The organism is Phyllobacterium myrsinacearum (assembly GCF_002980555.1).
Classification (GTDB): Bacteria; Pseudomonadota; Alphaproteobacteria; order Rhizobiales; family Rhizobiaceae; genus Phyllobacterium; species Phyllobacterium myrsinacearum.
In genome coordinates this window covers 1,080,942-1,192,095 of sequence record NZ_PVBT01000001.1, presented here as the reverse complement: position 1 = coordinate 1,192,095, position 111,154 = coordinate 1,080,942, and the positions used below count along the sequence as shown (strand labels likewise).

117 protein-coding genes, 1 tRNA gene and 2 pseudogenes (2 of these 120 only partly in view) are annotated in these 111,154 nt (G+C 58.8%); 63 read left to right on the top strand and 57 right to left on the bottom strand.

Translation table 11 applies throughout. The annotated features are described in order from the left end of the window. From copD to C5750_RS05785, 7 genes are all read left to right on the top strand, one after another. Positions 1-196, top strand: partial view of a copper homeostasis membrane protein CopD gene (gene copD / locus C5750_RS05815; protein ID WP_105732839.1) — the 3' end only. Its footprint begins 689 nt before the window's first position; only the last 196 of its 885 coding nucleotides appear in the window; its start codon lies beyond the left edge, outside the window; the stop codon is at positions 194-196. A gap of 91 nt (positions 197-287) precedes the next feature. Further along, positions 288-1,028, top strand: coding sequence for an NAD-dependent epimerase/dehydratase family protein (locus C5750_RS05810; RefSeq protein ID WP_105732838.1), 741 nt, complete (start codon positions 288-290; stop codon positions 1,026-1,028). A 197-nt stretch (positions 1,029-1,225) separates the two neighbouring features. Beyond that, positions 1,226-1,633, top strand: coding sequence for a hypothetical protein (locus C5750_RS05805; RefSeq protein ID WP_130269319.1), 408 nt, complete (start codon positions 1,226-1,228; stop codon positions 1,631-1,633). A 112-nt stretch (positions 1,634-1,745) separates the two neighbouring features. Further along, positions 1,746-2,999, top strand: coding sequence for a hypothetical protein (locus C5750_RS05800; RefSeq protein ID WP_245420992.1), 1,254 nt, complete (start codon positions 1,746-1,748; stop codon positions 2,997-2,999). 202 nt (positions 3,000-3,201) lie between these two features. Further along, entirely contained in the window at positions 3,202-4,077 is an 876-nt protein-coding gene (locus C5750_RS05795) for an aldo/keto reductase (RefSeq protein ID WP_105733137.1), read from the top strand. A gap of 109 nt (positions 4,078-4,186) precedes the next feature. Continuing rightward, on the top strand, positions 4,187-4,393 hold the full coding sequence (locus C5750_RS05790; RefSeq protein ID WP_105732836.1) for a TOBE domain-containing protein: 207 nt from the start codon (positions 4,187-4,189) through the stop codon (positions 4,391-4,393). Positions 4,394-4,517: 124 nt separating this feature from the next. Then, positions 4,518-5,456: a bifunctional helix-turn-helix transcriptional regulator/GNAT family N-acetyltransferase gene (locus C5750_RS05785; RefSeq protein WP_105732835.1), complete on the top strand. Its 939-nt coding sequence runs from the start codon at positions 4,518-4,520 to the stop codon at positions 5,454-5,456. A 9-nt stretch (positions 5,457-5,465) separates the two neighbouring features. On the opposite strand, the gene C5750_RS05780 is transcribed toward C5750_RS05785, so the two are convergent. Next, complete coding sequence (locus C5750_RS05780; protein WP_105732834.1) at positions 5,466-5,792, bottom strand: hypothetical protein; 327 nt, start codon at positions 5,790-5,792, stop codon at positions 5,466-5,468. Positions 5,793-6,098: 306 nt separating this feature from the next. Here C5750_RS05780 and C5750_RS05775 point away from each other — a divergent pair, with 306 nt between their 5' ends. Continuing rightward, entirely contained in the window at positions 6,099-6,461 is a 363-nt protein-coding gene (locus C5750_RS05775; RefSeq protein ID WP_105732833.1) for a DUF6481 family protein, read from the top strand. 11 nt (positions 6,462-6,472) lie between these two features. Here the strand turns inward: C5750_RS05775 and C5750_RS05770 are convergent, their stop codons facing one another. From C5750_RS05770 to C5750_RS05755, 4 genes are all read right to left on the bottom strand, one after another. After that, on the bottom strand, positions 6,473-6,985 hold the full coding sequence (locus tag C5750_RS05770; protein ID WP_105733136.1) for a DUF1993 domain-containing protein: 513 nt from the start codon (positions 6,983-6,985) through the stop codon (positions 6,473-6,475). 67 nt (positions 6,986-7,052) lie between these two features. Continuing rightward, complete coding sequence (locus tag C5750_RS05765; RefSeq protein WP_105732832.1) at positions 7,053-8,135, bottom strand: ABC transporter ATP-binding protein; 1,083 nt, start codon at positions 8,133-8,135, stop codon at positions 7,053-7,055. Then, the gene (locus C5750_RS05760; RefSeq protein WP_425350425.1) at positions 8,132-9,673 is read right to left on the bottom strand and encodes an ABC transporter permease; all 1,542 of its coding nucleotides are present in this window, start codon (positions 9,671-9,673) and stop codon (positions 8,132-8,134) included. The genes C5750_RS05765 and C5750_RS05760 overlap by 4 nt, the downstream gene beginning before the upstream one ends. Positions 9,674-9,883: 210 nt before the next feature. Beyond that, a complete protein-coding gene (locus C5750_RS05755; RefSeq protein ID WP_105732830.1) occupies positions 9,884-10,894 on the bottom strand; it encodes an iron ABC transporter substrate-binding protein in 1,011 nt (336 codons plus the stop codon). Between the two features lie 339 nt (positions 10,895-11,233). Between C5750_RS05755 and C5750_RS05750 the strand changes: the two genes are divergently transcribed. Beyond that, positions 11,234-11,473 (top strand): hypothetical protein, encoded by a 240-nt coding sequence (locus C5750_RS05750; protein ID WP_130502057.1) that lies wholly within the window; start codon positions 11,234-11,236, stop codon positions 11,471-11,473. A 72-nt stretch (positions 11,474-11,545) separates the two neighbouring features. Further along, the gene (locus C5750_RS05745; protein ID WP_105732828.1) at positions 11,546-12,121 is read left to right on the top strand and encodes a DUF1349 domain-containing protein; all 576 of its coding nucleotides are present in this window, start codon (positions 11,546-11,548) and stop codon (positions 12,119-12,121) included. A 17-nt stretch (positions 12,122-12,138) separates the two neighbouring features. Here the strand turns inward: C5750_RS05745 and C5750_RS05740 are convergent, their stop codons facing one another. After that, positions 12,139-12,843: a GntR family transcriptional regulator gene (locus tag C5750_RS05740; RefSeq protein WP_158531248.1), complete on the bottom strand. Its 705-nt coding sequence runs from the start codon at positions 12,841-12,843 to the stop codon at positions 12,139-12,141. 163 nt (positions 12,844-13,006) lie between these two features. On the opposite strand from C5750_RS05740, the gene C5750_RS05735 reads away from it, so the two are divergent. The 4 genes from C5750_RS05735 to C5750_RS05720 all read left to right on the top strand — a co-directional run bounded on the left by C5750_RS05735 (position 13,007) and on the right by C5750_RS05720 (position 17,369). Continuing rightward, positions 13,007-14,536 carry a sugar ABC transporter ATP-binding protein gene (locus C5750_RS05735; protein ID WP_425350424.1) on the top strand — a complete coding sequence of 510 codons (1,530 nt, stop codon included), beginning with the start codon at positions 13,007-13,009 and terminating at the stop codon, positions 14,534-14,536. After that, positions 14,533-15,858, top strand: a complete 1,326-nt coding sequence (locus C5750_RS05730) for an ABC transporter permease (RefSeq protein ID WP_105732825.1) — start codon at positions 14,533-14,535, stop codon at positions 15,856-15,858. The genes C5750_RS05735 and C5750_RS05730 overlap by 4 nt, the downstream gene beginning before the upstream one ends. A 67-nt stretch (positions 15,859-15,925) precedes the next feature. Continuing rightward, a complete protein-coding gene (locus tag C5750_RS05725; RefSeq protein ID WP_165403427.1) occupies positions 15,926-16,855 on the top strand; it encodes a substrate-binding domain-containing protein in 930 nt (309 codons plus the stop codon). Positions 16,856-17,015: 160 nt separating this feature from the next. Further along, positions 17,016-17,369, top strand: a complete 354-nt coding sequence (locus C5750_RS05720; RefSeq protein ID WP_105732823.1) for a DUF1428 domain-containing protein — start codon at positions 17,016-17,018, stop codon at positions 17,367-17,369. Between the two features lie 13 nt (positions 17,370-17,382). Here C5750_RS05720 and C5750_RS05715 read toward each other — a convergent pair whose 3' ends face one another. The 3 genes from C5750_RS05715 to C5750_RS05705 are packed head-to-tail and all read right to left on the bottom strand — an operon-like array spanning position 17,383 to position 18,875. Beyond that, the gene (locus tag C5750_RS05715) at positions 17,383-17,667 is read right to left on the bottom strand and encodes a hypothetical protein (RefSeq protein ID WP_105732822.1); all 285 of its coding nucleotides are present in this window, start codon (positions 17,665-17,667) and stop codon (positions 17,383-17,385) included. Positions 17,668-17,676: 9 nt separating this feature from the next. Beyond that, positions 17,677-18,150, bottom strand: a complete 474-nt coding sequence (locus tag C5750_RS05710; RefSeq protein ID WP_105732821.1) for a DUF2127 domain-containing protein — start codon at positions 18,148-18,150, stop codon at positions 17,677-17,679. A 20-nt stretch (positions 18,151-18,170) separates the two neighbouring features. Beyond that, entirely contained in the window at positions 18,171-18,875 is a 705-nt protein-coding gene (locus C5750_RS05705; protein ID WP_425350423.1) for a hypothetical protein, read from the bottom strand. 191 nt (positions 18,876-19,066) lie between these two features. On the opposite strand from C5750_RS05705, the gene C5750_RS05700 reads away from it, so the two are divergent. After that, positions 19,067-19,489, top strand: a complete 423-nt coding sequence (locus C5750_RS05700) for a nuclear transport factor 2 family protein (RefSeq protein WP_105732819.1) — start codon at positions 19,067-19,069, stop codon at positions 19,487-19,489. Positions 19,490-19,494: 5 nt separating this feature from the next. Here C5750_RS05700 and C5750_RS05695 read toward each other — a convergent pair whose 3' ends face one another. Genes C5750_RS05695 through C5750_RS05680 form a run of 4 tightly spaced genes read right to left on the bottom strand, consistent with a single transcriptional unit; the run spans position 19,495 to position 23,228 of the window. Continuing rightward, positions 19,495-20,271 carry an ABC transporter permease gene (locus C5750_RS05695; RefSeq protein WP_105732818.1) on the bottom strand — a complete coding sequence of 259 codons (777 nt, stop codon included), beginning with the start codon at positions 20,269-20,271 and terminating at the stop codon, positions 19,495-19,497. Continuing rightward, a complete protein-coding gene (locus C5750_RS05690; protein ID WP_105732817.1) occupies positions 20,255-21,085 on the bottom strand; it encodes an ABC transporter ATP-binding protein in 831 nt (276 codons plus the stop codon). Before C5750_RS05690 ends, C5750_RS05695 begins: the two co-directional genes overlap by 17 nt. Positions 21,086-21,096: 11 nt before the next feature. Next, on the bottom strand, positions 21,097-22,098 hold the full coding sequence (locus tag C5750_RS05685) for an ABC transporter substrate-binding protein (RefSeq protein ID WP_105732816.1): 1,002 nt from the start codon (positions 22,096-22,098) through the stop codon (positions 21,097-21,099). A gap of 47 nt (positions 22,099-22,145) precedes the next feature. Beyond that, positions 22,146-23,228, bottom strand: a complete 1,083-nt coding sequence (locus tag C5750_RS05680) for a 4-oxalomesaconate tautomerase (protein ID WP_105732815.1) — start codon at positions 23,226-23,228, stop codon at positions 22,146-22,148. 113 nt (positions 23,229-23,341) lie between these two features. Here C5750_RS05680 and C5750_RS05675 point away from each other — a divergent pair, with 113 nt between their 5' ends. From C5750_RS05675 to hflX, 10 genes are all read left to right on the top strand, one after another. After that, entirely contained in the window at positions 23,342-24,241 is a 900-nt protein-coding gene (locus C5750_RS05675) for a LysR family transcriptional regulator (RefSeq protein WP_105732814.1), read from the top strand. A gap of 170 nt (positions 24,242-24,411) precedes the next feature. Beyond that, positions 24,412-26,688 carry a sensor histidine kinase NtrY-like gene (locus C5750_RS05670; protein ID WP_105732813.1) on the top strand — a complete coding sequence of 759 codons (2,277 nt, stop codon included), beginning with the start codon at positions 24,412-24,414 and terminating at the stop codon, positions 26,686-26,688. Next, positions 26,678-28,039: a nitrogen assimilation response regulator NtrX gene (gene ntrX, locus C5750_RS05665; RefSeq protein WP_105732812.1), complete on the top strand. Its 1,362-nt coding sequence runs from the start codon at positions 26,678-26,680 to the stop codon at positions 28,037-28,039. Before C5750_RS05670 ends, ntrX begins: the two co-directional genes overlap by 11 nt. Positions 28,040-28,174: 135 nt before the next feature. Continuing rightward, positions 28,175-28,579, top strand: a complete 405-nt coding sequence (locus C5750_RS05660; protein ID WP_105732811.1) for a RidA family protein — start codon at positions 28,175-28,177, stop codon at positions 28,577-28,579. Then, positions 28,579-29,955, top strand: coding sequence for a Trk system potassium transporter TrkA (gene trkA / locus C5750_RS05655; RefSeq protein WP_105732810.1), 1,377 nt, complete (start codon positions 28,579-28,581; stop codon positions 29,953-29,955). The genes C5750_RS05660 and trkA overlap by 1 nt, the downstream gene beginning before the upstream one ends. Before the next feature lie 21 nt (positions 29,956-29,976). Beyond that, a complete protein-coding gene (locus C5750_RS05650) occupies positions 29,977-30,741 on the top strand; it encodes an MBL fold metallo-hydrolase (RefSeq protein ID WP_105732809.1) in 765 nt (254 codons plus the stop codon). An 8-nt stretch (positions 30,742-30,749) separates the two neighbouring features. Further along, positions 30,750-31,853, top strand: coding sequence for a lactonase family protein (locus C5750_RS05645; RefSeq protein WP_158531247.1), 1,104 nt, complete (start codon positions 30,750-30,752; stop codon positions 31,851-31,853). A gap of 12 nt (positions 31,854-31,865) precedes the next feature. Continuing rightward, complete coding sequence (locus C5750_RS05640; RefSeq protein WP_105732807.1) at positions 31,866-32,732, top strand: D-amino-acid transaminase; 867 nt, start codon at positions 31,866-31,868, stop codon at positions 32,730-32,732. Between the two features lie 119 nt (positions 32,733-32,851). Then, positions 32,852-33,097: an RNA chaperone Hfq gene (gene hfq, locus C5750_RS05635; RefSeq protein ID WP_105732806.1), complete on the top strand. Its 246-nt coding sequence runs from the start codon at positions 32,852-32,854 to the stop codon at positions 33,095-33,097. Between the two features lie 8 nt (positions 33,098-33,105). Next, on the top strand, positions 33,106-34,518 hold the full coding sequence (hflX, locus tag C5750_RS05630) for a GTPase HflX (RefSeq protein WP_105732805.1): 1,413 nt from the start codon (positions 33,106-33,108) through the stop codon (positions 34,516-34,518). A 6-nt stretch (positions 34,519-34,524) separates the two neighbouring features. On the opposite strand, the gene mazG is transcribed toward hflX, so the two are convergent. From mazG to C5750_RS26905, 12 genes are all read right to left on the bottom strand, one after another. Further along, a complete protein-coding gene (gene mazG, locus C5750_RS05625; protein ID WP_105732804.1) occupies positions 34,525-35,346 on the bottom strand; it encodes a nucleoside triphosphate pyrophosphohydrolase in 822 nt (273 codons plus the stop codon). Between the two features lie 76 nt (positions 35,347-35,422). Further along, complete coding sequence (locus C5750_RS05620; protein ID WP_105732803.1) at positions 35,423-35,659, bottom strand: hypothetical protein; 237 nt, start codon at positions 35,657-35,659, stop codon at positions 35,423-35,425. Between the two features lie 37 nt (positions 35,660-35,696). Beyond that, positions 35,697-36,719 (bottom strand): chymotrypsin family serine protease, encoded by a 1,023-nt coding sequence (locus tag C5750_RS05615; RefSeq protein WP_130502058.1) that lies wholly within the window; start codon positions 36,717-36,719, stop codon positions 35,697-35,699. A 218-nt stretch (positions 36,720-36,937) separates the two neighbouring features. Continuing rightward, a complete protein-coding gene (locus tag C5750_RS05610) occupies positions 36,938-37,408 on the bottom strand; it encodes a YbaK/EbsC family protein (RefSeq protein ID WP_105732801.1) in 471 nt (156 codons plus the stop codon). Then, the gene (locus tag C5750_RS05605) at positions 37,405-38,214 is read right to left on the bottom strand and encodes an MBL fold metallo-hydrolase (protein ID WP_105732800.1); all 810 of its coding nucleotides are present in this window, start codon (positions 38,212-38,214) and stop codon (positions 37,405-37,407) included. Before C5750_RS05605 ends, C5750_RS05610 begins: the two co-directional genes overlap by 4 nt. Further along, entirely contained in the window at positions 38,207-38,995 is a 789-nt protein-coding gene (locus C5750_RS05600) for a TatD family hydrolase (protein ID WP_105732799.1), read from the bottom strand. Before C5750_RS05600 ends, C5750_RS05605 begins: the two co-directional genes overlap by 8 nt. Positions 38,996-39,016: 21 nt before the next feature. Then, positions 39,017-40,567 (bottom strand): methionine--tRNA ligase, encoded by a 1,551-nt coding sequence (gene metG, locus C5750_RS05595; RefSeq protein WP_105732798.1) that lies wholly within the window; start codon positions 40,565-40,567, stop codon positions 39,017-39,019. Between the two features lie 148 nt (positions 40,568-40,715). Then, positions 40,716-41,774: a DNA polymerase III subunit delta' gene (locus C5750_RS05590; RefSeq protein ID WP_105732797.1), complete on the bottom strand. Its 1,059-nt coding sequence runs from the start codon at positions 41,772-41,774 to the stop codon at positions 40,716-40,718. Next, positions 41,771-42,445 carry a dTMP kinase gene (gene tmk, locus C5750_RS05585; protein ID WP_245420990.1) on the bottom strand — a complete coding sequence of 225 codons (675 nt, stop codon included), beginning with the start codon at positions 42,443-42,445 and terminating at the stop codon, positions 41,771-41,773. Before tmk ends, C5750_RS05590 begins: the two co-directional genes overlap by 4 nt. 91 nt (positions 42,446-42,536) lie before the next feature. After that, entirely contained in the window at positions 42,537-43,766 is a 1,230-nt protein-coding gene (locus C5750_RS05580; RefSeq protein ID WP_245420989.1) for a D-alanyl-D-alanine carboxypeptidase family protein, read from the bottom strand. Continuing rightward, a complete protein-coding gene (locus C5750_RS26910; RefSeq protein WP_105732795.1) occupies positions 43,735-45,003 on the bottom strand; it encodes a septal ring lytic transglycosylase RlpA family protein in 1,269 nt (422 codons plus the stop codon). The genes C5750_RS05580 and C5750_RS26910 overlap by 32 nt, the downstream gene beginning before the upstream one ends. A gap of 275 nt (positions 45,004-45,278) precedes the next feature. Then, on the bottom strand, positions 45,279-45,413 hold the full coding sequence (locus tag C5750_RS26905; protein WP_280952398.1) for a hypothetical protein: 135 nt from the start codon (positions 45,411-45,413) through the stop codon (positions 45,279-45,281). 422 nt (positions 45,414-45,835) lie between these two features. Here C5750_RS26905 and C5750_RS05570 point away from each other — a divergent pair, with 422 nt between their 5' ends. From C5750_RS05570 to C5750_RS05560, 3 genes are all read left to right on the top strand, one after another. Continuing rightward, entirely contained in the window at positions 45,836-46,741 is a 906-nt protein-coding gene (locus C5750_RS05570; RefSeq protein ID WP_105732794.1) for a response regulator, read from the top strand. A gap of 10 nt (positions 46,742-46,751) precedes the next feature. Continuing rightward, a complete protein-coding gene (locus tag C5750_RS05565) occupies positions 46,752-47,300 on the top strand; it encodes a hypothetical protein (protein WP_105732793.1) in 549 nt (182 codons plus the stop codon). A gap of 204 nt (positions 47,301-47,504) precedes the next feature. Next, entirely contained in the window at positions 47,505-47,795 is a 291-nt protein-coding gene (locus tag C5750_RS05560; protein ID WP_105732792.1) for a hypothetical protein, read from the top strand. A 516-nt stretch (positions 47,796-48,311) separates the two neighbouring features. Here C5750_RS05560 and C5750_RS05550 read toward each other — a convergent pair. Continuing rightward, positions 48,312-49,157, bottom strand: a complete 846-nt coding sequence (locus C5750_RS05550) for a dienelactone hydrolase family protein (protein WP_105732790.1) — start codon at positions 49,155-49,157, stop codon at positions 48,312-48,314. A 68-nt stretch (positions 49,158-49,225) separates the two neighbouring features. Between C5750_RS05550 and C5750_RS05545 the strand changes: the two genes are divergently transcribed. The 5 genes from C5750_RS05545 to C5750_RS05525 are packed head-to-tail and all read left to right on the top strand — an operon-like array spanning position 49,226 to position 53,706. Continuing rightward, positions 49,226-49,720: a winged helix-turn-helix transcriptional regulator gene (locus tag C5750_RS05545; RefSeq protein WP_199537965.1), complete on the top strand. Its 495-nt coding sequence runs from the start codon at positions 49,226-49,228 to the stop codon at positions 49,718-49,720. Further along, the gene (locus tag C5750_RS05540) at positions 49,708-50,928 is read left to right on the top strand and encodes a helix-turn-helix domain-containing protein (RefSeq protein ID WP_105732788.1); all 1,221 of its coding nucleotides are present in this window, start codon (positions 49,708-49,710) and stop codon (positions 50,926-50,928) included. Before C5750_RS05545 ends, C5750_RS05540 begins: the two co-directional genes overlap by 13 nt. Before the next feature lie 53 nt (positions 50,929-50,981). Then, entirely contained in the window at positions 50,982-51,611 is a 630-nt protein-coding gene (locus C5750_RS05535) for a Vgb family protein (RefSeq protein ID WP_105732787.1), read from the top strand. Between the two features lie 59 nt (positions 51,612-51,670). Next, on the top strand, positions 51,671-52,909 hold the full coding sequence (locus C5750_RS05530; RefSeq protein WP_105732786.1) for an MFS transporter: 1,239 nt from the start codon (positions 51,671-51,673) through the stop codon (positions 52,907-52,909). Continuing rightward, complete coding sequence (locus C5750_RS05525) at positions 52,906-53,706, top strand: endonuclease/exonuclease/phosphatase family protein (RefSeq protein WP_105732785.1); 801 nt, start codon at positions 52,906-52,908, stop codon at positions 53,704-53,706. The genes C5750_RS05530 and C5750_RS05525 overlap by 4 nt, the downstream gene beginning before the upstream one ends. Here the strand turns inward: C5750_RS05525 and C5750_RS05520 are convergent. Continuing rightward, the gene (locus C5750_RS05520) at positions 53,648-55,300 is read right to left on the bottom strand and encodes a sensor histidine kinase (RefSeq protein WP_105732784.1); all 1,653 of its coding nucleotides are present in this window, start codon (positions 55,298-55,300) and stop codon (positions 53,648-53,650) included. The two genes, C5750_RS05525 and C5750_RS05520, sit on opposite strands and share 59 nt — an antisense overlap. Before the next feature lie 266 nt (positions 55,301-55,566). On the opposite strand from C5750_RS05520, the gene C5750_RS05515 reads away from it, so the two are divergent. Beyond that, the gene (locus tag C5750_RS05515) at positions 55,567-56,157 is read left to right on the top strand and encodes a response regulator transcription factor (RefSeq protein WP_105732783.1); all 591 of its coding nucleotides are present in this window, start codon (positions 55,567-55,569) and stop codon (positions 56,155-56,157) included. Between the two features lie 15 nt (positions 56,158-56,172). Here the strand turns inward: C5750_RS05515 and C5750_RS05510 are convergent. The 8 genes and pseudogenes from C5750_RS05510 to C5750_RS27005 form a co-directional block, all read right to left on the bottom strand. Then, positions 56,173-56,262 (bottom strand) — tRNA-Ser (locus C5750_RS05510). Positions 56,263-56,429: 167 nt separating this feature from the next. Continuing rightward, the gene (locus C5750_RS05505; protein WP_245420988.1) at positions 56,430-57,182 is read right to left on the bottom strand and encodes a FadR/GntR family transcriptional regulator; all 753 of its coding nucleotides are present in this window, start codon (positions 57,180-57,182) and stop codon (positions 56,430-56,432) included. Between the two features lies 1 nt (position 57,183). Continuing rightward, the gene (gene yjfF, locus C5750_RS05500; RefSeq protein WP_105732782.1) at positions 57,184-58,161 is read right to left on the bottom strand and encodes a galactofuranose ABC transporter, permease protein YjfF; all 978 of its coding nucleotides are present in this window, start codon (positions 58,159-58,161) and stop codon (positions 57,184-57,186) included. Next, positions 58,158-59,174 carry an ABC transporter permease gene (locus C5750_RS05495; protein WP_105732781.1) on the bottom strand — a complete coding sequence of 339 codons (1,017 nt, stop codon included), beginning with the start codon at positions 59,172-59,174 and terminating at the stop codon, positions 58,158-58,160. The genes yjfF and C5750_RS05495 overlap by 4 nt, the downstream gene beginning before the upstream one ends. After that, positions 59,171-60,688 carry a galactofuranose ABC transporter, ATP-binding protein YtfR gene (ytfR, locus tag C5750_RS05490; RefSeq protein WP_105732780.1) on the bottom strand — a complete coding sequence of 506 codons (1,518 nt, stop codon included), beginning with the start codon at positions 60,686-60,688 and terminating at the stop codon, positions 59,171-59,173. The genes C5750_RS05495 and ytfR overlap by 4 nt, the downstream gene beginning before the upstream one ends. A gap of 76 nt (positions 60,689-60,764) precedes the next feature. Beyond that, positions 60,765-61,721, bottom strand: coding sequence for a galactofuranose ABC transporter, galactofuranose-binding protein YtfQ (gene ytfQ / locus C5750_RS05485; protein WP_146118181.1), 957 nt, complete (start codon positions 61,719-61,721; stop codon positions 60,765-60,767). A 277-nt stretch (positions 61,722-61,998) separates the two neighbouring features. Further along, a complete protein-coding gene (locus tag C5750_RS05475; protein WP_105732777.1) occupies positions 61,999-62,406 on the bottom strand; it encodes a hypothetical protein in 408 nt (135 codons plus the stop codon). A gap of 94 nt (positions 62,407-62,500) precedes the next feature. After that, a pseudogene (locus C5750_RS27005) lies at positions 62,501-62,566 on the bottom strand (DUF2280 domain-containing protein); the annotation flags it as partial. Positions 62,567-62,853: 287 nt separating this feature from the next. Here C5750_RS27005 and C5750_RS05470 point away from each other — a divergent pair. Further along, positions 62,854-63,042, top strand: a complete 189-nt coding sequence (locus C5750_RS05470; RefSeq protein ID WP_105732776.1) for a hypothetical protein — start codon at positions 62,854-62,856, stop codon at positions 63,040-63,042. Positions 63,043-63,263: 221 nt separating this feature from the next. Here C5750_RS05470 and C5750_RS05465 read toward each other — a convergent pair whose 3' ends face one another. From C5750_RS05465 to C5750_RS05445, 5 genes are all read right to left on the bottom strand, one after another. Continuing rightward, complete coding sequence (locus C5750_RS05465; RefSeq protein ID WP_105732775.1) at positions 63,264-64,241, bottom strand: GAF domain-containing protein; 978 nt, start codon at positions 64,239-64,241, stop codon at positions 63,264-63,266. Positions 64,242-64,339: 98 nt separating this feature from the next. Further along, complete coding sequence (locus tag C5750_RS05460; RefSeq protein ID WP_105732774.1) at positions 64,340-65,593, bottom strand: cyclopropane fatty acid synthase; 1,254 nt, start codon at positions 65,591-65,593, stop codon at positions 64,340-64,342. 137 nt (positions 65,594-65,730) lie between these two features. Next, a complete protein-coding gene (locus tag C5750_RS05455) occupies positions 65,731-66,534 on the bottom strand; it encodes an anti-sigma factor family protein (protein ID WP_245420987.1) in 804 nt (267 codons plus the stop codon). Beyond that, complete coding sequence (locus C5750_RS05450; protein WP_105733132.1) at positions 66,531-67,142, bottom strand: RNA polymerase sigma factor; 612 nt, start codon at positions 67,140-67,142, stop codon at positions 66,531-66,533. The genes C5750_RS05455 and C5750_RS05450 overlap by 4 nt, the downstream gene beginning before the upstream one ends. 63 nt (positions 67,143-67,205) lie before the next feature. Then, on the bottom strand, positions 67,206-67,772 hold the full coding sequence (locus tag C5750_RS05445) for a tetratricopeptide repeat protein (protein WP_105732773.1): 567 nt from the start codon (positions 67,770-67,772) through the stop codon (positions 67,206-67,208). Positions 67,773-67,993: 221 nt separating this feature from the next. Between C5750_RS05445 and C5750_RS05440 the strand changes: the two genes are divergently transcribed. After that, positions 67,994-69,007 (top strand): Tim44 domain-containing protein, encoded by a 1,014-nt coding sequence (locus tag C5750_RS05440; RefSeq protein ID WP_105732772.1) that lies wholly within the window; start codon positions 67,994-67,996, stop codon positions 69,005-69,007. A gap of 82 nt (positions 69,008-69,089) precedes the next feature. On the opposite strand, the gene C5750_RS05435 is transcribed toward C5750_RS05440, so the two are convergent. Then, on the bottom strand, positions 69,090-69,464 hold the full coding sequence (locus tag C5750_RS05435) for a COG4315 family predicted lipoprotein (protein ID WP_105732771.1): 375 nt from the start codon (positions 69,462-69,464) through the stop codon (positions 69,090-69,092). A gap of 295 nt (positions 69,465-69,759) precedes the next feature. On the opposite strand from C5750_RS05435, the gene C5750_RS05430 reads away from it, so the two are divergent. The 11 genes from C5750_RS05430 to C5750_RS05380 all read left to right on the top strand — a co-directional run bounded on the left by C5750_RS05430 (position 69,760) and on the right by C5750_RS05380 (position 78,939). Next, positions 69,760-70,416, top strand: a complete 657-nt coding sequence (locus C5750_RS05430; RefSeq protein ID WP_105732770.1) for a response regulator transcription factor — start codon at positions 69,760-69,762, stop codon at positions 70,414-70,416. Continuing rightward, complete coding sequence (locus tag C5750_RS05425) at positions 70,413-71,789, top strand: sensor histidine kinase (protein ID WP_105732769.1); 1,377 nt, start codon at positions 70,413-70,415, stop codon at positions 71,787-71,789. The genes C5750_RS05430 and C5750_RS05425 overlap by 4 nt, the downstream gene beginning before the upstream one ends. Positions 71,790-71,912: 123 nt before the next feature. Continuing rightward, a complete protein-coding gene (locus C5750_RS05420) occupies positions 71,913-72,596 on the top strand; it encodes an MtnX-like HAD-IB family phosphatase (RefSeq protein ID WP_105732768.1) in 684 nt (227 codons plus the stop codon). Between the two features lie 23 nt (positions 72,597-72,619). Continuing rightward, positions 72,620-74,041, top strand: a complete 1,422-nt coding sequence (locus C5750_RS05415; protein ID WP_105733131.1) for an aspartate aminotransferase family protein — start codon at positions 72,620-72,622, stop codon at positions 74,039-74,041. A 4-nt stretch (positions 74,042-74,045) separates the two neighbouring features. Beyond that, complete coding sequence (locus C5750_RS05410; RefSeq protein ID WP_105732767.1) at positions 74,046-74,999, top strand: arginase family protein; 954 nt, start codon at positions 74,046-74,048, stop codon at positions 74,997-74,999. Beyond that, entirely contained in the window at positions 74,996-75,349 is a 354-nt protein-coding gene (locus C5750_RS05405; protein ID WP_105732766.1) for a DMT family transporter, read from the top strand. Before C5750_RS05410 ends, C5750_RS05405 begins: the two co-directional genes overlap by 4 nt. Beyond that, a complete protein-coding gene (locus C5750_RS05400) occupies positions 75,346-76,221 on the top strand; it encodes a fatty acid desaturase family protein (protein ID WP_105732765.1) in 876 nt (291 codons plus the stop codon). The genes C5750_RS05405 and C5750_RS05400 overlap by 4 nt, the downstream gene beginning before the upstream one ends. After that, positions 76,208-77,026, top strand: a complete 819-nt coding sequence (locus C5750_RS05395; RefSeq protein ID WP_245420986.1) for an alpha/beta hydrolase — start codon at positions 76,208-76,210, stop codon at positions 77,024-77,026. The genes C5750_RS05400 and C5750_RS05395 overlap by 14 nt, the downstream gene beginning before the upstream one ends. After that, the gene (locus C5750_RS05390) at positions 77,007-78,185 is read left to right on the top strand and encodes a GNAT family N-acetyltransferase (RefSeq protein WP_105732764.1); all 1,179 of its coding nucleotides are present in this window, start codon (positions 77,007-77,009) and stop codon (positions 78,183-78,185) included. The genes C5750_RS05395 and C5750_RS05390 overlap by 20 nt, the downstream gene beginning before the upstream one ends. Continuing rightward, positions 78,182-78,598 carry an EamA family transporter gene (locus tag C5750_RS05385; RefSeq protein ID WP_105732763.1) on the top strand — a complete coding sequence of 139 codons (417 nt, stop codon included), beginning with the start codon at positions 78,182-78,184 and terminating at the stop codon, positions 78,596-78,598. The genes C5750_RS05390 and C5750_RS05385 overlap by 4 nt, the downstream gene beginning before the upstream one ends. A 95-nt stretch (positions 78,599-78,693) precedes the next feature. Then, positions 78,694-78,939 (top strand): hypothetical protein, encoded by a 246-nt coding sequence (locus C5750_RS05380; protein ID WP_105732762.1) that lies wholly within the window; start codon positions 78,694-78,696, stop codon positions 78,937-78,939. A 4-nt stretch (positions 78,940-78,943) separates the two neighbouring features. Here the strand turns inward: C5750_RS05380 and C5750_RS05375 are convergent, their stop codons facing one another. Beyond that, positions 78,944-79,483 carry a flavin reductase family protein gene (locus tag C5750_RS05375; protein WP_105732761.1) on the bottom strand — a complete coding sequence of 180 codons (540 nt, stop codon included), beginning with the start codon at positions 79,481-79,483 and terminating at the stop codon, positions 78,944-78,946. A 646-nt stretch (positions 79,484-80,129) separates the two neighbouring features. On the opposite strand from C5750_RS05375, the gene C5750_RS05370 reads away from it, so the two are divergent. The 11 genes from C5750_RS05370 to bfr all read left to right on the top strand — a co-directional run bounded on the left by C5750_RS05370 (position 80,130) and on the right by bfr (position 85,931). Next, the gene (locus tag C5750_RS05370) at positions 80,130-81,212 is read left to right on the top strand and encodes an alkene reductase (protein WP_105732760.1); all 1,083 of its coding nucleotides are present in this window, start codon (positions 80,130-80,132) and stop codon (positions 81,210-81,212) included. Between the two features lie 202 nt (positions 81,213-81,414). Then, entirely contained in the window at positions 81,415-81,573 is a 159-nt protein-coding gene (locus C5750_RS26505; RefSeq protein WP_158531246.1) for a hypothetical protein, read from the top strand. Between the two features lie 202 nt (positions 81,574-81,775). Continuing rightward, positions 81,776-81,958 carry a hypothetical protein gene (locus tag C5750_RS05365; RefSeq protein WP_105732759.1) on the top strand — a complete coding sequence of 61 codons (183 nt, stop codon included), beginning with the start codon at positions 81,776-81,778 and terminating at the stop codon, positions 81,956-81,958. 134 nt (positions 81,959-82,092) lie between these two features. Further along, a complete protein-coding gene (locus C5750_RS05360) occupies positions 82,093-82,455 on the top strand; it encodes a putative quinol monooxygenase (RefSeq protein ID WP_105732758.1) in 363 nt (120 codons plus the stop codon). Positions 82,456-82,576: 121 nt separating this feature from the next. Then, positions 82,577-82,816, top strand: coding sequence for a hypothetical protein (locus C5750_RS05355; RefSeq protein WP_105732757.1), 240 nt, complete (start codon positions 82,577-82,579; stop codon positions 82,814-82,816). 84 nt (positions 82,817-82,900) lie between these two features. Beyond that, positions 82,901-83,209, top strand: a complete 309-nt coding sequence (locus tag C5750_RS05350) for a hypothetical protein (RefSeq protein WP_105732756.1) — start codon at positions 82,901-82,903, stop codon at positions 83,207-83,209. A gap of 312 nt (positions 83,210-83,521) precedes the next feature. Next, complete coding sequence (locus C5750_RS05345) at positions 83,522-83,767, top strand: hypothetical protein (RefSeq protein WP_105732755.1); 246 nt, start codon at positions 83,522-83,524, stop codon at positions 83,765-83,767. Positions 83,768-83,909: 142 nt separating this feature from the next. Continuing rightward, a complete protein-coding gene (gene rirA, locus C5750_RS05340) occupies positions 83,910-84,371 on the top strand; it encodes an iron-responsive transcriptional regulator RirA (RefSeq protein ID WP_105732754.1) in 462 nt (153 codons plus the stop codon). Between the two features lie 59 nt (positions 84,372-84,430). Further along, positions 84,431-84,745, top strand: a complete 315-nt coding sequence (hmuQ, locus tag C5750_RS05335; RefSeq protein WP_105732753.1) for a heme-degrading protein HmuQ — start codon at positions 84,431-84,433, stop codon at positions 84,743-84,745. 423 nt (positions 84,746-85,168) lie between these two features. After that, positions 85,169-85,480, top strand: coding sequence for a (2Fe-2S)-binding protein (locus C5750_RS05330; protein ID WP_105732752.1), 312 nt, complete (start codon positions 85,169-85,171; stop codon positions 85,478-85,480). Then, the gene (gene bfr, locus C5750_RS05325) at positions 85,446-85,931 is read left to right on the top strand and encodes a bacterioferritin (RefSeq protein WP_105732751.1); all 486 of its coding nucleotides are present in this window, start codon (positions 85,446-85,448) and stop codon (positions 85,929-85,931) included. Before C5750_RS05330 ends, bfr begins: the two co-directional genes overlap by 35 nt. A gap of 65 nt (positions 85,932-85,996) precedes the next feature. On the opposite strand, the gene C5750_RS05320 is transcribed toward bfr, so the two are convergent. The 6 genes from C5750_RS05320 to pcsA form a co-directional block, all read right to left on the bottom strand. Next, positions 85,997-87,064, bottom strand: a complete 1,068-nt coding sequence (locus C5750_RS05320; protein ID WP_105732750.1) for a BMP family ABC transporter substrate-binding protein — start codon at positions 87,062-87,064, stop codon at positions 85,997-85,999. A 56-nt stretch (positions 87,065-87,120) separates the two neighbouring features. Further along, the gene (locus C5750_RS05315) at positions 87,121-88,041 is read right to left on the bottom strand and encodes an ABC transporter permease (protein WP_199537964.1); all 921 of its coding nucleotides are present in this window, start codon (positions 88,039-88,041) and stop codon (positions 87,121-87,123) included. A gap of 1 nt (position 88,042) precedes the next feature. After that, positions 88,043-89,134 carry an ABC transporter permease gene (locus C5750_RS05310; protein ID WP_105732749.1) on the bottom strand — a complete coding sequence of 364 codons (1,092 nt, stop codon included), beginning with the start codon at positions 89,132-89,134 and terminating at the stop codon, positions 88,043-88,045. Then, positions 89,134-90,717, bottom strand: a complete 1,584-nt coding sequence (locus C5750_RS05305) for an ABC transporter ATP-binding protein (protein ID WP_105732748.1) — start codon at positions 90,715-90,717, stop codon at positions 89,134-89,136. The genes C5750_RS05310 and C5750_RS05305 overlap by 1 nt, the downstream gene beginning before the upstream one ends. Positions 90,718-90,857: 140 nt before the next feature. Beyond that, the gene (locus tag C5750_RS05300; RefSeq protein ID WP_105732747.1) at positions 90,858-91,835 is read right to left on the bottom strand and encodes a quinone oxidoreductase family protein; all 978 of its coding nucleotides are present in this window, start codon (positions 91,833-91,835) and stop codon (positions 90,858-90,860) included. Continuing rightward, the gene (gene pcsA, locus C5750_RS05295) at positions 91,835-92,587 is read right to left on the bottom strand and encodes a phosphatidylcholine synthase (protein WP_105733128.1); all 753 of its coding nucleotides are present in this window, start codon (positions 92,585-92,587) and stop codon (positions 91,835-91,837) included. Before pcsA ends, C5750_RS05300 begins: the two co-directional genes overlap by 1 nt. Before the next feature lie 162 nt (positions 92,588-92,749). Between pcsA and C5750_RS05290 the strand changes: the two genes are divergently transcribed. Continuing rightward, positions 92,750-93,949, top strand: a complete 1,200-nt coding sequence (locus tag C5750_RS05290; RefSeq protein WP_105733127.1) for a UbiH/UbiF family hydroxylase — start codon at positions 92,750-92,752, stop codon at positions 93,947-93,949. Here the strand turns inward: C5750_RS05290 and C5750_RS05285 are convergent. The 3 genes and pseudogenes from C5750_RS05285 to C5750_RS05275 all read right to left on the bottom strand — a co-directional run bounded on the left by C5750_RS05285 (position 93,946) and on the right by C5750_RS05275 (position 97,065). Then, positions 93,946-95,293: pseudogene (locus tag C5750_RS05285) on the bottom strand (Nramp family divalent metal transporter). The gene C5750_RS05290 and the pseudogene C5750_RS05285 overlap by 4 nt on opposite strands. A gap of 114 nt (positions 95,294-95,407) precedes the next feature. Further along, a complete protein-coding gene (locus tag C5750_RS05280) occupies positions 95,408-96,025 on the bottom strand; it encodes a class I SAM-dependent methyltransferase (RefSeq protein ID WP_105733126.1) in 618 nt (205 codons plus the stop codon). 95 nt (positions 96,026-96,120) lie between these two features. Further along, positions 96,121-97,065, bottom strand: a complete 945-nt coding sequence (locus tag C5750_RS05275) for an AEC family transporter (protein ID WP_105732746.1) — start codon at positions 97,063-97,065, stop codon at positions 96,121-96,123. 103 nt (positions 97,066-97,168) lie between these two features. On the opposite strand from C5750_RS05275, the gene hspQ reads away from it, so the two are divergent. Further along, positions 97,169-97,507, top strand: coding sequence for a heat shock protein HspQ (gene hspQ / locus C5750_RS05270; RefSeq protein WP_199537963.1), 339 nt, complete (start codon positions 97,169-97,171; stop codon positions 97,505-97,507). 56 nt (positions 97,508-97,563) lie between these two features. Here the strand turns inward: hspQ and C5750_RS05265 are convergent, their stop codons facing one another. Further along, complete coding sequence (locus tag C5750_RS05265; RefSeq protein WP_105732745.1) at positions 97,564-98,184, bottom strand: invasion associated locus B family protein; 621 nt, start codon at positions 98,182-98,184, stop codon at positions 97,564-97,566. A gap of 579 nt (positions 98,185-98,763) precedes the next feature. Here C5750_RS05265 and C5750_RS05260 point away from each other — a divergent pair. Both C5750_RS05260 and C5750_RS05255 read left to right on the top strand, forming a co-directional pair. Next, positions 98,764-100,542, top strand: a complete 1,779-nt coding sequence (locus C5750_RS05260) for an extracellular solute-binding protein (RefSeq protein ID WP_245421014.1) — start codon at positions 98,764-98,766, stop codon at positions 100,540-100,542. A 10-nt stretch (positions 100,543-100,552) separates the two neighbouring features. Continuing rightward, a complete protein-coding gene (locus C5750_RS05255; protein WP_105733124.1) occupies positions 100,553-101,218 on the top strand; it encodes a DsbA family oxidoreductase in 666 nt (221 codons plus the stop codon). A gap of 26 nt (positions 101,219-101,244) precedes the next feature. Here C5750_RS05255 and mfd read toward each other — a convergent pair whose 3' ends face one another. Further along, positions 101,245-104,742, bottom strand: coding sequence for a transcription-repair coupling factor (gene mfd / locus C5750_RS05250; RefSeq protein ID WP_105732743.1), 3,498 nt, complete (start codon positions 104,740-104,742; stop codon positions 101,245-101,247). Positions 104,743-104,748: 6 nt separating this feature from the next. After that, a complete protein-coding gene (locus C5750_RS05245) occupies positions 104,749-105,036 on the bottom strand; it encodes an FAD assembly factor SdhE (RefSeq protein ID WP_105732742.1) in 288 nt (95 codons plus the stop codon). A 130-nt stretch (positions 105,037-105,166) separates the two neighbouring features. On the opposite strand from C5750_RS05245, the gene recG reads away from it, so the two are divergent. Next, positions 105,167-107,275: an ATP-dependent DNA helicase RecG gene (gene recG / locus C5750_RS05240; RefSeq protein ID WP_105732741.1), complete on the top strand. Its 2,109-nt coding sequence runs from the start codon at positions 105,167-105,169 to the stop codon at positions 107,273-107,275. A 1-nt stretch (position 107,276) separates the two neighbouring features. Here recG and glmS read toward each other — a convergent pair whose 3' ends face one another. The 3 genes from glmS to C5750_RS05225 form a co-directional block, all read right to left on the bottom strand. Next, a complete protein-coding gene (gene glmS, locus C5750_RS05235; protein WP_105732740.1) occupies positions 107,277-109,100 on the bottom strand; it encodes a glutamine--fructose-6-phosphate transaminase (isomerizing) in 1,824 nt (607 codons plus the stop codon). 106 nt (positions 109,101-109,206) lie between these two features. Continuing rightward, a complete protein-coding gene (glmU, locus tag C5750_RS05230) occupies positions 109,207-110,571 on the bottom strand; it encodes a bifunctional UDP-N-acetylglucosamine diphosphorylase/glucosamine-1-phosphate N-acetyltransferase GlmU (RefSeq protein ID WP_105732739.1) in 1,365 nt (454 codons plus the stop codon). Between the two features lie 93 nt (positions 110,572-110,664). After that, positions 110,665-111,154, bottom strand: the 3' portion of a protein-coding gene (locus tag C5750_RS05225; protein WP_105732738.1) for a cytochrome c biogenesis CcdA family protein. It continues 257 nt past the right edge of the window; 490 of the gene's 747 nt are visible here — the last part of the coding sequence; the start codon falls outside the window, past its right edge — the gene reads right to left on this strand; the stop codon is at positions 110,665-110,667.

Genomic DNA, 111,154 nt, shown 5'->3' with positions numbered 1-111,154 from the left:
GCTGGCGTTGAAGATCATTCTTGTCGCGGCGCTGGCGGGACTGGCTCTGATCAACCGCTATGTTTTTGTTCCGCGCATGCGCACCCGCGAGGCGCGTTCCCTGCACGCCATACGGCTTGGAACCCTGACGGAGATCGCACTGGGTATTGTCGTGCTCGGGCTTGTCGCCTGGTTTGGCATGCTCGAACCCGTCTAGATCAAAAGGGCGGAGGTCATGTCACATTCGGTTGGGCTGCCTCGTCTTGGCGGTACAGGACCAACGCCAGACAATGACAGGAGACGCGTAAATGATCAGGAAAATCTTTCTCGCCGGCGCAAGCGGTGCCGTTGGCAAGCGGCTTGTCCCGCTTTTGCTGGAAGCCGGTTATGCGGTGACAGGCACCACGCGAAGCGCGGAGAAGGCCGCTTCCCTGCGCCAGATCGGGGTTGAACCGGCCATTGTTGATGTGTTTGATGCGGAGAAACTTGCCGCGGCGGTGGTGGAATCGCAGCCAGATGTCGTCATACATCAGCTTACGGATCTGCCCTATGGCGTCAGTCCGGCGGCGATGAAGGATTTCATCGGCCGCAATGCCCGCATCCGCAGCGAAGGAACCGCCAATCTCGTACGCGCGGCAAAGGCAGCGGGTACCGGGCGGATGATCGTGCAGAGCATCGCCTGGGCCTATGCGCCCAAAGCCGGTGTGTTCGTCGAAACGGACCCGCTTGATCTGCATGCGGAAGAGCCCCGTGCAACCACCGTCGGCGGTGTTGCCACCATGGAACAGGCGGTTTTGCGTGAACCGGGCATGGATGGCATTGTGCTGCGTTACGGCTTTCTCTATGGGCCGGGAACCGGGGTCGATATGCCGGCCAATCCGGATCTGCGCGTCCATGTCGACGCGGCTGCCGTGGCGGCGCTCAAGGCGGTCGAGCGCGGGGCGGGCGGCATCTACAATGTCACGGAGACCGATGTCGTCGCCAACAGCGGCAAAGCCCGTGATACGCTCGGCTGGGACGCCGCGTTCCGTATCAACGAGCGCCGATAGAACATCCCGATAACAGGTTCGAGGCGAATCGCCAAAAGCCTCCCACAGAGTTGGGAGGCGGGCAAAGCGCAATCTGGTTCTAGCATAGGTGGCAGAACCGGAATCCCGTGCCTGTTTCAACCGGAGTTTTAACCGTGCTTTCGTTTCGGCAAACGGGGCGATGTCCTATGCTGTGGCCAATTATCAAAGAATGGCCCATGAAAAACGTATCCGACCTGAACAGCAAATCTGCCGGCCAAGCCGGCAAGAATACTCTGGAAGAGCAGAGCAGGCAGGCTTTGCTTGCCAGCGTGGCCGGACGTTCACCGAAAGCGGCAAAGCGCACAATGAGCCAGTATTTCAAGAGCTTGTCGGATGTCGATGCAGCCAGACAGCACGTGGAGAAGGCCAGGCGCGCCGCCGATGACAGCTTGAACCGGGCCAAGGCTGCACCAAAGCCGCATGAAATCACCAATCCGGCCTTTGTCGCATTGTTCGAAGCACACCAGCACGACCGGGAGGTGCTTTTTGCCGCCATGCGTGCGCTTGACCGGGCTCAGGACACGCTGCGGTCGGAATCAGAAAAGACGGCCTTTTTCGCCAGAGATGACGATCAGTCATTCTGACGGGCACAATCTATAGGTGAATAAGCACACCAAACGATTGTATTTTGCAGACTTTTGCATCGTGCCAGCCTATCAATCCGGTGTTTGATATCATCAACAACGGAAAATCTGCGTGAAAAAACTCATTTCCCTGATCATGGCGGCAAGTTTTGTCTGCTTCACTTTTGCCGCGACAGCGCGGGCGGATAACGCTGCCACCGAACTGTTCCAGAAATATCTTGCCAATGGCCGGATCGGCGAGGCGGATGAGCAATTGCTGGCTTTGGCGGCGAAAGCGACAAACAATGCCGATGCGCAACTGGGCCTTGGCCTTGTGCGCAGTGCACGTGCCTTCGAAAAGCTGGCCCAATCGCTCTACAAGCATGGGTTTGGCTCGAAGTCGGATGGCTATGAACTGTTTCTGGGACGGGGTGCCAGCCAGATCGCCAGAAACGACAATCCGGAACCCATCACCTATGAACAGTTCCGCGGCATTCTGGCCACGTTCATTGCCGATCTTGATTCCGCTGAAAAGGCGCTTGCTGCCGTTGGCGACAAGCCGGCAAAGCTGAAAGTCGATCTTTCCGTTGCCCGGTTTGACTGGAATGGCGATGGCACGGTTGGACCGGAAGACCATATCGGGCGCGCCTTTTCCGACGCCAATGAAAACGGCGACCCCCTGCCTTTCATCGTCGGTTTTGACACCGCCGATGCGAAATGGCTGCAGGGCTATGACAATCTGCTGATGGCCGTCGCCAAGGCATGGCTTTCCCATGATTTTTCCGAAAGCTGGAACAGCAGTTTCAGCGTGGTGTTCCCGCGTGCTGTCTCGACCATGGCGGAAGCCAATGGCAGGGGTAGTGACGAATATACGATGTTCGGGGTGAACAAGGCGCAGGCCGATGATATCGCCGACTTCATAACTCTCATTCACACCATCCGCTGGCCGGTTGCCGACAAGGCCATGTGGAGCGACGTGCGCGTTCACCTGAAAAAGGTCATCGCGCTCAACCGGGAAACCTGGGCCCTCATTGACAAGGAAACCGACGACGACCACGAATGGCTGCCCGGCCCGAAGCAGAAGAGCGGCGTGCTGCCATCCTTCAATGTGACCCCGGAACGCATTCAGGCGTGGCTTGCAGTGCTGTCGCAGTTTGAGGCGGCGCTTGACGGCAAAATCCTGGTTCCCCACTGGCGCTTCGACAAAGGCATCAACCTTGCCAAGGTTTTCGATGATCCGAGACCGTTTGATTTCGTCCTCTGGGTCACCGGTCCGGCTGCCGTGCCGTATCTTCAGGACGGCCCGGCAATGAGCAGCGGCGAATGGAACCAGATCACCTCGATCTTCGAAGGGAATTTCGCCTCCTACGCCTTCTATTTCAATTAGAATAGAGCCGTTCGGGTGTTGATTGATCGCGTGACCATGGTAGAGACCGGGCGCGTTTTCAAGCCTTAAACTTTTGCCATTGCGGACTATATGTATCGTGAACGCACCACCGCGTGCGTTCACGATCCTGCGCGCATTCCGTGCGCAACAGACGTTCCCGACTTTCATCGAATATTCCAATTCAAACGAAAGAACTGTGACAATGTCCCAATCCATTGCATCCCAATCCGGTAAATTCAGAATTGGCGGCGATATCGAAATCAATCGTCTTGGCTTTGGCGCCATGCGCATCACTGGCCGTGGTATCTGGGGAGAGCCCACCGACAAGCCGGAAGCCATCCGCACCTTGCAGCGCCTGCCGGAACTTGGCGTGAACTTCATCGATACGGCAAATTCCTATGGACCGGATGTTTCAGAACTTCTGATCAAGGAAGCCCTTCATCCCTATGGCAACATTCTCGTTGCCACGAAGGCTGGCCTCACGCGCGAGGGACCGGACCGCTGGACACCGAAGGCCGATCCGAAATACCTGATCGACGAGGCGCATAAGAGCCTTCGCCAGCTTGGCGTTGATCAGATCGGTCTCTGGCAGTTGCACCGGATCGACTCGAAAGTACCGCGTGACGAACAGTTCGGCGCTGTGAAATCGCTGCTCGACGCGGGTGTGATCCGCCACGCCGGACTGAGCGAGGTATCCGTTGAAGAGATCAAGGCCGCTTCGAAGTTCTTCAAAGTGGCGACCGTGCAGAACCGCTACAATCTCGTTGATCGCACAAGCGAGAATGTCGTGGATTACTGCACGCAGAACGGAATTGGCTTCATACCCTGGTCCCCGCTGGCTGCCGGTGATCTGGCAAAGCCAGGCTCTTTGCTGGACACAATCGCTGCCCATCACAAAGCGACGCCGGGCCAGATCGCCCTGGCATGGGTGCTCAAACGCAGCCCGGTCATTCTGCCCATACCGGGAACATCCAAGGTCAAGCACCTTGAGGAAAACGTCGATGCCGCAAGGATCAGCCTCTCGGATGAGGAATTCAGCGCTCTGGACCGGGAAGGCAAGGCACTCGCCGGACGATAGATTTCCTTGGGAGAACACAGAAAGGGCCCGGTTTTCCGGGCCTTTTTCCTTTGCTTCTTGTAAACAGCATTCGCCCGTCTAAAGTACGGCAAACAACAGGAGAAACGCTATGAAGATCAGTGCACGCAACCGGCTGAAGGGGACAGTTGTCGACGTAACCAAAGGAGCAACCACGGCGCATGTCCGCATCGACGTCGGCGGTTCGGTGGTCACGGCATCGATTACCAACGAGGCTGTCGACGAGTTGCAGCTGAAGGTAGGGGACAGCGCCTATGCTGTCGTCAAGGCTTCCGATGTCATGGTCGCCGTTGACTGATTGACCCGGCGCGCAAGCCAGGAAGGTGCCCGTTCGCGGGCACTTCACATTGCCGTGCGCCACTTGCCTTTTAATGTTGACTGAGTCAATACTCAGGACCAGTCAACAGCAGAGGAATGGGCCGATGTCGGAACCGGTCGCTGAAATACGAAAATTCAATCGCTTCTACACCCATATTATCGGCTTGCTGGACGAACATCTGACCGACAGCCCTTTTTCACTTCCCGAAGCACGCATTCTCTATGAACTTGCCAATAATGACACCGTCAAAACGGCTGCCGATCTCTCGCGGATACTGGACATGGACACCGCGCAAATCAGCCGGATACTGGCCCGCTTCAAAGCGCGCCAGCTTGTCACCAGCACAGTCAGCACCGATCACGCCAAGCTGCGCATCCTCTCGCTGACACCGGAGGGGCAGGCTGCCTTCGCAGCGCTGGACCGAAGTGCAATCGAACGGGCCAATGCCGTGCTTGCACCGCTCGATACCGCCCATGTCAGCCGTTTGACGCAATCCATGCGTGATATCCGCTCCATTCTGGGCAGTCGATCCGGCACGGTCAGCCCGGCCCCAGCGTACACATTGCGGGCTCCCAGAGCAGGCGATCTCGGCCTGGTCATTCACAGGCAGGCCTATCTCTACAACACCGAATACGATCTGGACTGGACATTTGAAGGTCTGATTGCCGGCATCCTGTCCGGATTCATTGCAAACTTCGATCCGGCCCGGGAGCAGGCGTGGATTGCCGACCGGAATGGCGAAATCGCGGGGTCGGTCTTTCTCATGCGCACGGATGACCCGCAGGTCGGCAAACTGCGCATGCTTTATGTGGAGCCGTCAGCGCGCGGATTGGGTATCGGCTCGGCGCTTGTCGCCGCCTGCATCGCGCGGGCGCGGGCGGTCGGCTATCACAAGCTTACCCTCTGGACCAATGACTTTCTGCATTCAGCCCGGCGCATTTATCAGGAAGCCGGTTTCAAGCTCATCGAGGAAGAACGGCACCATTCGTTCGGTCACGACCTTGTCGGCCAGACGTGGACACTTGATCTGCAGCCGGAATGAGTCCCGACCCTAGGCTTTGACGCGGCGCAGAAGTTCGCGGGCAATCTGCAGCACGTCTTTTTCCCGGATGCCCACCGTGACATCTTCGACATCGTCGATGGTTTCACCGGCAACAAGCCGGATCGGGTTATGACCCTTGGCAACAATCATTGTCTGCACCCGGCGCGGAATGGCTGGCAGCAGGAAGCGCTTGACGCATTCGACCAGGACCTCGCGCTTGTTGGGTGCGAGCTTGCCCAGTTTCTCGCGCAGCAGCGCGCCAAACATATTGCCGTCGGCAAAACCGAATTTGCTATCAAGATCAAAGGCATGCAATTGATATTCAAAGTGAGCCATGTTGCTCTCCCGTGGGCGTCTGTCCGGAGGTGCCAGAGTGTGACGCCGGATCATTTCCAGAGATATGGTGCGTGACCCGAAGGTTTTCACGTTCTTTTTTGCCAATCGACACCAGATATTACAATGAGCCGGAAATCTTGATAATTCAATTGATCTTTAGGCGGAGCTTTCATTGTCACGGCGCGCCGGGTAGGCTACAGGAACTCTATCTGCGGCGCCGCGCGATGCGGTGCGCTGTCGCGTAAACGGCGTATGCCGGGCGCGCCTCCGGCAGATCCAAACAACCCATACAAGGACTACCCCGGATTGAAACATCTCAATGAATTCGCTGATCGCCGCAAAGCGGCGGCCGAGGCCAAGCAACTGCTTCTCAAAAAGTTCGAAAAAGCACCCAAGCCGACTGACCCGGAGATGCAGGCAAAACGCGCTGAACGGGAAGCCATTGCGGCGGCACGTGCGGCACGGCAGGCAGAACGCGAGCGCATAAAGCAGGAAGAACGGGACCGCAAGCTTGCGGAAGCCGCCGCTGTGTCAGAAGCAGCTGAGGCTGCCGCAAAGGCGCTGCAGGCCGAGTCAAGCAACCGGATCGCCCGCGTCATCGCCGATGAGGCCGAGCGCAAGGCGGAACGCGATCGCCGCTACGCTGCCCGCAAGGCAAGGCAGCGCTAACGGCTTCTCCTTTAGGTGCTGTACGCGCCCAGATAATCCAGCTTGCCGATGGGAACACCATTGTGCCGCAGGATGTCATGGGCGGTGGTGACGTGGAAAAAGAAATTCGGCAACGCGAACTGCAGCATGTAATCCTGTCCGCCCAGAAGCGCCTTGTGCGGACCGAAACTCAGGGTAACCTCGCGGCTCTCACTGTCATCGAGCACTGACGTGTCCAGGCCTTCCAGAAAGGCCACGGTCTTGGCGATCCGCGCCTTCAGATCGGCAAAACTCACTTCATCATCGGGAAAACTTGGCGCTTTGACATCGGTCAGGCGGGTAATCGTCGCCTTGGAGGTGTCGCTCGCCCGTTGAACCTGTCCCGAAAACGGCAGCATGTCGGGGGCCAGGCGCGCGCTGACAAGCACGGAAGGGTCGATTTTCTTTTCCTGCGCATAGGCTTCGGCCTTGGCAATCAGCGTCGAGAGGATCGAAAAGCCGCGGATATAGACCGGGACTGAAATCTGGTACATCGAAAGCGGCATGGAGGTTCCTTCCGGGAGCATTTCTGTTGGAGCGATTGCTGCTTCCCAATCTGGAACGGCAACCGCGTCAGGCAAATATATGCGGCTCGCCGAGGACTTCAATGCGCACATGATCCCCGGTTGCAGGAAGATTGACGGCAGAACATTTGATCTGCACCGGCGCGGCCGGCTTGCCGTCCTGCGCACCATGGCTGCCCATGATCGCAAGCATCACGGTGCACACGGCGCCACCGAATTCGATATCGACCACCTTGCCGTAACCGGCACTCGCGTCCGGTGAGGTCATGACGTCCTTTTCGGTGACGGCGACAAGTTTCAGCTGTTCCGGGCGCAGCATGATTTCCGCCTTGCCGAGCCGATCGGCCGTATTCGCCACCAAGCGGCCAAAGGCGCAATCGATCCAGCCATTGCCGATTTCGGCTGGCAGGAGAATGGCGTCGCCGAGGAACGAGGCCGTCGTGCGGTCCGACGGGTTCAGATAGAGCGAGCGCGGCGGTCCGGCCTGCACCAGTTTGCCCTGCCGCATCACCGCGACCTGATCGGCAAAGGACAGGGCTTCCGCCTGATCGTGGGTGACCAGAATGGTGGTAATGCCGGCTTTTTTCAGAACAGCCGCAACCGCCTTGCGCATGTTTTCGCGCAGACCCGTGTCGAGGGCGGAAAACGGCTCGTCCAGCAGCATCAGCTTGGGCTGGCGTGCGAGGGCACGGGCAAGCGAGACCCGCTGCTGCTGTCCACCCGACAGCTGATGCGGCCGGCGGTTCAGCATGATGGGGTCAAGCTCGACCATGTCCATGAGGGCAAGGATGCGCTGGCTGCGGTCGGGACTGCGCTTGTCCAGGCCAAAGCCGATATTGTCGGCGACCGTCAGGTGCGGGAACAGCGAGCCATCCTGCGTCACGAAGCCGACACTGCGGCGATGCGCCGGAACGATCGCCGTGCCGTCGGCCAATACGTCGCCATTCAGTGTTACCTGGCCGCTGTCGGGGGCTTCAAACCCGCCGATGAGGCGCAGCAGGGTGGTCTTGCCCGATCCCGACGGCCCGACAACCGCCGTGCGGCTGCCCGCTGCGACCGACAGTGTGACGTCATCGACGGCGGTGGTGACACCGTATCGTTTTGTTACACCGCGAATGTCGAGAAAGGTCATCGTCCAATAATCCGTTTCGATTGGGCATGCAGCAGGAGCGTGAGGGGCAGGGACAGCACCACCATCATCAGTGCATAGGGCGCGGCAGCCGCATAATCAATCTCACTGGTCAGCGACCAGAATTCCGTTGCCAACGTGCGCGTACCATTGGGTGCAAGCATCAGGGTCGCCGTCAATTCGTTGGTGATGCCGAGCGCCACCAATGCGACGCTGGCGGCGGCGCCGGGCGCGGCCAGCCGCATGGTAATGCGCGTGACCGCCTGCACCGGCGTGCGCCCAAGCGCCATGGCTGCCCGCTCCAGTTCGACAGGCGCCTGCGCGATGCTGGCCCGCAGTCCGACCAGGGCGCGCGGCAGGAAGAGCAGCCCATAGGCGAGCAGCAGTGTTGCGGCCGTCTGGTAGAGCGGCAGGACGACGCGCACCGTGATGGTGACAAGCGCCAGCGCAACCACGACACCAGGCAGCGAACCGACATAGTAGTGGCAGGCCTCGAGGGCCCGCTGCATGCGGCCGGGAGCCCGCACCGAAAGCCACGCCATGGGCGTTGCGGCAACGGTGGCCAGAACAGCGCCTGCAACGGCCAGCAGCAATGTGCTTCCAAAGGCGGTGCCGATTTCGTTCAGCTTCCACACTGACGTGCCGCCGGCAATCAGCCAGCGGCCAAGGGTGACGAACGGAACGCCCAACGCCAGCGCGGTGGTGATCACCGGAATGAGCAGGCATGGCAGGGCCAGCCAGCCCAGCCGGTATTTCGTGATCGGGCGGGCCGATCCTGAACCGACACGCGCATAGCGTTCATTGCCGCGAATCAGCGCTTCCAGCGCCAGCAGGCCCGCGCAGCACAGCACCAGCACGCCGGCCAGCATATTGGCGGCAGGGCCGTTGAAGGTTGATTGGAACTGGTCGACGATGGCTGTTGCAAAAGTATCGAAGCGGATCATGACGAACAGGCCGTATTCCGCCAGAAGATGCAGGCCGATCAACAGGGAGCCGCCGCAAATGGCAAACCGCAACTGCGGCAACAGCACCCGGAAGAAGACCCGCCAAGGACTGAGGCCGAGCGATGCGCCGACATCTTCCATGGCCGGATCGACGCGCCGCATCTGTGCCGCAACGGGAAGATAGAGAAATGGGAAATAAGCCAGAACGGACACAAGAACACCGCCGAACAGGCCATGCAGGCTGGGAGCAATGCTGATCCAGGCATAACTGTGGACAAATGCCGGGACGGCAAGCGGTGCTACCGCCAGCCACGCCCACAGGCGGGCGCCGGGCAGGTCGGTGCGCTCTGTCAGCCAGGCAAGGCCGACCGCCAGAACGATCGACAGTGGGATTGTCCAGACTTCCAGCAGCACCGTGTTGACCAGCAATTCGCCGACGCGGGCGCGAAACACCAAAGTGACCACCGTATCCCAGCCGGTCTGGATGGTAACCCAGATGACGAAACCAAGCGGCAGGAGGCTGAGCAGGGCAACAAGCCCGGCAAGCCCGAAAACAGACAAAAACGGCAGGCGTCGCGCGGCATGATGCGGGACCAAAGCCAGCTGCGCAGCAGCCGCATCGGGACGTTGGCCGTTTATTGATCCGGTAGACAACAATTCAAATTTGCTTTCATACGCACGAGTACCCGCCGGCGGCCAGATTGGCCTTCATACCCGAAGCGGAATCGAACAACACCCCCTGCAAGATCAAATGTCTGTGCAGGAGGTGTCCAGATTTATTTCATTGCCGGCTAACCGGCGTGGTGGTTACAGCAGGCCCGCTGCCGTCATCAGATCTGTCACCTTCTTGCTGTTCAGCTTGGAAGGTTCCACCTTCGGTGCCTGCAGATCGGCCAGGGGCACCAGGGCGGCATTGGATGCTGCGTCCTTGCCAACGGCATATTCGAAGGAATCTCCATCCTTCAAGACAGCCTGACCAGCCTTGCCGGTGACCCATTTGAGGAACGCCTGGGCATCGTCCTTATGCTTGCTCGAAGCGAGAACGCCGCCGCCGGAAATGCTGACAAATGCGCCCGGATCCTCATGCTTGAAGTAATGCAGGGACACATTCTTGGTGTTTTCGCCGGTTTTGGCCTTATCGCCGAAATAGTAATAGTGATAAATCACCGCGCCTTCGATTTCTCCGGCATTGACGGCCTTCATGGCAACGCTGTTGCCCTTGTAGGCGGTGGCATTTTCCTTGAGCCCCTTCAGCCACTTGGCTGTGGTTTCCTCACCCTTGAGTTCCAGGAGCGCGCTGACGATCGCCTGGAAATCGGCACCGGCCGGCGCTGCGCCCCAGCGGCCCTTCCAGCTGGCATCGGCAAGGTCGAGCAGCGACTTCGGCAGCTTGTCTTCCGTCAGCTTGTTCTTGTCATAGGCAAAGACGGTGGAGCGGGCGGCAACGCCGGTCCAGCGGCCATGCTCGGGACGGAAATTGGCCGGCACCTGATCAAGCACTGTCTTGTCGAGCGGTGCGAACAGTTTGGCATTGTCGACCAGAACCATTCCTGGGGAATTTTCCGTCAGGAATGCGTCGGCGGGGGAAGCAGCGCCTTCCTGCACGATCTGGTTGGCCAGCTCCATGTCCTTGCCGTTGCGGATCGTCACCTTGATGCCGGTTTCCTTGGTGAAACCTTCGGCCCACGCCTTGGTGAGGCTTTCATGCTGGGCATTATAAACAACAATGCCATCGGCGTTCTGTGCCATCGCCGGAGCGGCGATCAGGGCAACAGCGAGCGCCGCGGCACTTGCAAAAGTCGGAAAGTTGATTTTCATGAAAACCTCTTTGATTTGTATGGTTTGCAGAGCAAATTTCGGTTGCGCCAGCAATGGACCCCGGAACAAGTGAGCCTTACAAAACATGAGCGACGCGGTCAACAAAAAATGGTTGACGTTCAGAGGCGGAAATGCCGATCACAAAATAGTTATCGCCTGCTTTGGCGGGTGTGATTTGCGTTCCGGCGCAAAGAGGAATCTACTGGTTTTATCCGCAATTTTGCCGCGCTGCAGGCCCGGCACTGCGGTATTGCAAAACTTTCAGTCATATTCAGGGAGTGTGTCATGCCTTTTTCAAGCAGGGACCAACGCATTCACTCCACGACGGACTGGGACATCATGCAGCAGGCCCATGACCGGGCTTCAAAAATGCTCGATCGCTGCCCGAAAACTCACGCTCGCTGCAACCAGCTCGCCCGGATTGTCATTGCGATCTATGAAAGCGGTGTGCGCGACGTGGACGAGCTGGCCGTCATGGCGGCAAATCGCGAATTGAACGTCTTGGCGGAGAGAGGACATTTTCAGAAGCCGTTCCGCCTCACGCCGGCAGGCGAACGCCCGGAAACCTTGCATTCGTGAGATTTCAGCGCCAGCCGCAATCTGCTACACCGCATCTGCCGTTTCAGGCCGGATTCGTGTGTGGAGAGAGTGATGACTGACGGGTTCAACTGGCTCAATGCGCCGCCATCCCATCACGGCGATGCGCGTCTGCTCTCGCTTGTGACGGCTGAGAATACCGATTTCTGGCAGCACACCTTCTATGGTTTCGCGCGCGACAATGGCCATGCCTATCTGATGCCGGTCAGCGGCGATTTCAGCGCCCGCGTGACCGTGCGCGGCGACTACCGGGAACTCTATGACCAGGCCGGTCTGATGCTGCGGATCGATGCCCGGAACTGGATCAAGACCGGCATCGAATATACTGACGGCCTCATGCATTTCAGCGTCGTCGTCACCAACCGGATTTCTGATTGGTCCGTCATTCCGCTGCACAGCGCCCGTGTCGACGATGCCGTGCACATCCGGCTGACCCGCCACGATGATGCCGTGCGGGTCCAGTATGCCATCAATGACGCGCCGTGGCAGCTGGCGCGGCTCGCGCCGTTTCCCAAAGACGATGCATCGGCCGGTATCATGGCCTGTTCGCCGCAGCGGGCTGGCTTTACAGCCGAATTCCGGGATCTGGAGATCGGTCCGGCAATCCCGCGCGACCTGCATGCGGATTAGACTGGGCGGCGAGGGGGCTATTCGGCAAACAGCTCCGGCCGTTTGCTCTGCAGTTGCAGCAGCATTTTGCCCATCTTGGAAATATGCTCTTCCATCGCCGCCGCGGCGCGCTCGACGCTGCTGCCGGCAATGGCATCGACGATAGTCTGGTGCTCTTTCAGCGTTTCGACCATGCGCGTTTCGTAATGCAGGAGCAGCCGCCGCACGCGGTCGATCTGGCTGCGTTCCTTGGCGGCAATCTCGCGCAATCCGGCCAGACCTGCCGCATCGCAGATCATATCGTGCAATTCCTCGTCGAGCGCGTAAAACCCCTCAAAGTCCCTGGAGTCCGCCGCCTTGCGCTGCCGGTCCAGATTATCGCGCAGGCGCTGCACGATCTCAGCCGAGCTGCGCTCCGCCGCCCGCCGGATGGCTGCCGTTTCCAGGGCAATGCGCACGAATTGGGCTGTCTCGATCTTGTCGAGACGCAGCCGGGCAACGAAGGTGCCGGTTTGCGGATAAATCTCGACCAGGCCTTCGTCGGCGAGGCGGTTGATGGCATCGCTGACCGGCGTGCGCGATACGCCGAGCTGCAGCGCCACCAGTTCCTTGCGAATGGCTTCGCCGGGCGCCAGCTGCGATGAAATGATGGCCTGCCGCAGGATGGAATAGACCTGGTCCTTGCGCGTGACCGCGACGACTTTCTGTTCCCTGAAACTCTTGCCGCCTGACCCCAATTGCACGTTCAACGTTCCCCCGATAGGCCCTGTTGCTGGCGGGAGGCTGAATTCGATTTCTCCGAATGAAGCATTTGACTCCTGCCCAATAACATCTAACATGTTACATATTAACTTGAAAGAATGTTTTGGGAGGAACATTTTGGATAGTCAGCTGCCGATCGTCTCGATGCGCGGCATCAGCAAGTCATTCGCTCATATTGTTGCTCTTCGAAGCATCGATCTCGACATCTATCCGGGCGAGATTCATGCCATCATGGGGGAGAATGGTGCGGGCAAGTCGACGCTGGTGAAAATCCTCAGCGGCGTCCATCGCCGCAGCGGCGGTGACATGCTTGTCCGGGGCCGCGCGGTTGACTTCGGCTCGCCGCGGGAAGCCGAGCATAACGGCATTGCCATCATCCACCAGGAACTCAACCTCATTCCAAGCCTCAGCGTCTGCGAGAATATTTTTCTCGGGCGCGAGCCGTTGATTGGCGGCCTGTTCATCGACCGCAGGCGCATCGAAACGAAGAGTGCCGAACTGCTCGACCGCTTCGGCATCGATATCGATCCGCGTGCCGATGTGGAGAATTTGCGCGTTGGCGAGCAGCAGCTTGTCGAGATTGCCCGGGCATTGTCCCTGAAGGCCGACGTGCTGGTTCTCGATGAGCCGACCTCGGCATTGTCGGAGGCCGAAGCCCAGAGACTGGCAAGCTTTGTGCGGGAATTGGCCCGCAACGGCGTTGCCATCATCTATATTTCCCACCGGATGAATGAAATATTCTCGCTGGCCGACAAGATCACCGTGTTGCGCGATGGCAGCTTCATCGCCACGCGCCGGGCGCAGGATGTGAGCGAGCGCGATCTCATCCGCATGATGGTGGGCCGCGATCTGGCTGCGCCGGAACCCAAGGCGGATGGATCGGGCAGGCCGGTTGTGCTTGAAGCGCGCCATCTCGGCCTGCGCCGCCCGAATTCGCGCGGCAGCATGCACAATGTTGTCGACGATGTGAGTTTTGATCTCCATGCCGGCGAAATTCTGGGAATTGGCGGGCTTTTGGGTTCCGGGCGCACCGAAGTGCTTGAACTGATTTTCGGCGCGGCGACCGGAGAACGCTCCGGTACGATCACCCGCAACAGCGCCAGCCTTGCCGCCGCGTCCCTGACGCCGCGCCGGTCGGTGGCAAAAGGCATCGCCTTCCTGACCGAGGACCGCAAGGGAACGGGCCTTCTCATGGACGCGGACATCCGGGCCAATGCCGTTCTGCCGTCCTTGCCCTGGCTTGCGCCGTTCGGCTGGATCAGCCGCCGGCGCGAGGACCCCGTGGCAGGCCGGATCATCAAAGCGATGCACGTGCGCTGCGATGGCCCGGATCAGAGGGTCGATGAGCTGAGCGGGGGCAATCAGCAAAAGATCGTGCTGGGCAAATGGCTGGAAACCCGGCCAAGCGTTGTCCTGCTGGACGAACCGACGCGGGGGATCGATGTCGGCGCTAAGGATGAGATCTACGAGCTTCTGAAAAAGCTCGCTTTGTCCGGCGTGGCGGTGATCATGGTGAGTTCCGAATTGCCGGAACTTCTTGCGCTCTCCAGCCGCATCCTCGTGATGTGTGAGGGCAGGGCAGCCGGCATTCTTGAGAGCCCGGCATTCTCCGAAGAACGGGTGATGGAACTGGCGACACCCCTCGGCACGGTTCTGACAAAGGATGCGGCATGACACGAACGAGCGAGCAGACCATGCGGTCATCCCAAGGCAGTCTCGGCCGGATCAGGAGCCTCTTGAATGCAACCAAGCTCTACTGGGGATTGGTACTGCTGTTTCTGGTCGGCATTTTCTCATCGCCGGTATCGTCCAAGGGGCACAATATTTTCCTGTCCTACGGCAACCTGTCCGATGTTTTCCGGCAGATTTCGGTCACGGGCATTACAGCTGTCGGCATGACGCTGGTGATCCTCATTGCCGGAATTGACCTTTCGGTCGGGTCCGTGCTTGCGCTGGGTTCCGTCGTCTGCGCCATGCTCCTGACCAATGAGGGCTGGTCAGCGGCCTATACCATCGGTATTCCCGCCATTTTCATGCTGGCATTCCTTGTCGTGCTGGGAGCGGGGCTGTTCCTTGCCCGGATAGGCGGGCGGTCCGTCGGCGAGTGCGAAAATGACCAGACGCAGCGGAACCGCATCATCGCCCTTGTTGCAATCGTGGCTGCGGCCGCCATTGCCTGGTGGGTCGCCTCCGGTGCAGATGCGAAGGCCGGGGTGCTGCTGGTGCTCGTGGTGGTTCCAGCCGTCGGTTTCATGCTTGGCATGGTCAATGGCCTGGTCATCGTCGGCGGCCGTCTGCAGCCCTTCATCGTCACCCTTGCCATGATGGTGGCGGGGCTGGGCGTTGCCCGCCTGACGGCGGGCCAGAACACCGCGGTCTGGCCGGTCTATACCGGCAGCAACGCGACTGAGAATTTCGAATTCCTGCGCTCGCTGATATTCGGATTGATACCGGTTCCGGGATTGATCTTTGCCGCCATCATTCTCCTGTTCTGGGTGATCCTGAAATACACGAAGTTCGGCCGGTACATTTATGCCATCGGTGGCAATGAAGAAGCAGCGCGGCTCGCCGGTGTGCCGGTCTGGCGGGTAAAGATCAGCGTCTATGCCATATCGGGATATCTCGCGGCGCTCGCGGGTATTCTCTATGTCGCGCAATACAGGCAGGGAAAGCCCGATGCGGGCACGGGGCTTGAGCTTGATGCGATTGCGGCCGTGGTGATCGGCGGCACCAGCTTGATGGGCGGCCGCGGCTCGATGATCGGCACGCTCGTCGGCGTGCTTATCTTCGGCTTTCTCAGCAATATCCTGCAGCTCAACAATATCGACAGCAACACGCAACTGGTGCTCAAGGGCATCATCATCATTGTTGCGGTGCTGCTGCAGGAGCGGCGCTCCAGCGGATGGCTGTTTTTTCTCTCCCAGCTCGCGACAGCCGCCCCATCCAGGAAATCCGAGCCCGGCAAGCCAGAAAACCGGCAAGGGCAGGGTGATTGAACCGACAACAAGGACTATCAGGGAGGATAGAATGAGACTGACACGCAGACATTTTGCCAGATTGGCAATGGCAACCGCCTTCATCGCGTCGCTGGCGCTGCACATGCCGGGCGCATGGGCCAAGGATAAATATGTCATCGGCTTCAGCCAGACTACGACCGTCGAACCCTGGCGCGTCCAGTTCAACAAGGATCTGGTCGCCGAAGCCAAAAACCATCCGAATGTTGAGCTGCTTGTCGCGGACGGCCAGGACAAGACGGAAAAGCAGGTGGCCGATGTTGAAAATTTCATCCGGCAGGAAGTGGACGCAATCCTGATTTCACCCAAGGAATCGGCTGGCCTGACCGGCGTGGTGGAAAAAGCCATGGATGCCGGCATTCCGGTGATCGTGCTTGACCGCAACGTCGATACCGACAAGTTCACCCAGTGGATTGGCGGCGACAATGTGGTGATCGGTGAAGCGGCGGGACAGCACGCCGTGGAATTGCTCGGCGGCAAGGGCAAGGCCAAAGGCACAGTGGTCGAAATCTGGGGTGGCCTCGGCACGCAGGCAAGCCATGACCGCAGCAACGGTTTCCACAAATACACCGATGCGGAGAAGGGCATCACCTATCTCTTGGACAAGCAGTCCGGCGACTGGAAGCAGGATCAGGCCTATAACATCATGGCAACCGCCCTGCGCAACCATGAGGACATCAAGCTGGTCTACGGCCACAATGATCCGATGGCCTATGGCGCCTATCTCGCCGCCAAGGATGCGGGGCGCGAAAAGGACATCCTGTTCCTTGGCGTCGACGGACTGCCGAATGAAGGCGTCCAGTGGGTCAACAAGGGGGAACTCGCCGCAACGTTCCTCTACCCGACACCCGGAGCCGAAGGATTGCGCCAGGCGCTGAAAGTCCTTGCGGGTGAAAAGGTGGAGAAGAAAATCGTCCTTGGCACCGAAACCATCACCAAGGCGAATGCACCGGAGATTCTCAAAAAGAACGGTCTTTGACCGGTTTTTCAGCAAAAGCAGCGAATGACCGCCTTGCGAAAAGGCGGTTATTCCATTGTCAGCCCGGAAATCATCGGGAGCTGATAAAAATACGGGAACAATGTCGCAAACCATCCCGTTCAATCGTCCTAGAACAGTTGAAACGAATGAGGAGATGACAATGTCTTATGTCGATGGATTTGTACTGGCCGTGCCGAAGGACAAGATCGATGCCTATAAGGCGATGGCGCGCGCTGCGGGTGATGTCTGGAAGGAACATGGCGCTCTGGCCTATGTGGAATGCCTTGGTGATGACGTTCCCTACGGCGAACTGACGTCGTTTCCGCGTGCCGTGCAGGCGAAGGACGATGAAATCGTCGTCTTTTCGTGGATTGTTCATGCGTCGCGACAGCAGCGGGACGAAACCAACAGGAAGGCTATGGAGGACCCCCGGCTTGCGAATGATAAATGGGAGATGCCGTTTGATGGCAAGCGTATGATCTATGGCGGGTTCGAGTCCTTCATGGAGCTTTGACCACCCTGTGACGTCAGCGGGCGAATAGGGTGAGCCCGAGGATAACGGCCGCATAGGCCAGGCACGGAACGAACCACAAAAGGGCCCACGCGCCGAGGCGGCGGTGGGTCAATGCTGCGCCAATCGGTCCGGCAAGGGCGCTGACCGGCCAGCCGCACATGACGTAGAAAATCATCCGCGCCTCAGCCGTGATTCCGCCATCCGACGCCATCACCGACATGCCCGCAAAAAGCAATGCGAGCGGAAAGATGAGAAGGCAAAGGATCGATCCGGCGATGAGAGGGATTTTTAGCGGCATCGGCGCAACCTATCGCGAAGCGTGCTTTTGAACCAGCCGGTATTCGTGCCAGATGAGCAGCATGACAAACAGGTCGAAAACCGTCAGCACGATGAGGGCTGCGCTCTGCGTGTAGGAATACCGGTACAGCTGGTAGGCGATGAACAGTCCCAGAACCACCAGGGAAAGCGGATAGGCCCAAAGCTTGTTGCGCAGCAACGCGATGACCAGAAGGGCTTTGATGAGCCCGTGGCTCAACAGATAAAACGCATAGAAATGCTGGCTGCTGACGGAGAAGTCGCCGGCAAGCCGTGCAAGGTGCGTCGCGATATAATCATCGGGATCGTCCAGGAGTCTCGTCTGTGTGAACGTATTCACCATCAATCGGATGGAGGCCGTGTTGACAAAAACCAGGATCAGACCGCCGATACACTCGATGAGCGCATGGGCACCTTTCAACAGGATGCTGATCTCGAAAATCCGGTGAATGCGCTTCTCGTCCATCAAGGTTTCCGGTTCCGCCGCTACGCCAGGATATTGACGGCGCGCGCCGCGACAAGGGCGATGGTCAGCAGGGAAAGCGACGCTTCCGCCATCATCAGCAGTTTTGCCCGTGGCGACAGGGGCATCGTGTCGGTCGGCGAGAAAGCCGTCGCATTGGTGAACGACAGAAAGAGGTAATCGATGAAGCCCGGTGACCAATCCTTGAGCCGTTCATCCTGAATGACCATTTGCGGGAACTGGAAATCGCCATAGGTCTTTGATGTCAGACCGCGGCTGGCCGGTCCGCCACGGTCAATGCTCCAGTACCAAAGGGTGAAGGCGATGACATTCGTTACCCATATGTTGACCGCATCGATCAACAGTGTCTGCGCCGACCCGGCGTGACCGCCGAGCAGGGCTCGTACAAGAAAGTACAGCGCGACAAAGTTCATGAACGTGATCAGGATTGTCAGGCCAAGTGCAGCGCGGCGGATCAGGCGCCGCGAACGCCCGACCAGGTGAAAATGCTCTTCCGTCGTTGCTCGGCTTGCCCGCGTCTGCACCCATGCGGTTGCCATGGAAAGCGGCGCCAGCAGCAGAAGCTCGATAACCGGCGCGAGCCAGCGCGGTCCCCACGAAAAATCATTCACCAGCAGGAACTGCAGTCCGGCGACGACGAGGACGGCGGCGCGCGCCATCCAGAAGTCCAATGCATGGGTCCGCACCGCCATATGCTTCTGACGGATATCCGTGTGAGCTGTCTGCACTTGTTTTCACCCCGTCGCTGAAAGACCGCTGCGCCGAAACAATGCGCGAACAATTATGTCCTTGAAGCGGCGGCAACTGTCAAACACCAACGATTTCCGGGCACAGGCGATCTGGAACAAATGTCCGGGATAGTGCACTGTCCACAGGCCCAAACCGGAGTAAGACCCTCGTGCCGTTCAGTCCCGTCGAAACAACCTGCCTCTACCATGCTGCCATCAATGCCCTAGACTTCGAGGCAATTGCCGCCCTTTTCGCCATCGATGCCGTCTATGCATCGAGCGGTATTGGCGAGATTGCCGGGCGGCAGGCTATCCTGGAGGCATTCAAGGCCTATTTTGCCGTCTATCCCGACCAGGTTGCCGAAGACGATCTGATCGAGCAACTGTCGCCCCGTTCAGCGAAGTCGGTTTGGCGTCTTGTCGCAACGCATAACGGGACGGGTGAAGTGTCCCGGCGTTCCGGCGAGGAAGTTATTCTGTTCGATGAAGCCGGGAAAATTCTGCGCGTCACGGTTCAAGACCGCGATGCCTCCCGGGATGTCACGGAAAGCACCGCGGCAGACCGCGTGGAAGGCGGTCACCAAACAGCCTGAGCGGGTCAGGCCGTCTTCTCTTCCGCCGCGTTCGGCCGCCATTTGATCAGCCGGTTCTCCACCACGTCGAGCACGCGGTCGATGACGAGAACAAAGACGGCGAGGATGATGATGCCGGCAAAAACGCCGACGGCATCGAAATTGCCTTCCGCCTGCGCGATCAGATAGCCGAGGCCTGCCGACGCGCCAAGATATTCACCGATGATGGCGCCAACAACCGCGAAGCCGACCGAAGTGCGCAGGGAGGACAGAATCCAGCTGGCTGCGGCAGGGAAATAGACATGGCGCAGGAGTTCTGAACGCTTTGCACCGAGAATACGGGCATTGGCCAGAACCACCGGATTGACTTCGCGCACGCCCTGCATGGCATTGAAGAACGTGATGAAGAACACGAGTGTGACGGCAAGCGCCACCTTCGACCACAGGCCGAGCCCGAGCCACAGCACGAAGATCGGCGCAAGCACCACGCGCGGAATGGCATTGAGGCCCTTGATGAACGGGTCGAGAATGCGCGCGGCACTGCGGCTGAGACCGAGCCAGACGCCGGCGGCAACGCCCAGTCCCGTGCCGATGACATAGCCGAGCACGGTTTCCGTCAGCGTGATCGTGACGTGGCGATAAAAATTGGGATCGATGACCCAGTTGACGATCTGGTTGAAAATGTCGACGGGCGCCGGAAAGAAGAAAACGTCGATGACGCCGGTCGACACGCCAAGCTGCCAGCCGCCGAGGATGGCCACAAGCAGGCCCAGTTGGATCAGTCGTTCAGTCGCGACGTTCATAGCTCTTCTCCACTTCGCCGCGCAGCGACGCCCAGATATTGCGGTACAGATCCATGAAACGCGGATCCAGTTTGATTTCAGCGACGTCGCGCGGTCTTGCAAGGTCCACATCGAAGCTGTCGATAACCCGGCTGCGCGGCCCGGCGGCAAGCACCGCCACCCGGTCGCCGAGCGCTATCGCTTCCTCCAGGTCATGGGTGATCATCACCACGGCGCGGCGCTCCTCCTGCCACAGACGCAGAAGCTCGTTCTGCATCAGATGCCGGGTGTGGATATCGAGCGCCGAGAACGGCTCGTCCATCAGAATGACTTTCGGGCCGGTGATCAGCGCCTGCGCCATCTGCACCCGCTTGCGCTGGCCGCCGGACAACTGGTGCGGATATCGCTGCTCAAAGCCCTTCAGGCCCACTTTGGCCAGCCACATCATCGACCGCTCGCGCCGTTCCGCCGTCGCAACGCCCTTGAACAGCAGCCCAAGCTCGACATTCTCGATGGCGGTTTTCCAGGGCAGCAGGGCATCCTGCTGGAACAGGTAGCCAATATCGTTCTGGATGCCCGATACCGGATTGCCGTCAATCGAGACGCGCCCGCCGGACGGCTTGAGCAGTCCGGCAATGGCGTTCAATATCGTGCTTTTACCGCATCCGGTGGGGCCGACAATGGCAAGAAACTCGCCATCGGCCACTGTCAGGTCGACGTTTTCCACCGCAACGAACGTGCCGAATGACATTGTCACGGAATCGATGGACACCATCGCTTTTCGCGGTTGTTCAACGGTTGCCGCCGCAACCGGTTTTACCATTGCCAAGGCCATGGTCCTCTCCCTCAGTTCGTGCCTTCGTGCGGCGCTTTGTCGACGAAATTATTGGTGTAGGTCTTCTTCAGGTCGATCTCCGTTGCCGCTACCTTGTCATTGAAGCTTTTCAGGACTGCGAGCGGCGTTTCGACTTCGGCCTCGTTGAAGCGGCCGTCGATGGAGAAGATGGGCTTGGCGTTTGCCACGGCCTTTATGTAGGTTTCCTTGTCCCCGGAAATGAAGGCTTCGGGAAGCTTTTGGACGATGTCTTCCGGAGCGCTTTTGTTCATCCATTCCAGAGCCTTGACCGTTGCATTGACGACCTTCTGGATCGTCTGCGGATTCTTGTCGATGTAGGACTGCGTGGCATAGAGAACCGAGGTCGGATAGATGCCGCCATAAATCTCCTTGGCGCCATCGTCGCTGCGCGCGTCGATCAGGATCTTGCCGACGCCTTTGGCTTCGATGAAGGTCGCGGCCGGATCGTAATTCACCAGGAGATCAACCTTCCCCTGTTCGAGGGCGGCGACGGCTGCCGAGCCGGAACCGACACCGATCAGCGAAACATCATCCGCTGAAAGCTTGTGGCGCTGCAGATAGTAGCGGACAAAGAAGTCCGACGAGGAGCCGGGCGCGGTAATGCCGATCTTGGCGCCCTTGATGGTTTCGGGCTTTGCCGGATCGAATGTGGTGTTCTTGCCGCCGGCAAGCACCAGTCCCGAATTGCGCGCCAGCAGCACGATACCAACAACGTCTTTCTTTTGCGCCTGCATCTGGATCGTGTGATCGTAGAAGCCGACGGCTATATCGGTCGAACCGGCGACAAGCGCCTGCAGCGTCTTTGAACCGCCCGAGGCAAAATTCTCGACAGTGACATCAAGCCCTTCCTTTTCATAAAGGCCGAGGCCCGATGCGACCGGAAACGGCAGATTGTTGAGATTGTACGAGCCGACGCTGATGCGGACAGGTTCGGCCAACGCCGATCCTGCGAATGCCACCGTCGCCGCCAGAGCGAGCATGAGTTTATACATGGTATTTCCTCCCAGATGTGCGATGCCCTCCCGGCAACCGCGTTCAATTATGCTGCGCAAACCATTTGCGCTACAGGTTTGGCAAAGACTTGCCCCTCAAACAGACGCCGGGCGGTCCGCAATATGCCGGCGACCGTTGTGCCATTGCGGGATTCCAGCTTGACTTCCAGACGGCCGCTTGGATGTTCGAGAACAAGATTGACCGGAAGCCTGCGCCCTGCGATCAGGCGTGATGCGACCGTGGCATCGCTGATGCAGGCCGTGGCAATGCCGACGGCGCCCGTCGTGGCGAGGGACGGATGGCACTGATGTGGCATGAAATAGCGCACATTCAGATCACCGCCGGCTTTCGGTTTTGAGATGAGGACGGGTTTGGGCGTGACCTGCGTCCGCACATCGCCCATGCCCATGCGCTGGCCCGCCTGCAGCCGCAGCTTTTCCAGCCGCTCGAGGAGGGCACGGTCCGCGTTGAGTTCGGCAGCGCTCTCGTAACCGGTTGCCCCGATGGACGCAGCCTCGAGTATCATCATCGGCATGGCGCAATCAATGCAGGTGACATCGATGCCGTCGATGATCTCGCGTGGCTGGCCCGTTGGAAACAGCTTGCCGGTTCGTGCCCCGGCGGCGTCCATGAATGTCAGGGCAATCGGCGCGGCGTGCCCCGGCACCCCGTCAATCGATGCATCGCCGAGATAGGCCACACGGCCGTCCGGTGTCGGGACTTCCGCCTCAATCAGCTTGCCGGTGTTGACATTGTGTATCCGCACCCGCGTTACCGCTCCCGTCGTCCTGACCAGACCGGCTTCGATGGCAAACGGGCCAACGGCGGCAAGCATGTTGCCGCAATTGGGGGATGTGTCGACCATCTGCTGATCGATCCGTACCTGGGCAAAGAGATAGTCGACATCGGCACCCGGTACCGTTGCCGGGCCAACGATGGCGACTTTGCTGGTAACCGGGTTGCCGCCCCCGATACCGTCGATCTGCAGGGGATGACCGGACCCCATCACCGACAGCAGGATCTGGTCGCGCTGCTGCGGATCGGCGGGAAGGTCCGATGCCAGAAAAAACGGCCCCTTGGATGTACCGCCTCTCATGAGGACGCAAGGTATGCGAAGAAGGTCATTCATGGCGCAGTGCTCTTTATTATTCATGCGTTCAACAGAACAATCTGTTGGTTTCTTGCACTTTGCGGTAAGATGATTGATATGTGAAATGCAAAGTTTATGAGGATTGATGCGCTATGAGCATTAATTGCGAGATACTGGATCTGCGGGCGTTTCTCTCGGTGGTGGAGCTGGAGAGCTTTCACCGGGCAGCGGAAGCCTTGAATCTTTCGCAACCGGCGTTGAGCCGCCGCATCCAGAAGCTGGAGGCAACCATCGGCGCGCCACTTCTGGAGCGGACCACGCGCCATGTCTCGGCCACGGCGGTGGGAAGTGAACTCATTCCGCTCGTTCAGCGCATGCTGGAGGAATTTGACGGCTCGCTTTTTGCCGTGCGGGATATCGGCGCCCAGCGCAGCGGGCTTGTGACCATTGCCTGCCTGCCCACCGCCGCCTTCTATTTCCTGCCGACGGTCATCAAGCAGTTCAACGCCGAATACCCGCATATTCGCTTCCGTATTCTCGATCTTCCCGCCACCGACGGGCTTTTGGCCGTTGCCCGCGGCGAGGTGGAATTCGGCATCAACATCATGGGCGCCGCCGATCCCGATCTGATTTTCGACCGGCTGATCGAGGATCCGTTCGTGCTTGCGGCGCGCAAGGATCACCCGCTTGCCAGCAAAAGCGAACTCGGATGGGAAGACCTGACGCCCTATCCACTGATCACCGTGCACCGCTCCAGCGGCAACCGGACCCTGCTCGACGCGGCATTGGCAAAATCCAACCTGAAACTGCGCTGGTTCTACGAGGTGACGCATCTGTCGACGTCGCTCGGCCTCGTCGAGGCCGGACTAGGCATTTCCGTGCTGCCCAAGCTGGCAACGCCGCAGGAAGAGCATCCGTTTCTTGTCACCCGGCCGATCCGCAATCCGGAAATTTCGCGAACCATCGGTGTTGTACGGCGGCGGGGAGGAACATTGTCACCGGCTGCCGAGCGCTTTCTCAACATGCTGATTGGAACGTGGTCGGAAGGGTAGGGCACCGCCAAAACCGCTTCTTCAAGGAAATCTGTGATCTGCCAACAGCCATGCATGGCTTGCCAGTCGTTCAATGCCTTGACTACTTCTGCACAAGTTTCGACGACAGGGCGTTGCATTTCCGCCACAATGTGTTGCATGAGTGCAACTTGGTTGGGATGACATAAGCAATGCTGTTATCAAATTCGGTCAATCAGTTGGGAAACTCGCTCACGGCTGCCACTGGCGGCAACACGCAGCGCTTTTACTCCCGTATCGGCGTTGTCACGGTTGTTCTGGCGCTTTTGACGACCGGCATCACGTTTTTCATTCTCACGGGGATGACCCCGGTTCAGCCCGAGAGCAATCTTACATTCATCCTGACCGGTCTCAATGCGCTGCTGATTCTCGCCCTGATTGTGCTGATCGGCCGCGAAGTCTACCGCATCAGCCAGGCCAGGAACCGCGGGAAGGCCGCCTCCCGCCTGCATGTGCGCCTTGTGGTGCTGTTTTCGCTTGTTGCGGCGGTGCCCGCCATGCTGGTGGCCATCGTCGCATCGGTCACGCTTGATCTCGGGCTTGATCGCTGGTTTGAAATGCGGACCACGACGATCGTCAACTCGTCGATCAGCCTTGCCAATTCCTACATTCAGGAAAGTGCCCGCAATCTGCAGGGCACGACACTCGAAATGGTTGGCGATGTCGATGCGCAGCGCTCGCTGTACAATCTGGACCGCACCAGTTTTACACGTTTCCTGACCCAGCAGGCACTTGGCCGCGGCCTGATTGGCGCGTTCATCGTCCGCTCCAATGGCGAGATCTCCGTTCGCGCCGACATACGCACCGGTTTCACCATTCCGCCGGTCGCAAAATCCATTCTCAACACGGCCCAGGATGGCAAGCCGGTGCTCATTCCGCCGGAACGCACCAATCTGCTCAGCGCCGTCGTGAAACTTCAGCAGATACCGGACATGTTCCTCTACACCGTCCGCCCGGTGGACGGCGATATTCTCAACTCCATGCGCGCCATCGAGGGCAACAATCTCGATGCGGGCAAACTCGTTGCCAATGGTGTGAACACGCAGATTCTGTTCGCCTTGCTCTACTTTGGCCTGACCCTGACCCTGCTTTTGTCAGCCATCTGGACCGGCATCGCGGTCGCCGACCGGCTGGTCCGCCCCATCCGGCTGCTGATCGGCGCCGCGGATGATGTTGCAACCGGCAATCTGGACGTGGCCGTGCCGGTGCGCCGTTCCGACGGCGATGTCGGGTCGCTGTCCCAGACGTTCAACACCATGGTGCGTCAGCTGGGAACGCAGCGCCGTGACCTTGTTGCCGCCAAGGACCAGATCGATGAACGCCGCCGTTTTTCCGAAGCCGTGCTCTCCGGCGTGACGGCAGGTGTGATCAGCGTGGATGCAGACGGGGCCATCGGCATCATCAACCGCTCCGCCGAGGCGATGTTCGACCTCGATCCTGTCACGGCTGTCGGCAAGAACCTGACGGCGCTCGTCCCCGAAATCGGTCTGGTGTTCGAGGTTGCCCATGCCACGGGCCGCTCGGTTTACCGCGAACAGGTGGCCATGTCGCGCCGCGGCAGCGCCCGGACCTTCAACGTCCAGATTACCGTTGAAGACGCGGAATCCATCGATCACTCCTATGTGGTCACCGTCGACGACATCACCGATCTGGTGGAAGCGCAGCGTTCATCCGCCTGGGCCGATGTCGCGCGGCGCATTGCCCATGAAATCAAAAATCCGCTCACGCCCATTCAGCTGTCGGCAGAACGCATCCGCCGGCGCTACGGCAAGGTCATTACCGAAGATCGCGAAGTGTTCGACCAGTGCACGGAAACCATAATCCGGCAGGTGGGCGACATCGGGCGCATGGTCGATGAGTTTTCATCCTTCGCGCGCATGCCGAAACCGGAAATCAAGGCGATGGATTTGCGCGAGGCGTTGCGTGAAGCCTCGTTCCTTGTCGAAGTCAGCCGCAGCGATATCCGCTTCGAACGGGATTTCGGCACGGTGCCGCTCATCGGGCAGTTTGACGGCCGCCTCATCGGGCAAGCGTTCGGAAACGTTATCAAGAATGCTGCAGAAGCAATTGAATCCGTTGTAAAAGATGGATTGGGTGATGGACATATCCGCATCCAGTCAAGGCAAAAGGGAGATGCTCTGATTGTCGAAATTTCCGACAATGGCAAAGGCTTGCCGCGTGAACACCGGCAGCGTTTGCTTGAACCCTACATGACGACGCGCGAGAAAGGCACAGGCCTTGGCCTCGCAATTGTCAAAAAGATCGTTGAAGAACATGACGGTCAAATTGAACTGCACGATGCCCCTGCGGATTTTCACGGCGGGCGGGGTGCAATGATCCGCATGGTTTTTCCCACGACCCATACCAATACACAGACAGCCGACAATTCCGATCCATCGGCGAAACAGGTGAATTCAAATGGCATCTGACATTCTTGTCGTCGACGATGAAGTCGACATCCGCGAGCTTGTTGCAGGAATATTGAGCGACGAGGGACACGAGACCCGTGTTGCCTCCGATGCCGACAGCGCATTGGCGGCGATCGACGATCGCATTCCCCGCCTGATCTTTCTGGATATCTGGATGCAGGGCAGCCGGCTCGACGGTCTTGCCCTTCTGGATGAGATCAAGAGTCGCCATCCCGATATCCCCGTGGTCATGATTTCCGGTCACGGCAACATCGAAACCGCCGTTTCGGCCATCCGCCGCGGCGCCTATGATTTCATCGAAAAGCCGTTCAAGGCGGACCGACTGATCCTTATCGCCGAACGGGCGCTTGAAACATCCAAGCTGAGGCGCGAGGTTTCCGACCTGCGCAAGCGCTCGACGGAAAGCTCCGAACTGCTCGGCACATCGCTGTCGATGAACCACCTGCGCCAGACCATCGAACGTGTCGCGCCGACCAACAGCCGCATCATGATCACCGGCCCGTCCGGCGCGGGCAAGGAACTCACGGCGCGGGCGATCCATGCCCTGTCGGCCCGTTCCAAGGGGCCATTCGTCAACCTGAACGCCGCGACCATCACGCCTGAACGTATGGAAGTAGAACTGTTCGGCACCGAATCCGATGGCGGCGAGCGCAAGGTGGGGGCGCTGGAGGAAGCTCATGGCGGTATTCTCTACCTGAACGAGATTGCCGACATGCCGCGCGAAACGCAGAACAAGATCCTGCGCGTGCTCGTTGACCAGCAGTTTGAACGGGTAGGCGGCACCAAGCGGATCAAGGTGGATGTGCGGATTATCTCCTCGACCGCACAGAACCTCGAAGCGATGATCGCCGAAGGCCGGTTCCGCGAAGACCTGTTCCACCGGCTGGCGGTGGTTCCCGTGATTGTTCCGCCTTTGGCCGACCGGCGCGACGACATTCCTGCGCTTGTGGAATTCTTCATGACGCAGATTGCCGAGCAGGCGGGTATCAAGCCGCGCAAGATCGGTCCGGATGCCATGGCCGTGCTGCAATCCCATTCCTGGCCGGGCAATATCCGCCAGTTGCGCAACAATATCGAACGCCTGATCATCCTGGCGCGCGGCGATGATCCGGAAGCGGTCATCACCGCCGATCTGCTGCCGGCGGAAATCGGCGATACGCTGCCGAAGGCTCCAACCGAATCCGACCAGCACATCATGGCCTTGCCGCTGCGCGAGGCGCGCGAGCGCTTTGAGAAGGAATATCTCATCGCGCAGATCAACCGGTTCGGCGGCAATATTTCCCGCACAGCCGAGTTTGTCGGCATGGAACGTTCGGCCCTGCACCGGAAGCTGAAATCGCTCGGCGTCTAACCGTTTCGCGCAATCTCCGGGACGCCGGAGGAATACGCCGGTAGCCGGCAGTATTCGGTTGCGACTCTCCCGTTTTTACGGGAAAGTCGGCGGTCTTTGTCCTGCGGCATCGGCCCTTCATCATGGGAGTGAGGAATGTTTCGCCCTGTCAATCCGCCCGGTCCATCCATTCCGGGTCTGTCTCAGGCCATGTTGATCGAGGGCGGCAAGCTGCTCGTCCTGTCAGGTCATGTGCCTTTCGATTCGGAAGGCAAGATTGCCGGCAAAGACGTGGCGGCGCAGCTTGATCTGGTATTTGCCAATATTGCGGCAACGCTCAGGGCAGCAGGCACGGATTTTTCCAGCATCGTCCGCCTGACCTATTACATCCGGGATTTTGACCAGGCGATGCTGCCGCAAATACGCGGCGTTCGCGACCGCTGGGTCAACACCGAATGCCCGCCGGCCAGCAGTCTCATCGGCGTGGCGGCCCTGTTCCATCCCGATGTTCTCATCGAGGTGGACGCGATGGCGGTGATCGCCGATGGCGAAGCCAGCTGATGCGTGTGATCATCTGCGGCGCAGGGCAGGTTGGGTATGGCATCGCTGAACGCTTGGCCGCCGAAGACAACGACATATCGGTCATCGACACGTCGGCCGAACTCATTCAGGTCATACGCGACACACTGGACGTGCGCGGTTTTGTCGGTCACGGCGCCCACCCGGATGTTCTGGCGGCTGCGGGCGCCGAGCAGGCTGATATGATCATTGCCGCGACCCTTTATGACGAGGTGAACATCGTCGCCTGCGAAGTCGCGCATGCGCTGTTCAACGTGCCGACCAAGATTGCCCGTATCCGCGCACAGGCCTATCTGCAGCCGCATTACCAGGACCTGTTTTCCCGCGATCACATGCCGATCGACGTCATCATCTCGCCCGAGCTTGAAGTGGGGGAGATGGTGTTGCGCCGCATCGCCTTGCCCGGTGTGAGCGATGTTGTCCGCTTTGCCGACGAGACAATCGTGGTCATGGCGATCGAATGCCTGGAAGACTGTCCGGTCATCAATACACCGCTCATTCAATTGAGCAATCTCTTCCCCGACCTGCCGTCGACCGTGATGGCCATCATCCGCCATGACACGTTGCTCATTCCGCGTTCCGCCGATCATCTCGTAGCCGGTGACGTCGCCTATGTCGCAACAACCAAGTCACAGGTGCGCCGCACATTGGCGCTGTTCGGGCACGAGGAACCCGAGGCGACGCGTATCGTCATTGCCGGCGGCGGCAATGTCGGTCTTTACGTCGCCCAGACCATCGAGGCCAAGCAGCCCAAGACCAAGGTCAAGCTGATCGAACCCAACCTGACCCGCGCCAATGCCATCGCTGACGGGCTGCGGCGGTCCCTGGTGCTGCATGGCAGTGCGCTGGACCAGAAGCTTTTGAATGAAGCGGAAATCCAGGATGCGGACCTTCTGGTCGCGCTGACCAATGATGACCAGGTCAATATGCTTGCCGGCGTCATGGCCAAGCGTCTCGGCTGCAAATCCAGTCTCGTCCTCATCAACAATCCCGACTATCTCGACCTCAGCAAATCCCTGGGTATCGATGCCCATATCAGCCCGCGCAGCGTCACCATTTCGCGCGTGCTGCAACACGTGCGGCGTGGCCGTATCCGGGCCGTACACAGTGTCCAGAAGGGCCGCGCGGAAATTATCGAGGCGGAAGCGCTCGAAACCTCGCCGCTCGTGGGCGCCCCGCTGCGCGACCTCGACCTGCCTGATGGACTGCGGATCGGCGCGATCTACCGCAATGGCGAGGTTATCCGCCCGGATGGTTCGGTCCGCATCAAACCGCAGGACCGTGTGGTCATCTTTGCCACGGCCGAAGCGGTCAAACAGGTCGAGCAGATGTTCCGCGTCAGTCTCGAATTCTTCTGATCAGCCGAAAGACGCACCGATATGAAACTGCAACTTCTCCGCAATGCCACGCTGAAACTCGATTATGCAGGATCAACCGTCCTGATCGATCCGTTTTTCGCCCCAAAGCACAGCCGCCCGTCCTTTACCGGCCGTTCGCTGAATCCCATGACGGAACTGCCGGTTTCAACCGGCGAGATCCTTGATGGCGTGGAGCTAGTACTCGTCTCGCATCTGCATGCGGATCATTTCGATCCGGTAGCCCAGGAGCTTGTCCCCAGGCATCTGCCGCTGATCTGCCAGCCGGGCGATGAAGAGAAAATACGCTCCTTCGGTTTCACCGACGTCACGCCGCTGACCGGGGACCTGACGTGGAAAAATATCCGCCTGACCCGCCGCGACGGCAATCACGGTACCGGAGCCGTGCTGCAGCTCATGGGCAATGTCATCGGTTTTACCATCGAGGCGGATGGCGAACCTTCGATCTATTGGGCGGGCGATACGATCCTCTATCCGCCAGTGCGCGAGACAATCGAAGCCACGCAGCCCGATATCATCGTCACCCATTCCTGCGGTGCCAAATGGGATGGTGTTCTCATCGTCATGGATGCCGAGCAGACTGCGGAGGTCTGCCGCATTTCACCCTTGAAGACAAAAGTCATCGCGACCCATATGGAAGCCCTTGACCATGCAACGGTCACCCGCGACGATCTGAAGGCCCATGCGCAGGCAGCGGCTATCGATTCTCACAAGCTGATCATTCCTTCCGATGGAGAAACCCTCCATCTCACAGCCCCCAACCCATGAGACAAACCATGCCAAAGACCTATGCTTTTGTCGGCAACCTCAATCGCAATGCGCTGCCCAATGCAGGAAAGGGGATCAGCGTCTTCCGGTTCGACGACGAAACCGGTGATCTTACGCTCGTCAGCGAATATCTCGCCATCGACAATCCCGGTTACATCGCCATCGACGAAAAGCGCAGGCGCCTTTACGCGGCCGTGGAAATTCCCGAATGGAACGAGGGCATGGCCGTCGCCTTCGATATCGATCCGGCCACGGGGGCCTTGACCTATATCAACATGCAGCCGACCCTTGGCAACACCACCTGCCATCTCGGATTCGATCAGCCGGGCGAGACCATCTTTGCCTCCAATTATACCGTTGCCGCGCTGGGCGAACGCCCCGGCAATGCCGTGGCTGCTTTCGCCATCCGCGCCGACGGCGGATTGGAACCGGCTTTTGCCGCCGCTGCGCATGACGGCAGGAACGCCATCCTGCCGACCGACAAGCGGCAACACGGTCACTGCGCTGTTGTCAGCCCGGACAATCGCACGGTTTTTGTCTGCGATCTCGGCCTTGACCGGATCATGGCCTATAAGCTGCCGTCAAAGGGCGGGAGGCTGGAACTGGCCGCAACGCCATTCACGCAACTGCCCGATGGTGCAGGACCGCGCCATATGACATTCCATCCGAATGGGAGGATTGCCTATGTTATCAATGAATTGAACAGCACCGTTTCAGTTCTGCATTATAATGCCGAAACCGCCGGATTGACACTTGGCCAAACGCTTCCATCCATCCCGGCGGATTTCACCGCGACCAATACCTGCGCCGAGATCGCCGTCAGCGCCGATGGCCGCTTCCTCTACGGCTCCAACCGTGGCCATAACAGCATCGTCAGCTATGCCATTGCCGCCGACGGCAGCCTCACGCTGATCGGCTGGACACCGTCGCAGGGTCTCGGCCCGCGCAACTTTGTCATCGATCCCACGGGCAGGTTCATGCTCGTTGCCAATCAGAAGGGCGGGGGCATCGCCGTGTTCAAGCGCGATATCGAAACGGGGGCGCTGGAAGATACCGGCAAGCGGGTCGACCTGCCAACACCCATGCGCATGGTCTTCGGCCAGTTCGAATAGGAGGCTCTACCCATGTCCCGTATCGCCTATGTCAATGGCCAGTACATTCCCCATGCCAATGCCGGTGTTCACATTGAGGACCGCGGCTACCAGTTTGCCGATGGCGTCTATGAAGTCTGTGAGGTCGCCCGCGGCAACATCATGGACATGACGCGCCATCTCAACCGCCTCGACCGTTCGCTCTCGGAGCTGCGGATCGGCTGGCCGATGAACCGCAAGGCGCTGCAGAGCGTGATCGCCGAGGTGGTCCGGCGCAACCGCGTGTTCAATGGCATGGTCTATCTGCAGGTGACGCGCGGTGTCGCCAAGCGTGACCATGTGTTTCCGTCCGCCGATACACCGCCTTCCATCGTCATCACCGCCAAGCGCACGGATCCCGTCATGTTCGCTGCCCGGGCAGCGAAGGGTGTGAAGGTCATCACGGTGCCGGAAAACCGCTGGGAGCGGGTGGACATCAAATCTATCGGCCTTTTACCAAATGTTATGGCGCGCCAGCAGGCCAAGGAGCAGGGCGCTCAGGAGGCCTGGTTCATCGATCCGGATGGCACCGTTAGGGAAGGCGCGGCAACAAATGCGTGGATTGTCACCATGGACGGCGTTTTGGTAACCAGACAGGCGGAAACCGGCATTTTGCGCGGTATTACCCGGACAACCATCTTCGATGTGGCCAAAAAACTGGGTTTGACCATCGAGGAACGCGGCTTTTCCGTCGAGGAAGCCAAGCGCGCCCGTGAAGTTTTCATGACGGCAGCCACAACTGTTGTGATGCCAATCGTTGCGATTGACGGCGAATCGGTGGCAAATGGGCACCCGGGAACGATCGCACTTTCGTTACGGGAAGCGTTTTTTGACATTGCGGAAAAAACGCCATCCTGTTAACCGGAGTATGAGGGGACTAACAGAAACCATTTTTCACCTCCTGCAGGAGCAGGTTTTCTGCTCCCGTTGCCGAAATTTGTATGAGACACGTTTGCTGATCGCATAAAAGGACAAAAACAATGGCTGAACGATCGCAGAATCTTCAGGACCTATTTCTGAATTCAGTCAGAAAACAGAAGATTTCTCTGACAATTTTCCTCATCAATGGCGTCAAACTGACCGGTATTGTCACCTCGTTCGACAATTTCTGCGCCCTGTTGCGCCGCGACGGCCATTCTCAGCTCGTCTACAAACATGCCATCTCGACCATCATGCCGAGCCAGCCTGTGCAAATGTTCGAAGCTGAGGCCGAAGACAGCGACTGAGATAACATTTGACCAAAGAAACAAGGCGTAACGCGCAAAATCCTGGCGGATCGACCGATAATGGTGAGACCGCCAGAGAAGCCACGCGCGCAATCGTCATTGTGCCGGTTTTGCCGTCGCGCTTTTCCGATGGCGGCAAGGCCGACGATCACGGACGCATGAAACATCAGCCGGAGTTCCAGCGCAGCGACGATGCGCGGCTGGAAGAGGCCGAAGGTTTGGCCCGCGCCATCGATCTGGACATTGTCCATTCCGATATTGTGCAGGTTTCGGCGCCGCGTCCGGCGACCTTGCTGGGCACGGGCAAGGTTGAAACGATTCATGAGCTGATCGAGGCTTCCCATGCGGAACTGGTGATCGTCGATCATTCCCTGACGCCGGTGCAGCAGCGCAATCTCGAAAAGGCATGGAACGCCAAGGTTCTCGACAGGACCGGGCTCATCCTTGAGATTTTCGGTCGGCGCGCCCAGACGAAAGAGGGCGCCTTGCAGGTCGAGCTTGCGCACCTCACCTATCAGAAGGGGCGCCTGGTCCGCAGCTGGACCCACCTTGAGCGCCAGCGTGGCGGCGGCGGCTTCCTCGGCGGTCCCGGTGAAACGCAGATCGAGGCCGACAGGCGTGCACTGCAGGAAAAGATCCTGCGCATCAAGCGTGAGCTGGAGACGGTGGTGCGCACCCGCACCCTGCACCGCAGCAAGCGCAAGAAGGTACCGCATCCGGTCGTCGCGCTCGTCGGCTATACCAATGCGGGCAAATCAACGCTGTTCAACCGGCTGACCGGAGCAGGGGTCGTGGCCGAAGACATGCTCTTCGCCACACTCGATCCCACCTTGCGCCGTATCCGGCTGGAGCATGGCGAGACGATCATCCTTTCCGATACGGTGGGTTTCATCTCCAACCTGCCCACGCACCTTGTTGCCGCTTTCCGGGCCACGCTGGAAGAAGTGGTTGAGGCCGACCTCATCCTGCACATCCGCGATATCTCCGATCCGGATACTGCGGCACAGTCCGAAGACGTCCATGCGATCATGACCAGCCTCGGCATTGAGCGCGGCGATACAAAGCGCATTCTCGAAGTTTGGAACAAGATCGACAGGCTCGACGATGCCGGCCGTGAATCGGCGCAGCGTCTCAGCGCGGCGGCAAAGGGCGATGAACACCCGATTCCCGTGTCGGCGATCACGGGCGAGGGCGTCGACGCCCTGCTCAAGGAAATCGAGAACCGCATTGCCGGCAAGCTGAAACATGTCAAAATCACCCTGCGCCCGGATCAGATGCGGCTGATGGACTGGATTTACCAACATTCCAGCAATGTAAAGCGCAAGGATCTGGACGACGGGTCGGTGTCCCTCACCATGGATATGACTGTGGCGTCCCACGCCAATCTCGACGAGAAATTGCTGCGCCGCAACAACGGCTAACACGGGTTACTTCGCGGTTTTGGCTTCCTGCCAGAGCGCTTCCATTTCATCCAGCGTTGCTGCGTCGAGCGTCTGTTTCTGCTCGTTCAGCTTGCGCTCGATATAGTGGAAGCGCGACCGGAATTTTTCATTGGTGCCGCGCAGGGCGCTTTCCGGTTCAAGCTTCAGGTGGCGGCCGAGATTGACCATGGCAAACAGCAGGTCGCCATATTCTTCCTGCGTATTTTCCTGGTCGCCATTGGCGATGGCCAGTTTCAGCTCGCCGATTTCCTCCTCGATCTTGTCGAGAATGGGCGCGGCTTCCGACCAGTCAAAGCCGACCTTGGCCGCTTTCTGCTGCAGTTTGAGTGCGCGCATCAGGGCAGGGAAACCATGCGGAATGTCGTCAAGGAAGCCATTCGACTCTACGGCGCCCAGATTGAGCGCGGCACGCCGCTCGCGCCGCTCCGCCTTTTCCTCGGCCTTGATCTTATCCCACATGCCCTTGGCCATGCCGGCGCCACGGGCGGCCTCTTCACCAAAGACATGCGGATGGCGGCGGATCATCTTGTGCGTGATCGCCTGGACCACATCGCCAAAATCGAATGCCTTCATCTCTTCCGCCATCCGCGCGTGAAACACCACCTGCAGGAGCAGATCGCCCAATTCTTCGCGCAGATCGTCGATATCATCGCGCTCAATGGCATCGATCACCTCGAAGGCCTCCTCGAGCGTATAGGGGGCAATGGATTTGAAATCCTGCTCAAGATCCCACGGACAGCCTGTCACCGGCGTGCGCAGGGCCTGCATGATCTCAAGGAGGCGGGTGATATCGCGTGATGCTTTCATAAGAAATACACTAAGACAGGAGCAGGGCGGCTGATATGACCGAGCTGAAATGCCGGTGGCTTGTCCACAGGATCGGTCAGCGTTTCCCGGCTGCCTGCAGGGAAATCGGCCCGATCACGTCGTAAACCACCTTGACGCCGTCCACCGTTTTTGGAAGCCCGGCCGTTTCAGGGACCTGATCGCGCAGATTGACCTTGATGGCGTAGGAGTCACCGATGCGGATCAGGCCGACACCGATGACGGTGCCGCATGATCCGGCCAGTTGCCTGGCTTTCGGCTTGGCAAGCCGTGCCTGTTCGATGGAGGTGCTCATGGTTCTAATTTAGTGCATCCCAGCCACTCCCGCTAGGTCAAACCAGCAATGACAACCCCAATTTCTCCAGCACGATGGAAAGATCATTGGCAAAGGTGACACCCTTGCCGTTGGTGCCGCCCTGGTCACTGCCGGCAAACAGCAGGGCGCAGGCATAGCCCTTTTCGTCCATAATGACAGATCCGCTGTCGCCGCCCGAGCTGAAAGGGCCGCTGCCGGTGGTCTGGATCTCGATCTGGCTGTCAAAGCCGATATCGCCGAATTCATAGCTGACCACCACGTCATCGACTTCGATTGCGGTGACGATGCCCTGGGTTACGCCGGTCGTCCTGCCGACCTTGAACACCTTGTCACCGGGGCGGAGCGGGGTCTTGCGCAGCCCCTTCAACGTTCCCGCACCGGTCAGGGTCACTGCGTCGAAGCTGATATCCGCATCGATCGAGGCAATGGCCGCGTCGACAAGATTGTTGGTGCCCGATACAACCGGCTCGAAAGCCAGCAGTTCGCCGACCTTGTCCTTGTTCTTCCTGCCGCCGTCATAGGCGCCCGGCTGCAGGATCGCATCGCCGATCTTCGCCTTGTTTTCATTGGCCAGCACATGATTGTTGCTCAGAATGACGGCCTTGCCGCTCGCTGTGTGCTGTGCAAAGCCGCCAAGCGTACCTGCGGTAATCGAATAATGTCCGACCGACGCGCCGATCAACAGCGGCCTTTGGCGCAGCTGATGCCAGGGCAAGACTGCGGGCGCTGCCACGGCGCCACCTTTGAACACGGTTCCGATATAGGTGATATCGGCCTTGTGGCGCGCCGCTTCTTCGATCTGCTGGCGCAGATAGGCATTGGTCTCAAGCGCACGGCGCTGCACACGCACGGCGAGCCGGTAATCGTTCTTTCCTTCGCCGCCGGCAATGCCAAGGGCGATACCGCCTTCGACGCCGGTCAGCCGCCGTATTGCGGTGGAGCGGATAATGCGGCGCTCGGCGCGGATTTCAGTGACAAGCGGCCGAATGATCTGTTCTGCGATTTCGGTTTTCAGTGCGCGTACAGTTTTCAAATCCACGGTGGTCATCCTTTCTTGCATCTACAAGTTCGGGGCACGTGTGCGACTCGAAGATGAGCTTAGCGATGCAGGATTCATTTGGCGAGCAATGAAGGAGAGGCCCGTAAGCTTATATGGAGAAAGGAGCTGTCGCACTTCAGAATAGAACCTATCCCAGCCACACAGAAAGATCGCATAAGATAGATTATGGAACTAAATGATATGCCGGAATGGCTGGGTCAGCCCGTAATATCGGCTATTTCAGCCTTTGCAGCCTTTGCCAAGGCATGCGGTTCCGCCGGGAAAACAAAGTTGGTGCCGCCTGCTGCAGCCCAGACGACGTCGAACTGCATCAGTGTTTCATCCGCGTAAGCCTTGATATCAATCAGATGCCCCAATGGCGATACACCGCCAATGGCAAAACCGGTCTCCTTGCGGATGTGCTTTGGATCGGCCCGGTGCAGCGTTTCTCCGGTCAGCCGCGCAGCCTTGGCAAGATCAAGCTGGCGCGGTCCGGAAACCAGAAAGAGATAGAGCTGCTGTGTATCGGTGCCCTGAAAAATCAGCGACTTGACGATCTGCGCGACGGTGACACCGCATTGGATGGCCGCATCTTCCGCCGTGTGGGTGGAATCGGCCATCTGGCGGATTTCGATCTCAAGCCCGGCGGCATGGGCTGCCTGGCGGACACGTTCAACGCTCTTGCTCATGCTTCAACCTCAAAGGACAGGCCATCAAAGGCCGGTTCGACATGGTCTGGCGTATCGCGCAGGACAGTTCCATAATCCAATGGTACATGCATATGGGTCAGAATGGCCCGGCGCGGCTTCAGCTTTTCGATCCACTCCATTGATTCATCAAGTGAAAAATGGCTTGGATGCGGCCGGTACTGCAGGGCATCGATGACAAGTATATCAAGACCATGCAGCGCGGCTGAGGTTGCTTCCGGAAAGGCGCTGACATCGGAACAATAGGCCACATCGCCAATGCGGAAGCCCAGCGACAGGATATCGCCATGCACCTGCGGCAGCGGCAGAAAGCGGATGGGACCGCCCGCGCCGTCAACCTCAAAAGCCTCATGATGCACGATCTCATGCGGCCGCAGGATCGGTGGATAGCTCGACCCTTCCGGCGTCTTGAAACAGTAACCGAACCCTTCGACGAGCCTGCGTTGGGTCGCCTGATCGGCATAGATATCAACCAGATCGCGCCGGTCGATGACAAAGGTCCTGAGGTCATCGAGACCGTGAATATGGTCCGCATGCGCATGGGTATAGACGACGGCATCAAGCCGTCCCGAGCCGAAATCGATCATCTGCGAGCGGAAATCCGGGCCCGTATCGATAACGACGGTGGTCACGCCGCCATGCGCGGCGATGCGTTCCACCAGCATGGATGCCCGGCGGCGGCGGTTTTTCGGATTGTCCGGATCGCAATTGCCCCAGTCACCATTGATGCGCGGCACGCCCGGAGACGAGCCGCAGCCCAGAATGGTGAAGCGCAGGCGATCAGGCATGAGCGGGCCTTGGCATCTTGGTGAACAGGCGGAATACATTGTCGGTAGTCAACGCACCGATTTCCTCGACGCTGACGCCGATGGTGTCCGCCAGCACGGCGGCCGTATGCGTGACGAAGCTCGGTTCGTTGCGTTTGCCGCGATGCGGCATCGGCGCAAGATAAGGCGCATCTGTTTCAACCAGCAGCCTGTCGCGCGGTACGTTTCTGGCGATGTCGCGGATTTCCGGCGAATTCTTGAACGTCAGAATCCCGGAAAACGAGATGTAACCGCCAAGCTCGACGCCAACCCGCGCCAGTTCGGCACCGGAGGAAAAGCAATGCAGGATGAAGGGGAAGGCCCCCTTCCCTGATTCCTCGCGCAGGATCGAAATCATATCCTCATCGGCGCTGCGGGCGTGAATGACCAGCGGCAGGCCGGTCGCGCGTGCCGCCGCGATATGGGTGCGAAATCCCTGCTGCTGTGCTTCCGGTGGCGCGTAGTCATAGTGATAGTCGAGCCCGGCTTCGCCGATTGCCACCACCTTCGGATGTTCGGCCAGCCTGATCAGGTCAGCGGCGGTGACGTCGAGTTCCTCATGCGCATTGTTCGGGTGCGTCCCGACCGAAGCAAAGACGCTGTCATAGCGTTCGGCAATGCCGATAATGCCGTCAAACTTGCGAACGCGCGTACAGATGGTGACCAGCCGCACGACACCAAGATCCAGCGCGCGCTGGACAATGGCGTCACGTTCTTCGGCAAAATCCGGAAAATCCAGATGGCAATGGCTATCCACAAGCATGAAAGAGATCCGGGTTCCTGATCAGGCGCCTTTGTCTGCATCGACGTAGCGCGGGAAGATTGGCTGCGGCGCGGGCAAATCGGCACCGGGCACCAGTTCGCTGCCGCCGAGAAGGTCGGTGAAGTTGCGCTTGTCCGCGGGCACAGCCAGGATATCCAGCAGTTTGGCCGCCGATCCCGGTATGAACGGCAGGCAGAGAATGCCGACACGCCGGATCACTTCCGCCGTCACGTAAAGTACGGTTTCCATCCGCGCGGGATCGGTCTTCTTCAGCGCCCACGGCTCCTGCGAGGCAAAATAGCGGTTGGCTTCGGCCACCACGGCAAAGATCGCGCCAAGCGCCAGATGCATGGCCTGCGTGCCGACGGCCTTGCGGGCTGTCTCCAGCGCTGCGACCGCCTGATCGAGGATGGCCTTGTCGGCATCGGTGAATGCGCCGGGCTGTGGAACCCTGGCCTCGCAGTTCTTGTTGATCATCGACAGCGAGCGCTGCGCCAGATTGCCGAGATCATTGGCAAGGTCGGCATTGGTGCGGTTGACGATGGCCTCGTGGCTGTAATTGCCGTCCTGCCCGAAAGGCACTTCGCGCAGCAGGAAGTAACGCACCTGATCCAGGCCGTAATGTTCGACGAGAGAGAACGGATCGATGACATTGCCGACCGATTTCGACATTTTCTCGCCGCGGTTGAACACGAAGCCGTGGCCGAAGACGCGCTTTGGCAGTTCGAGCCCCGCCGACAAGAGGAAAGCAGGCCAATAGACGGCGTGGAAGCGGATGATGTCCTTGCCGATGATGTGCACGTCGGCAGGCCAATAGCGCCAGCGCTCGGCCTTCTCATCGGGATAGCCTGCCGCCGTGATGTAATTGGTCAGCGCATCGACCCAGACATACATGACGTGCTTCTCGTCGCCGGGAACCGGAATGCCCCAGTCGAAGGTCGTGCGCGATACCGACAGGTCCTTCAGTCCGGATTTGACGAAAGAGACAACCTCGTTGCGGCGCTCATCCGGCCCGATAAAACCGGGATTGTCGGCATAAAGCTTGAGCAGACGATCCTGATAGGCCGACAGGCGGAAGAAATAGCTTTCCTCTTCCAGCCATTCGACGGGAGAGCCCTGCGGGCCATAGCGCACGCCATCGGCACGCACTTCCGTCTCGTCTTCCTGGTAATAGGCTTCATCGCGCACGGAGTACCAGCCGGCATAGGAATCCTTGTAGATATCCCCGGCTTCGACCATTTTCTGCCAGATCGCCTGCGACGACGCGTAGTGCCGCTCCTCGGTGGTGCGGATGAAGTCATCATAGGATGCATTCAAAAGATGCCCCATGTCACGGAAAAGCTTGGCATTTCTGTCGGCAAGCTCGCGCGGCGTGATGCCTTCCCTGCGGGCCGTCTGCAGCATCTTGATGCCATGCTCGTCCGTACCGCTGAGGAAGAATACATCCTTGCCGTCATGGCGGTTGAAACGGGCAATCGCATCCGTTGCGATCAGCTCATACGCATGACCGATGTGCGGACTGCCGTTCGGATAGGAAATGGCTGTGGTGATGTAAAATGTTTCGCGGCTCATACGTAACCTGATTTGCTTCGGAATTGGCATCTTGGGAAGGCGTCAGGCTGACATAACCCATGTCCAGCCTGATTGCTATACCGGTCGTAAGCGCATGAATTCAATTGAAATACTATTCCGCATTCATGGGATGCGACCGGGCGGCGGATCAAGATGCACGCAGGGCGCGGTGCATCCTGTCAAGAAAGATAAGAACGGACTGTTTGCGGTCAAGGTTGAAAGCATCGGCTTCGCGGGCTTCGCCCTGCATGTCCTGCCACAGCGTCGACCAGTGATTGGCTTCGGCCACGGCACCCTTCTCCGCAGCCTCCCTCGCCTTCGTCGCGATCCGCGAAAAAATGTCCTCAAGGAAGAGGTCAAACTGAATTTCCGAATCGCGTCCGGACAAGGCGGTTCCAAGCGCCTGTGCCTTGGGGACGTCGAATACAGGCTTTGTCAGAATAGCGTCGATGGTCTGCGATATCTCAAGGCCGCCGAACGCCACAAGCAGTGCCGCCTTGCGCACACTGCCGTCCGCATGGGTTACCAGGGCTTCGGTGTCCGGTACCTGGTCCGCGCCAAGGCCAATGGTTGCCAGTGCCGACAACAGGTCGCCGCGCTCCAGCCCCTCAAAACGGATGGACTGGCAGCGCGAGCGGATTGTTGGCAGCAAACGTCCCGAAGAATGCGAGATCAGAATAAACAATGTCCGCTGCGGCGGTTCTTCAAGAGTCTTCAGTAACGCATTGGCAGCATTGCGGTTCATGTCATCTGCTGGATCGACAATGACGATGCGCCACGCACCGTCATGCGCCGTCCGGTTGAGAAAATGCGTGACACGGCGAATCTCGTCAACCGTGATCCCGGTCTTGAATTTTCCGGTCTTTGCATCGAGCGGGCGGCTGATGTGCAGCACGGCCAGATGTGTCCCGGTGGCAATCTGCCGGTAAGGCGCCACGGAAAAATCGGGCACGGACAGTTCCAGCGGCGCATCGCGCTGGACCGGATGCTTGAGCATGTGTCCGGCGAGGTGAAAGGCCAGCGTGGTCTTGCCCACCCCCTGCGGCCCTTCGAGCAGAAGCGCATGATGCATGTGGCCGGATTGATAGGCCTGGGCCAGAAATGAGCGAACGGACGGGTGACCGAACAGCGCGGGATTGGCCGACGGAGCGGGAATGCCGTCAATGGTATCGTGCGTGGCTGGCACGTCTGGAAGCGTATCGCTCATTGTGCCGCCCCCGCTTTGGCCTTTTCCTTGATCGCACGCCGCGCCTTCAGGCGATCGACGAGGCGGGCAATATCCGCCGCGATATCGTCAACCGTCCGGTCCGCCGGAACCACCTTGCACCGCCCCGGTTCAGCCTTGGCGATGGCAAGATAAGCATCCCGGCGCTTGCGGTGCGTCTCGATGGTCTCTTTTTCGAAGCGATCCGCAGTGCCTGTTCCGCGGCGCGCGTTCGCCCGCTGCAGGCCGATTTCCGCCGGCAGATCGAGAATGATGGTCAGATCCGGCATCAGTCCGTTGACGGCCGCCCGCTCAATGGCGCGCATCAGACCGGTGTCGAGATCGCCGGTGACACCCTGATACACACGGCTGGAGTCGATATAGCGGTCGCACAGCACCATGCTGCCGGTGTTGAGAGCCGGACGCATGACCTGCTCGACGTGATCATTGCGCGCAGCGGCAAACAGCATCGCTTCCATAGCGGGACCGAAAGATTCCGCGGCGCCGCTCAGGATGACATGCCGCACGGCCTCGGCACCGGGCGAGCCACCCGGCTCGCGCGTGACCACCACATCATCGCCAGCCGCACGCATATGCGCCGCCAGACGGGTGATCTGGGTGGATTTGCCGGCACCCTCGCCGCCTTCAAAGGTAATGAACAGTCCCTGTTGCACGCCGTCAGCCGTCTTTCGATAAAGAGTCGTCCTTGATCATCTCTGAAGGTGGTTCTAACGGGCGGGACTGAAAAGGTCGAGCCGGGAAATCCTAAAGCTTCAGGCGCCGCGTCCAGCCCGTCGTCAGTTCCAGCACCGCATCGAGCGTGCGCTTTTGCAGATCGCCGGATTCAACGGCTTCGCCCGTGTAAACCGGCGTTTCCTGCGCCAGCGCATCGCCGATCCAGATCCGCAGCACGCCGACCTGCTCATCCGCCTTGACCGGGGCCAGCAGCGGGCCCTTGTACTCGACATGCGCCTTGAGGCGGTCCTTGTTGGCGGCCGGGACAAGAAGGCTGATCTTTTCGTGGGCCTTGAGCGGCACGCTGGATTTGACACCGCCGAACACGCTGGCCTCAGCGATGGTCTCGCCCTCGGCAAAGATATTGACTTCCTCGAAGGCGCTATAGGCCCATTCAAAGATTTTCTTGGCTTCTTCTGCCCGCTCCTTGTCCGTCGCCAGACCGCTCAGGGCGGCGATGTAACGGCGCCCATTATGTTCGGCTGAACCAACGAGACCATAGCCGGATTGTTCGGTATAGCCGGTACCCATGCCATCAGCGCCGATATCCAGCTTCAGCAAGGGATTGCGGTTGCGCTGGAAAATATTGTTCCAGGTAAAGCTCTCCTGCGCATAGGTGCGGTAATATTCCGGATATTCGTGCTTGATGTAGCGGGCCAGCGTGACAAGGTCTGTCAGCGATACCTTTTGTTCAGGATCGGGCAATCCGGTCGAATTGCGGAATGTCGAATTCTTCAGACCGATTTCCTTCGCCCGCGCGTTCATCATCCCGGCAAATTTTTGCTCAGAGCCGGCAATGCCTTCAGCCAGGATGATGCAGCCGTCATTGGCAGACTGCACGATAACGCCCTGGATAAGGTCGCCGACGCTGATCGACGATTTGAGCTTGGCAAACATGGTGGAGCCGCCGGACGGCGCCCCGCCCGTGCGCCAGGCATTTTCGCTGACGGTATACTGGGTGTCGATCTTGATCTGGCCGGTCTTGAGCGCATGAAAGACCAGTTCCATGGTCATCAGTTTGGCGAGCGCTGCCGGTTCGATCAGCGTGTCAGGCGCTTTGGCATAGAGAATGGTACCGGTCTGGTCTTCAAGCATCAGGGCCTGCTTGGCCTTGGTATCGAACAAGGCTTCCTGCGCGTGGACCGGCAAAGCGGCAAGCAGCAGAACGGCAAGACTGACGGCGAGCTTACGGAATGGCTTGAGCGGCAACGTTCTCTGATACGAGAAATCAGTTTCCGTCATCGCGCACGACAAACGCATCACCTGCTCCCGCTTTCCAGGCAGCCTGCAGCAAGGCATCGGTATTTTTTCCCGCGCTGGTGCGTGCGATCAAAGCGATGCGCGGGCCATCAGGGCTGTTGACTTCGGACAGATCGACCTTGCCCAATGGCGCCAGGGCGCTCATCACGCGCCCCGCTTCGGACCTGTCGGCGAAAAGGCCGACATCGACATATTCACCCGCCGGTGCCGCTGCAGCGTCACGCTGCCTGTTTTCATTCTTCCACGCGTCGGAAATGGTCTTCGGCGATATCAGGCTGTTCATCGCCACCGCCGTCGCATTGGCACTTGCAACACGCTCGCTGGCGTAGGAACTGACGAATGGAGACGCGCGCCTGGTGTTGCCCTTGAGCGATCCGAGCAGGATTGCCGGCTTGTCGTCGATATAGGGACCAACGAGCGGCAGAACCGGCTGTATGTCATAGCCAAACGGCATCGCGCCCATGGCCGCATCCATCTGCGGCTGCGCGGGTGCGCCAAGACCGGCGGCCTGGTCATTGAATGATACCGGCGCCACATTCAGGCTGGCCACCTGAACGCCCTGCGCCTTCGGCGGCTGCATGCCGGGAATGGAAACAGCATTGCGCTGGGTGGGTGTCGGCCCATTCATGGCAATCATCGTGCCTGAATCCGGCTGCATCAGCCGGTCACGCATGCCGGGGCCACGATATGATGCGAGCAAAAAGTTGTCGTCGCGCCCTTCCAGCGGCGCGCGGCCCACATATTCAACCTTCACATCGGCGGTTCCCGTGTGCTGGTAGTCGAGCATGGTCGCCGCCTTTTGCGACAGATCGATCACGCGGTTGCTGTGATAGGGCCCGCGGTCGTTGACGCGCACGATCACGGAACTGCCATTGGCAAGATTGGTCACGCGCGCATAGCTTGGCAATGGCATGGTCGGGTGCGCCGCCGACAGGTGGTTCATGTCATACACTTCGCCATTGGCGGTCAGGCGGCCATGAAAGGCCGAGCCATACCAGGATGCGCGCCCCTGACGCTTGTAGCCCAGCTCTTCCTTGGGATAATACCACTTGCCGCGGACCTGATAGGGCCTGCCGAGCTGGTTGCGTCCGCCGCCGCGCGGCATGTTGCGGAAATCCGTGACGACACGCGGGCTGGCTTTGACGCCATATTCCGATTCAGCGAAATATTCCTTGCCGTGGCCTCGTTTGCCAACTTTTGCCTTTGGTGACGCGCAGGCTGCCATCAGGGCGCCCATCGCAACAACTCCCGCAATTCGAAAAGCTTTGGCTTTTGACAATGCAAACTACCGGCTGAATGCCGTCCCCACACTTTTACGCAACGATACTGAACAACAACCCGGTGCAGCCCCAGGACCCATCATGGAGTATTGCACCAGAATTATAACTCGCACCGATAGGTTGACAGCACCTTAACAAGACAGGGCAACATTGCGTGTCACGGCTAACTTTGGTTAACGGGCGTCTCATTCGCAAGGGAACAGAGGCCTGAGGCGCTTTCAGGCCGCTATTGTCAGAGCCAGCCGCCGAAAATATAAGTCAGGAGCGCGGCGGCCGCCACGCCTCCGATGAATATGGCGATATACCAGGCATTTGAGCTGTGGCTTGGCCAGACCTCTTCGTCATCCTCATCAAAATCTTCGATCATTCTCCTTGCATCCTCCTGTGGCCCGGCTTGTCAGATGCTGCACACATCGTCCAGGCCGGGCCCTGCCAACGGGATTTCGCCAGCGTTCTTCAACTCGGATTACCGGTGAAGGTTCCAAATCAAAGCCATTTGGCCACACCGGCGGCCCGCCACAGCAAGCAAGCTGCGGCGCGCTGAATTGGGCACCGCGCACCAAACAGCGCTCCTGCAACAAATCCGCGCTTTCTTTTCACGCCATGGTTGTATTCCGATTCAATACAACTAAGTATAGCTGAAAGAATTTCGGGGGTCTTCAAGTATGTATATAATCAAGCACGGCGTGCGAAACACGCTTGGTGATGTTTTATGGGACGAGCCCCTGCCCCTGCGATTCGAAACAATTGAAGATTGCAAGCTTACAATTCGGTCGCTGATCGAGCGTTATGATCACAGCGAGTTTGAACAGGAAAACGACCGGTGGTGCACGTGGAACGACAGCAAACAAAACGAGTTTCACTATTGGTGGATCGTTTCAATGGCAACGTTGCTTTAGGAAAAACCAGGCCATCTTGCGCCTTTGCATGTCTGTTGTGACGGGTGAACGGTCTGTCGCGATTAGGTGCCGCGATGATACCTATTTTTCCTGGAACGGGCCTGTTAAAACGCCACGCATGGACCAAGCGAACGTCAAAATTTCCAAAGTTCTGATCATCGAAGATGATCATTTTTACGCCGATTCGCTCAGGCGGCACTTCAGGACATCCGGCCAGCAGGTGGCGATCGCCGAGACCTTCCACGCCGCCCAGATGGCCATAGAGGCCGACGAGTTCGACCTGATCATCATCGATCCCGGACTTCCCGACTATGGCACTGAAATGGAATCCCGTGATGTGCGTCTCAAAATCGTCGAGTCCATCATCAATTCCACCCCTGCCGCGGTTCATCTGGTTATCACCGGCCGGTATTCGACCGATGAGGCGGAAACATGCCGGAACCTCGGCGCGAAGGGATATCTGGGTAAAAACCGGCTCAATGCGCCCACGCTCGCCAGTATTCTTGAACTCATGACCCGTTCCGAATTCGTCTTGCACCGGGGCAGCGAGACGATCAGCGACGCTTTTCCCGGCTACTACTATCCGTTCCTGTCCCTATCGGAAGAAGAATGCCTCCAATGGGTGGAAGACCGCCCGAAGGGCATGAAGCGCAATGAACTGTTTGTGCTCATGGCAAAGCACTTCAAGATGAAAAGTGCCGAGATGGCCGAGCAGAAATACAAGCGCGCGCGCAGCAAAGTCCTGGCGCACGGGCGCAAGATCACTGCCAACAACAACGATCCTGTAAGCGATTGAGGAAAAGGCCGTGGAAATATACAGCGGTTGGCGCATCTGTCTTTTAGGTCTTGTTCTGATCTGTGCGGCCTCTGCCGCCTCCGCGGCCATGGTCGAACCGCACGTTCTCCAGATCGAACGCCAGCGCGGAAAACCCATTGCCTCCTATAACGAGGATGATCTGGCAAAATCATTTGCCTACCGGGTGATCAAGACCAGGACGCCCTGGAGCAACGATGTACAGCGTACCTATAGGGGGTTTTCGCTGATCGAAATTCTGGCAAAGAACGGATTGGCCAATGCGCAGGTCATCAAAGGAATAGCGCCCGACAATTATTCCGCCAGAATCGCGATGGATGAAATCAAACGTTACAATCCGATCGTAGCCTCGCAGATTGCCTGCAACGACATCGAGGCCAAGGCAGGAAAATGCCGGGAAGGCGATTTCCGCCCTCTCGAGCCCGGCGATTTCGGGCCATTCTCCATTGTCTGGCCCGTCGACAACATGCCCCAGGCCCCTGACCCGGAAGATCGTTCGCGATGGGTCTGGTTTCTCACCGGATTGCAATTTGAACAATGATGTTCAAAAACGCATTCCTCTGGACTAACTGCGATCTCTCCGAGTTCACTATGTTTTCCCGGAGCTACCCGTTAGTAATACCCGTCAAATGAAGTAAAATTCAGCACATTTATTTGTAGAATATTTTGTTTCTGCGTTGTTGCTTGCCGTTCAGTCAAAGCGTATTCTATCGCCACAGTGCCGAAGAGCACAGGGGGAGATAAAATGGGTGAATTGGACCGTGATCCAGAACTCAATAAGCTTGCAAAATACCTCATTCACCAATCGCTGCCTCTTGCCATAAGTACCTCTGGTTACAATCCGACCACGAGGGACCTGGATATGATCGAGGAAGCATTGAAGGCGCGTTATGGTGCCGATCTTGCCAATGTCTCCATTCGCGAGATTGACGAATTTCTGCACCGGCGCTTCAGCAGGCTGAGCGAGAAGCCGAACCGGCGCACGATTCACCGGTTCTTGAAAATACTGGCGGGAAAGGCCGGAAAACGCAGTTAAGCGGCCGCTCGGTTGATTTAAAGGACATCAGGCCGCAGCCGGATCGGGCTGTCCGCTATTGGTCACCGGCCAGCGCCGGAGCGTCGGGATTGTGATTACCCGCATGCCTGAAATCGGCACCCATTCTCCCGAGAAACAGCACCATCATTGATATTGCCACGAATGCGAATAGAACCGGCCAAACCGACATCACATAGGGTTGGTAGTCTATTTTCGTGTTCTCGCCATCCTGATCCACAGAGCCCCCTGCCCGTAAACGACGTCATTCCCAGCTTAACGCCGGCACAAAGATGCTATTTCCAGATTAATATCATCTGAACAAATGCATGCTTTGCATTGCGTTTGTGCAAGCAATTTTGTCGATATCCGTTTTGCGCAAGCAAAAGTGGAGTATTGGGACCGGCACCTGATCTGGTCTATCCGGGCGCTTCTTGAAAAAGCCCAACTCCGGTGCTCATGATGCAGTATTGCTACTCTCCATGAGGCAATGGGAGGCTCGGTGATATTCTTCCCCCGTCAATGCCCCAACCGAGCCTCGCCCGCCTCCATTTTCAGACGGCGGGCAAAGAAGCGCAGGATTTCATCCCTCGCCTGCAAGGTCGGCTGACCCTGTTCGTCGATCAGATGCGCCGTGACGACGCTGTGCGGCGTTGTCACATATTGTGCGAAAAACGGCGGAACCTCGGTGTTGGCAGCGCTATCGGGAAGAACATGGCCGATGAACCGGTCTCCAAGCGCCTCCGCATAGGCGGCAAAGCGCCGGGCCTGGCAGAACTGATCGCCCTGGAAACGGTATGCCAGAACCGTCAGGTCCTCCCGCTCCAGCCTGTCGCGCACGGCGGCCAGTTCGTCCGGCGGGCTTTCAATTGCCGCGGGATCATCGAGCGGCAGCGTCGGCTGCGACAGGACCGGCGCCAGCACCGATGCCTCCAGCATCATCGACAGGGCAAAATTTCCGGTAAAACACATCCCGATGGCGCCGACACCGGGACCGCCGCATTCCGCATGGGCAAGCTTGGCGAGCGCACGGAGCCACCGCGTCACCGGGCTTGCACCTTTCCCTGCAAACGCCCTGAATTCGGCGCTGACACAGGCACGCTGAAAGACCGCTGCGCCTTCTCCGGCCGTTGCGACCACCCCGTCACGCCCAAACAGCGACGGCATGAAGACTGTGAATCCCGCTTCGCGGACCCAACGGGCAAAGCGCGCGACCTGCGGGCTGATCCCCGGCATTTCGGTCATCACGATGACGGCCGGTCCATGACCGGAGACCAGTACCGTTTTCGTCACATCGTCGATCGTGACATCGCGCCGGTCGAAATCCTCCAACGGGTCGGAGACGCTCACATCGCTGCCTGCCATGACAAATCCCTTCGCTTAGGCTAATACCAGATTTTGAACTCAGCAAAATCTGGACTATCTGATACCGTATGTCAAACTCAGAGTCGGACGCTTCTATCCGCCGCCGGGCCCTGGTCCCGAAAGACCAGTGTCCCATGGCGCTTGCCGCTGAAATCCTTGGCGATCGCTGGACGCTGCTTATTCTGCGCGAAGCGTTTTACGGTGTGCAGCGCTATGACGACATGCGGGCGGACCTTGACGCACCGCGATCGATGCTGTCGGACCGGCTTGCCAGGCTGGTTGCGGCCGGGATCATGACGCGGCGGGCCTATCAGGAACCCGGCGAGCGTGAGCGTCACGCCTATGCGCTGACGGCATCCGGGCGGGCCCTCGCCCTTACCTTATCGGCACTGACGCAATGGGGCGAAGCCCATATACTGGAAGAACCGGCTCCCGTCGGTATCATTGACGTATCGACGGGTGAGGAACTTCGCGTGGCCTTTGTCAACAATGCCGGCAAATCCGTTGAACCGGGGAAGGCCCGTCTTGCCAAACGCGAAGGGTCCGGCCGATGGACTCGTTGATCACCGCTGCAGCCCGTGCCCTCGCGACGGGTGATATCCTCGGCGCGTTGAAGCGGGTGGCGCTGCGCGATGATGCACCTGCCCTCGCCCTGCGTGGCATCGCCATGGCGCAGCTTGGTGAATTCCCGCGTGCCAGAACGCTGTTGCAGAATGCCGCGCGAGCGTTCGGCGCAAGGGAGGAAGTCGCCCGCGCGCGCTGCATCGTCGCCGAGGCTGAGATTGCGCTCGTCTCACGCGACCTGGGCTGGCGCGTGAAGGCGCTCGACACGGCGCGCGAAACCCTTGAGGCCCATGGCGATCACGTCAATGCCGCCCACGCGCGAACCGTGCATATTCGGCGGCTGCTGCTGGTCGGTCATGTCGACGCTGCCGAGCGCGCCCTTGCCACGCTTGATCCTGCGCCGCTGCCGGCAGCCTCAAGAGCTGCCCTCGCCCTGGTGGCTGGCGGAATTGCCATTCGGCGCCTCGACACGTCGGCAGCGCGCAACGCGCTCAAGCGGGCCAGGGACGCCGCGCTTGAAGCGAAGATCCCCGCCCTTATCGCCGAAGTTGAGCATGCCTCCCGCGTTCTGCAGGAACCCGCCGCGCGTCTGATCAGGCGGGGCGAGGAATATCCCCTCCGGCTTGAGGAGGTTGAAACCCTGCTTGCATCCGGAGCGCTTGTTGTCGACGCATGCCGGCATGTCGTGCGGGTCAGAGATCGGGTAATATCCCTCGCCACGCGCCCGGTATTGTTTGCGCTGGCCCGCACCCTGGGCGAAGCCTCGCCCGGCGACGTGCCGAGAGCTGTGCTCCTCGCCCGTGCATTCGGGGCAAAACATGCGGACGAGTCGCACCGCGCCCGCCTGAGAGTGGAAGTTGGACGGCTGCGCGAGGAATTGCGGCTGCTGGCGGATGTCTCTGCAACGGCACAGGGGTTTTGTCTCACGCCCCTCGACGCCAGCGAGATCGTCGTGCTCGCCCCGCCGGTGGAAGAGCAGAATGGGGCGGTTCTCGCCTTTCTCGCCGATGGTGAGTCATGGTCAAGCTCCGCGCTGGCAATTGCACTGGGGGCAAGTTCCCGCACCGTCCAGCGGGCGCTGCAGGCACTTGCGGCGGCAGGAAAGGTGCAATCATTCGGCCGCGGGCGCGCCCGCCGCTGGATCAGTCCGCCTGTGCCGGGATTCCCGACAGTCTTGTTACTCCCCGATCTCCTGCCAATGGATTAGGGTCAGAATGACGCCAAGAAACAAAACTTGCTCTCAGTGACAAGGATGACATCATGAAACAATCTGCCAAAATTCTCCGCGAGTATGGCCCATTTCCCGGCGCTGACGAGGTGGCTGGTGTTACCTTCGATGGACGGAACGTCTGGTTCGCTTCGGGCGAAAAGCTGAATGCGCTCGATCCGGAAAGCGGTGCCGTGCTGCGCTCCATTGACATTGCCGCCCATGCGGGAACCGCTTTCGATGGCCGCTATCTCTTTCAGATCGCCGAAGACAGCATCCAGAAAGTCGACCCGGAGACGGGCCGCGTGCTCTCCACGATCCCGGCGCCCGGCGGCGGCGGCGATTCAGGACTTGCCTGGGCGGAAGGAACGCTCTGGGTCGGACAGCACCAGGGCCGGAAAATCCATCAGATCGATCCGCAGACAGGTGCCATTCTTCGCACCATCGAGTCCAATCGCATGGTCACCGGCGTAACCTGGGTTGACGGGGAACTCTGGCACGGCACCTGGGAAAAAGATCACAGTGACGTCAGGCGCCTGAACCCTGAAACCGGCGACGTCCTGACGATCCTCGACATGCCATCGGGCACCGGGGTATCGGGGCTCGAATCCGATGGCGGCGATCAGTTTTTCTGTGGCGGCGGCAAAAGCGGCAAGCTGCGCGTTGTCGCCCGGCCCAAATAATACTGCGAGGCAAAGAACAGCCCGAAAAATCTGTGCAACAGCTGATAAGGAGAAGTGCAATGACCAATGCTTCCTATCGCTGGGTCATCGTCGCGGCAGGCGGCCTCTTGGGCTGCATGGCCATCGGCGCGATGTTTTCCCTCCCGGTCTTTCTTCAGCCCATTGCCCGGGATACGGGCTGGTCGGTCACCGGCGTGTCCGGCGCCATGACGATCGGGTTCATCTCCATGGCATCGGCAAGCATGCTGTGGGGAAACCTGTCCGACAGGTTTGGCGCCCGGCCCGTGGTGCTGACCGGCTCGGTGCTTTTGACCGCAAGCCTGGCGCTGGCCAGCCGTGCGACGTCGCTGGTCGAGTTTCAACTGATCTTCGGCCTCGTCGTCGGCGCTGCCACCGCCGCAATCTTCGCGCCGATGATGGCCTGCGTCACCGGCTGGTTCGACACGCAGCGCAGCCTTGCCGTATCGCTGGTTTCGGCGGGGATGGGAATGGCGCCAATGACCATGTCCCCTTTGGCGGCATGGCTTGTCTCGATCCATGACTGGCGCACATCCATGCTGATCATTGCCGGCGTTGCCGCCGCTGTGATGATCCCCGCCGCCCTTTTCGTCCGCCGCCCGCCAGCCGCGGAAGCGGGAAGCGCCCAGGCGCTGCAAAGCGCGGAACCGCAGTCGTCCATGTCCCTCGCGCAAGCCATCCGGTCCCCGCAGTTCATCATCCTGCTTCTGACCAACTTCTTCTGCTGCGCCACCCACTCCGGCCCGATTTTCCATACGGTAAGTTATGCGGTCAGCTGCGGAATTCCGCTGATTGCGGCGGTTTCGATCTACAGCGTGGAAGGACTGGCGGGACTTGGCGGACGCATCGTCTTTGGCATTCTGGGTGACCGCCTCGGCGCCAAGCGCGTACTGGTTGGCGGGCTCCTGATCCAGGCATTCGGGGCACTGGCCTATGTCTTCGTGCAGGAGCTTGCCGGGTTTTATGCCGTGGCCGCATTGTTCGGTTTCATCTATGCCGGGGTCATGCCGCTCTACGCGGTGCTGGCCCGCGAGAATTTTCCCATGCGCATGATGGGCACCATCATCGGCGGAACGGCAATGGCTGGCGGCCTGGGCATGGCCACGGGTCCATTGGCCGGAGGATTGATCTACGATACATTCGCCAGCTACGAATGGCTTTACATCGGAGCCTGGGCCATCGGCATCGGCGCATTCCTCATCGCCCTGACCTTCAGGCCATTTCCGCAAGCCCGGCCTGTTCCGGCGTCACCCGCGTTCCATGGAGATTCGGCGGCATGAGAATCATGAGCCTCAACGGCTGGGGCGGCAAGCTGCACGAACCGTTGATAGCCTATCTCCAAACCGATCAGCCCGATGTCCTGTGCCTGCAGGAAGTGATCCATAGCCCGGAAGCCGCGGATGATTGGCTGCTTTATCGCGACGGCGATCATCTCCTGCCCCAGCGCGCCAATTTTTTCCGCGATGTCGCAGCCGCGCTCCCCCACCATACCGCCATGTTCTGTCCGGCAGCCCAGGGCGTATTGTGGAACAACGATGAGCCGGTGCCCTCGCAATGGGGACTGGCGACATTTGTGCGGAACTCACTGCCGGTGACGGCGCAGGCCCAGGATTTCGTGCACAAGGCGTTTTCACCGCATGGCTATGGCGACCATCCGAGATCGCGGCCCGCGCACGCAATCCGGGTTTACGACTATGCGCGCAACCGCATGGTCGCCATTGTCCACATGCACGGGCTGCGCGATGTTAATGGAAAGATGGATACGCCCGAACGGCTGGCACAGGCGCGCAGACTGCAGGAACTGGCACGACGCATTGCCGCGCCGGACGATCCGCTGATTGTGTGCGGTGATTTCAATGTCGAACCGGGAAGCGAGACCTTCGCGGTACTCGCCGAAATCGGGCTGACGGACCTGGTCACGGCCGGAGGGTTCGGCGGAACCCGCACTTCGCACTATCGCAAGCCGGGGCGGTTCGCCGACTACATGCTGGTGAACCGGAACGTCGGGGTTCGGGAATTTACCGTGGTGACAACGCCGGAGGTATCGGATCACTGTCCGCTGATCCTTGAGATATGAGCGGCGATGCCGCCCGCCCCCGAGGCAGCGTGATCCAGAACACCGCTCCATCGTCATTGCGGGCATGGAGCGTGCCGCCCGAGCGCTCCAGCAGCCGCGTGCAGAGGGAAAGGCCAAGACCCATGCCGTTCTCCTTGGTCGTGAAGAATGGATGGAACAGGTTTTTGAGGACGTCGCCGGATAGTCCCGGGCCGTTATCGGCAATTTCGATGATGTTGACCCTGTCCTGACCGAATGTCCTGATGGCGATCCTCTTGCGGTCATGGCTGCATTCGGACAGGGCATCGATAGCGTTGCGCAGAAGATTGTGAATGACCTGTTCAAGCTCAATGGCACCCACCACCGATTTCGGCGACGGGGCGGCAAAATCCATCGATATCTCGATATTCTGTTCCTTCAGTTTCGCCCGCATCAGCTCGACCATGTTCACGACGATCGGGTTGAGGTCCTGCAGCACCGGTTGAACATCATTCCCGACGATGTAATCGCGCATCCGGTGCAGGATGTTGCCGGCACGCCGGGCCTCGCGCACATTGGCGGAAAGCGCCTGCCGGAGGCCACTGTCCTTGGTCCCGGTCTTCTCCTGGTCCAGGAGAATGAGTCCCGCCTGGCTCTGGCTGAGCAAGGCCGTGAGGGGCTGTGTGAGTTCATGGGCAATGCCCGAGGCCAATTCACCGACAGCATTGACCCGCAAGGCCTGGGACAATCGGGTTTCATGCCGGAGCGAATCCATCTGGCGGCGGGCGGACTGCTCGGCCTCTCGCGCTTGCGCCAATGCCCTGCGCTGGTTCACCAGCAGATGAAAGACGTACAATGCCGCGAGACCAAGCAGCGACAGCGGGACAATCAACCGCCAATCCAGCAGCTCGCCAAGTGTGACTTGATTTTCGAAATGGCTGTGAAACTGAACATCATCATCGGGATGCTCGGGTGTTCTGGTCAGATCAACCGAAAACCATGGCAGGATTGTCCGCAAAAACCCGCGCGGTTGCGGGTTCGCCGTATAAATCACCCTACTCCCCAAGCGAAGTTGGTATTCCATGTTTCCGGGCACATGGATCGATTGAATCGCCTTGCCGGCATCGTAGACGGCGATGATGACCGCCGGTGTCTGCCGGTTCATGAACTTCATTGCAAACACGACATGATCGGCAAACTGAGGCGGCGCATAGTTGACAATTTCCCCTTCGGGTTGGCGCGCAACGGCACTTACCATGGTCTGCAAATCCGTCTCTTCCGGCGTTGCGCTCGTGGAAGGCACGCTGATCGTTTCGCTCATCTCCGATTGACCAGGCTTGACCTCGTAAAGATGGATACTGTTGCAATAGGGATTGGTTTTCATGATGCCCAAGGCAATCTGCCGGAATGATGGATGGCTATCACCGTCAGGCAATTGCAACACCTGTTGCAACAGCGTCAGGCTCGCCCGCATCTCCGCCCCTAGTGTCGAAAGCTGGCCCGTCATTACCAAACGTTTATGTGCAAAATCGTCGCGAATCTGGATCACGCATATGGCGGCAACGATTGCGACAACCACAAGCTCAATCGCAATCCATTGAACGAGAAAGGCCCTGATCGAATATGGTTTCACCATCGCCGCACCGGAATTGCCGTTGTCCCAATCGGATGCCTTGAACCGGCAGCCTCACCTCAATGAATTCATAGCACGTTGATAGCGGCAACGCGCCAGATTGATTTGCCGCCTTCTATCCCCGCCATTTTTTCCCCGTGCAACGGAATGACCTGTGATGAAACGTTTCAACGGGCGTATCATGGCTTGAGTGCTCGCGCGAATATGATTCGCGCAAACAACCGCGGTGCGCTATTGCAAAATCAATTGTCCGGGGCAGGATCGACGGCATGACATCGCAATACCCCATCTATCTCATCGATGACGACGATGCGGTCAGGGAAGGTCTGTCGCTGTTGTTCCGCGCCCGGGACATGACCGTCCGGACCTTCGTCGATGCCGGCACGTTCCTCGCGCAAGTCGACCGGAACAAGCCGGGATACCTGCTGGTGGATCTGGCAATGCCGCAGGTGAATGGGCTGGAGCTGCATCAACGGCTGCTTGCGCAGGGAATCCGCTGGCCGCTGGTCATTTTGACCGGACACGGCGATGTCGCGGCCTGCCGCGCGGCCTTTCAGGTTGGCGTCACGGATTTTCTCTCCAAGCCCGTTGATGCCGACACCTTGTTTGCAACCATCCATGCCATGGAACGGCTGCTCGACACCGCGCTCGAGCGGCAGCAGGACGAGGCATTGCTGGCAACGCTGACGCCACGCGAAAGCGAGATTTTGAACATGATCTGCCGCGGCTTCGACACGAAGGCTATTGCCAATGCCCTCGGCATATCCCCCCGCACTGTCGACGCCCACCGCGTGAACATTTCGACAAAACTCGGCACAACGTCCGTTGTTGAACTCGTTCGCATGACAATGGGCGGATGATGGCAATGGGAGTTATGGCGGAGGGGGTGGGATTCGAACCCACGGTAGGCTCTCACCTACGCCGGTTTTCAAGACCGGTGCCTTAAACCGCTCGGCCACCCCTCCAACCTATTGAATACACTTGATGATCTGGTTCAGGATCATTTCGGAAAAAGGCAGTTTGCAACCACTTTGCTACCGAATGTCATTCGCAGGCCTTTATAGCCTGTCGAATTGCAGCGTCAACCTGTTCTGCAGCATCTGTCTGCATTCCAGCCAGAAAAACAATCCCGCTAATGCGCCTCACCATTTGTCGCAGCAAGAACGCGTTCTGCACCATCCTCGATGACGCCGCGCATGGCCTTTTTGGCAGCGCTCACATTGCGGTCCCTGATCGCATCGGCGATTGCCCTGTGGCGCGCCACCGAATAGCTGTGGCGCTCAGGGTTCGGAATCGGCGAGCTGATCGTGAATGTGGTCACCAGAGCCACCTCGATGAGCGCGCTGATCGAGCGCATGAAGGGATTGTGGGACGCATCGGCAATGGCAATATGAAATTGCAGATCACTGTCGACGAAACTGGATGCGGCTTGGCCGGCCTCCCCCATCCTGTCGACCCATTTATAGAGCGTATCGAGCTGAGCCCCCGTTCTGCGCCGTGCGGCGAGGCCCGCCGCCTCGGGTTCGAGCGCCAGCCGCATTTCCAGAAGGCTCGACAGGAATTCCGGCGTGGGCCCGGCCTCGAAATGCCAGACCAGAATATCCGGGTCGAACAGGTTCCAATGCGAGCGCTCGAGCACCCGTGTGCCAATCTTGGCCCGCGGCTGAATCAGCCCCTTGGCCGCCAGCGTCTTCAGTGCTTCGCGCAGCACCGTCCGCGATACGCCGAAGCGCTCGAACAGCTCGGCATCCCCCGGCAGAATGCTGTTCTCGGCGTAGTCGCCGCTGATGATGCGCAGGCCGAGCGCGCGCATGACGTGGCCGTGATGCGTGTGCGAATGGCCGGCCGTCCGGAAATCGTAATTTGAAAGGTCGTTGCGTGGCACATCACCCCCCACTGGTCGCCGTTGCTCTCTTCAGTGACAGGAACACCAATATGCGTTGCAAGGCAATGAACGAGAAGAGAAGGACACCGACAACGATTTTTGTCCACCAGCTGGACAAGGTTCCATCAAAGACGATGTAGGTCTGGATAATCCCCTGGATGATCACGCCGATGAACGTACCGGCGATATAGCCGACGCCCCCGGTCAGCAAGGTCCCGCCAATCACCACCGCAGCGATGGTATCAAGCTCGACGCCGACAGCGGCGAGCGAATAACCCGCCGAGGTGTAGAGCGAAAAGACAATTCCCGCGAGCCCCGACAGGAAGCCCGACATCGCATAGATGCCGATTGTGGTCCTGGCAACCGGTACGCCCATCAGCTCGGCCGATGTGCGGTTTCCACCCACCGCATAGATGTAGGAGCCGAACTTGCTGAAATGCGCCACGATAATGCCAAGTAAAAAGACCAGCACCATGAGGCAACCGATGAAGGTCAGCCTCCCCCCACCCGGCAGCCGGTAGAACAGGCCCTGCAAGGCCGTATAGAACGGGTGATCAATCGGGATTGAATCCGTTGTCATCACAAAGCACATGCCTCTTGCCAGAAACATGCCTGCCAGCGTGACGATGAAGGACGGCACTTCGAGATAGTGGATGATCACACCCATGCTCGCTCCGAAAACCGTGGTGATCAAAAGCGCGATTGCAAAGGCAATCAGCGGATGAACGCCATAATGCGTGATGAGGACGGCCAAAAGCACGCCTGTAAAGGCAATCACCGATCCGACGGAGAGGTCAATGCCGCCCGAAAGAATGACGAACGTCATGCCCACGGCGGCAATTCCCAGAAAGGCATTGTCCGTCAGCAGATTGCCGGCAACACGGGTTGAGAACATCGCGGGAAACTGGAAAACACAGGCAGCATAGGCGATGAGGCAGATGAGCAGTGTGGCACACAGGGGCAAAAGGCGTGCGTTCATTGTCTCTTTGTCCCCTTCGAACGGAACTCTCCCTTGAGAAACGCCCATCCGCCCAGAGATGAAAATGACTGTGCCAGCAGGATGACGATGATGACCAGAGCTTTCAGGATAAGGTTGTATTCAGGCGGAAAGCCGGACAGCAATATTCCCGTGTTCATCGCCTGAATGATGACGGCGCCGAGTGCTGACATGAGAATGGAAAAGCGGCCGCCAAACAGCGATGTCCCGCCGACAACAACCGCCAGAATTGCATCCAGTTCCAGCCAGAGGCCCGCATTATTGGCATCGGCGCCGCGAATATCCGCAGCGATGATGATCCCGGCCAGTGACGCGCAGAGACCGCAAAACCCGTAGATGACAAGCAGCAGCAGTTTGCTGTTCAGCCCGGCATAGCTGCTCGCACTTCGATTGATGCCGATTGATTCAATCAGCAGACCGAGTGCCGTGCGCCTGACCACAGCAATCGCGACGGCGAGAAGCGAGGCCGCAATCAAAATGGGCATGGGAACGCCAGCAAACGAGCCCGTCCCAAAGAAGATCAGACCGGGCTCGGTAAAGGTGACAATCGAACCCTCGGTGATCAACTGCGCAATGCCGCGGCCGGCTACCATGAGGATCAGGGTCGCCACGATGGGCTGCAGGTCGAAATAGGCAACCAGAATGCCGTTCCACAGGCCGCACGCCAGACCCGCGCCGAGAGCAGCAAGAATGACAACAGGCAGGGGATAACCGGCGACCGTCATTGTGGCGGCCAGCGCGCCCGCGACGGCCATGACGGCGCCAACCGAAAGATCGACACCGCGGCTGGCAATGACGGCGGTCATGCCGATTGCAAGGATGATCACCGGGGCCCCGCGATTGAAAACATCGATCAGGCTGCCGAACAGCCGGCCATCCTGAAGGCGTATTTCGAAAAATCCGGGAAAGGCCAGATAATTGAGAAACAATATGAGCATCAGCGAAAGCAGCTGCGGCATGGCTTTCGTCAAGGCTGCGGTATTCAGACGGATCATGCAGGGGCCCCTTCCGATTCAGCAGCAATCATCTGCATGATGTTTGAAGTCGTGATATCGTCGCCGGAAATTTCGCCGCGATGCGCGCGATCCCGCAGGACAATGACGCGGGTGCTGTAGGCAACGATTTCCTCAATTTCCGAGGAGATGACGAGCAGCGCCATTCCATCATCGCAAAGCCGGTTGATCAGCGCGATAATCTCCGCATGCGCACCCACATCGATACCGCGTGTCGGCTCGTCGAGAATGAGAAACCGGGGATTGGTGGCGAGCCAGCGGGCCAGAATGACTTTCTGCTGGTTGCCACCCGATAGAAACTTGACCGGCTTTTCAATGTCCGTGGTGCGTATATCGAGCGCCTTGACGAATGTGTCGGCCAGGCCCGTCTGTTCGCGGCTTGACAACCGGTTGAACCAGCCCTTCTGAGCCTGCAGCGCCAGGCAAATATTCTCGCGCACGGAGAGATCGCCTATGATGCCGTCAGACTTGCGATCTTCCGGGCACAACCCGAAACCACAGGCGACCGCGTCCCGCGGTGTTCGGATGAGCACGGGATTGCCGTCGATGCGAATATGCCCCGCATCTGCGGCGTCGATCCCGAACAGGATTTTGGCGGTCTCCGTCCGGCCAGATCCCAAAAGCCCGGCCATCCCGATCACTTCGCCTTGCCCGATATCGAGATCGAACGGCGCGATGCTGCGGCTGCGGCCAAGTCCCTTGAAGGAAAATTGCCTTTCGGCGGGAATGGGCCGGTCATGGCGCGGCTTGTGCGTTGCGACCGCAAGAGTTCGCCCGAGCATCAGCGTAACCAGCTCGATCTTGGGGAGTTCCGCGATCAATGCGCTACCGGCCAGCTTTCCATTGCGCAGGACCGTAACCCGGTCGCAGATTTCATAGACCTGATCGAGAAAATGCGTGATGAATACAATGCCAAAACCGCGGGCGCGCAACTGGCGAAGGATGGCGAACAGCACCTCGGTTTCATGCCGGTCCAGACTGGCGGTCGGTTCGTCAAGGACGAGAACCCGCCCCGACATATCGACAGCACGCGCAATTGCCACGATCTGCTGGACAGCGACGGAGTAACGCGACAAATCGGACGAAACATCCAGATGCAGGTCATATTGCGCCAGCAAGTCCCGCGCCTGCTGTTCCATCCGTTTGCGGTTGACAAAGCCGAACCGCATCGGCTGGCGGCCAATGAAAAGATTGTCGGCAACGGACATGTTGGGCAGCAGATTCACTTCCTGGTAAACCGTGCCGATTCCGAGATACTGGGCATGCTGCGTATCGCGCATGACCACCGGCTGCCCATCGATTTTGATCACGCCGGCGTCCGGCTGATGGACACCGGTCAGGACCTTGATGAGGGTTGATTTTCCCGCGCCATTTTCGCCGAGAAGCGCATGAATCTCTCCCGGCCGGACCGTGAAATCCACGCCGTCCAACGCTTTGAAACCAACAAATGATTTGGAGATGCCCTCTACCACCAGAAGACCGGGTTTGTCCGTCATCACGCCCTCTTTCCATGCGCGAATTGCCGATCAGTGGCCAGCCGCCCGAACGGGACGGCTGGCGCGATGGTTCTGATCAGTAGCCCAGACCCTTTTTCTCCTCGTAGACCTTCTTCGGATCATCGGCCTGCGTATAGAGCTTCGATTCCGTCTGAATCCACTTTGGCGGGGCTTTTCCGCTGTCCTTGAACGCCTTCAACGCGTCAAAGGCGGGTCCCGCCATGTTTGGCGTCAGCTCAACCGTTGCATTGGCCTCGCCCTCAGCCATCGCCTTGAAGATATCGGGCACCGCATCGACGGACACGACGAGGATGTCCTTGCCCGGCTTCAAACCGGCTTCCTTGATTGCCTGGATCGCACCAACGGCCATGTCGTCATTATGCGCATAGAGAGCGCAGATATTCTTGCCGCCATTCTCCGCCTTGAGGAAGCCTTCCATGACTTCCTTGCCCTTGGAGCGGGTAAAGTCACCGGTCTGGCTGCGGGTAATCTTGATATTGGACGCCGAGGCAATTCCGTCTTCAAAACCCTTCTTGCGGTTGATGGCGGGACTTGAACCAACGGTTCCCTGCAATTCAACAACCTTGCAATCCTTGCCGGCCACCGCCTTGACCAGCCATTCGCCGGCAACCTTGCCTTCGTGGACGGTATCGGATGTAACCGCCGTCAGATAGAGACCGTCATTGGCTGTTTCGATGGTGCGGTCCAAAAGAATGACCGGGATCTTGGCTTCCTTGGCTTCGGCAAGAACCGTGTCCCAGCCTGTCGCCACGACCGGGGCGATGAAAATGGCGTCAACACCCTGCGCGATGAAGCCGCGGATCGCCTTGATCTGGTTTTCCTGCTTTTGCTGGGCATCGGCGATTTTGAGATCGACGCCGCGTTTCTTGGCTTCAATTTTTGACACGGATGTTTCCGCCGCCCGCCAGCCCGACTCCGAGCCAATTTGTGAAAAGCCGATGGTTAAATCAGCAGCATGGGCAGTCCCGGCGCACAGCATGGCAACCGTGCTGGCAAGCAGAATTCTCTTCATGGAAATCATGACTTCTCCTCCCGAAATTGGTCAAATTCACAAGATCCTCCCAGACCTCGACCATATTACTATAATATAGTAATACAAATAACAAGCGCATATGAAACCGCCAGTGGGAAGGTGATGGCACCAGCCAACGGCGGGACGATCCTCAAAGGCAAGCAAGCCTGAAGGGGATCCTGATCAAAAATCTCTTTGAAAGCAGTCTTATTCTGGTTCGACGCCCGCATTCCAGCGGCAAGCCAATTCCGCAAAATTTGCGGAACTGAAGGCACCATTATTTATCCGACGGGAGCGTGCCGTTCTCATAGGCAGTCCGCAGAAAATGCGTGAAATCATCATCCTTGCCAGCGGCAAGAAACCCGATGATGAGATCGACATCGTTCGAAGCATAGGCGGCGAGATCAGCATGTCCTGTCTGCCGTATGACAGCCATATAGACCCGCTTGCGCCCCTGCTCCTGCAATTGCTCAATCCATGTCCGGTCGGCTTCTGCCGTGATCATTGCCAGATGGTCTTTCAGGCGCGCATCGGCGGCAGTCCAATTCGAGTCGAATGGATCGGTGTCGCGCCAGTCCAGATAGGCGTCGATTGTATCTTCATCGTCAAATGATTCATCAATGATCGTAAAGGCAGACATGGCCGATACGAAGTGCTCGGCGTTCTCCTTATTGCTCTTTTCCATGCGATCTTCCGCCTTTTCTCAAAAGTGCTTTCCGCTCGGGAACCAGACCGGAACCGGTCCTTTGCCGCAATCACACTGAACCGCCCGAAAGGCGGTCAAACCATGCCAGTGCCTGAACGGTGTAGGTCTTCACCTCATCGGATAACTTTGCTTTTGCCATGGCTGTGTCAAGATGCGGTCAACGATTGGAAGAGCGGATGACGATTGGGAAATGCCCAAAGTGCGCACGCGAACTCACGTCCATCAATATTCAACAGGTTGATTTGGTGGATGGTGAGAAGCATTTGCGTGGCGGGATGTTTGTGTGCCCGCATTGCAGTACCGTGATCAACGTTTCGCTCGATCCCCGACTGGTCGCCAGCGCATTGCACCGCGCTTCGAAGCGTCGAGCCTAATCTGCCCTGCGCCTGGCTGATGTGTTGGGTAGAGGGCCGTCGGTGGCACTGGATGAAGGTCAGCGCCACCGACGAAGCAAGCCCTGGTCAGGAGCTCGCTTTTGGGAAATTCCGCGGGTTGCCGGATGGCCGGGGACCGCCTGATTCATCAACGAAAATGATCGGAAACCTCAAACTTCACACCGCTTTTCAGGCGCTCACCGGAAACGGCGCGGAACAACATGTGCAGCCGTTGCGGTGATCAGGCTTTGTTCCAAGCCTATGCCATGACATTCCTGGAAATCGGTTCAGGCAGCGTTTCAAATCCACCCGGTTGTTTCTCTCCACCTGTTTCAAACCGACTCTTGCGGCGTTGCGAAGAGAGTTACTCAATATTTACAGTGTGTCAGCCCCATCGGTTCATGTGCAAACTCGATCTGTCGCAGTTTTGCGACAAATCAAGGCAAAAAAATCAAAATTTTATCAGGAAAGGCCGAGGCGCTTGAGTTTACGGTGCAGGGTCGCCCGGCTGATACCCATATCGGCCGCCGCAGCCGATACATTCCCGCCGCTCCGGGCAAGCGCCCTTTGAATCGCACCGCGTTCGGCCATGGCAAAATCGCGCGCCGCCGACTGATGCTGCCCCAACAGGTCTGCGGCCGGCAGCGGCGCGTTGAGCGCATCGTCGGTCAGGCCTAGCAGCTGGCGTGCCGAGCGCGATGCGCCGATCACCAGATCGTCCTCATCGACGGCAATCAGGGCATTCAAAGCCCGTTCGCTCATCCAGTTGTCGCCGGGCGGCGCCAGGACTATGCGGGCCTTGGGGAAAGCAAGCCGGAAATTCTCCGCCTCGACACGCCGTGCGGCATCAGCGACAGCAATTGATATCAGCTTGACGAAATCGTCCGTCAGGTCGTGGCGCGCGGAAGAAACATCGATCACGGCAGCCAGGCGGCCTCGATGATCGAAGATGGGAGCAACAGTGCAGGACAAGGCCGTGTTCCGGCTGCGGAAATGCTGGTCGCGGTGGATGGTCAAGGCCCGTTGCTCGGCAATGGCCGTGCCGATGCCATTGGTTCCCTCGCATTCCTCGCTCCAAACCGCCCCGGTCCACAAACCCATCCGGTAAAAGGCTTCGTCATCCGCCACGCAGCCGCGCCGGTCAACGGGAATGCTGTTCTTGTCGGCCAGCAGAATGCAGCAGCCTGCGCCGCCGACGGCCGCATAGAGCCGGTCAAGACTGGTCTGGGCGGTCATGATGAGGGAGCCGAGCCGTTCGCGTGCCTGGTTGAGTTCCTGCTCTGTCAGCACGTTCGGCCCCTTTCCCTCGACGGGATTGAGGCCATAGAGGCGCATGGACCGGCGCCATGACGCGATAAGCGCCGATTGCGCAGCTGCGCTGCCCGACGAAAGCGCTGATTCAATATATTCAGCGTGCAAACCGCTCTGGAGCGTTACCATGGTCCCCTCCGAGGCCGAGTATCATGGTCCAGACTATGGTTGAGTGACGATCCCGGTCAAGCCCACACAATCAGCAATTATGGAACAGCGCCTGCCCCTCAGGCATTGGCGGCCTGCAGAACTTTGGCTCGGCTTTGCTCATGCTCGCGAATGTAATTGCGCGTCAGCGGGACAACATCGTTGCGCTTTGCCAGCTGGAACTGGAAAATCACCAGATCCTCATAGCGGAAGGCGGACTCCGCCGCAGCCAGATAGAATTCCCACATCCGGCAGAAGCGCTCATCATAGAGCTGCGCGGCATCCTGCCAATGGGCCATGAACCGTTCGCGCCAGGCGGCCAATGTCGATGCATAGTGCAGGCGCAGAATTTCTATGTCCGTGACCATCAATCCGGCTTTTTCGATTTCCGGCAATATTTCGGACATGGACGGTATGTAGCCGCCGGGGAAAATATACTTGTCGAGCCACGGCGTGGTGAATCCCGGCACCGCCGAACAGCCGATCGTGTGCAGCACCATGACGCCGTTCTCGTCCAGAAGCTCTGCGCATTTGCGGAAAAACTGGCCATAGGATGCGACGCCGACATGTTCGAACATGCCCACCGACACAATCCGGTCGAATGTGCCGCCCAGGCTGCGGTAATCCTGCAATGCGAAATTCACCCGATCGGGCTGGCTCTTTGTTCCCGGCCGGTTTCTGGCAAATTCAAGCTGTTCCTCCGAGAGGGTAACGCCCAGCACGTTGCCCGAGGGGGCTTCAGCGGCCAGATGCAGTGCCAGACCGCCCCAGCCGCAGCCGATATCAAGGACCCGGCTGTCGGGCCGCAGCAGAAGCTTGGCGGCCAGATGCCGCTTCTTGGCCAGCTGCGCATCTTCCAGGCTTTGCTCCGGATGTTCGAAATAGGCACAGGAATACTGGCGGTCGGCATCCAGAAACAGACCATACAACCGGCCGTCCAGATCATAATGATGGGCGACATTGCGCTTTGACCGCGCCGGCAGATTGCGATGGCGGAATCCCCGAAATCGGGCGCGCAGGGCATCGATCACACGCGTTGGCAGCGGATGCGTTTCGTTTTGCGCCTCGCGCAGGACCAGGCAGAGGAAATCATAGATCGTCCCCTGCTCGACGATGAAACGCTCATCCATGAACAATTCGCCAAGCTGCATATCGGCGTCCATGAGAAAGGCCCACTGGGCGCGCTTGTCGGTGAAGCGCACCACCACCGGTTCGCCGCTGCCGTCGCCAAAAATCAGGCGGGCTCCGCTTGCCGTAAGGATTGTGAGGGAACCGCGGGTGACGATGCGGGAGAAGGCGAAACGAAGAATCCGGTCCACGGGCGAAAGAGGCATTCAGACACTCCTGAGTCGAACGATTTCCGGCTCGTAACACGTGCCGATGATCACAGGATTACGCGAACCTGAAGCCAAAATGAAATGGAAACGGTTTCAGTGCCGCTCCTGAAGCACAATGCCATGGGGAAGCGAGGCTATATGGCCAGGCTCTGGCGAATCCTGTCGCTCATTGCCTTGATGGCATCCGGCGATTCGTGACCGATCAGCATGAAAGCGTGGGTATCGCTGGACCAGTACACGACATTCATCCCGTGGCGCCGTTCGGCATCGGCGGCTTTTGCGCCTTTGGAGGACTGGACGATACACAGCGCCAGCGGCGCCTGCGCCGCATCGAGATAGGTAATCTGCCCCAAAGCCCGGCCATCATAGGCCAGCATCTGGGCCCGTTTCAATGAAGCGCCGGGCAATTGCACCCGATCGGGCGTCAATGCAAGGCCAAGTTGCGATCCGACATCCCGCAATTGCGCGGACTGCAGTGCGGCATCGACTGGTCCGGTGCCGAGCGTATCCCGGGTGTAGAGTGACATGTACTGCGCGACCACCGCGCGCCAGTCGCTGCCGTCCTGATCGCCGTGCAGGCCGGACTGGAGCCCGAGGAATGTGCGGTCGACGGCGACACCGACGGCAATGAAACCGATTGCCGCAGCCAGAAAACCCCGGCGATTCCAGCCATTGACCGGCGGCCTGACCGGCTCGGGCGGCGAAATGCCGGCCAGCATCGATTGCAGTTTTTCAGCGGGTGCCTTGTCAAGCAGCGGATCAAAGGCGTTTTTGAACGGCAGGTTGCTCGCGGCCAGGAAATGCAGCCGGTCAGCAACCGCCTCGTCGCTCCCGATCAAACCTTCGACCCGCCGGCGTGTATCCGCATCAAGCTCACCGTCGAGATAAGCCACCAGCATTTCATCGCTTGTCATCGCGTTGTGGTTGGGATCGGTCATTGCGCGCTCCCCTCCTGCCTGCCCGGACCGGCGGATGCTGCGAGCTTCGCGCGTGCAGCTGCCAGCCGGCTCATGACCGTACCGATGGGAATGTCCAGGAGGTCGGCCACCTCGCGATAGGAAAGTTCCTCGACATAGGCGAGGAAAACCACGGTCCGCTGTGCCTCCGGCAGGGCCTGGACCTGCCGGAGAACCTGATTGGCGAAAACATGTGTCTCCGTATCGCGTTGCCCGTCAAAGACCAGGGTTTCATCGGCATCGACAAAGCCCTGCCCCATTCGCACGCGGCGCGACCGGACTTCGTTGAGCCAGATGGAATGAAGAATGGAAAACAGCCAGCGATCAAGCCGCGTGCCATGTGCAAACTGGTTTGCCCGCTCCAGCGCCCGCACGCAGGTCGCCTGCACCAGATCGTCGGCGACATCACGCTGGTGAGACAGCACGACCGCATAGCGCCAGAGCCGCGTGAGGTGCTGGGAAAGGCCCGCCCGGATTTCCTGCTCGTTTGCGATGGTCGCCTCCGCATCGGACCGGGCAACACGGTCCGATGACTGCTTGCTACGCTTTGACTGACTATAGGCAGGAACCGTTGGATATGCGACAGGCATGATGAATCCGCTCTGAATTGTCATGATTGCTCGCCGGTTCACTGGTTCGCGGCGCTCACTTCCTCACAGCTTGGATGGATTCTCGATGGCTTCCGCCAGATCGCGATATTCCTCGCAATCGGTTCCGCAGATACCCCTGATCTTGGCCAGCTGATCCTTGGCAAGATCAAGATGCCCCTTGATGACATAGGCTTCGCCGAGATATTCGCGCACTTGGGCGTATTGGGGATCAAGCTGAACAGCTTTCATGTAATAGCCGATCCCTTCATCCGTGCGCCCCAGCTTGCGGGTGGCATAGCCGCGGTAGTTCAGGGCGACAGCGGTATTGGGATTCTTCAGCGTATCGAGAACGCCAAGCGCTTCTTCATACCGGCCGGCTTCAGCCAATGCGAAGGCATAATTCGTCAGATCGGAATCCGGAACCAGGCTGCCCTGCTGCTTGACGCATTTTTGTGCTTTCGAGCTCCAGACTTCACCCTTCGGGCAGGTCGGTGTTGAACTCGAATCGCCACCGCCACCACCGCCAGCCGCATACAATGGACCGGACATGACTGCACCCGCAAGGCACGCACCAAGCAGGACAACCGGATAGATCCGGCCAACGGACGGGAATTTTCCTATACTGAACATCACGTTTTCTCCTGAAGCAAAGGGACTGCGATGGGAGAACACGCCAGATATCCGCTTTATTCAGCGCATCGGGAAATTTTCTTTGAATTCCAATGATGGGAAAAACAAAAATCCACCCAAAATTGTCCAATTTGTTCCGGTCAGGACTTAAAATTGCCAGTGCTGCTTTCTATATGCGGGTGGCGCGCTCAAAATTGGCTGGGGCGTAACAGGAGAAATTTATGTCCGGTACTGCTTCCCGCATCATTCGCATCGCTGTGCTGCTTGTTCTGGCCTTGGCTGTCACGCTGAGTGCATTTGATATCGCCGACGCAAGGCGGGCGGGCGGCGGATTTGGCAGCCGCGGTACACGCACCTTCGACGCGCCTGCAACCACCCGGACAGCACCATCGCCTGCCGCACCGATTGAACGGTCCATGACCCCGCGTCCGCAAACCAACCAGCCCTCGGCAATGCAACCGCAGGCGGCAGCGCCCCGCCCCGGCTTTTTCAGTGGTTTTGGCGGTTCCATGCTTGGCGGCCTGCTGGTCGGCGGCTTGATCGGCACATTGCTCGGTCACGGTTTCGGCGGCGGCTTCGGTTTCCTCGGCATGTTGCTGCAGATCGGTCTGGTGATCGGCGCGATCATGCTGGCCATGCGGTTTTTCGCCCAGCGCCGTCAGTCGCCTCTGGCCGCTTCCGGTCCGGCATCCGGCCAGGGTTTTGGCCGACAGGCCGACCCATCCGCATCGCCGTCATTCCGTATTCCGGCCGTTGGAGCGGCGATGGGTTCCGGTTCTTCCCAGCCTTCCCAGAACGCGAGGCCGGCACAAGCCTCCACCTCGACGGATGAGCTTGGCCTGACCCAGTCGGATCTCAATCAGTTCGAGCAGCTTCTGACCAAGGTGCAGACCGCCTACGGGACAGAGAATTATGCCGAGCTGCGGTCCCTCACCACGCCGGAAGCCATGTCCTACCTGGCGGAAGAGCTTGGTGAGAATGCCACGAAGGGCGTGCGCAACAGCGTTTCCGACGTCAAGCTGCTTCAGGGCGATATCGCTGAATCGTGGCACGAAAACAATGCCGATTACGCCACCCTGGCCATGCATTATTCCAGCATCGATGCGATGCTCGACCGGACAACCGGCCGTCTTGTCGATGGCGACAACACCAGACCGACCGAAACCACCGAGGTGTGGACCTTCGTGCGCAAGGACGGAGCGGACTGGAAGTTGTCGGCCATTCAGGCGGCTTGATCCGTTCACTTGCCATGGATTTGAACAACGGCGCAGGAGCAAAGCTTCTGCGCCGTTGTTGATTCAGGGGATCGTTGCCGCTTTACTGTTTTACGACGTGCCAGACGCTGCCGACCCCGTCACCGCCTGTCTCACCTTCCTTTGTGTCCTTGGCAAAGGTGTAGAGCGGCTTGCCATCATAAGCCCACATGTCCTTGCCATCGGCGGCTTTGACGAGCGACCACTTGCCCATCGCCTTCGCTTTGGCATCGGCATGGAAGGCCGGCCATTTCTTCAGGCAGTCCGCATCGCAATTAGATTTGCCCTTGGCATCCTTGTCGAAAGTATAGAGCGTCAGGCCCTTTTCGGTGGCAAGCACCTTTCCGGCCTTTGTTTCAACCGTCTTTGCCGGCTCGGCGGCAAATGCTGTCAGGGTCGTGGCAGCCAGAAGACTCATTGCTATCAGCAGTGTTTTCATCGATTTCACTCCCTCATCGGTTTGACCGGCGACATGCCAGCAATACCCATTTTACGCGAATATCGTCCGCGGTTCATGACGTTGCTGCCCATTCTGATCCGAAATGAGGCGCAAGAGAAGAAACGCGAACAATAATTGAGACGATTGGTAACGAAGCGAAAACAGCGTAATGATTGTCTCAATCCAGTGTAAGCTGAAACCCGTCCGCCCGCAAAAAACCGAGATTCCATCCTATCTGCCACCCGTTGCCGCGTCCAAATGCTGTTTTTCAAACATTCAAACGATGATCTGAACAATGCGATTGCTGCTTATTGAAGATGACACCATGCTTGGCTCCTCTCTGAAGAAGGCGCTGGAAAAACATGCCTATGGTGTCGACTGGATGCAGGACGGGGAAACCGGGCTTGCCGCCATGCAGGATTCGAGTTTCGCGGTTGTTGTTCTTGACGTCAATCTGCCCAAGATGAGCGGACTTGAGGTGCTCAGGGCAACCCGGCGCGACAAAAATCTTGTCCCCATTCTGCTTTTGACCGCCCGCGATACCCCGCTGCACAAGGTGGAAGGTCTCGACAGCGGCGCGGATGACTATCTGGTGAAGCCGTTTGATCTTGATGAACTGCTTGCCCGCCTGCGCGCCCTGGTTCGCCGCAGCGAGGGCCGTGTCGATACGATCCTGAAATGCGCCGATGTCGAAGTCGATCCGGCGGCCAAGGTCGTGCGCAAGGCGTCAAACCAGGTGATGATGACGGCCAAGGAATTTCAGCTGTTGAAACTTCTGATGGAACGCGCCGGCAAATACGTCACAAAAAGCGATATTGAATATGCGCTGTACAGCGCCGAGAGTGCCGTTGAGAGCAACACAACCGAAGTGACGATCTACAATCTGCGCAAGAAGCTTGGCAGCGATTTCATCAAATCCATCCGGGGTGTGGGTTACATGGTGGACGCATGAGCAGAGCCACCCTTACCCGCAATCTGTTCTTTCGCGTCACGCCAACCATCCTCATCACCATGGCAATCATTGGCGGCTTTGCCTTCAACAGCGCCACGCGTGAAATCAACAATGTTTATGATGCGCAATTAATCAACGATGCGAATGTGTTGTGGATGCTTCTTCACAATCAGTTTGAGGAAACGGGAGACGCGCCGCCCAAGCACATCGCCGATATCGATTTGAGCATGGGCAACCAGCTGGCGCTGAATGAAGATGCGGACGACTACGCGGACGCCCACATGTTCCGGGCGTGGAAAGACAACAAGATCGTGCTTTTCTCCGGATCGACGTTTCCGGCAGAAATCCCGCTGCAGCGCGCCGGGTTCACCAATGTCCCCTATGACAGCGAACTCTGGCGCATTTACTCCCTGCCGATCCCCGAAACGCGTGTTGTGATCGAAGTGGCGGAAAAGGTCGCCATGCGCCAGACGCTGGTGTCGAACATCCTGCTCAACCTAATCTTCCCGCTGCTGATCGTCATCCCGCTGATCGCGCTGCTGATATGGTTCGGCATCAACAGCGGCCTTGGCACCATCCGCATGCTGGTGCAGCAGATCCGCAGCCGCTCTCCGGACGATCTCTCGGCCATTCCCGTCGACACGCTGCCGCGGGACCTCTCGCCCCTCGGCCGCTCGATCAACCAGTTGCTCGAGGATCTCGACGACTCGCTCAAGGCGGAACGGCGCTTTGCCGATCATGCCGCCCATCAGTTGCGCACGCCGCAGGCCGCATTGAAGCTTCTGCTGCAGATGCTGGCCCAGGCGGACAATGAGAAGGAGCGGCAGGCCATCATCGCCGACCTCATCATCAGCAATGAACGGGCCACCTATCTCATTGAGCAGTTGCTGCGCGCCGCGCGCGTCGGGCATCAGCCCATGCAACTGCAGGCCGTGCCGCTTTACAGCACCGTGGCATCCGTCGTTGCCGAAATGGGCAATCTGATAACGGCAAAACAGCTGGACATGTCGCTCGACGGCGACGAAAAGGCGCTGGTGCGGGCCGACGAACCGCTGCTACGCCTGATGGTCAGCAACCTCATCGAAAATGCGGTCAAATATACGCCCGCCTCCGGCCGGATACGCGTGGCGATCACTGTGGCCAACAATTACTGGCGCCTGTCCATATCAGACAGCGGTCCGGGTATCGCAGAACACCACCGCGAGGCCGTCTTCCAGCGATTCTACCGCGTCGACACGCCGCAAATCGAAGGAACCGGTCTGGGCTTGACCATCGTTGCCGATATCGTCAAGCGCCTGTCGGGCACGATTGCATTGAAGTCCCCGGCCTCCGGCAACGGCCTCCTTGTGGAAGTGCTTCTGCCAAAAGCATAATTTCGCTTGCACACGAATGCACTGATCGCCCTCCATCGATTTCAGTTTGGCATCATCTTCGCATAATTTAGCGATCATCCATCGATGCTAGAAGCTCCTCACATTCGCACGAGGAGTGTCTGCATGCATGTATTTTGTGATTTTGACGGGACCATTTCGCTTGAGGACGCGACCGATTTCATTCTTGAACGATTAGCCAGCCCGGCCTGGGAAGACATCGAACAGCAATGGAAGCAGGGCCTCATTGGTTCCGCCGAATGCATGGCACGTCAGATTGCCTTGATCGAAGCCACTCGCCAGGAACTGGATGGTGCGCTCGACGACATCGCCATCGACCCCACCTTCCCCGCCTTTATCGATTTCTGCTGGGCACAGGGCATACCGGTCACGATCATCAGCGATGGTGTCGATTATTTCATCAAGCGCATCCTTGCCCGGCACAACCTCGACTATCTCCCGGTCATCGCCAACAAGCTGACGATCTCCGGCGTGAATGGCCACACCCGCTATGAACTCAGTTCGCCCTACAGCGATATCGATTGTTCGTCGGCCGCCGGCGTGTGCAAGTGCCGTTCGGTCGAGGCCTTCGATACGCGGGTCTATATCGGCGACGGCCGTTCCGATTTCTGTGTCTCCGACAAGCCGGAACTGGTGTTCGCCAAGGACAAGCTGGCTGAGTTCTGCACGCAGCAGGCCATTCCGTTCGTCAGCTACGAAAACTTTTCCGACCTTACCCAGAGCCTGAAGAATGCGCTCCCCGGCTTCAACCGCCATCACGAGAGCGCTCCCCATTACGCCACGGCGTAAAAATGCAACAGAAGAGAATCTTCATGAAAACCAACCTTGCCATCGAGCAGAATGACAATGCTGCCCTCCCGCAGATATCCGAAGCCGAACTTCGCGCCCTTGAGCAGGAATATTGCTCGCATGGCGATACGGTTCATTATACCGACCATCCGATGTTCTTCGACCGGTGCGAAGGCTCCTACGTCTATGACGCCAAGGACACCCCGTTCCTCGACCTGCAGATGTGGTATTCGGCGGTCAATTTCGGTTACCGCAATGCGCGCCTGAATGCTGCCGCGCATCGCCAGCTGGACACGCTTCCCCAGGTTGCCTCGCAGTATCTGCATCGCGAAAAGGTGGAATTGGCCGCCATGATCGCCAAGGATGCCGAGCGCAAGTTCGGTGCCAAGGGTCGCGTCCATTTCAACGTCGGCGGTTCGCAGGCCGTTGAAGACTCGCTCAAGCTGGTTCGCAACTATACCGGCGGCAAGAGCCTGATGTTCGCGTTCGAGGGCGGTTATCACGGCCGCACGCTCGGCGCCTCGGCCATTACCTCGAGCTATCGCTACCGCCGCCGCTATGGTCATTTCGGCGACCGCGCCCAGTTTATCGAATTCCCCTATCACTTCCGCGGCCCCAAGGGCATGAGCAAGGAAGAATACGGTCATTACTGCGTTCAGAAATTCGCCCGCCTGTTCGAAAGCGAATATAATGGCGTGTGGGATCCCAAGACCGGCAAGGCCGAATATGCCGCATTCTATGTCGAGCCGATCCAGGGCACCGGCGGCTATGTCATCCCGCCGATGAACTTCTTCAAGGAACTCAAGAAGGTCCTCGATGATCACGGCATTCTGCTCGTGGTCGACGAAATCCAGATGGGCGTCTACCGCACGGGCAAGCTGTGGTCGATCGAGCATTTCGGCGTGACACCCGACGCACTCGTGTTCGGCAAGGCGATCACCAACGGCCTCAACCCGCTGTCCGGCGTCTGGGCCAAGGAAGAAATGATCAACCCCGGCATTTTCCCGCCCGGCTCGACCCATTCGACCTTCGCCAGCAACCCGATGGGTACCGCCGTCGCCCTCGAAACCATGAAAATGCTCGAAGAAGAAGACTTCGGCGCAGCCGTCATGGAAAAAGGTGCCTATTTCCTTGATGGTCTGAAGGAGCTGCAGAAGCGTCATCCCACCATCGGCGACGTGGACGGCCTCGGCCTCGCCCTGCGTGTCGAAATCTGCAAGGAAGACGGCTTCACACCGGACAAGGCAACGCTCGACTGGATGGCCGATGAAGGCATGAAGGGCGATCTTGTTGTCGGCAACAAAAAGTACGGTCTCGTGCTCGATGTTGGCGGCTATTACAAGAACGTCATCACCTTGGCACCAAACCTGCTGATTACCCGCGAGGAAATCGATCTGGCTCTCAACCTGCTCGATCAGCTTTTCGTACGCGCCGCCAAGAGATAATCGGATGCAACTCCTCCTTCTTCACCTTGATGATGCGCTGGAGTTGCAACCCGACTTCGTGCGCGCCTGTATGCGAACCGGCGCGCGCCAGATTCACGCGGAAGACCACGGCCAGGTGGTCCGCCTGTGGGGCAACCAGACGGCAATCGACGCCCTTGCCGGAAGTCTTTCCCGGCAAATGGTCGGTGACCAGAAGAAGCCGCATCTGTGTTTCATGGGATCGGGTGATTTCCACCACGTCACCGCCCTTCTCGTCGCAAACGCCCTTGAAAACCATCCGGGCCCGGCAACGCTCATTCACTTCGACAATCACCCCGATTGGGTGCATTTCGGCAATGGCATGCATTGCGGCTCGTGGATCAACCGCGCGTTGCAGCATCCAGGCCTTGAAAAGATCGTGACAATCGGCGTGTGCAGCGACGATCTGGCCAATCCCGAACGCAAGGGTGCCAACCTGTCCCTGCTGCAGCAGGGACAGCTCGAACTCTACCCCTACAGTCATGCGCCAAGCCGGGTGCGCAAGAACTATGGCAACGGTGCCAGCTATGAGCAGAAAAACGGCGTCTTGAGCTGGAAGACGATTTCGGACATCGGTGAAGACAATTTCATCGACCAGCTGTTGTCGCGCATCACCACCGACGCGGTGTATCTTACCATCGACAAGGACGTGCTGGTTCACGATGATGCCATCACCAACTGGGATCAGGGGCGCATGCGCCTGCCCTATGTGCTGTCGCTGATCACCGAGATCAGTAAGCGCCACCGGATTATCGGCGCCGACGTGACCGGCGATTATTCAACGCCGTCCTATGCGGGGAATTTGTGGACGCGCTTCACCAAGCGCGCGGAAATCTTCATCGACCAGCCGCACGCGACGCCCGATCCGGTCCTTACAACCAATATCAACAGCGCCGCCAATCATGCGTTGCTGGAAGTCCTGTCGGAGGCCATGGCATGACCGGCACCCTCACCCCTGCCATGCTGGCCCTGATCGCGTTCTGCGTGCTGACGGAGACCGCGCGGGAAGTCTGCTTCAAACATTCCGCCGACAATGAAACCCTGTCGGCAGCCCTGGTCAAACCCATGACCTGGCTCGGCGTCTTTTTCTGGGCTCTCGAACTCATCGGCTGGACGGTCGTGCTCGAACACGTGCCGCTGTCGATTGCCTTTCCGCTCATGGCCTTGAGTTATGTCGTCATCGTGCTCGCCGGAGCATGGATATTCAAAGAACAAATCAACCTTCGCCACGCAGCCGGTGTGCTGTTCATCACAGCCGGCGTGGCCTGTGTAGGAGCAACAGGATTATGAAACTCTTCGCTCATACAAGGTGGGACATTGCGCCCGTTCTGGCAGCCGTCGCTCACCTTCTCTTCAATGTCTATCTGATCGCCGGTTTCGAGAGCCGGCCTCTATGGCTGTCGCTCGTCCTCGGCGGGTTCTACGCGGTATCGATCTCGTGGAACATCAACAGCATTTCGCACAACTTCATCCACACGCCCTACTTCAAGCCGCGCGCGATGAACTACGCCTTCAGCCTGCTCGAATCGATCACAATCGGCTTCTCGCAGACCTACTACCATTGGATTCACATGCGCCATCACTCGGGCAACAGCGACCGCCCGAACGAAAAGGGTGAAACCATCGACTGGCTGTCGATTTATCGCCATGGCAAGAATGGCGAACCGGAAAACGTATGGAGCTATACGTTCCTGAGCTTCTTCCGCGACAGTCTCGGCGATATTCACAAGGCCATTGCCAAGAACCGCCCGTTTGACGCCAAATGGGGCCGTTTCGAACTCTACGCATTCCTGGGTCTGGCGGCGATCGGCTTCCTCTATGACTGGAAGGCGATGCTGTTCTTCATTCCCTTCTATTATCTGGGGAACTGCCTCTCCTCGCTCAACGGCTATTACGAGCACCTCAATGGCGATCCGGAAGAACCCATCGCCTGGGGAGTCAGCAGCCATAACCGCTTCTACAACTGGTTGTGGTTCGGCAACGGCTACCATGCCGAGCACCACTATCGCCCGAAGACCCATTGGACCGAACTGCGCAACTTCCACGAAAAGATCAAGGAAGATCAGGACAAGGCGGGCGTTCACGTCATCAGCACCTGCCACGCGCTGGGCTTCATGGCCAAGGAAAACAGAAACCCGGATATGATCGATGCAGATGTCTGATGGATTGAGCTATTTCCTCCAAGGCTCGAATGGCAAAGGTGTATTGCTTGTTCACGGACTGACGGGTGCCCCGGCAGAAATGAAGATGCTGGCGCGGCAGCTGAATCGCAAGGGATACAGCGTCTATGCTCCGCTTCTGGCGGGGCATGGCGTTGACATGGCGACATTGACGCAAACGCGCTGGCAGGATTGGCTGCACAGCGTCGAGGAAGCGACGGAAAAATTCGCGCCCTACAATGACGAGACGTTCGCAGCCGGTATCTGCATCGGCGGCAAATTGTCGATGATGGCGGCGCACCGCAAACCGAACAGCCTCAAGGCCGTGGCGATCTATTCGCCCTGCTTCCATTATGACGGCTGGAACGTGCCGCACTACTACTGGCTGTTGTCGCCCTTTATCGAACTCCTGTCATATATCCCATCCATTGCCCGGCTGAATTTCAGCGAAACATCCGCGCTGGGGATCAAGGATGAACGCATCCGCCGCATGATGGAAAGCATGGAAGCGGAAGGCGTCATCGACAAATTCCCCGGCAAGGGCATCGTCGAGATGTATCGTCTGGGCAAGGAGTTGAAGAAGAACCTGCCGCAGATGCAGACACCGACCCTGATCCTGCATGCGACGGAAGACGATCTGAGCAGCCCGAAACATGCCCGCTACATCAGCCGCCACATCGGCGGGCCGCATGAGTTGAAATGGATCGAGGACAGCTACCATATGATCCACGTGGACCGGCAGCGTCAAAAGGTTGGCGACTACACGGCGGAATTCTTCGAGGCAAACAATGCACCAGCCTATGCATGATCAGTTTCTGCCTCAGACGGCCGCATCGCCTGCAATCGCAGCGGTGGCGCAGACGCGCGTGTTCGATTCCATCCGCGACATCGGCCGCGACGCATGGAACAAGTGCTTTGCCGGGGAAGTCGAGGATTATGACTGCCTGCTTGCCATCGAAGAGGCCGGTATTGCCGGTTTTGCCTTCCGCTATGTCACGGTCGTCGAAAACGGCCGACTGCTGGCGGCCATGCCGGCCTTCCTGACCGACTATCAGCTGGATACGACACTGGAAGAAGGCCGCCTGCGCCAGATTCTGCGCCGCATACGGCAAACCTATGCGCGCTTCCTGACACTGAAGCTCGCCTGCCTTGGCTCCCCATGCACCGAAAACGGCGTTACGGGTTTTCATCCCGATCTGCCCGAACCGCGCAAGGCGGAGCTGTTTTCGCTGTTATTGTCGGGGTTTGAACGGTACGCCAAGGCCAATGGCTGTTCGCTGATGGGCATCAAGGATGTGCCGGAGCCAACCACCGCGGCCTTTGGAGCTATCTTCTCAGACCGCGCCTTCGCGGGCATCCCCGGATTGCCAACGGCGTGGCTCGACATCAATTTCGATTCCATCGACACCTATATGTCGCGCCTTTCCTCCGGCACCCGCAAGGATATGCGCCGCAAGATGAAGTCTTTCGAAAAGATCCGGATCGAGAACCGGTCTGACTTCGGAACGATGCTGCCGCAGGTCATGGCGCTCTACCATGACACGCGCAACCGCAGTGAATGGCAGTTCGAAGAACTGACCGCAGATTATTTCGACGGCGTCCTGCGTCACATGCAGGGACGCTCGTTCTGTACCTTCTACTACGCCGGCGACCAGCTTCTGGCCGCCAATCTGCTCGTGCATGACGGCAACACGCTGATCGACAAGTTTTTTTGCATGAACAGCGCCGAGGGCCGCGCCTACAACCTGTATTACCTGAGCTGGTTCACCAATCTGCGCCATTGCCTCGAACATGGGATGACCCGCTATCAGAGCGGGCAGGCCTATTACGAAAACAAGATTCGCCTTGGCAGCCAGCTGACGCGCAACACCATGTATTTCAAACACCGCAATCCGGTTGTCCAATGGGCGTTGCGGCTGGCTTCGCCGCTGTTTGCCGCGGATGAAACGCTGAAGGACAGCGCATGAAGCCGATCAATCTCGTCTGGTTCGCCATTCCCCTCTTCAACACGCTGTTTCAGGTTTTCATCAAGCTTGCAGCGGAACAGATGACCGGGCTCGGCTTCAATATGACCTGGCTGATTCACGCCGCCACGTCGCCGTGGATGCTGGCCGCCATTGCTGCCGAAGTCATCTGCTTCATTTTCTGGCTGCAGGCGCTGGCCCAGCTTGACCTGAGCAAGGCATTTCCGCTGACCGGCATCAGCTATGTGATGGTCCTGGCGACCAGCTGGCTGATTTTCCAGGAAGATATCACACCGCTGCAGATTGTCGGCAGCACGCTGATTCTGATCGGGGTCTGGCTGATTGGAACGGCATCGGGGGAGCGAAAGGACACGGAACCGTCACTCTCCGGCGCTATACCCCACAAATCGCGTTAGGCAGATGATGGTGCTGCCATGACATTTGACTGTGTGCCCTCATTTCGATGTAATCTGCCATGACAAGACCGCATGCACGACGAAGGTCAGGACCTATGGACCGCTACGAAACTTTTGCAACCTGGATCTTTATCGCATTTGGCGTGCTGGTCCTCGCCGGATTGATGGCGTTCTCGATCACCAGCAATGACCAGCCGGCATTTCTGTTTGCGCTCGGCGCGTCCTGCACAGGGTTTTTTCTCGGCTTTGCCGTCGTTTTCAATCAGCCCAAACTGTACGGCTTGATCCTCCTGGCCACGATTGTCCTCGTGGGCTGCTCAATTGCCGCGATTATAAACTGACGAATTATTTGGCTGGCTGGGTGATGCGCCGGTAGGCGCCGTGCCAGTAGAGCAGCGGTTCGGCGTTGCGGCGCAACGTGACGGCGCGCACCCGGCCGATCAGAATGCCATGCGAATGCCGCTCGATCGCATCGTCGAGTTCACAGTCAAGCACCGTCAGGGCATTCTTCAGCGCGAGTGTTCCCGTGGCCAGTTCTTGCCACTCCGCGTCCAGGTAGCGGTCTATCCCCTTGCGCCCGCCCCGCCCGGCAAAACTGTCGGCCACGTGCTGTTGATCATGGGCAAGCACATTGACGCAGAAGCTGCCATGGCGCTGCAGGACCGGCCAGGATGACGAATCCCGGTTGAGGCTGACAATCACCGAAGGCGGATCGATGGCCAGCGACGACACGGAAGTGGCGGTAAACCCGGTGCGGTCGTTGCCGCGCCCGACAGTGACAACACTCACGGCGCCCGCAAGGTGGCGCATGGAATCCTTGAACAAGTCAGCTTCCACGGTCAATTCATGCTGGGCGGCACGCGCCCCGGTCTGAAAGACGGACATTTTTTCCTCATTCATTGGATCATCTTGGGGAATCACCCTGGGGATCATTCTGGCAGGCAGGTCGTTCGATCGGACGGCCATTCACCCCCGCATTGCAGCACATACGTATAGCGCCAAACCAGATTGTACTTTGCTCAACCTGCGACCATTCAGCAATTTTGTTTTGCGTTTTTTGGCTATTTCGAGAAACCAAATCCAAAACCAGCGCAATGACGACCGCAGAGAGGAGGATTGGCGCAGGCGCGGCGCCACGCGGGTGAGTCTCCGGAATCGGTGCCGGTCCACCCGACGAGCCGCAGCGCTGTTTGCCCCAGCACCATGAAAACCCACAAGACAGGGAATTTCTTTCCAGTCATTGGCATTTCAAGACAAAATCATACCTCAAGGTCCACCAAAATAGTAATCTCTATCGTGTTAATCGTCTATCGAATGCCTGATGATGGAACCCACCAGCACAGAGAGACCGAACCCGATGGCGTCCACCGACTATACAGCCGCGCGCGCAGCGCCAGATCAGCCATTCCGGCGTCTCTTCAAAGACAAGGACCGTGTAACTGTCGCGGCCGTTTTCACGGTTGCCTTTGCATTCCATCTGGCCGCGTTGTTCAATCTCCTGCCTGCATGATCCGGAAAAGCCGACGATCCCATGACTTCGCTGTTCTCTCCGCTGACAATCGGTGACCTCGCGCTTCCCAGCCGCATCGTCATGGCCCCCATGACGCGCCACCGCGCCCTGCACGGCAAAATACCCGGCCATCTCAACGCCCTCCATTATGCACAGCGCGCCAGCGCCGGGCTTGTCATCACGGAGTCGACGGAAATCGATCCGCACAGCAGCATCGATGTGCCAACCCGTCCCGGGCTCTTCAATGACGAACAGCAGGCCGGCTGGCGTCTGGTAACCGGCGCCGTGCACGCCGCGGGCGGGCGGATTTTTGTCCAGTTGTCGCATATGGGAAGAACCGCGCTTCCCTCGCAATTGCGCGATGACCGCTGGCCTGCCGGCCCCTCGGCCCTCGCAGCTGCCGGCAAGGTATATACGGCGAACGGTCCCGAACCCTATGTCGAACCGCAGGCGCTCACGCCCGCAGGCATCGCCGGAATCGTCGCCGAATTTGCCAATGCGGCGGCGCGCGCCAAAAATGCCGGGTTTGACGGCATCGAAATCCATGGCGCCAATGGCTATCTCGTCGATCAGTTTCTGCGCGACGGCAGCAATATCCGCAGCGATGGCTATGGCGGCACGGTGGAAAACCGCTTCCGCTTCCTGCGTGAAATCATCGGCGCGGTGAAGGCATATTGGCCAGCGGGACGCATCGGCGTTCGGGTTTCGCCAACCAATCCCTTTCAGGACATGAGCGACAGCGATCCGGTTGCGCATTTTGCCGCGATTGCCGCCCTGCTCCAGCCTCTCGGCCTGGCCTATCTGCATGTGGTGGCTCCCGCCATCGTGCCGGAAGGCCAAGCCGACGTTGCGCCAGCCATTCGTGCCGCATTTCATGGTCCGCTGATTGTTGCCGGCGGCTACAGACGCGAACACGCCGAAGCCGTGCTGGCTGGCGGCGGCGCCGATCTGGTTGCCTTCGGCGAAGCGTTCATCGCCAATCCGGATCTTCCGCAGCGCTGGCGCAGCAATGCGCCGCTCAATGCGGCTGACAAATCGACATTCTACACCACCGATGCCAAGGGCTATACGGATTATCCGAGCCTTGAACTTGTGGACGAGTGAAAGCGCCCGCCACGCGTTCAACACCTGCCAGAATATTTTGCCTCGTGTGGAACCATTCACCGGCTGAAGCATTATGCGGGTACTGGTCCCCCAACCAGTCTTGGCTTTCCCCCACAAGCCAACACAGCCCAGTCCTCATACCCCTTGAGGATTGGGCTTTTTTCATTAGCATTGCACTCATACAACCGAAACGGAGGAAGCAATGTCCATTGATAGCGCCAAACAAGCCATCGAGACTGCAATCCATCGCGGAGATTTCAAAAGCATGGGGGTTGCCGTCTTCAAGGCAATCAATGCCTTGGAGGAGCGCATCCGGGAAATGGAGGAAGAGATCGCCCGGCTGAAAGCAAAAGTGAACTGACCTCGGGCCATTCTTTCTTTGAATTGAAAGCTGGCTATGTTAGGATTTTGGCAAGTTGAGTGTAGCGGTACCTTGAGCCTGCGCCGCACTGAAACGATGTGTGATATTTTTATCCAGAGTCCAGTTTGTTAGAGCCAAATCAAGCCTCAACCCGTGAAACCCCTTCCGTTTAGGCAGGGGTTTTGCTTGTGAGGAGGACACCATGAAAATCGTTCTCACGATTGTCGCGCTGCTTCTGATGGTCATGGGCGCCATCTGGGCATTGCAGGGCCTGAGTATTCTCGGCGGCAGCTTTATGGTCGGCCAGACGCGCTGGCTTTACATCGGCCTCGTCACAATCGTGATCGGCGCCGTCCTTCTGGTCTTTGCCGCCGTGCGCCGATAGCAGGCAAACCTCCGCCATCTCCCGTATCCGTTTCCTCCAAATCCAGACTTTACAATACCTTGGCCATGCTTCTGTCTGGATTTGTCAGGAGGCCGCTGATAGAACGGCAGAATGAACGCGGGAGGCGAAGTTTCATGACCGAACTGACAATTATCGTAGAATTCGAGACCCATGAGGGTCGCGAAGAGGAATTCATCGCGATCATTCGCGAGCATGCGCGCAAAACACTGGATGAGGAACCGGGCTGCCTGCGGTTCGAGGTCATCAAACCCATTGCGCGGGACGGCACCCCTATTGCCAACAAGGTCATGGTCAACGAACTCTATGCCAATGAAGCGGCGGTTACCGCCCACGAAAACAATCCCCGCATGGCGAAAGTGCGTGCCGCCAATGCGCCATTGCTCAAATCCAGCCGGCTGATCCTGGCCAAGTCGCTGAGCCCAAGACCGGCCGACGGCATGACCACCATGGAACTGAACGCCAGCAATGATGATTAATGGGTATTGACCCTCAGGAGCTTTGCCTAACGTCGAATGTCGTTGGGCATCGAAATATGCCATGAAGAATTCCAGCACTTTTCCATTCTCTGTCGCGACTGCGGTTGCAAGAAGGTTTCCTGTGAAAAACAAACTGGCATTGGCCATGCTTTTGCCCTGTCTTTTGACCATCAGCAATTGCGGTGCCATGCGCTGGATGGACGAGACCTCGAAATCGTCAGGTTCAACCGGTTGTGCCGGCTGGAACAAGATCCGCATCAAACCGGAGACAGCCGTCTATCTCGCCCGCAATGATTTCTCGGCCGGGATAGATATCGATTCCCACAATCTCAATGGACAATCGCACGGCTGCTGGAACTGATAGCTCCGCCGCACGGGCTCTCTTCTGGAACCAAATGCTGCCGCCACCGTTATTCCCCCTGCATAAGATGAAAGGAATTCCGGAATGGCAACGAATCTATCCAAAGCCCGTGACGCAGCTGAAGGCGATCTGGAAAGCCAGATCGCCGCATTGCGCAAGGAGCTTTCAGGGATAACCCAGTCCCTGTCCGACCAGGGCTATGACCTGCTTGACCAGGCTGGCACGACCTACGATACCGTCAGGCGGCATGGCCGCAAGGCGGCGCGTTTCGTCGGTGACGAAGCTCAGCTTGTCGCTGACAAGGCCAAGGAAAATCCTTTGATCACGGTTGCCGTCATCTCCGCCATTGCCGGGATCGGTTTGCTGGCTGGTTTGAGTGCCTATCGCCGCTAATGGCCCTGCCCTTGAAATGGGTGATGCAGGCACCCATATGAGCTACAGAAATTCGGCTCCATCTTTGACCACGGATGTACTGGCACTGGTGTTGAGCTGAATTCGGAAAGGTCGGGAATTCCCGGCCTTTTTTATTGTCTTTTTGCATCAGCCGCGTCCTTATGGCGAGACTTTAGCGCGTCATCTGTTGCACCCGTGGGACGGAACATCTATGAAAGACAGGAATGCAGCCTTGATCGGGTTGGATGAGGTTTTACATTGAGACGGAGCCCCTTTGATTCCACGATGGGGTGTTGAGAGCGAGCTGCCTGAATGGACAATTTCGAGAAATACGCACTGGCTTTGATGGTCGTATTCGGTGCCCTTATCATTGGCGGCCTTATGGCTGTCCATATCGCATGGGTCCATAAAGCTGGATTTCTCTACGCATTGGCCGCTGCCATTGTTGTCTGGGCAGCCGGATTCGCCGTCCTGTTCGACAAGCCGCGCGTCTATGGTTTCCTGCTGCTTGTGGCGGCTGCTTTCATCACGGCATCGATCGTCGTTCTGGTTCGCTGATCGCGCCTGGCCCGAATTCCGCTGCCCTATTGGAAAATATGAAACTTAGGTTCATATTATTATTTACTTTATCAAGAATAATTCTAAAGTAGCGTCTCGTTCCCATAGCATGACCTGATTTCAGGTTGAGAGAGATATTCCCATGCGACTGACCAGACAGACCAATTATGCCATTCGTATTCTGATGTACTGCGCCGCCAATGATGGCAATCTGAGCCGGATCGCCGAGATTGCGCAGGCCTACACAGTCTCCGAGCTTTTCCTCTTCAAGATCCTGCAGCCGCTCGTTGAAAACGGTTTCATTGAAACCGTGCGCGGACGCAATGGCGGCGTGAAGCTGGGCAAACCTGCCAAGGACATCACCCTTTTCGACGTGGTGCGCGTGACGGAAGAAAACTTTGCCATGGCGGAGTGCTTCGAGAACGATGCCGCGGAATGCCCTTTGATTGACAGCTGCGGCCTGAATGCCGCCTTGCGCAAGGCATTGAATGCCTTCTTCGAGGTGCTCGCTCAGTATTCCATCGAAGATATCGTCAAGACGAGAGACGTGCGTGCCCTCCTCGGCATCGACAATCTGGCACCCCGGCTCGCCACCGCGAGCTGACACGATTCCTTGGGCGACCGCGACCGGTCGCCAGTCATCCCAATGAATGGAGTTGCGCCATGTATATCGCCATGAATCGTTTCAAGGTTCAGTCCGGCTCCGAGGACGCGTTTGAAACGGTGTGGAAATCACGCGACTCCCGCCTGTCGTCGGTCCCCGGCTTTGTCGAGTTTCATCTCCTGCGCGGTGCCCGCAACGAGGACGAGAATTACACGCTCTATGCATCGCACACCGTGTGGCGGACCCAGGCGGATTTCACGGCATGGACTCAGTCCGAACATTTCCGCGCCGCCCATCGCAATGCGGGCGATACCAAGCCGAGTTACATCGGACACCCGCAATTCGAGGGGTTCTCGGTGGTCGAGGGCGCCTGATTTAGTCTTTTTGCGACAAATGAGACGTTTTGACACATGCGTAGCCGGCGATGCATTTTGCCGGCCACAACGATCAAATCGGCGAAATATGATTGAATTGGTTAGGTTATTTTCCCAGTTTAGAATTATTCCAAGTTATTGATATCACGGCATATTCAGCGGCCGGCATTTGACAGAATTCGGACAAACCAGTCTTATAGGAACAGTATTGCGAAGAACGCATAACCTTTAATGTTAGGGCCTTGAACCCTTGCGATTGGAGGAACCCTTGTCTGGTTCGAAAGTATTTCCAGGTTGCGGAACAATGTTTCCCGGCCAATTTCTGCGAAGCGCCACTCATCCCGCCATCGGGAGAAGTTCTGACATTGTAATACTGTCAGGATTTTCAGGTGTTTATTCTTTTGAATACGGCGCTTAGACAACATGCTCGTATGTCATTGCAATATCATCACGCAGAAAGAAATCGAGAATACTATTACAGAACTTCTCGATATTGATCCGTGGCAATTGATTGTCCCGGCAAAAGTCTACCATGCCATGCAGAAGCGCGGCCGCTGCTGTGGCTGCTTCCCAAACGTCGTTGAAACCATCATAAAGGTGACGGAAGAATATCACCTCCGTCACGGTTCAAACGATTCTGATGCTGTCTCGTTTATCGATCGTGTGCGGGCATTGCGTCACGAATACGGGAGTTCACGGCATGAAAGGCGACAAAAAGGTCATCGAGCGGCTTAACGAGGCACTTTTCCTCGAATTGGGAGCGGTCAACCAGTATTGGTTGCATTATCGCCTGCTGGACGATTGGGGTTACAAGCTGCTCGCCAAGAAGGAGCGCGCCGAATCCATTGAGGAAATGCAGCACGCCGACAAGATCATCGAGCGCATCATCTTCCTCGAAGGCCATCCGAATCTGCAGTCGATCGGCGCCCTGCGCATCGGCCAGAACATCAAGGAAGTTCTGGAAGCCGACCTGGCCGGCGAATATGACGCTGTAAAGTCGTACAAGAAGTCACGCGAGATTTGCGCAGAAGTCGGCGACTACGTCACCAAGGAACTCTTTGACGAGCTTCTGAAGGACGAGGAAGGCCACATCGATTTCCTCGAAACCCAGCTCGACCTTCTCAAGCGCATCGGCGTCGAGAACTATGGCCAGCTCAATGCAGCCCCGGCCGACGCCGCTGAATAAGCAGCCATCGCATTCACAAAAAAGGGCGCCCGTGGGCGCCCTTTCCTTTTGTATCGCGGCGAAGCTCACTTCGGCAGCTTGTCGTCCACACCCGCAACATAGAAGTTCATGCCAAGAATGGTCTTGTCGTCGGCGGTTTCACCAGCCTTGAGCCATTCGGAACCGTCCTGCTTCTTGACCGGACCGGTGAAGGGCTTGAGCGCACCGGATGCGATCTTCGCCTGGGTTTCCTCGGCCAGCTTCTTCACATCGTCAGGCATGTTGGTGTAGGGCGCCATGACCACGAGGTTTTCATGCATGCCGTGGAAAACATTGTGGGTCTTCCATGTGCCATCGATCACGGCCTTGGCCCGCTCGATATAGTAAGGTCCCCAATTGTCGACGATGGCGGTCAGCTGGGTTTCCGGACCGAACTTGATCATGTCGGAAGCCTGACCGAATGCCTTGATCTTGCGTTCCGCTGCAACCTGCATCGGCGCTGTCGAATCCGTATGCTGGGTGATGATATCGACGCCCTGATCGACCAGAGCCTTGGCGGCATCGGCTTCCTTGCCCGGATCGAACCAGGCATTGGCCCAGATCACCTTGACCTTGAAGTTCGGGTTGACCGACTGCGCGCCCAGCATGAAGGAGTTGATGCCCTGCACCACTTCGGGGATCGGGAATGAACCGATATATCCGGCAACGCCGACCTTGGACATTTTGGCAGCAATCACGCCCTGCACGTAGCGGCCTTCATAGAAGCGCGAATTGTACACGGCGACATTGTCGGCCGTCTTGTAGCCGGTCGCGTGTTCGAACTTCACATTCGGGAATTTCTGCGCAACCTTGATCGTCGCATCCATGTAGCCGAATGAGGTCGTGAAGATCAGCTTGTTGCCGGCACGCGCCAGACGCTCGATGGAGCGCTCGGCATCCGCACCCTCAGGCACGCTTTCGAGGAAGGTTGTCTCGACCTTGTCGCCAAGCGCCTTTTCCATCTCCTTGCGGCCCTGATCGTGCTGGTAGGTCCAGCCGAAATCGCCGGGCGGTCCGATATAGATGAAGCCGACCTTCAGTTTGTCTTCGGCATGGGCCGCGCCGGCAACGGCAAAGCTGGCAGCCATGGACAGCGCCATAAGCAGTTTTTTCATTCGTGTTCACCTCTCTGTTAAACCAAAAGCCTTGTCTTTTATTCTCGCCCGGCTGCTCAGCGGTCGGGCACGAAGGGTTTGCCGAGGGATGTCGGCGTATTCATCAGGGTCAGCCGCTTGTTTCGCGAAATCAGAACAAGCACGATAATCGTTGCGAGGTAAGGCAGCGACGACATGAACTGCGAGGGTATGCCGATGCCAAGCGCCTGGGCGTGCAACTGGCCGATGGTGACTGCGCCGAAGAGATAGGCGCCCGCCAGAATCCGCCATGGCCGCCACGAGGCGAACACCACCAGTGCAAGCGCGATCCATCCTCGGCCCGACGTCATGTTTTCCACCCATTGCGGCACATAGACGAGCGATAGTTGCGCACCGGCAAGCCCGGCGCAAGCACCCCCGAACATCACGGCGAGGTAACGCACCCGAACAACCCGCACGCCGAGCGCATGGGCCGAGGTATGATTGTCACCGACGGCGCGCAAGGTCAGTCCGGCACGGGTGCGGAACAGGAACCACGTGACGCCGATGGTCAGGAGAATGGAGATGTAGAAAATCGGATCCTGTCCGAACAGGAACTTCCCGACGACCGGCAAATCCGTCAGCACCGGGATATTCAGCGACTGCATCCGTACTCCGGGCAGGCCGACAAAACTCTCGCCGATCATGGCCGAAGCGCCAAGCCCCAGCAGCGTCAAAGCCAGGCCCGTCGCCACCTGGTTGGTGACCAGCGTCAGCGTCAGGAAACCGAACAGCAGCGAAAAAGCGGCCCCGGCGAGAATGGCGGCGAACATGCCAAGCCAGGCCGATCCGGTGAGTTGCGCAACGCCAAAGCCGGCAACCGCACCCATGATCATCATGCCTTCGACGCCGAGATTGAGCACGCCCGAGCGTTCCACCACCAGTTCGCCCATGGCAGCGATCAGCAGGGGCGTTGCGGCGGTGGCAACCGTCAGGAGAATGGCTTCGAACATGCCCATATCATGCCCCCTTTGCTGCGGCATCGCTGTGCCGGCTGACGAAGCGGATGCGGTAATAGATGAGCGTGTCGCTCGCCAGGACGAAGAACAGGATGATGCCCTGGAAGATGCGCGCCGATTTCTCGGAAATGCCGAGCGAAACCTGCGCCGCTTCACCGCCGAGATAGGACAGCGCCAGAACCAGCCCCGCGGCGACAATGCCAAGCGGGTTGAGACGGCCGAGGAAGGCAACGATGATGGCAGTAAAGCCGTAGCCGGGAGAAATCGTCGTGCGCAATTGCCCGACGGCCCCCGAAACCTCGGCAATCCCGGCCAGCCCCGCCAGTGCCCCGGAAACGAGGAAGGCGAAGAATGTCAGGCGTCCGGCGCTGAAACCGGCAAAACGCCCTGCCCGTGCGCTCCGGCCCAGCACCTTGATTTCAAAACCGTTCAGCGTGCGCGACAGCATGAACCAGACAAGGAGGGCGGCGACAATCGCCAGAACAAATCCCCAATGTGCCCGGCCCGACGAAGCCCATATCTCGGGAAGAATGGCGCTGGCGTTGAACTGCACCGTTTCAGGAAAGTTGAAACCTTGCGGATTGCGCCACGGGCCGCGCACGATCCAGTCGAGGAACAGCTGCGCCACGTAAACCAGCATCAGGCTCGTCAGAATTTCGTTGGTGTTGAATCGGACCTTGAGGAACGCCGGAATGGCCGCATAGGCCATGCCGCCCGCCATCCCCAGCAGCAGCATGACCGGCAGGACATACCAGCCCTGAAAATCCGGAAAAACCACCGGCAGGATCGATCCGGCGATGCCGCCCATGATCAATTGCCCCTCCGCGCCGATATTCCAGTTGTTGGAGAGGAAGCAGACCGAAAGACCGACGGCGATCAGGATCAGCGGCGCTGCCTTCACCAGCAGCTCGTGCCACGACCAGATCTCGGTCAGCGGCTCGACGAAATAGGAATAGAGCGCCAAAACCGGGTTCTTGCCGAGCAGTGCAAACAGGATGGCACCGGCAATCAGTGTAAAGAACAGGGCAATGAACGGCGATAGCGCGCTGAACAGCGCTGAATGTTGCGGGCGTCTGACCAGTTCGACACGCATCAGGCAGCCCCTGCACTTGCATGGGCCAAAGCGGCATCGGCACCGCCCATCATCAAACCAGCACGTTCCATGTTCATCGCTTCAATCGGGACCGATTGCGACAGGCGCCCATGCACCATCGCGGCAATCCGGTCGGAGATTTCGAAGAGTTCATCGAGATCCTGGCTGATCACGATCACGGCGGAACCGCTGCGGGCGAGATCGACAAGCGCCTGCCGGATATGGGCGGCAGCACCGGCATCGACACCCCAGGTCGGCTGGTTGACCACCAGAACGGCTGGATTGCGGTCCAGCTCGCGTCCTATCAGAAATTTCTGGAGGTTTCCGCCGGAAAGCGCTGATGCATCTGGATTTTCTGCACTCTTGCGGACATCCATCTGCGCGACGATGCGCTTTGCCGCGAGTACGAGGCTGGATTGCTGGAGCAGCCGCAGCGCCCCTCCGCCAAGAAAGACTTTTCCATCGGTGGCGTAGCGCGACAGAAGCAGATTGTCCGTCAGCGACATATTGGGAACCGCGCCATGCCCGAGACGCTCCTCCGGCACAAAGGCAGCACCGAGCCTGCGCCGCGCCGAGATGCCGGATCGTCCGGTGTCCTTGCCGCGAATGCGGACAATGTCCGGCCGTTCCTGCAGCACTTCGCCGGAGATGGCTTCAAACAGTTCGCCCTGTCCATTGCCGGCAACACCAGCAATGCCAAGGATTTCGCCTGGATTGACGGCCAGCCGGATATCATGCAGCGGCACGGAAAACGGGCCGCGCGGCTTCTGCGACAGGCCGTTGACTTCAATCAGGGCCGATTGGGTTGCAGGCGCCGCATTCGGGCGGCGCTCGATCACGTGGATGTCGCTGCCAACCATCATGCGCGCCAGAGAACTTGCGGTTTCCTGGCGCGGATCGCACTGGCCGACAACCTTGCCGTGGCGCAGCACCGTCGCCCGGTCGCACAGGCGCCGCACTTCCTCCAGCCTGTGGCTGATATAAAGGATCGATTTCCCCTCCGACTTCAACCGCTCCAGCGTGACAAACAAAAGGTCGGCTTCCTGCGGCGTCAGCACCGATGTCGGCTCGTCGAGAATGATCAGGTCAGGATTTTGCAGCAGGCAGCGGATAATCTCGATCCGCTGGCGTTCGCCCACGGACAGATCGCCGACCAGCGCATCCGGATCAACCGGCAGACCATAGGTCCGGCCGATGTCCCGCGCCTTTGCCGCGATGGTGTTGAGGTCGGTTTTCTCATCGAGCGACAGCGCGATGTTCTCGGCGGCAGTCAGAGCATCGAAGAGCGAAAAATGCTGGAAAACCATACCGATGCCGAGCGATCTTGCCATTGCCGGATTGGCGACGGCAACCGCTTTGCCCTTCCAGCCGATCTCACCCGATGTCGGCTGCAGCGCGCCGAACAGCATTTTCACCAGCGTGGATTTGCCGGCACCGTTTTCCCCCAGAAGGGCGTGAATTTCTCCGGTGCCGATTGTCAGGTCGATCCCGTCGCAGGCTTTCAGAGAGCCGAAAATTTTGGTGAGCCCGGCTGCCTCCAGAAGTGAATGCCCGGCCCCGTTCTTATCGCTTATGCTTGTCATAGTTCCCCACGGCCCAGGACGATTATTTTAAGGTGCCCCTAACCATTTCCGATCCTATGTCGGGCAGCATCGATTTGGGAAGTGCAAAACCAGAGGTTGCGGCCTTTTGCGCACATTATTCAAGCATCACTTTCAGAAGCTTAAGGAATAAGCACCGTTGTCCCGGTCGTTTTGCGTGCTTCGAGATCGCGATGCGCCGTTGCCGCGTGCTTGAGGGCGTAGGTCTGGCCGATGTCGATGCGCACCGCGCCGCTTTCCACCTGGTCAAAAAGCGCACGCGCTGCATTTTCAAGCGCAGGCCGCGCCGCGACATAGACGAACAATGTCGGCCGCGTCAGGTAGAGGGAGCCCTTGCGCGACAGGATGCCGAGATCGAATGGCGCAACCGGACCGGATGACTGGCCGAAGCAGACGAGCATGCCGCGCGGACGCAGGCAGTCCAGCGACCCGTCGAATGTATCCTTGCCGACGGAATCATAAACCACGTCGACGCCCTTGCCGCCGGTGATCTCCTTCACCCGTTCGACAAAATTTTCGGTGCGGTAGTTGATGACATGGTCGAAACCGTTCTCGAGCGCGAGCTTCACCTTCTCGTCCGAACCGGCCGTGCCGATGACGGTTGCGCCAAGATGCTTGGCCCACTGGCCGGCTATGAGCCCGACACCGCCAGCCGCCGCATGAAACAGGATCGTATCGCCCTGCTTGACCGGAAAGGTTTCCCGCAGGAGATAATAGGCCGTCATGCCCTTGAGCATCATCGAACCGGCCTGCTGGAAGGAAATGGCGTCCGGGACCTTGACCAGCCGGTCGGCCGGCATGATGCGTTCCTCCGCATAGGCGCCGATCGGATTGACGTAGGCGACGCGATCGCCTGCCTTTACGTCGGTAACGCCCGGTCCGACGCTGAGCACGACACCCGCGCCCTCATTGCCCGGAATGAGCGGCAGACCGCTTGGCGACGGGTAGAGGCCGGTGCGGAAATAGACATCGATGAAATTCAGGCCGATGGCTTCATTGCGCATGCGCACTTCGCCGGGACCCGGCTCACCAATCGCAACATCTTCATAAACCAGCGCTTCAGGACCACCCGTCTGATGAATGCGAATTGCCTTGACCATCATGCCTTCTCCGTCCGTCCAAGATTGGGAAATGCCTGCATCACCGCACCGATGAGGAACAGGTAGAGACCTGTGACCGAAATACCGATCCGCACCCAAAGGGGCGAATCCAGATGCTGGTACAGCGAAAGCACGCCGAAGGCGCACCACAGGAAGAAAACCGTGAGATTCAGCGGCCGCAGACGCTGCACGCGCACCGGGTGCAGGAAATAGATCGGCAGGAATGACACAATGGCGGCACCAAGGACGATGGCAAAAGCCACCCATTCCCCCGGCTTAACGATGAACAGGGTGAACACCAGCATGTTCCAGACAACCGGAAAGCCCTTGAAAAAATTTTCCTTCGTCTTCATGCCCGTATCGGCATAGTAGATGGCGCTGGATACAACGATGATCGCCGCCGCCAGAAAGGACAGGCCCTCGCCCATGAAGCCGCGCTGATACAGCGCGAAGGCCGGGATGAGCACATAGGTCATATAGTCGATGATGTTGTCGAGCAACTCGCCCGACCAGTTGGGCAGCACATATTTGACTTCAAGCTTGCGGGCGATCGGCCCATCAATGCCGTCAACGAACAGCGCCAGCCCCAGCCACCAGAACATGGCCGTCCAACTGCCTTCGCTGGCCGCGACCACCGAGAGGAACGCCAGGAAGGAACCGGAGGCGGTCAGCAAATGCACCGAGAAGGCCTTGGCTTGTGGTGCCGTCACTTTTTTGGGTTTAACGCCCCGGGGCAAAGTTGGTTTTTTCACGGTCCGCGCCAATCTGCTGCATGATACTGATCCGCTTGTCGCTATATGTTACCAAGGACAAACGATTTGCGAGCAGCTTTTCTTGAAAACGACCCAAAGCGCAAGCAATGTTCCTGATATAAACTGTTGAAAGCCAAAACGGCTTGGAAGCGGAGACAGATGATGACCAGCACCCGAACGGATCCCATTGTTGTTGCAGGAACCGGTCATGTCGGCCTGATTGCCGCCATTGCCCTTGGTCAGCACCTTGAAAACGTCGTCAGTCTCGGCGTTATCCCCACCGGCACGGACAAGCGCACGACAGCTCTGATGATGCCCGCCATCCGTTTTCTCCAGCGCACCGGTCTCTGGGACAGCATTGCGCCGCATGCCGCGCCCATCGGTTCCATGCGCATCCTCGATGGCACGAACCGGCTGGTCAGAAGCCCTGTGGTGACATTCGAGGCCTCGGAAATCGATGAGGACGCCTTTGGCTACAACATCCCCAATGCCGCGCTCACCAAAACGCTCAGCAACGCGCTGAAGCAATCGCCGGTCCGCCATGTCGCCGCTTCGGCAACCCACTATCACCCGGTGGATAATGCCATGGCGGTCGAAGCCAGCGATGGTTCGGTGTTCACCGCCAACATCGTTATTGCCGCCGATGGCCGCTCGTCCCTGGCCCGGGAAGCCGCGGGCATCTCGGCACGGACCTGGCAATACAATCAGACCGCGGTCGTTCTCAGCTTTAGCCACACGCGCGATCATCATGATATTTCAACGGAATTTCACACCGAGCATGGCCCGTTCACGCAGGTGCCGCTTGCGGGGAAACGCTCAAGCCTCGTCTGGGTGACCACACCCGCTCATGCGGCGGAACTTCTGGACCTGAATGCGGAACAGCTGGCGGTCCGCGTCGAGGAACGCATGCAGTCCATGCTCGGCGCCGTCACCATCGATGTCGAAGCGCAGGCCTGGCCGCTGTCCGGCCTCGTCCCGAACGCCTTTGCCCGCAACCGCGTGTTTCTGGCGGGCGAATCGGCGCATGTGTTTCCGCCCATCGGTGCACAGGGGCTCAATCTTGGCGTCCGGGATGTGGAAACATTGCTTGATACCCTGCCGGCCGATGGCAGCGATCTTGGCGCCGCGGCGGTTGTGTCGGCCTACAACCGCAAGCGCAGCCCCGATATCATCGCCCGCACCGGAGCGGTCGACGCGCTGAACCGGTCATTGCTGTCGGATTTCCTGCCCGTGCAGATGGTGCGCAGCGGTGGCCTTGAACTGCTCCGCACCTTCTCGCCGCTGCGCAGTTTCCTGATGCGGGAGGGCCTGCGCCCCGGCAGTGGCTTTCGCTGGCCGCGCCGGGACGCAAAGCGCGCCTAGACGAGAACGAAGTCCAGCAGCAGCTTGATGTTCAGTACGGCAATCACCACCGCAATGATCATGGCAAGCACCGTGAGCCATTTCGGCGAGACCAGCACACCCATCTTGGTCTTGCTGGCGGTGAACATGACCAGCGGGAACACGGCAAAGGACAGCTGAAGGCTGAGCACGACCTGCGTCAGGATCAAAAGCTTGGCCGTTCCGCTGTCGCCGTACCAGACGGTCACGGCGGCAGCGGGAACAATGGCAATGGCGCGGGTGATCAACCGGCGCAGCCAGGGCGCCAGCCTGATTTTCAGAAAGCCCTCCATCACGATCTGCCCGGCCAAGGTTGCCGTAACCGTCGAATTGATGCCGCAGCACAGTAAGGCGATACCAAACAGAGTCGGGGCGAACCCCCAGCCCAGCAATGGCGCAAGCAGTGAATGCGCCTCGCCGAGTTCCGCCACTTCGGTCCGCCCCGTCTTGTTGAAGGTCGCCGCGGCAAGGATGAGGATTGCCGCATTGATGACCAGGGCAAAGGTCAGCGCTATCGTCGAGTCCCAGGTGGCGTATTTCAGTGCCTGGCGTTTTTCCGGCGTGGTGTGGCCGTAGTCGCGCGTCTGGATGATGCCGGAGTGCAGATAGAGATTATGCGGCATCACGGTCGCACCGAGAATACCGAGCGCGAGATAGAGCATTTCCGGGTTGGTGACGATTTCCGTTGTCGGGGCAAACCCCTTGATCACAGCGGCCCAATCGGGGTCCGCGAGGAAAATCTGGATGCCGAAGCACAGCGCGATCACGCCCAGCAGCGTGATGATCAGCGCCTCCACCCAGCGGAAGCCAAGCTTTTGCAGATAGAGGATCAGGAAGACATCAAGCGCGGTGATGAGAACGCCAAGTTCAAGCGGAATGCCGAAAATCAGGTTGAGGCCGATCGCGGTGCCGATGACTTCGGCAATGTCCGTGGCAATGATGGCAAGCTCCGCCATGAACCAGAGCGTATAGGCGACCGGCCTTGGAAAGGCATCGCGGCAAGCCTGCGCCAGGTCCCTGCCCGATCCGATTGCCAGACGCGCGCAAAGCGCCTGCAGGACCACGGCCATGATGTTGGACACCAGCGCGACGACAAGCAGCGTGTAACCGAACTTCGACCCGCCGGCGAGTGATGTCGCCCAGTTTCCCGGATCCATATAGCCCACGGCGACCAGGTAGCCCGGCCCCACAAAGGCTGCGGCCCTGCGCCAGCCCGGTCCTGCCGTCCTGACAGCGACCGAGCGATGCACATCCGAAAGCGATGCATCCCCCCCGTTCGCGCCGCCAGCCTTCGTCCGTATCGGCTGCCTGCCGCAAGGAATCCATGAAATACCTCTAATCGCAATTGCAAATCATTCGCAATAGTACACGGAAAGCGCGCGCTCACAAGAGCGGTCTTCCTGCGGCGAAACAGCCCACATTGGACCTGCAGGCATCATCTCAGATCAGTGCAAAAACACCGGCATTCACCTTTGCGTCGGTCACTTGCCCGAAATCCGGCACCGCATATTCGGCGATGAGCCGGAGCCGCTCGCGCGGAAGATGTGCCCGGCCGGGATCGCCGATAAGAACCGTGGCGCCCGCCAGAAGGCAGCGATCGAGGAAAAGCAGAACACGCTGCGCGAGATCGGGTGCGTAAAACAGATCGCCTGCGGCAACGAGATCGACATCCAATACCCGATCCAATACCGGGCCGGCCGTCACATCCGCATGCATCGAGGTCAGGCAGACACCATTGAGACCGGCATTGAGCTGTTGCGCGGCAATGGCATTTCCGTCTGTTTCGGCGGCGGTTACGCGCATCGCACCCGCCTTTGCCGCCGCTATGCCGACTATTCCCGAACCTGCCCCGAGATCCAGCACATGCCGTCCGCGCACAATCTCAGGGTGATCGAGAAAATAACGGGCAAGCACCGCGCCGCCCGCCCAATGATAGGCCCAGTATGGCGGTTTAGGATCAGGATGTGCGCCGGAAGCGATAAGACGGCGCAATCCGCTCGCCGGGGTGGCGCTGTGGAGCACGATTTCCGGAACTGCCGGGACAGCCATCACAGGCATATGCGCCTGAATGAATTTCGCAGGATCGATGGTCAACGGCACTCCGGCAGCACGGCCATACCCCGGACGTTCGCCGGGCGGCCTCCAGCTCCTTATCAGGGAATGAGGCCGTGCGTCATCAGGTAAAGCCACAGGGTCAGGGTCACGACCGAAAACAGCGTCGTCGCCAGAATGCTGCTCGAAGCCCGTTCGACCCAGACCCCATATTGCTGGGCAATGACGAACACATTGGTTGCCGTCGGCAGAGCGGCCAGCAGCATGGCGGTGTACACCCAGACCGGCGGAAAATCACCGGCAAGATGAAGGATGGCGTAGATGAGCAGCGGCTGGAAAACCAGCTTGACCGGGACAATCAGATACAATTCCTGCGGCACGCGTTTCAGGGGGCGCAAGGCAAGGGTCACGCCCATGGCAAAAAGTGCGCAGGGTGCAGCCGCCTTGGCCAGAAGATCGATGAGCTTGTCGATGGAAACAGGCGGCTCGAACCCGGTGATTGCAGCGGCGACACCGAGAATGGTTGCGATGATGAAGGGATGCAGGAATATCTTCTTGAGAACACTGACCGCCAGATCGCGCGGGCGGCGCTTGTCATTGCCGGAAAGCGCCATCATCAGCGGCGCCATGACAAAATGCAGCGTATTGTCAAAACAGAAGATGAGGGCAACCGGCACCGCAGCGGGTGCGCCGAAGGCCATGATGGCCAATCCCGGGCCCATATAGCCGATATTGCCATAGGCGGCGGCAAGCCCCTGAATGGTGCTTTCGTCGATTTTGCGCGTTCTGAAAAATGCAAAGCCGAACATCACCAGAAAAACACAAAGTGTTGATGCGGTGCAGCCGATAATAAAGGCCCACTTTGTCAGCTCAGCGACAGGTGTCTTTGAAAGGATCTGGAAAAACAGTGCCGGCAACGCCACATAGACAATGAAAACGTTCATCCATCCCAAGGCTTCCAGCGGCTGACGACTGATGCGGGCTACCAGAAATCCCAGGAAGATCAGGCCGAAAAATGGAAGAACGAGATTGAAGACGCTGAGCATGACAAGCTTTGACTGTTGGGAACGCGACCGGAAATGGCAGGACGCCATCGATGCTCGCACGATTTGATGGAGACAGGTATGTCTCTGATATCTATAATGAATGATGATGATGAAACAAATACGCCACGCAAAATTTCAGATCGGGCAGGTTGTAAGCCACCGGATATTCGCTTTTCGCGGCGTAATTTTCGATGTCGATCCTGAATTCAACAACACCGAGGAATGGTATCAGTCCATCCCCGAAGATATCCGGCCGAGCCGCGATCAGCCCTTTTACCATCTCTTTGCCGAGAACGCCGACAGCGAATATGTGGCCTATGTCTCGGAGCAGAATCTCGTCGCCGATACATCCGGCGTTCCCCTGCGGCATCCGCAGATCAAGGACATGTTCGACAAGCCGCAGAACGGTGTCTACCGGGTCAAAAGTCCGCACATCAACTGAATCCGCGCAATAAAAAAGGGACGCCAAAGCGTCCCTTTTTCGTACCGGCGGTTCGATCAGTTTCCGGCCTTGGCCTTCGCCTGTTCGGCCTTCATCTTGTCTTCGAATTCCTTCTGGCGCTTCTGGACTTCTTCCTGAAGCGTCTTCTGACGGTCTTCGATTTCCGACTGCTGCAGGCCGGGGCCGTCAAATGCCTGGCTGAAACCGGTCAGCGCAACGGTGATCGGGTTTGGCTTGTTCTGGAAGTTGACCGAGGTCAGCGTGAGCTGGGCGCCCTTCTTGAAGGAAGCGACGAGTTCATCCGACATGGCGACTTCCGAGATGCAGCGATCCGGGAAGCAGATGGCGAAATCGATCTTCTGGGTCTTGCCGCCATTGATCTGCAGTCCAACGCCTGGAGCGATCAGACGGCCGGTCGGTACGGAGACCTGGAAAATCTTGCGATTGACCTTACCCTTGATCTCGATGAGGTTGACGGCTGTCAGAAGCTGGCCGCTATCGGCAGTCACGATGTTCTGTGTGTTGCAGATATCGTTTTCTTCCTGCTTGGAGCAAACCTTGAACCAACCCTGCGGCGTTCTCTGCTGCTGGGCTGATGCTGGTACTGCCGCGGCGGCGAGTAATGCAATTGCACCCGCGATGGATGCGGTTGCAGCGAATGTCTTCGGGTTGGACATGGTCAACTGGTTCCTTTCAGCGCACTTATCCGAAGTGTAACTTGATCACTAAGAATTGCTTTCTCTGGATTGGTTACCAAATGAGGCAACAGAGTGACCCTTCGTCTCGAACGCCGTGTTACACTGCATGTTAATGCAAATCCAGACTACTTTTAGGGTCAAGCCCCATTAACATGATCGAAATGGCGCCTGAAACGGCAAGAAGATGCGAGGAGAGACGCGAAGGGCGGGGTCTTTCCCCCGGCCGAGCGGCTCGACACAGCAGCTTGCAGCCGTTTCGGCGTCCGGAGGATATGGTCCATTTGTCCGGCTTCATCGTCGCAAAGGCTTGACAATGAACCACATTGCCTTCGCCTTTGCTCCTTGTAACCGAACAAATGGCCTCATACCATTTCGACCAGATTAATGGGTCTTGACCCTAGCTCTGTTGTCATTTCAGGAAGATGATTACACCCCTTTGGCCGTAGAATCGTCACGAGATGGTAATCTTGTGGGCGAATCAAAGGAAAATCCCGCCAAAGGGACCACAAGGTTGAGACGATGCTGAAGAAAAGTTTCCAGATTCTGGCCCTGCTGACCATGGCTTGTTCGATGACAAGCGCGGTTCTGGCCGAGCCAAAACATGGAATCGCCATGCGCGGCGAGCCTGCCCTGCCCGCTGATTACCCCTATTTCCCCTATGTGAATCCCGATGCGCCCAAGGGCGGCTCGATAACCTATGGCGTGGTGGGCACATTCGACAGCCTCAACCCCTTTCTGATCAAGAGCATGCGCACCTATGCGCGCGGCGTTTTCGGCGACCCCGAATTTGGCAATCTGGTCTACGAAACGCTGATGCAGCGCAGCGCCGACGAGCCCTTCACCATGTATGGCTTGCTGGCGGAGAAGGTGGAAACCAACGAGGAACGCACATTCGTTGAATTCACGCTGAACCCCAAGGCCAAATGGTCCGATGGCCAGCCTGTCACGCCGGATGACGTGATCTTCACCTTTAATCTCCTGACGGAGAAAGGGCGCCCGCCCTTCAACACGCGGATGAAACTGATCTCGAAGATCGAACAGGTCGGCGAGCACGGTGTCCGCATCACCTTCAATGATCAGGCCAACCGGGAATTTCCCCTCATTCTCGCGCTGATGCCTGTTTTGCCGAAGCACGCCGTCGCCCCCGACACGTTTGACCGGTCGCCGCTTGCCATCCCGGTCGGCAGCGGCCCCTATGTGGTGTCGCAGGTGCAGCCGGGACAGCGCATCGTCTTCAAACGCGATCCGAATTACTGGGCGGCAGATTTGCCGAGCCGGCGCGGCTTCAATAATTATGACGTGATCACTGTCGAATATTTCCGCAATCTGCAGGCGCAGTTCGAGGCGTTCAAGAAGGGCGTTTTTGACGTGTTCATGGAAGGCGACCCCAACAAGTGGGCATCGTCCTACGGCTTTCCGGCCTTCAATGACGGACGCGTGGTCAAAAAGACGTTTGAGACCCATTCACCCGCCAATGTCTATGGTTTCGTCTTCAACACGCGCCGCGACGAGTTCAAGGACCGGTATGTCCGCGAGGCGCTCGCCCTGATGTTCGATTTTGAGTGGACCAACCGCAACCTCTATGCCGGACGCTATCAGCGCCTGGCCAGCTATTGGCAGGGTTCGGAACTATCGGCGCTCGGAAAGCCCGCCGATGCGGCCGAACGCGCGATTCTTGCCCCGTTCCCCGACACGGTCCTGCCTGAAGTCATGGATGGCACCTACAAACCTGCCATGACGGATGGCTCGGGCCGCGACCGCAAGGAAATGAAGCGCGCCTACGATCTGCTGGTCAGCCGCGGCTACACAATCAAGGACGAGCAGATGCTCGACCCGAACGGCAATGCGCTGAGTTTCGAAATTTTGACGCGCTCCGTGGCCGAAGAGCGGCTGGGTATCGCCTACAAACGCACGCTGGAACGCCTCGGTATCGCGGTCACGATCCGCACGGTCGATGACGCGCAATATCAGAAACGCCTGCAAACCTTTGATTATGATGTCATTCTTGGCGCCTATTCCGGGTCGCTCTCACCGGGATATGAACAATATGCCCGCTGGGGCAGCCAATCGAAGGACATCGAGGGCAGCTTCAACTATGCCGGTGTTGCCGACCCGGTTGTCGACGCGCTGATTGACAAGATGCTTGCCGTCCACGGCCAGGCGGAGTTTGTCAGCATCGTGCGTGCCCTCGACAGAGTGCTGATCTCCGGCCATTATATGGTGCCGATTTACTACCAGCCCGAGCAATGGATTGCCTATTGGGCGCATCTGCAACACCCGGACAAGACATCTCTCAACGGCTACCAGCTTCAGACGTGGTGGTCTGACAAACGATAGGTTGAACATCATGACCGAAAAGAAATTTACCATCGACGTTGTGTCGGATGTTGTCTGCCCCTGGTGCTTTGTCGGCCGCAAGCGGCTGGAAAGCGCCCTCGCCCTCAATCCCGACCTGGACGTGACGGTCAACTGGCGCCCGTTTCAGCTCGATCCGACGCTGCCGAAGCAGGGCAAGGACCGCAACCGCTACATGACCGAGAAATTCGGCAGCTCGGACCGGATTTTTGAAGTGCATCAGCAATTGATCGAACTCGGCAAGGAAGAAGGCATCGAGTTCGACTTCGAGGCGATCGAGATCGCCCCCAATACACTCGACGCGCATCGCCTGATCCGCTGGGCCTCGCAGGCCGGTCCCGATATCCAGGACAAGATCGTCGGCATTCTCTTTTCCTATTATTTTGAACAGGGAAAGAACATCGGCGACCATCAGGTGCTGATCGAAGCAGCTGAAGAAGGCGGCATGGACAGCGCTATCGTCGCGAGCCTGCTGCCGACCGATGCGGACAGCGTTGGCGTGCGCCAGGAAATCGACACCGCCAACCAGATCGGCGTGCGCGGCGTGCCCTGCTTCATCCTGGATCAGAAATACGCTGTTATGGGCGCACAGTCCGCCGACGCGCTGGCCGATGCCATCCGCCAGACAGCCGACGGTTTCGAACCCCGCCCGACCTGATATGAAGCGCCGGTGGAGACTGGCCGCTATGCGGCGGCCAGTTTCGCCAGCTGGGTCATCACGACGGCCGCACCATTCAGGCGCTTTTCCGCCGTTGGCCAATCGCGCACGAACACGATGCTCTGGTCCGGGCGGATTTTCGCCATCGAGCCCTGTTCGCCGATCATCTTCACCAATGCCGCCGGATTGCTGAAGGTCTTGTTGCGGAACTGGATGACGATGCCCTTCGGCCCGGCATCGAGCTTGTCGACATTGGCACGGCGGCACAGCGCCTTGATGTAGACGATCTTGAGCAGATGCTGCACTTCATCCGGCAGGGGGCCGAACCGGTCGATCAGCTCGGCGCCAAAGCCATCGATATCCTGCAATTCCTCCAGATCAGCCAGACGCCGATACAGCCCCAGCCGCAATTGCAGGTCCGGCACATAGGTTTCCGGAATCATCACCGCCGTGCCGACCGCAATCTGCGGTGACCAGTGGCCATCCTCGACCTCGCCCGTCCCCTTGATCTCCGCGACCGCTTCTTCCAGCATCTGCTGGTAGAGTTCGAAGCCGACTTCCTTGATATGGCCGGACTGTTCTTCGCCGAGCAGATTGCCCGCACCGCGAATATCCATGTCGTGGCTGGCCAGCTGGAAACCGGCGCCGAGCGTATCGAGTGATTGCAGCACCTTCAGCCGCCGGTCGGCCATCTGCGTCAGCATCTTGTTGGCTGGCAGCGTGAACAGCGCGAAGGCGCGCTGCTTCGACCGGCCGACGCGGCCGCGCAGCTGGTAGAGCTGGGCAAGACCGAACATGTCGGCGCGGTGGATGATGAGCGTATTGGCCGTTGGAATATCCAGACCGGATTCAACGATGGTCGTCGACAGCAATACGTCGTATTGCCCGTCATAGAAGGCATTCATGATGTCGTCGAGTTCGCCCGGTGGCATCTGACCGTGGGCAACGGCGACTTTCAGCTCCGGCACCTGCGAATCCAGAAATTCCTTGATCTCGCTGAGGTCCGAAATGCGCGGGCAGACATAAAAGCTCTGGCCGCCGCGATAACGCTCACGCAGCAATGTTTCGCGGATCACAAGCGGATCGAATGGCGAGACGAACGTGCGCACGGCCATGCGGTCGACCGGCGGCGTGGTGATTAGCGACAATTCGCGCACGCCTGTCAGCGCCAGCTGCAATGTGCGCGGGATCGGCGTGGCCGACAGGGTCAGCACGTGGACGTCGGATTTGAGATCCTTCAGCCGTTCCTTGTGCTTGACGCCGAAATGCTGCTCTTCGTCGATGATCAGAAGACCGAGATTCTTGAACTTGATGCCCTGCCCGAGCAAGGCGTGGGTGCCGACGACAATATCGACCTGTCCCTCGGCAATGCCCTTCTTGTTCTCGGCCAGTTCCTTGGCGCCCACCAGCCGCGACGCCTGCGCCACATTGACCGGCAATCCCTGAAACCGTGTCGAAAAGGTTTTGTAGTGCTGGCGCGACAACAGCGTGGTTGGCACGACCACGGCCACCTGAACCCCGTTGAGTGCGGCGACGAAGGCGGCGCGCAGCGCCACTTCCGTCTTGCCGAAGCCGACATCGCCGCAGATCAGCCGGTCCATGGGCTTGCCAAGCGAGAGATCGTCGATGACGGCTTCGATGGCGCGGTCCTGGTCTTCCGTTTCGTCGTAGGGGAAACGCGCGGCAAACTCGCCATAAAGCCCATCGGGCGGTGTAAGCACGGGGGCGCCACGCATCTGCCGTTCGGCGGCAATGCGGATGAGGTGACCGGCAATCTCCAGCAGGCGTTTCTTCAGCTTGGCCTTGCGCGCCTGCCACGCCCCGCCGCCCAGCTTGTCAAGGACAGCCGTCGAGCTTTCCGAGCCAAACCGGGAGAGGAGTTCGATGTTTTCAACCGGCAGGAACAGGCGGTCATCGCCCGCATAATGGATTTCCAGGCAATCATGCGGCGCACCGGCGGCCGTGATCGTCCGCAAGCCGACAAACCGCCCGATGCCATGGTCGACGTGCACGACGATATCGCCGGCATTCAGCGCCGCCACCTCGCTGATGAAATCCTGATCACGCTTGCGGCGCTTGGAACGGCGGATAAGCCGGTCGCCCAGAATATCCTGTTCGGCGACAACAACGAGATCGCCCGCGTCGAAACCGGTTTCCAGCGACAGGATGCCCGCCGTGATCTTGTCGCGCGCCAGCGCCTTGACCGTGCGCAGGTCTTCGACCAGTTCGATCTTTTCCAGCCCATGCTCGTTCAGAACCTGGATGAGCCGGTCACGCGAACCTTCGCTCCATGCGGCCAGCAGCACTTTTTTGCCGGCGGCCCGCTCATCGGCGATATGCTTGACCACGCTGTCAAACACGTTGGCGTCCTTGGCCGTGCGTTCCTCGACAAAAGTGCGCCCGCGATGGGCACCGGCATGAATGACGGAGCGGCCGGTCGCGAACGGCGCATCGAACGGCGAGAAGTCAACGCGCATGCCCGAGGCCACCGCCGCGGCTTCCACCTCTGCCGGTGTCAGGTAGAGCGAGCCCGGTTCGACGGGCTTGTAGGGCACCGCCTCGCCCGGTTCCGTGCCATCGGACTGCTTCTTGCGCGCCTCATAGTGATCAACCACCATCTTGTGGCGTTCGGCCATGGCTTCATGCGCCAGATGGTCGAAAATGACCGGCATGCGGCCCGCATGGTCGAAGACGGTTTCCATGCGCTCGTAGAACAGCGGCAGCCAATGCTCCATGCCGGCGAAGCGACGCCCCTCCGATATCGCCTGATACAACGCGTCATCGCGCGACGGCGCGCCGAATTTCTGCACATAGTGCGAGCGGAACCGGCTGATCGTCTCCGGCGAGAGCGTGATTTCGCTCATCGGCTGCATCGAGAATTCGGTTTTCTGGCTGGATGTGCGCTGCGATGCGGCGTCGAATGTGCGGATGGATTCCAGCGTATCTCCAAAGAAATCAAGCCGCAGCGGCTCTTCAGCGCCGGGCACGAACAGATCGAGAATACCGCCGCGCACGGCATATTCGCCCACATCCCGCACGGTCGAAACGCGCTCAAACCCATTGTTTTCAAGGCGTTGAACAAGCGCATTCATGTCAATTCTGTTGCCGGGTTTGGCGAGAAAAAGTTGTTCCGCCAGGACTTTTCGCGGCGGCAGCTTTTGCAGCACCGCATTGGCGGTCGCGAGAATGACGCCGGGGTGCTTCTGCTCGCGCAGGGCCGCAAGGCCAGCCAGAGCCGCTAGACGCCGCGCCGCCGTGTCCGAGCCCGGCGATACGCGGTCATAGGGCAAGCAGTCCCAGGCGGGCAGTTGCAGCACCGGCAGATCGGGTTGAACGAAGCTGAGCACCTGTTCGATGTCGGCGACGCGCTGGCCATCGCTGGCGATGAACAGCACGGGACCGCCCGCTCCCGCCTCGGCAACCACCTTGGCAAGCGCAAATGCTTCATATCCGTCGACCACACCGTCGATGACGACGTGTCCGTTGATATCCGGTTTCAGTCCGAGTTTGGAAAAGGCATTCATGTCTGATCAGAATTTCATTGCGTTGCGGGAAGCCAGAATCCTGTGAAAGATCGGCGTATTGAATTCTTCGGGAACCTCAGCCTCCCCGGTAACCCATTTCAGAAGGTCGCGGTCGAGCGCTTCCATCAGCGCTTCATACTGGTCGAGTTCCGCCTCCGTCAGGCTTTCGATGTGCGCATCGGCGAACTGTCCGAGAATCAGATCCATCTCGCGCATGCCGCGATGCCAGGAACGGAAGAGGATTTTGCGCTGTCTTGGCGGCAGATCAACTGTTGAACGACTGCTTCCGGTCATGGACAGTCTCCCTTGAAATATCGTGAAAAGGCTTCGGTGGGCGGGAAGCCAAAGGATTGCGGCTGGGTATAGCGCGCCTTGCCGACGATGTCAGCCTTGCAACGCATTATGAACGCGTTAAACCTAGGGAATGCGTCCTTCATTGCTTGATCCCCTTTTTGCTTCCGTCCGCTCGCTGCCCGGCATCGGGCCGAAAGTGACGGGTCTGCTTGCCACGCTGCTGGGAACACAGCCACCCGGAACCGAACCGCGGGTCGGCAATCTGGTCTACCTGCCGCCCAACAGTGTCATTGACCGGCGCAATCGCCCCGGCATCGCCCATGCGCCGGAGGGTGCCATCGTGACGCTGGAAGTGCGTATCGACCGGCACCAGCCGGCACCGAGCGGACGAAGCAACGTACCGCACCGGGTTTTTGCGCATGACGATACCGGCGAAATTGGCCTTGTCTTCTTTCATGCCAAGCGCCCCTGGCTGGAAAATATCATGCCGGTCGGCGAAACCGTTATCGTCTCCGGCCGCATTGAATGGTTCAACGGCCGCCCGAGCATGGTTCACCCCGACCATATCGCCGGCATCGCCGATGCAGCGTCGCTGCCTCTGGTTGAACCGGTTTATCCGCTGACGGCCGGGCTGTCGCCCAAGGTGCTGGCACGCGGCATACATGAAGCGCTGGCACGCACACCGGAAATGCCCGAGTGGATCGAGGCGCCCGTGCTGGCAAAACATGGTTTTCCCGCGCACCGGCAGGCGCTTGAAACGATTCATCGCCCGCAGGATCCCTCCGATATCGCACTGGATCATCCCGCACGCCAGCGGCTTGCCTATGACGAGTTTCTGGCAGGCCAGCTTGCTCTCGCGCTCGTGCGCCTGAAAACCCGCCGGCTGTCCGGCCGCAAGCTGGAGGGCGACGGCAGCCTGAAAGCCAAGGTCATTGAAGCCTTGCCCTATGACCTGACGGGCAGCCAGCAACAGGCGATCAAGGAGATTATCGCTGACCTGCGCCAGCCGGAACGCATGCTCCGGCTTTTGCAAGGTGACGTTGGTTCGGGCAAAACCATCGTCGGCCTTTTGGCTATGGCGCATGCGGCCGAATCCGGCGGCCAATCCGCCCTGATGGTGCCGACCGAGGTTCTGGCCCGGCAGCACTATGCCACCATTGCGCCGCTCGCCGCCAAGGCAGGCCTGCGCACAGCCCTGCTGACCGGCCGGGAAAAGGGCCGCGAGCGCGAGGATATTCTTGACGGCCTGCGTTCCGGCGCCATCCACATCGTCATCGGGACGCATGCGCTCTTCCAGGAAAAGGTGAACTACCACGATCTTGTCTTTGTAATCATTGATGAACAGCATCGTTTCGGTGTGCATCAACGGCTGTTGCTTCAGTCCAAGGGATCCGCGCCTGATATGCTGGTCATGACAGCAACGCCCATTCCGCGCACGCTGGTTCTGACCGCCTTTGGCGACATGGACGTGTCAAAACTGACGGAAAAGCCCGCCGGACGCCGGCCGATCACCACCGCCATTCTACCGATGGAGCGTCTGAGCGAGTTGGTGGACCGCATGCGCCGCGCCATCGCCGACGGCCAGAAAATCTACTGGATCTGCCCGCTGGTCGAAGAATCCGAATTGGTCGACCTGGTTTCAGCCGAAGAACGCTTCCAGTCGCTGCAGCCCTTGCTGGGTAATCAGATCGGCCTCGTCCACGGCCGCATGACCGGCGCGGAGAAAGACGCCGCCATGCTGGCCTTCAAGAACGGCGAGACGCGTCTGCTGATTGCAACCACAGTCATTGAAGTGGGCGTGGATGTGCCCGATGCAACGATCATCGTCATTGAACATGCGGAACGGTTCGGTCTTGCCCAGCTGCATCAGCTGCGCGGGCGTGTCGGGCGTGGCGACAAGCCGTCAACCTGCCTCCTGCTCTACAAGGGCCCGCTCGGCGACGTGGCGCGGGCGCGGCTGGAAATCATGCGCGAGACCGAAGACGGCTTCCGCATTGCCGAGGAAGACCTGAAGCTGCGCGGCGAAGGCGAATTGCTGGGCACCCGCCAATCCGGCACGCCGGGCTTTCGCCTCGCCAGCATCGAGGCGCATCAGGAGCTGCTCGAAATCGCCAGGAAAGATGCGCGCTATATTCTCGGGCGCGACCCGGAACTGCAGAGCGCGCGCGGCGAAGCCCTGCGCGTCCTGCTCTATCTCTTCGAGCGCGATGAAGCCGTCCGGCTGCTTCGCGCCGGGTGAATCATTCAACCGTGACCGATTTTGCCAGATTGCGCGGCTGGTCGACGTCCGTTCCCATGAAGACAGCCGTGTAATAGGCCAGCATCTGGATCGGCAGCGCATAAATGATCGGCGTGATGATTTCGGGCATATCCGGCAGAATGACCGTATGCATGGTTTTCAGCGTGCTTGCCGCCGCGCCGCGCTCATCGGTGATCAGGATGATCTTGCCGCCGCGCGCCGCCACTTCCTGCATGTTCGATACGGTCTTTTCAAACCAGTGATCATAGGGGGCAATGACGATGACCGGCATGGATTCATCGATCAGCGCGATCGGGCCGTGCTTCAACTCGCCCGCCGCATACCCTTCCGCATGAATGTAGGAAATTTCCTTCAGCTTCAGCGCGCCTTCCAGCGCCAGCGGGAAACTCGTGCCGCGGCCGAGATAAAGCGCATGCTTGACCTGCGAGAGATCGCGGCTGATCGCCTCGATCTGCTGCTCAAGCTTCAAAGCCTGCGTGGCATAGCGCGGAATTTCTGACAGTTCATGCACCAGACGCCGCTCGTCGTCTTCCGAAATGGTCCCGCGCATCTTGCCGGCAATAACCGCCAGCGATGCAAGCACCGACAACTGGCAGGTGAACGCCTTGGTGGAGGCAACGCCGACTTCCGGACCGGCCAAGGTCGGGAAGATGGTGTCCGACTCGCGCGCCATGGTCGATTCCCGCACATTGACCACCGAACCGATGGTCAGTCCCTGCTGCTTGCAGTAGCGCAGCGACGCCAGCGTATCGGCGGTTTCGCCGGACTGGGAGACAAACAGCGCCAGGCTGTCCTTGGACAGGGGCATTTCGCGGTAACGGAATTCCGAGGCCACATCGATATCGACGGGAAGCCGCGCAATGTGTTCGAACCAGTATTTGCCGATCAGTCCGGCGTAGTAGGCCGTTCCGCAGGCGGAGGCCGCAATCCGGTCGATCCTGGCAAAATCCACGGGCGCCGCATTGCTGCGGACCGTGCCCTTGGAAAAATCGAGATAATTGGCCAGCGTATGGGAAATCACCTCGGGCTGCTCGTGGATTTCCTTTTCCATGAAGTGCCGGTGATTGCCTTTGCTGACGAGAAACGCCGTACCGGCTGATTTTTCGATGCGGCGCTGCACGGTTGCACCGGTCTCGTCATAGATCACCACGCCCTTGCGCGTCAGCACGGCCCAGTCACCGTCCTCCAGATAGGACAGGCGGTCGGTGAAAGGGGCAAGCGCGATGGCGTCCGAGCCCAGATACATCTCGCCGTCGCCATAACCGACCGCAAGCGGTGGGCCGTTGCGCGCCGCGATCAGCAGGTCGTCTTCGCCCTTGAACATGATGGCAATGGCAAAGGCACCGCGCAGCTGCGGCAAAGTCTGGCGAACGGCTTCGACCGGAGCAAGGCCGCGATCGAGCGCACGTGTGACCAGATGCGCCACGGTTTCAGTATCGGTTTCGGTCTCGAAGACGTAGCCGTCCTTTTCCAGCATGCTGCGCAGCTCGGCAAAATTCTCGATGATGCCGTTGTGAATGACGGCAAGGCGCGGCGTGGTGTGCGGGTGGGCATTGCGCACGGTTGGCGCGCCATGCGTGGCCCAGCGCGTGTGGCCGATGCCGATGGTACCGGAAAGCGGCTGATCCTTCAGCAGCGTATCGAGATTGACCAGTTTGCCTTCGGCGCGCCGCCGGTCGAGAACACCTCCGTCCAGCGTTGCAACCCCGGCGGAATCATAACCGCGATATTCCAAGCGTTTCAGCGCGTCCACCAGCAAAGGCGCAACCTGCTCGCGTCCGATAATTCCTACAATACCGCACATAAAAAGCTCCGATGGCTCAGGGTCTCGATTTCAACCTGCCTCAGGCGAATATGTCCCGGCAGGAAGTCAAATTCCGTTTCAATGTCTGGCATGAACTGCCAATGCGTTATTCCGCTGCTTTCCTGGCTTTTTTCTGCGCGGCATAGCCTGCGCGCAGCTGAACCGCCCGGCCTTCCTTGTTGACCTGATGCGCCCGGCCAAACGCCAGCGCGTCCGCCGGGACATTCTGCGTAATCACGCTGCCCGATGCGACGTAGGCATTGTCACCAACCGACACCGGCGCAACCAGCGACGTGTTGGAACCGATAAAAGCACCGGCGCCGATCTCCGTCAAAGCCTTGTTATAGCCATCGTAATTGCAGGTGATGGTTCCGGCACCGATATTGGCATCGGCGCCCACGGTGGCATCACCCAGATAGGTCAAATGGCTGACCTTGGCGCCAACACCGATCCTGGTGTTCTTGACCTCGACGAAATTTCCGACCTTGGCATTGGCGGCAAGATCGGCACCCGGACGCAGGCGCGCGAACGGGCCGACATTGGCGCCCGGCCCCACCTTTGCCCATTCCAGATGCGAAAAAGCGTGAATGACGGCGCCTGTTGCAACCGACACGCCCGGGCCGAAAACAATATGCGGTTCGAGCATCGCATCCGCCTCGATCAAGGTGTCATGCGCAAAAAACACGGTTTCCGGTGCCTGCATGCTGACACCGGCGAGCATCATCGCCCGCCGTTTCCGGTTCTGCCAGATGGCTTCGGCTTCCGCCAGTTCGACACGGGTGTTGATGCCGATGACATTGTCGACGGCGATATCGATGGCAATGACGGATTTTCCCAGCGCATTGCCGATTTCAACCACATCCGTCAGATAATATTCGCCCTTGGCATTGGCGTTGGTGACCTTGTCCAGCAGTTGCAGCGCACTGTCGCCGCGCAAGGCCATCAGGCCGCCATTGCAGAAACCGATCTTTTTCTCGTCGTCGCTGGCATCCTTGTCTTCGCGGATGGCGATCAGCTTGCCGTCTTTCTCGATCAGACGCCCGTAACCCGTAGGATTGTCCGGCCGGAAGCCCATGACGACGACATCGGCACCCCGGGCCAATTTGGCGCGTGCCCTATCCAAGGCTGCAGTTTCAATGAGCGGGGTGTCGCCAAAGACGACGAGGATATCGTCATAGCCGCGCGCGATCGCATCGCGGGCAGCCAGCACCGCGTGGGCGGTGCCGAGCCGTTCGGTCTGTTCGTGCACCGTGACATGGGAAACCACCGATTGCACCGCGTCGCGCACCGCATCGGCGCCGCGGCCGACAACCAGCGCGATATCGCTGCCCCCGGCGCTGTGAACCGCCTTTGCCACATGGGCAACGATAGGCAGACCGGCGATCGGATGAAGCACTTTCGGCAGCGCTGATTTCATGCGCGTGCCCTCACCGGCGGCAAGAATGACCGAGAGGCAGGTACGTGATGTCATTGTCAGAATTCCGGATCCGTTTTGGCTCGACACAGTTTTACGCCCGATCGTGGCATAATCCCGGTTGCCAATGCATGAACAAGTTCCGTTTCTTTAGCCGAGTTGGCCAAGGATGGGAAATGTTTCAAGCAGCCAGAAAGAGAATGTCTGCAATCCACCGGTCAGGAACAGCACGCCGGTGATGACCAGAAGGCCGCCCATCACCTTTTCCACCTTGCCGAGATGCATGCGGAAGCGCGTGAGGAACCGCATGAAGTAACCGGAAAACAGTGCGGCGATGATGAAGGGAATGCCAAGGCCAAGCGAATAGATCGCCAGCAGCAGCGCCCCGTCGGAAACCGTATCGCGGCCGCCCGCAAGGGCGAGGATCGGCCCGAGAACCGGCCCGATGCAGGGTGTCCAGCCAAAGGCGAAGGCCAGCCCCATGACATAGGCAGCCAGCGGATTTGCCGGCTTGCCTTTCGTCTGGAACCGCGCTTCACGCGACAAAAAGGCAAGGCGGAACACGCCGAGGAAATTCAGCCCCATCAGGATGATGACGACACCGGCGGCAATGGCGATCTCCTGCTGCCACATGCGCAGC

What these genes read in the sequence shown, in the direction of transcription:
- C5750_RS05810 (WP_105732838.1), top strand. Translation starts at nt 288, where the DNA reads ATGATCAGGAAAATCTTTCTCGCCGGCGCAAGCGGTGCCGTTGGCAAG.
- C5750_RS05805 (WP_130269319.1), top strand. Translation starts at nt 1,226, where the DNA reads ATGAAAAACGTATCCGACCTGAACAGCAAATCTGCCGGCCAAGCCGGC.
- C5750_RS05795 (WP_105733137.1), top strand. Translation starts at nt 3,202, where the DNA reads ATGTCCCAATCCATTGCATCCCAATCCGGTAAATTCAGAATTGGCGGC.
- C5750_RS05790 (WP_105732836.1), top strand. Translation starts at nt 4,187, where the DNA reads ATGAAGATCAGTGCACGCAACCGGCTGAAGGGGACAGTTGTCGACGTA.
- C5750_RS05785 (WP_105732835.1), top strand. Translation starts at nt 4,518, where the DNA reads ATGTCGGAACCGGTCGCTGAAATACGAAAATTCAATCGCTTCTACACC.
- C5750_RS05780 (WP_105732834.1), bottom strand. Translation starts at nt 5,792, where the DNA reads ATGGCTCACTTTGAATATCAATTGCATGCCTTTGATCTTGATAGCAAA.
- C5750_RS05770 (WP_105733136.1), bottom strand. Translation starts at nt 6,985, where the DNA reads ATGCCGCTTTCGATGTACCAGATTTCAGTCCCGGTCTATATCCGCGGC.
- C5750_RS05765 (WP_105732832.1), bottom strand. Translation starts at nt 8,135, where the DNA reads ATGACCTTTCTCGACATTCGCGGTGTAACAAAACGATACGGTGTCACC.
- C5750_RS05755 (WP_105732830.1), bottom strand. Translation starts at nt 10,894, where the DNA reads ATGAAAATCAACTTTCCGACTTTTGCAAGTGCCGCGGCGCTCGCTGTT.
- C5750_RS05750 (WP_130502057.1), top strand. Translation starts at nt 11,234, where the DNA reads ATGCAGCAGGCCCATGACCGGGCTTCAAAAATGCTCGATCGCTGCCCG.
- C5750_RS05745 (WP_105732828.1), top strand. Translation starts at nt 11,546, where the DNA reads ATGACTGACGGGTTCAACTGGCTCAATGCGCCGCCATCCCATCACGGC.
- C5750_RS05735 (WP_425350424.1), top strand. Translation starts at nt 13,007, where the DNA reads ATGCGCGGCATCAGCAAGTCATTCGCTCATATTGTTGCTCTTCGAAGC.
- C5750_RS05730 (WP_105732825.1), top strand. Translation starts at nt 14,533, where the DNA reads ATGACACGAACGAGCGAGCAGACCATGCGGTCATCCCAAGGCAGTCTC.
- C5750_RS05725 (WP_165403427.1), top strand. Translation starts at nt 15,926, where the DNA reads ATGGCAACCGCCTTCATCGCGTCGCTGGCGCTGCACATGCCGGGCGCA.
- C5750_RS05720 (WP_105732823.1), top strand. Translation starts at nt 17,016, where the DNA reads ATGTCTTATGTCGATGGATTTGTACTGGCCGTGCCGAAGGACAAGATC.
- C5750_RS05715 (WP_105732822.1), bottom strand. Translation starts at nt 17,667, where the DNA reads ATGCCGCTAAAAATCCCTCTCATCGCCGGATCGATCCTTTGCCTTCTC.
- C5750_RS05710 (WP_105732821.1), bottom strand. Translation starts at nt 18,150, where the DNA reads ATGGACGAGAAGCGCATTCACCGGATTTTCGAGATCAGCATCCTGTTG.
- C5750_RS05695 (WP_105732818.1), bottom strand. Translation starts at nt 20,271, where the DNA reads ATGAACGTCGCGACTGAACGACTGATCCAACTGGGCCTGCTTGTGGCC.
- C5750_RS05690 (WP_105732817.1), bottom strand. Translation starts at nt 21,085, where the DNA reads ATGGCCTTGGCAATGGTAAAACCGGTTGCGGCGGCAACCGTTGAACAA.
- C5750_RS05685 (WP_105732816.1), bottom strand. Translation starts at nt 22,098, where the DNA reads ATGTATAAACTCATGCTCGCTCTGGCGGCGACGGTGGCATTCGCAGGA.
- C5750_RS05680 (WP_105732815.1), bottom strand. Translation starts at nt 23,228, where the DNA reads ATGAATGACCTTCTTCGCATACCTTGCGTCCTCATGAGAGGCGGTACA.
- C5750_RS05675 (WP_105732814.1), top strand. Translation starts at nt 23,342, where the DNA reads ATGAGCATTAATTGCGAGATACTGGATCTGCGGGCGTTTCTCTCGGTG.
- C5750_RS05670 (WP_105732813.1), top strand. Translation starts at nt 24,412, where the DNA reads ATGCTGTTATCAAATTCGGTCAATCAGTTGGGAAACTCGCTCACGGCT.
- ntrX (WP_105732812.1), top strand. Translation starts at nt 26,678, where the DNA reads ATGGCATCTGACATTCTTGTCGTCGACGATGAAGTCGACATCCGCGAG.
- C5750_RS05660 (WP_105732811.1), top strand. Translation starts at nt 28,175, where the DNA reads ATGTTTCGCCCTGTCAATCCGCCCGGTCCATCCATTCCGGGTCTGTCT.
- trkA (WP_105732810.1), top strand. Translation starts at nt 28,579, where the DNA reads ATGCGTGTGATCATCTGCGGCGCAGGGCAGGTTGGGTATGGCATCGCT.
- C5750_RS05650 (WP_105732809.1), top strand. Translation starts at nt 29,977, where the DNA reads ATGAAACTGCAACTTCTCCGCAATGCCACGCTGAAACTCGATTATGCA.
- C5750_RS05645 (WP_158531247.1), top strand. Translation starts at nt 30,750, where the DNA reads ATGCCAAAGACCTATGCTTTTGTCGGCAACCTCAATCGCAATGCGCTG.
- C5750_RS05640 (WP_105732807.1), top strand. Translation starts at nt 31,866, where the DNA reads ATGTCCCGTATCGCCTATGTCAATGGCCAGTACATTCCCCATGCCAAT.
- hfq (WP_105732806.1), top strand. Translation starts at nt 32,852, where the DNA reads ATGGCTGAACGATCGCAGAATCTTCAGGACCTATTTCTGAATTCAGTC.
- mazG (WP_105732804.1), bottom strand. Translation starts at nt 35,346, where the DNA reads ATGAAAGCATCACGCGATATCACCCGCCTCCTTGAGATCATGCAGGCC.
- C5750_RS05620 (WP_105732803.1), bottom strand. Translation starts at nt 35,659, where the DNA reads ATGAGCACCTCCATCGAACAGGCACGGCTTGCCAAGCCGAAAGCCAGG.
- C5750_RS05610 (WP_105732801.1), bottom strand. Translation starts at nt 37,408, where the DNA reads ATGAGCAAGAGCGTTGAACGTGTCCGCCAGGCAGCCCATGCCGCCGGG.
- C5750_RS05605 (WP_105732800.1), bottom strand. Translation starts at nt 38,214, where the DNA reads ATGCCTGATCGCCTGCGCTTCACCATTCTGGGCTGCGGCTCGTCTCCG.
- C5750_RS05600 (WP_105732799.1), bottom strand. Translation starts at nt 38,995, where the DNA reads ATGCTTGTGGATAGCCATTGCCATCTGGATTTTCCGGATTTTGCCGAA.
- metG (WP_105732798.1), bottom strand. Translation starts at nt 40,567, where the DNA reads ATGAGCCGCGAAACATTTTACATCACCACAGCCATTTCCTATCCGAAC.
- C5750_RS05590 (WP_105732797.1), bottom strand. Translation starts at nt 41,774, where the DNA reads ATGAGCGATACGCTTCCAGACGTGCCAGCCACGCACGATACCATTGAC.
- C5750_RS05580 (WP_245420989.1), bottom strand. Translation starts at nt 43,766, where the DNA reads ATGCGTTTGTCGTGCGCGATGACGGAAACTGATTTCTCGTATCAGAGA.
- C5750_RS26910 (WP_105732795.1), bottom strand. Translation starts at nt 45,003, where the DNA reads ATGGGCGCCCTGATGGCAGCCTGCGCGTCACCAAAGGCAAAAGTTGGC.
- C5750_RS26905 (WP_280952398.1), bottom strand. Translation starts at nt 45,413, where the DNA reads ATGATCGAAGATTTTGATGAGGATGACGAAGAGGTCTGGCCAAGCCAC.
- C5750_RS05570 (WP_105732794.1), top strand. Translation starts at nt 45,836, where the DNA reads ATGATCACAGCGAGTTTGAACAGGAAAACGACCGGTGGTGCACGTGGA.
- C5750_RS05560 (WP_105732792.1), top strand. Translation starts at nt 47,505, where the DNA reads ATGGGTGAATTGGACCGTGATCCAGAACTCAATAAGCTTGCAAAATAC.
- C5750_RS05550 (WP_105732790.1), bottom strand. Translation starts at nt 49,157, where the DNA reads ATGGCAGGCAGCGATGTGAGCGTCTCCGACCCGTTGGAGGATTTCGAC.
- C5750_RS05545 (WP_199537965.1), top strand. Translation starts at nt 49,226, where the DNA reads ATGTCAAACTCAGAGTCGGACGCTTCTATCCGCCGCCGGGCCCTGGTC.
- C5750_RS05540 (WP_105732788.1), top strand. Translation starts at nt 49,708, where the DNA reads ATGGACTCGTTGATCACCGCTGCAGCCCGTGCCCTCGCGACGGGTGAT.
- C5750_RS05535 (WP_105732787.1), top strand. Translation starts at nt 50,982, where the DNA reads ATGAAACAATCTGCCAAAATTCTCCGCGAGTATGGCCCATTTCCCGGC.
- C5750_RS05530 (WP_105732786.1), top strand. Translation starts at nt 51,671, where the DNA reads ATGACCAATGCTTCCTATCGCTGGGTCATCGTCGCGGCAGGCGGCCTC.
- C5750_RS05525 (WP_105732785.1), top strand. Translation starts at nt 52,906, where the DNA reads ATGAGAATCATGAGCCTCAACGGCTGGGGCGGCAAGCTGCACGAACCG.
- C5750_RS05520 (WP_105732784.1), bottom strand. Translation starts at nt 55,300, where the DNA reads ATGGTGAAACCATATTCGATCAGGGCCTTTCTCGTTCAATGGATTGCG.
- C5750_RS05515 (WP_105732783.1), top strand. Translation starts at nt 55,567, where the DNA reads ATGACATCGCAATACCCCATCTATCTCATCGATGACGACGATGCGGTC.
- yjfF (WP_105732782.1), bottom strand. Translation starts at nt 58,161, where the DNA reads ATGAACGCACGCCTTTTGCCCCTGTGTGCCACACTGCTCATCTGCCTC.
- C5750_RS05495 (WP_105732781.1), bottom strand. Translation starts at nt 59,174, where the DNA reads ATGATCCGTCTGAATACCGCAGCCTTGACGAAAGCCATGCCGCAGCTG.
- ytfR (WP_105732780.1), bottom strand. Translation starts at nt 60,688, where the DNA reads ATGACGGACAAACCCGGTCTTCTGGTGGTAGAGGGCATCTCCAAATCA.
- ytfQ (WP_146118181.1), bottom strand. Translation starts at nt 61,721, where the DNA reads ATGAAGAGAATTCTGCTTGCCAGCACGGTTGCCATGCTGTGCGCCGGG.
- C5750_RS05475 (WP_105732777.1), bottom strand. Translation starts at nt 62,406, where the DNA reads ATGGAAAAGAGCAATAAGGAGAACGCCGAGCACTTCGTATCGGCCATG.
- C5750_RS05470 (WP_105732776.1), top strand. Translation starts at nt 62,854, where the DNA reads ATGAAGGTCAGCGCCACCGACGAAGCAAGCCCTGGTCAGGAGCTCGCT.
- C5750_RS05465 (WP_105732775.1), bottom strand. Translation starts at nt 64,241, where the DNA reads ATGGTAACGCTCCAGAGCGGTTTGCACGCTGAATATATTGAATCAGCG.
- C5750_RS05460 (WP_105732774.1), bottom strand. Translation starts at nt 65,593, where the DNA reads ATGCCTCTTTCGCCCGTGGACCGGATTCTTCGTTTCGCCTTCTCCCGC.
- C5750_RS05455 (WP_245420987.1), bottom strand. Translation starts at nt 66,534, where the DNA reads ATGACCGATCCCAACCACAACGCGATGACAAGCGATGAAATGCTGGTG.
- C5750_RS05450 (WP_105733132.1), bottom strand. Translation starts at nt 67,142, where the DNA reads ATGCCTGTCGCATATCCAACGGTTCCTGCCTATAGTCAGTCAAAGCGT.
- C5750_RS05445 (WP_105732773.1), bottom strand. Translation starts at nt 67,772, where the DNA reads ATGTTCAGTATAGGAAAATTCCCGTCCGTTGGCCGGATCTATCCGGTT.
- C5750_RS05440 (WP_105732772.1), top strand. Translation starts at nt 67,994, where the DNA reads ATGTCCGGTACTGCTTCCCGCATCATTCGCATCGCTGTGCTGCTTGTT.
- C5750_RS05435 (WP_105732771.1), bottom strand. Translation starts at nt 69,464, where the DNA reads ATGAAAACACTGCTGATAGCAATGAGTCTTCTGGCTGCCACGACCCTG.
- C5750_RS05430 (WP_105732770.1), top strand. Translation starts at nt 69,760, where the DNA reads ATGCGATTGCTGCTTATTGAAGATGACACCATGCTTGGCTCCTCTCTG.
- C5750_RS05425 (WP_105732769.1), top strand. Translation starts at nt 70,413, where the DNA reads ATGAGCAGAGCCACCCTTACCCGCAATCTGTTCTTTCGCGTCACGCCA.
- C5750_RS05420 (WP_105732768.1), top strand. Translation starts at nt 71,913, where the DNA reads ATGCATGTATTTTGTGATTTTGACGGGACCATTTCGCTTGAGGACGCG.
- C5750_RS05415 (WP_105733131.1), top strand. Translation starts at nt 72,620, where the DNA reads ATGAAAACCAACCTTGCCATCGAGCAGAATGACAATGCTGCCCTCCCG.
- C5750_RS05410 (WP_105732767.1), top strand. Translation starts at nt 74,046, where the DNA reads ATGCAACTCCTCCTTCTTCACCTTGATGATGCGCTGGAGTTGCAACCC.
- C5750_RS05405 (WP_105732766.1), top strand. Translation starts at nt 74,996, where the DNA reads ATGACCGGCACCCTCACCCCTGCCATGCTGGCCCTGATCGCGTTCTGC.
- C5750_RS05400 (WP_105732765.1), top strand. Translation starts at nt 75,346, where the DNA reads ATGAAACTCTTCGCTCATACAAGGTGGGACATTGCGCCCGTTCTGGCA.
- C5750_RS05395 (WP_245420986.1), top strand. Translation starts at nt 76,208, where the DNA reads ATGCAGATGTCTGATGGATTGAGCTATTTCCTCCAAGGCTCGAATGGC.
- C5750_RS05390 (WP_105732764.1), top strand. Translation starts at nt 77,007, where the DNA reads ATGCACCAGCCTATGCATGATCAGTTTCTGCCTCAGACGGCCGCATCG.
- C5750_RS05385 (WP_105732763.1), top strand. Translation starts at nt 78,182, where the DNA reads ATGAAGCCGATCAATCTCGTCTGGTTCGCCATTCCCCTCTTCAACACG.
- C5750_RS05380 (WP_105732762.1), top strand. Translation starts at nt 78,694, where the DNA reads ATGGACCGCTACGAAACTTTTGCAACCTGGATCTTTATCGCATTTGGC.
- C5750_RS05375 (WP_105732761.1), bottom strand. Translation starts at nt 79,483, where the DNA reads ATGTCCGTCTTTCAGACCGGGGCGCGTGCCGCCCAGCATGAATTGACC.
- C5750_RS05370 (WP_105732760.1), top strand. Translation starts at nt 80,130, where the DNA reads ATGACTTCGCTGTTCTCTCCGCTGACAATCGGTGACCTCGCGCTTCCC.
- C5750_RS26505 (WP_158531246.1), top strand. Translation starts at nt 81,415, where the DNA reads ATGTCCATTGATAGCGCCAAACAAGCCATCGAGACTGCAATCCATCGC.
- C5750_RS05365 (WP_105732759.1), top strand. Translation starts at nt 81,776, where the DNA reads ATGAAAATCGTTCTCACGATTGTCGCGCTGCTTCTGATGGTCATGGGC.
- C5750_RS05360 (WP_105732758.1), top strand. Translation starts at nt 82,093, where the DNA reads ATGACCGAACTGACAATTATCGTAGAATTCGAGACCCATGAGGGTCGC.
- C5750_RS05350 (WP_105732756.1), top strand. Translation starts at nt 82,901, where the DNA reads ATGGCAACGAATCTATCCAAAGCCCGTGACGCAGCTGAAGGCGATCTG.
- C5750_RS05345 (WP_105732755.1), top strand. Translation starts at nt 83,522, where the DNA reads ATGGACAATTTCGAGAAATACGCACTGGCTTTGATGGTCGTATTCGGT.
- rirA (WP_105732754.1), top strand. Translation starts at nt 83,910, where the DNA reads ATGCGACTGACCAGACAGACCAATTATGCCATTCGTATTCTGATGTAC.
- hmuQ (WP_105732753.1), top strand. Translation starts at nt 84,431, where the DNA reads ATGTATATCGCCATGAATCGTTTCAAGGTTCAGTCCGGCTCCGAGGAC.
- C5750_RS05330 (WP_105732752.1), top strand. Translation starts at nt 85,169, where the DNA reads ATGCTCGTATGTCATTGCAATATCATCACGCAGAAAGAAATCGAGAAT.
- bfr (WP_105732751.1), top strand. Translation starts at nt 85,446, where the DNA reads ATGAAAGGCGACAAAAAGGTCATCGAGCGGCTTAACGAGGCACTTTTC.
- C5750_RS05320 (WP_105732750.1), bottom strand. Translation starts at nt 87,064, where the DNA reads ATGAAAAAACTGCTTATGGCGCTGTCCATGGCTGCCAGCTTTGCCGTT.
- C5750_RS05315 (WP_199537964.1), bottom strand. Translation starts at nt 88,041, where the DNA reads ATGGGCATGTTCGAAGCCATTCTCCTGACGGTTGCCACCGCCGCAACG.
- C5750_RS05310 (WP_105732749.1), bottom strand. Translation starts at nt 89,134, where the DNA reads ATGCGTGTCGAACTGGTCAGACGCCCGCAACATTCAGCGCTGTTCAGC.
- C5750_RS05305 (WP_105732748.1), bottom strand. Translation starts at nt 90,717, where the DNA reads ATGACAAGCATAAGCGATAAGAACGGGGCCGGGCATTCACTTCTGGAG.
- C5750_RS05300 (WP_105732747.1), bottom strand. Translation starts at nt 91,835, where the DNA reads ATGGTCAAGGCAATTCGCATTCATCAGACGGGTGGTCCTGAAGCGCTG.
- C5750_RS05290 (WP_105733127.1), top strand. Translation starts at nt 92,750, where the DNA reads ATGACCAGCACCCGAACGGATCCCATTGTTGTTGCAGGAACCGGTCAT.
- C5750_RS05280 (WP_105733126.1), bottom strand. Translation starts at nt 96,025, where the DNA reads ATGCCTGTGATGGCTGTCCCGGCAGTTCCGGAAATCGTGCTCCACAGC.
- C5750_RS05275 (WP_105732746.1), bottom strand. Translation starts at nt 97,065, where the DNA reads ATGCTCAGCGTCTTCAATCTCGTTCTTCCATTTTTCGGCCTGATCTTC.
- hspQ (WP_199537963.1), top strand. Translation starts at nt 97,169, where the DNA reads ATGATGATGAAACAAATACGCCACGCAAAATTTCAGATCGGGCAGGTT.
- C5750_RS05265 (WP_105732745.1), bottom strand. Translation starts at nt 98,184, where the DNA reads ATGTCCAACCCGAAGACATTCGCTGCAACCGCATCCATCGCGGGTGCA.
- C5750_RS05260 (WP_245421014.1), top strand. Translation starts at nt 98,764, where the DNA reads ATGGCTTGTTCGATGACAAGCGCGGTTCTGGCCGAGCCAAAACATGGA.
- C5750_RS05255 (WP_105733124.1), top strand. Translation starts at nt 100,553, where the DNA reads ATGACCGAAAAGAAATTTACCATCGACGTTGTGTCGGATGTTGTCTGC.
- mfd (WP_105732743.1), bottom strand. Translation starts at nt 104,742, where the DNA reads ATGAATGCCTTTTCCAAACTCGGACTGAAACCGGATATCAACGGACAC.
- C5750_RS05245 (WP_105732742.1), bottom strand. Translation starts at nt 105,036, where the DNA reads ATGACCGGAAGCAGTCGTTCAACAGTTGATCTGCCGCCAAGACAGCGC.
- recG (WP_105732741.1), top strand. Translation starts at nt 105,167, where the DNA reads ATGCGTCCTTCATTGCTTGATCCCCTTTTTGCTTCCGTCCGCTCGCTG.
- glmS (WP_105732740.1), bottom strand. Translation starts at nt 109,100, where the DNA reads ATGTGCGGTATTGTAGGAATTATCGGACGCGAGCAGGTTGCGCCTTTG.
- glmU (WP_105732739.1), bottom strand. Translation starts at nt 110,571, where the DNA reads ATGACATCACGTACCTGCCTCTCGGTCATTCTTGCCGCCGGTGAGGGC.